A 114,864-nucleotide genomic window follows, 5' to 3' on the forward strand; every position below is an offset into this window, starting at 1 on the left:
GGCAAACGCCGCACGCCCGAAGACGATCACCGCCGGCGAGGCGGCCGCGAGTTTGCCGAACACACCGGTCAGGCCGAACATCAGAGCGCCAATGTGCAGGGCGCCGAGGGCGGTACGCGGAGTCATTGCAATCCTTAATCCGAACACAGTTTCAATGTTGCCCATTGAAACGTGTTGCGGCGCAGAAGTCTGTCGGCGAACTAGCGTTTTTTGTCGCAGGAGTCGCGACGCAATTGCCCCGGTGAGGCGCCGAACTCGCGCAGCACCGCCGCCGCGAACGCGCTCTGCGAGCTGTAACCGACCCGACTGGCGATCTCGCCGATCGGCAGCGCGCTCTCGCGCAGCAGGCAGACTGCCTTGTGCAGGCGCCGGCTGCGAATGTATTCCATCGGCGTCTGCCCGCATTCCGCCATGAACCGCGCGTGCAGCCGGGCGCTGGACAGCCCGGCGATCTGCGCCAGATCGGCCACTTGCAGCGGGTAGGCGGCGTATTGTTCGATGTGCGCATCCAGCGCCGCGTAGGGCAGGCGCCGCGCCGAATGTTCGGCAGGTCTGGCGTGATTCAGGCTGGCCAGCAGCAACACCGCGCCTTGCTGGGCGATCAGCGGATCCGTGACCGGGCTGTTCGCCAGCCAGTTGACCAATTGGCTTTGCCCGGCATCAAGCGACAACCGTGCAGGCTGGTCGAGCAAGCGCTGACTGGCGTCGGCGTGCTCGCCCAGCGAATCGTTCAGCCATGGCCCGTCGGGTACGTCCAGCACCAGACAACGGCTGCCATCCGGGCTGCCGCAGGCGTGATGCGCGCCGCCGGGGACGACCACGAAACTCTGCTGGCGCACCTGGCTGCCCTGACCCTCGACTTCGAAATCCAGCGCGCCGGACAGCCCGAACACCAGTTGCGCGTGGTCGTGGCTGTGGACGATCAGGTCGTGGGTGTATTGGCGCAGAGTGAGGATCGGGCGCATGGAAGAAGTCTCCGAAGTGAGCGCCAGTCTACACCGGGGCGACGGGCTTGCGCGCTGTCACACGACTGACGCCTGTCTGTCATGGTCGATTCACCCGGCACGTGCACAGTGGCGAAAACATCGCAGAGGGTTGCCCATGACCAGCGCCGAGCTCGCCAGACCCAGCCGCAAACAACGGGTGCGTACCTTGTGGATTTCCGACGTGCACCTGGGCACGCGGGATTGCCAGGCCGAGCACTTGTCGCAATTTCTCAAGGGCTACCACGCCGACAAGATCTATCTGGTCGGTGACATCATCGACGGCTGGAAGCTGCGCGGTGGCATGTACTGGCCGCAGGCGCACACCAACGTGATCCGTCGCCTGCTGACCATGAGCAAGCGCGGCACCGAGGTGATCTACGTCACCGGCAACCATGATGAATTCCTGCGCCGCTATTCGAAGCTGATCCTCGGCAACATCCAGTTGGTCGACGAGGCGGTGCACGTCACGGCGGATGGCCGGCACCTGCTGGTGATCCATGGCGACCAGTTCGACGTGATCACCCGCTACCACCGCTGGCTGGCCTTCCTCGGCGACTCGGCCTACGAATTCACCCTGACCCTCAACCGCTGGCTCAATCACTGGCGAGCGCGTTATGGCTACGGCTACTGGTCGTTGTCGGCGTACCTGAAACACAAGGTGAAGACGGCAGTGAGCTTCATCAGCGACTTCGAAGAAGCCATCGCCCACGAATGCGTGAAACGCGAATTGCACGGCGTGGTCTGCGGGCACATTCACCATGCCGAGATCCGCAAGGTCGGCGAGGTGGATTACCTCAATTGCGGCGATTGGGTGGAGTCGTGCACGGCGTTGATCGAGCACTGGGATGGCACGATCGAGCTGTATCGCCTGGCGGATGCACAGGCGCGGGAGGCACAGCTCAAGGCCGCCAAGGTTGCCGAGATTGCCTAGACCCCAGATATCTCCTGTGGGAGGGGGCTTGCTCCCGAATGCGGTGTATCAGTAAGTACATGTTTATCTGACACACCGCCTTCGGGAGCAAGCCCCCTCCCACATTGATCTGTGGTGTTCTCAGGCCGGGCTGTGTTCTTCCATCGCGGCCTTGTAAATCGAGTGCTTCGGCTGGGCAAACAACCGCTCCATCATCGGCTCGAAGAAGCTCAGCGGCAGGGTTTCATAGGCCGGGTCGAACGCCGCCGCATCGTACCTGGCGCAGAACTCCGCCGTGGCCTGATACTGCGGATGCGCGGCGAATTGCTCGCGCAGGTGCCGATCCATGCCCAGGTGATGGAAGAAGTAGTAGCCCTGAAAGATCCCGTGCTTTTCGACCATCCACAGGTTCTCGGCGCTGACGAACGGCTTGAGAATCGCCGCCGCGATGTCCGGGTGGTTGTAGGAGCCGAGGGTGTCGCCAATGTCATGCAGCAGCGCACAGACCACGTATTCCTCGTCACGACCATCGCGATAGGCGCGGGTCGCGGTTTGCAGCGAATGGGTCAGGCGATCCACCGGGAAGCCGCCGAAATCGCCTTCGAGCAACTTCAGGTGCGCGATGATCCGCGACGGCAATTGCCGAGCGTAGGCGCTGAAGTCCGCGGCGATGATCGCCCAGTCTTCCTGCGTGCCGTCCTGCATGTGAGTGAAGCGGGCATTGGCGTTCATCGGCAAGCCTCCAGGTGTATCGGGGTTCAGAACGCCACGCGGCCGAGGATCATGTCGCGGTACATGACGAAATCGCCGAGCAGGCTGTACAGCGGATGCTGGAAAGTCGCCGGGCGGTTCTTTTCAAAGAAGAAGTGGCCGACCCAGGCAAAGCTGTAACCGGCCAGCGGCAGGGCCAGCAACAGCAGCCAAGCGCCTTTGGCGATGGTCATGGCCAGAATGAAAATCACCAGCGTGGTGCCGATGAAATGCAATCGTCGGCAGGTACTGTTGGCGTGTTCGCTGAGGTAATACGGGTAGAACTCGGCGAAAGTGTTGAATTGCTTGATGTTTTCCACGACTGCGATCTCTGTGGTTATTGTTCTGACGGCAAGTTGTTCGGCGGGTAGCTTATTTGAGTCTAGAGTGAACACTGGCATCAGCCAGTGACAATGGGCGCCACTTTAGTATCCTTCGCAAATCGGGTCGTAACATGCGATCCATCATGTAAAAGAATAACGCCATGAGCGAACGAACGACTTCTGCAAGCTGGGCGATGGGGATTGTCAAAGCATTGGAGATGGACGGCCTGGATTGCCGGGTACTGTTCAAGCAACTGGGGCTCGATTACGCGGCCCTGGATGATCCGGATGCGCGCTTCCCGCAAGATTCCATGACCCGCCTCTGGCAACGGGCGGTCGAGCTGTCCGGCAACCCGGCGATCGGCCTGAACATGGGCAAGGTGGTACGCCCGGCGTCGTTCCACGTTGCCGGCTATGCCTTGATGTCGAGCAACACCCTGGCCGAAGGCTTTCAACGGCTGGTGCGTTATCAGCGGATCATCGCCGAGAGCGCCGACCTGAGTTTTCGTCTGCTCGAAGAAGGCTATGCGCTGATTCTGACGGTGCATGGCGATCACCTGCCGCCAACCCGGCAGAGCGCCGAAGCCTCGCTGGCCTGTGCGCTTGGCCTGTGCGGCTGGTTGACCGGACGCACCCTGCACCCGGTCAAAGTGCTGTTTCAGGGTGACGAACCCGCAGACCTGCAACCCTACCGACAAGCCTTCCACGCGCCGCTGATGTTCAACGCGCCGTACGATGCGCTGATTTTCGAACGCGCCGACATGGAAGCACCGCTGCCCACCGCCAACGAAGCCATGGCGCTGCTGCACGACCGGTTTGCCGGGGAATACCTGGCGCGATTCTCTGAAAGCCGCGTGACCCACAAGGCGCGCCAGGTGTTATGCCGTTTACTGCCTCAGGGCGAACCCAAGCGCGATACCGTGGCGCAGACCCTGCATCTGTCGCAGCGCACCTTGCAGCGCCGGTTGCAGGAGGAGGGCACCAGTTTTCAGCAGTTGCTCGACGACACCCGCCGCGAACTGGCCGAGCAGTATCTGGCGCAGCCGAACATGACCTTGCTGGAGATTGCCTATCTGCTGGGGTTTGCCGATCCGAGCAACTTCTTCCGCGCGTTTCGCCGCTGGTTCGACACCACGCCCGGCGATTACCGGGCGCGGCTGTTGCAGGCGCCGGTCAGTGACGCCAAAAGGCCGGAATACACAGCACAAACACCGTAATGATCTCCAGTCGGCCGAGCAGCATGCCGAATGACAGAATCCACTTCGCGGCATCCGGCAAGGTGGCAAAGTTGCCCGCCGGGCCGATGGTCTCGCCCAGGCCCGGGCCGACGCCGGACACGGTGCTGGCAGCGCCGGTCAACGCGGTCATCCAGTCGACGCCGAGCAGCGACAGCAGCAGGGCGATCACGCAGATGGTGATGGCGAAGAAGAACGAAAAGGTCAGGATCGAACGCACGATCTCTTCGTCGAGACGGTGACCGTTGTACTTCTGCTTGATCACCGCGCGCGGGTGAATCAGCTGGTTAAGGTTGGCCTTGAGCAGGATGTAGGCGACCTGGAAACGGAAGATCTTGATCCCGCCCGCCGTCGAGCCGGAGCAGCCGCCGACAAAGCCCAGATAGAAAAACAGCATCAGCGAGAAATTGCCCCACAGGCTGTAGTCGCCGAGGGCAAAACCGGTGGTGGTGACCACCGACGTTACGTTCAGCGCCACGTGCCGCAGCGCTTCCAGCCAGTGCAGCTTGGTGGTCCACCAATACCAGGTGCCGAGCACCAGCCAGGTCACCAGCAACATGCCGAGCAAACCCTGCACTTGCTGATCCTTGATCAGCGCACGACGGTTGCCGCGCATGGTCGCCACGTACAGCGTGAACGGCAGGCTGCCGAGAATCATCACGACCACCGCGACCCAGTGCACCGCCGGTTGCGTCCACTTCGCCAGGGACTGGTCGGAGGTCGAGAAACCGCCGGTGGAAATCGCCGACATCGCGTGGTTGATCGCATCGAATGGGCTCATCCCGGCCCACCAGAACGCCAGGCTGCCGAGGATGGTGATGCCGACGTAGGCCGCCACAATCAGGCGCGCCACCATGTGCGAGCGCGGCATGACCTTTTCCGAGCGGTCGGACGATTCGGTCTGGAACAGGCGCATGCCACCGATGCGCAGCAACGGCAGAATCGCCACCGCCATGCCGATGAAGCCGATACCGCCGAGCCAGTGCAGCAGCGAGCGCCACATCAGGATCCCCGGGGACATGGTGTCGAGCCCGCTGAGCACGGTCGAGCCGGTGGCGGTGATGCCGGACATGCTTTCGAAGAACGAATCGGTGTAGCTGATGTGCTGGGTCAGCAAAAACGGCAGCGCGGCGAAAATGCACACCACCAGCCAACTGCTGACGGTCAGCAGGTACATGTCGCGCGGGCGCAGGTGAATGTGCTCGGGGCGGCCGGGGATCACCAGTGCGAGGCCGGCGACGAAGGTGATCATGCTCGCCCAGAGGAACGACGGCAGATCGCCGGTGCGCTCGAAAATCACCAGGGTGGCCATGGGCACAACCATGGCGATGGCCAGGGTGATCAGGAAGATGCCGATGATGAAACCAATAATCCGTAAGGTCGGCAACGCCATGAAGTCCGCTCGGGCTGATGTAGGAAGGGCGCCATTCTACCCGTGGGGCAGGGCATGTAAACCGGCACCCTGTTGCCGGATACCGCTAGAATAGCCGCACATTTTTCTCAGGAGGTGGCCGATGCAGGCTCTCGACGCTTTGCTCAACCGTGTTTCCGTTCCACGCCTGGTCGAACCGGCCCCTACCGCCGAGCAGCGCGAAGCCCTGTTTGGCGCAGCCCTGCGCGCACCGGATCACGGCCACTTGCAGCCGTACCGTTTCCTCACCGTCGAAGGCGCGGCACGTGAGCAAATGGGCGAGTTGCTGGCCGAAGCGGCGCAGATGCAGGAAGGCGAAGTCACTGAAGCGATGATCGACAAGGCGCGCAACGGCCCGCTGCGGGCGCCGCTGGTGGTCGTGGTGATCGCGAAACTGCAGGATCACGTCAAGTATCCGAAGGCCGAGCAGTTGCTGGCGGCGGGGTGTGCGGCTCACGGGATTCTGCTGGCGGCGTACGCGCAGGGGATTGGTGCGGTGTGGCGTACCGGTGATCTGGCGTATTCGGCGCACGTGGCCAAGGGGCTGGGCCTGGCTGAAGACGAACAAGTGATTGCCTTTCTGTACCTCGGCACGCCGCAGAAAGAGCCGCGTGTGGCGGAGAAGGTCGATCTGGCCGAGTTCGTCAGCGCCTGGCCTTCCAAGGCCTGAACATCAAAAGCCCCTCACCCTAACCCTCTCCCGGAGGGAGAGGGGATTGATTGGGGAATGCGCCAGGGATGCGCCGAGCGGAGCGATCTTCACTGAATCCATATCGACACGGTTTGTCAGGTCGATGCAATTCGCATAACACCTCGGTCGGCTCCCTCTCCCCAAGGGAGAGTGGACTGATTGGGGTATGCGCCAGGGATGCGCCGAGCGGAGCGATCTTCACTGAATCCATATCGACACGGTTTGCCAGGTCGATGCACTTCGCACAACACCTCGGTCGGCTCCCTCTCCCGGAGGGAGAGGGGATTGATTGGGGAATGCGCCAGGGATGCGCCGAGCGGAGCGATCTTCACTGAATCCATATCGACACGGTTTGCCAGGTCGATGCACTTCGCATAACACCTCGGTCGGCTCCCTCTCCCCAAGGGAGAGGGGATTGATTGGCATGCTCCAGGGATGCGCCGGGCGGAGCGATCTTCACTGAATCCATATCGACACGGTTTGCCAGGTCGATACACTTCGCATAACACCTCGGTCGGCTCCCTCTCCCCAAGGGAGAGGGGATTGATTGGCATGCTCCAGGGATGCGCCGGGCGGAGCGATCTTCACTGAATCCATAATCGACACGGTTTGCCAGGTCGATGCACTTCGCATAACACCTCGGTCGGCTCCCTCTCCTCAAGGGAGAGGGGATTGATTGGCATGCGCCAGGGATGCGCCGAGCGGAGCGATCTTCACTGAATCCATATCGACACGGTTTGCCAGGTCGATGCACTTCGCATAACACCTCGGTCGGCTCCCTCTCCCCAAGGGAGAGGGGATTGATTGGCATGCTCCAGGGATGCGCCGGGCGGAGCGATCTTCACTGAATCCATATCGACACGGTTTGCCAGGTCGATGCACTTCGTATAACACCTCGGTCGGCTCCCTCTCCCTCCGGGAGAGGGCTGGGGTGAGGGGCTTTTAAGGCTGGACAATTGCCCCTGGCACCAACGGCAATTCCAGGCTGGCGACAAACCCGCCCTCAGGATGATTGGCCAGCAGCAGACTCCCGCCATGCCGCTCCGCCGCGCGCTTGGCAATCGCCAGGCCCAGACCATGCCCGGCCGCCGTCTGCCCCGGCGCCCGGTAGAACGGCTCGCCCAACTGGCTCAGATGCTCGGCCTGCACGCCCGGCCCGTGGTCGCGCACACTCACCACAATTCGTTCGCCCTGACGTGTGGCCTGCAATTCGATTGCCTGCCCCACCGGGTTGAAGCGTTGGGCGTTGCGCAAAAGGTTATCGACGGCGCGCTCGATCATGGTCGGCCAGCCGGTCAGCGTCAGGTGTGGTTCGGCATCCAGGCGCACGGTCTGCTCCGGCGAGCCAAGTTGCGCGTCTTTCTGCAAGGTGCCGAGCAGGGCGTTCAGGTCTACCGCTTCGGCACTGGCGTTGTCGGCATCGACCCGTGCCAGCACCAGAATCTCGCTGATCAGTGCTTCCAGCCGATCACATTCGCGGGTCAGGCGTGGCCAGAGCTTTTCCCGTTCTTCCGGGTTGGCCCGTTCCGCCAGTGCCAGCGCAATCCGCAGTCGCGCCAAAGGTGAGCGCAGTTCGTGGGACACATCGCGCAGCAACTGGCGCTGACTGCCGATCAGGCTTTGCAGGCGCGCGCCCATGCGGTTGAAGTCGTTGGCCAGCACGCCGAATTCATCGCGACGGTTGGCCAGTTTCGCCAGGCTGTTCTGCTGATAGGTGGTCTGCCCCAGATCATGCACCGCACCGCGTAAACGACTGAGCGGGCGGGTGATGGAGAAGGTCACCAGCAGGCTGAACAGGGTCAGCACCACCAGCGCAATGCCCAGCGCACTCAGCGGCCAGAGCAGGCTTTCGCGGTGCCAGGCGTCGAGCTCCGGGTGCGGGATGCGGAAGATGAACAGATAGGTGTCGCCGGTTTTTTCGCTGGTGAATTCGTCGGTCAGGCGCCGCCAGGGCAGGCGTCGGTCATCGTTGTTCTGCCGGGCTTCGAAGGCGGCGGCGCGACGCGGGAAGGTGCCACGCACCACCGGGTCGCCGCTTTCGTTCAGCACCTGCACATCGATGTGATATTGGCGTTTGCGCTGTTCGAGGATGTCCTGCGCGGCGTCTTCGCCCTGGGCTTCGTAGGTTTGCGTCCATTCGGCGGCCAGGGTGTTGAGGCCGGGATGGCGGCTGAGGATCCACGCGTCCTGGTTGAGCATGTGCCCGAGCAGAATCGACAGCCCCGCCACCAGAGCAATGGCCAGCCAGAAGCTCGCGAGAATACGCCAGAACAATGAACGCACAGAAAATCCTCAATCAAACAAAAAACTCAACAATGTGGGAGCGGGCTTGCTCGCGAATGCGGTGTGTCAGTCAACATTACTTTGTCTGATACACCGCATTCGCGAGCAAGCCCGCTCCCACATTTGGATTGAGTGGCAACAGAACCGACGACGCTTAGCCGTCGGATCCGAGGTTATCGCATTATTGCGCTTTTTGCGGTTGTTGCGCTTTCCACGCTTTGAACTCGGCCCATTCGGCGCGGCGTTCAGCCTGTTTCTTCTGGATCTCGTCGAATTTCTTCTGTTGATCCGGTTTCAGCAGGTTGCGTACGTCAGCTTCGGCTTTCTTGTGGTTGGCGGCCATCTCGTCTTTCATGGCTTTCTGGTCAGCCGGCGAGAGTTTTTCCAGGTACTTCTCGACTACCTGGCGACGCTCATGCATCTGCTCGCCCATGATCTTGCGGATCTGATCACGTTGTTCACGGGACAGGTCGAGTTGGCTGTACGGGCCTTTGCCGTGCTCGCCGTGCATCTGACCGCCGTGGCGTGGGCCGTCGAGCGGGCCACCCATCGGGCCACCATCCTGTGGCATGGCCATGGCGACGGTTGGCAGAGCGGCAGCGAACATCAGAGCGATAAGAGTCTTGCGCATGGTGTATCTCCTTGTCTCGTTCCCGGTACGTTCCGGATGAGTTCAGATTACGGAGATCAAGGTCAGCGGCGGTCAGCGCTGCGTAAAGCTTGGGTAAAGACGCTTCGTACCCTGCCTGACAAATATCACTGGCACTGCGCCTGTGGCGAGGGAGCAAGCTCCCTCGCCACATATAGCATTCAGGCAGGTATTTCCCGATTTACAGGCTGTAGTAGTAACCGCGGCTGCGCAGGGCGACGATTCGCGGGCGACCGTCGGGGTGGGGGCCGATCTTCTTGCGCAGGTTGCTGACGTGCATGTCGAGGCTGCGGTCGTACAGGGTCAGCTTGCGGCCGAGGGCCAGTTGCGCCAGTTCCTGCTTGTCCAGCGGTTCGCCGGGCTGCTTGAGCAGGGCTTCGAGCAAACGACTTTCGGAAACGGTGAGGGTCAGTTCTTTCTCGTCGATGCTGACCACGCCACGCACCGGGCTGAAGCTCAGGTCGCCGAGTTCGAGCTGGGTCGACACGGCAGCCGGGTGACTGCGGCGCAGCACGGCGCGCAGGCGCGCGGTGAGTTCACGCGGATCGCAGGGTTTGGCCAGGTAATCGTCGGCGCCCAGCTCCAGACCGAGAATGCGATCCAGCGGTTCGCCACGGGCCGAGAGCATCAGCACTGGCAAATCGGCGTGTTCGCTGCGCAATTGCTTGAGCAGTTCCAGACCGCTGCCGTCGGGCAGCATCACGTCCAGCACCACAGCGGCAGGCGCCGATTCGGCCAGCGCTTTGCGCGCGCTCTGGCCATCGTGGCAGGCGCGTACCTGGAAGCCTTCCTGGCTCAGCCAGCTACTCAGGAGTTCGCACAACTCCTGGTCATCATCAATCAGTAACAGCTCGCTCATGACTCACTCAATTTAGCCATTGCCGACGTTTTCGGCTTGCTCCACTGGCAAAGATACCGCACAGCAGCGCCAATAGCGCTACCCCGGCGCCGGTGACGAACCATTGCTGCTGTTCGGTCAACAGACGCGGCAATGGACTGGCCTGGGCTTCCTTGAGTTGCAGCTTCAGGCGCTGATTCTCCTGGCGCAACCGGGCGAGCAGGGCGCTTTCGCGGGTGTTGTCGGCATTTTGCAGTTGTTTGCTCAGTTCTTCCCGCTGCTGCTCGCTGGCCTTCAGGCGCTGCTGCAGTTCGGTAATCTGACTGCCGGCACTTAACGACAATGGCGTGGAGCTGCCGCTTTCGGTGGTTTCCTCACCATGGGCGGGCGCCATGATCGACAACGTGACCCACATCAGACACAACGGACCTTTGCGCATTGCGATTCCTGCTTGCAAATGGATATTGGGCAGGTTGTCGGCAGGCAAACGAGAATAATGAGCGATTGAGAGTGGGGAGAAGCGGGAAGGTTCAGTGCTTGGAGTGGGTTGAGTGTGGCGAGAGAGCTGTTGTGGTGAGGGGATTCAGCGAAACGTCGCACCGCCCCGATGGACTGCGAAGCAGACCTGAAATGGGAGCATGCGGTGTGTCAGGCACACCGCATTGGATGGCTTTGGGTTGCTGCGCAACCATCGGGGATAAATCCCCTCGCCACAGAGTCCCTCGATATTCCTTGGTTACGGCAAAACTTGCTTGAACGGCTTGACGATCACATTGGCGTACACGCCGGCGGCGATGTACGGATCGGCGTCGGCCCAGGCCTGGGCGGCGCTCAGGGAGTCGAATTCGGCGACGATCAGGCTGCCGGTGAAACCCGCAGCGCCCGGATCATTGCTGTCGACCGCCGGGTGCGGGCCGGCCAGTACGATGCGGCCTTCGCCCTTGAGCACTTGCAGGCGTTCGAGGTGGGCCGGGCGCGCGGCGAGGCGGGCTTCGAGCGAGTTGGCGACGTCGGTGGCAATGATTGCGTAAAGCATGTCAGTCCTCGGTTTTTGGCGTTGTGGTATCGGCGTCATGCAGATGGCGGGACAGGTAGATGCCCTGACCGACCAGGAACAGCACGGTCATGCCCAGGCTGCCGAACACCTTGAAGTCGACCCAGATGCTCTGGAAGGTGAACGCCACGAACAGGTTGGCAGCGCCGCAGAACAGGAAAAAGGCGATCCAGGCGATGTTCAGGCGGGTCCAGACCGGATCCGGCAGGGTCAGCGCGTGGCCCATGATGCGTTTGATCAGCAGGCGGTCACCGATGAAGTGGCTGCCGATGAAGGCCAGGGCGAACAGCCAGTTGACCACCGGGGCTTTCCATTTGAGGAAGGTCTCGCTGTGGAAGGCCAGGGTCAGGCTGCCGAACACCAGGCAGGCGATCAGGGTCAGCCATTGGCTCTTCTCCAGCTTGCGCTGTTTGATGAACAACGCGCCGTAGACCACCAGGGAGCTGATGATCAGCATCGCCGTGGCGCTGTAAATACCGCCTACAGTGACCTCGTGGCCGGCGATATCGACAACCCGTGGATCAAGTTTGTAAACGATGAAGAACAGCAGAAGCGGGATGAAATCGATGAATTGTTTCACAGTGAGAGCCAGAAGCTGGATGTGGCGGCATAATAACAAACATATGGGCGCGCGATAGCGCCAGCTGATTTGAGGTTACAACTCCCCGTGAATGTTGATTTGCACTGCCACAGCACGGCCTCCGATGGCGCCCTGGCGCCGGCGGTTCTGGTTGCGCGTGCGTTTGAAAACGGCGTGCGAGTCCTGGCGTTGACCGATCATGACACCCTTGAAGGCCTCGCCGAAGCGCGCAGCGCCGCCGAAGAACTGGGCATGCAACTGGTCAATGGTGTCGAACTGTCCTGCACCTGGGGCGGGGCGACCATCCACGTGCTGGGCTACGGTTTCGACGTCAACGCCGCGCCATTGGTCGAGGCGATCGCCAGATTACACGATGGCCGCTGGCTGCGGTCGGAGGAAATAAGCCGCAAGCTCGGCCTCAAAGGTATGCCCGGTGCCCTCGACGGTGCCCGGCAGATCCAGCAGGAGCTGGGCGACAGCGGCAACGCCCCGGCCCGCCCGCATTTTGCCGACTGGATGGTGCGTGAAGGTTTTGTAAAGGATCGCGCCGAGGCGTTTCGCAAATGGCTCGGCGCCGGCAAGCTGGGTGACGTCAAGCAGCACTGGCCGACGCTGGAAGACACCGTCGGCACCCTGCGTGCCGCCGGGGCGTGGGTCAGTCTGGCGCATCCATGGCACTACGATTTCACCCGTAGCAAGCGCCGAAAGCTGATTGCCGACTATATTCAAGCAGGCGGGCATGCAATCGAAGTGGTCAATGGCCATCAGCCCGCAGAACAGGTCGGCAGCCTGGCCATCCTTGCCCGCGAGTTCGGTCTGCTGGTCAGCGCCGGCAGTGATTTCCATGGCCCTGGAGGCTGGTCCGAGATAGGCCAGTACCGGCCGGTTCCCGAGGACCTTCCACCCCTGTGGTGTCGGTTCAAACATGACACAGATATTGCCGCCGTCTGAACAGGTAGAAAACGTGAGTCAATTTTTCCAGATCCATCCGGAAAACCCGCAAGCGCGCCTGATCAAACAGGCGGTCGAGATCATCCGCAAAGGCGGGGTGGTGATTTATCCCACGGACTCTTCCTACGCCATCGGTTGCCAGATCGGCGACAAGACCGCGATCGAGCGCGTGCGCCGTCTGCGTCAGCTCGACGAGAAGCACAACTTCGCGCTGATCTGCAGCGACCTGTCGCAACTGGGCAACTACGCCAAGATCGACACCGGCACCTTCCGCATTCTCAAGGCGCATCTGCCGGGGCCTTACACTTTTATCCTCAACGCCACCCGTGAAGTGCCGCGCCTGTTGCTGCATCCGAAGAAACGCACCATTGGCCTGCGGGTGCCGAGCCATCCGATTGCCCTGGCGTTGCTGGCAGAACTCGGCGAGCCGCTGATGAGCGTGACCCTGATCATGCCCGGCGATGAAGATCCGCTGAGCGATCCGTACGAAATGCGTCAATTGCTCGAACACCAAGTGGACCTGATCATTGACGGCGGTTTCGGCGGGATCAAGGCATCCACCGTGATTGACCTGACCGGCGACGACCCGGAAGTGATCCGCGTCGGTTGCGGCGACCCCGCGCCGTTCATGGTCGAGGCCTGAATGTCCGCAGTGGAAACCGTTGTCGATCCCCAGGCCGGCGCCCAGCAGGAACTGCCGTTTGCCATGGTCTATGGCCAGGCGGTCACGGAAATGCCGCTGGACCTGTACATCCCGCCGGATGCGCTGGAAGTGTTTCTCGAAGCCTTCGAAGGCCCTCTTGACCTGCTGCTGTACCTGATCCGCAAACAGAACATCAACATCCTCGACATCCCGGTGGCGGAAATCACCCGCCAGTACATGGGCTATGTCGAATTGATGCAGTCGGTGCGTCTGGAGCTGGCCGCCGAGTATCTGGTGATGGCGGCGATGCTGGCCGAGATCAAATCACGGATGCTCTTGCCGCGCGCCGAAACCGTCGAAGACGAAGAGGATGACCCGCGCGCCGAACTGATCCGTCGCCTGCAGGAATACGAGCGCTTCAAGGCTGCCGCCGAAGGCATCGATGGCCTGAGCCGGGTCGGTCGCGATGTGGTCGTGCCCAAGCTCGACGCCCCGGAAGCCCGGGCGCGCAAGCTGTTGCCGGATGTCGCGCTGGAAGAGATTCTGATGTCCATGGCCGAAGTGCTGCGCCGGGGCGACATGTTCGAGAGCCACCAGGTCAGTCGCGAGGCACTGTCGACCCGCGAGCGCATGAGCGATGTGCTGGAACGGCTCAAGGGCGGCGGTTTTGTACCGTTCGTCGAGCTGTTCACCGCCGAGGAAGGTCGCCTCGGCGTGGTGGTGACCTTTATGGCGATCCTTGAACTGGTCAAGGAATCCTTGGTCGAGCTGGTGCAGAATGAGCCGTTCGCCGCGATCCACGTGCGAGCCCGAGCCGAATAACGAGTCGAAACATGAACCTGACTGAACCCCGCGAGCTGGCGCCCCTGCTTGAAGCCTTTCTGTTGGCCTCGGGAAAGCCGCAATCGCTTGAACGCCTTTTCGAACTGTTCGAAGAAGGCGAGCGCCCTGAACCGCCGGTCTTCAAGAAAGCCCTGAGCCTGCTGGCCAAGTCCTGCGAAGGCCGCGCGTTCGAGCTCAAGGAAGTCGCCTCCGGCTACCGCTTGCAGATCCGCGAGAAGTTTTCACCGTGGGTCGGCCGTCTGTGGGAAGAGCGTCCGCAGCGTTACTCCCGCGCGCTGCTGGAAACCATGGCGCTGATTGCCTATCGCCAGCCGATCACCCGCGGCGAGATTGAAGACGTGCGGGGTGTGGCGGTCAATACCAACATCGTCAAGACGCTGATCGAGCGCGAGTGGATCCGCATCGTCGGTTACCGCGACGTGCCGGGCAAGCCGGCGATGTTCGCCACTACCAAGGCGTTTCTCGATCACTTCAACCTGAAGAACCTCGAAGACCTGCCACCGCTGGCTGAGCTGCGCGAGATGGAAACCGAGCCGGTCCTCGATTTTGACGACGCACCGGTACCGCAGGGTCTGCAGGAACAGGCCGACGCCAGCGCCGAGCCGGAAGAACCGAAGGAAGAAACCAGTTTCCACACGCTGTTGCTGGAGCTGGACAGCATGGAGGAGGGGATCAAGACCGACTTCGACGATCTGTTGCGCGATGCTGCGGATGGTGAAGCGTCGACGACTGAGCCGGAAGCCGAGACCGTCGAACCGGCGATTGACGTTGAACTTGAGGCCGAGCCTGAAGCCGAACCGGAAGAGGACGTGCTGGGCGTTGCCGAAGCCCGGGAAAAACTCCTGGCCGCCGTCGCCGCCCTCGAACAACCGGTGCCAGAACCTGAACCCGAGCTGAGCGAAGAAGAAGCCGAAGCCCGTGCGCTGGCGGAAGCCATCGAAGCCGAACGCCGCGAGTTCGAGGACTGACACGGTTTTCAAGATCACTGGTCAACCCCTGTGGGAGCGGGCTTGCTCGCGAATGCGGTGTGTCAGATATGCATGTATTGCCTGATACACCGCATTCGCGAGCAAGCCCGCTCCCACAGGGGCAAGTGTCGTTCTGGAGTATTCGATGAGTTCCACCAAAGACCCGTGCATCAGCCTGTGCAAGTTCAGCGACGACATCTGTCTCGGCTGTGGCCGCAGCAAGCGCGAGATCCGTGCCTGGAAGAAACTCGACAAGGACGACAAGCGCACGGTGCTGGCCGAAGCCGCGCTGCGCCTGATCAAGCTCGGTGGCGCCGGTCGGCGGAAAAAGAAATAACTGGCGATCGATCAGCTAGTCTCTGATGCGCGATGGCGCACATCCGCGTATGATTCGCGACCCTTCGGCGATCCCTTCGCCCGAAAACCAGATTTCAATGCTTCAGGCGTCGCCTGAACAGACCACACCGGGAGGTGCCCAGATGAGTGACATCAATCAGCAAGACGACCAGGAAATCGGCCCAGCAGGCGAAAAACTGCAGAAAGTCCTCGCCCGTATCGGCGTTGGCTCGCGCCGTGACGTCGAAGCCTGGATCAGCCAAGGCCGGATCAAGGTCAATGGCAAAGACGCCACCCTCGGCCTGCGCGTCGACATGCACGACGCCATCACCATCGATGGCAAGGTGATCAAGCGCGAAGAGGCTGCCGAGTCGGTACGCCGCGTGATCATGTACAACAAGCCCGATGGCGAAATCTGCACCCGTGACGACCCGGAAGGCCGTCCGACCGTGTTCGACAAACTGCCGCGTCCGAAAGAAGGCCGCTGGATCAACATCGGTCGTCTCGACATCAACACCACCGGCCTGCTGATGTTCACCACCGACGGTGAGCTGGCCAACCGCCTGATGCACCCGTCCTACGAGATGGACCGTGAGTACGCCGTGCGTGTACGCGGTGAAGTCGACGACGAAATGATCGAGCGCCTGAAAGCGGGCGTGGTGCTGGAAGACGGCCCGGCGCGTTTCACCGACATTCAACAGGCACCGGGCGGCGAAGGCTTCAACCACTGGTATCACTGCGTGGTGATGGAAGGCCGTAACCGTGAGGTTCGTCGTCTGTGGGAATCTCAAGGGCTGGTGGTTAGCCGTCTGAAGCGCGTGCGTTTCGGTCCGGTGTTCCTCAACTCTGATCTGCCGATGGGCCGCTGGCGCGAAATGAGCCAGTACGAAGTCGATGTACTGAGTGCTGAAGTCGGCCTGACGCCAGTAGCGATGCCGCAACTCAACGCCAAGAGCAAGGACAAGCTGGAACGTATGCAGCGCAAATCGTCGCGGCCGATGGCCAAGACCGAGCGCGTGCGTACCCTGCGTCCAGCCGCTGGCGCGCCGACCGGTCCGCGTCCGAGCCGTGAGCCGCAGATCGAAGGCGAGCGTCCGGGGCGCAAGCCGGCTGCACGTCCGGATGGCGAGCGCGCTCCGCGTGGTCGTACCGAGCGTGGCGAAGGTCGTGCGCCGGCCGGTCGCGGTACGCCGGTAGCGGATCGTCCTGCCGACACCAGCAACAAGCGTCCGGCCAAGCCTGCACCGAAGCGTCCGGGTATCAAGCTGGTCGACGGTGACAAGCCGTCGGGCAAGCGCCGTGGCGCACCGGCCGGTTCCGGTCAGCGTCCGGGTTTCGGGCGCAAGAAGCCGGAGTGATCGGCTTTAGCGTCTGAATGAAAAACGCCAACCGCAGGGTTGGCGTTTTTTTTCGTCTGGCGAAAGAGTTGCATTGGCTGAACCGGCCTCTTCGCGAGCAAGCTCGCTCCCACAGTGGATCTGCGTCGTACACAAATCCTACTGTGGGAGCGGGCTTGCTCGCGAAGAGGCCAGTGGCTTCAATAAAGAAAAATCAGGCTAGAACACAAACCGCCCATCAAACACCGGCTTGTCATCCAGCGCCAACACCCCGCCAGAGAAGATCAGGTCCAGGTGATGACTGCCCTTGGCCCCACCGCCCAGTCCCAGATGCAACCCACAATGCCGCTCTTCGAACCCGGCATTGCGCGCATACAGATCTTTCACCCCTTCATTGGTACCAATCCCCAATTCCTCGATGCGCCGGTTCGACGGGTTGGCGTCCAGGTATTTGTTGAAATCGTGTTCCAGTCCCGGCACATCGGTGGCGATGCGGCTGATGGTCGAGTTCTCGATCCACAGTTCCAGTGGCGACTCCAGCACGCCGTACTTGCGTGCAAACGGGATGGTGCTGAGGAACGTGCCCTTGAATTTCACATGGCCGTTGATGGCTTCGCTGTGGGTGGCGATTTCGCCGGGGGCCAGGTCGAAGTTGCCGACACCGTTGATGTCGGTCCACTTCTTGATGCTGCTCAGCGGCGTTTCAAACCAGGAGCCGTGGTCGTCCTTGAAGCTCAGCGTCGTCGCTTGGGACATGCGCTGGATCAAGTGGCTGTTGAGCCCGGCGATGCGCTGCGGGGTGACGCTGAAAGTGTCGTAGAAATAGTCGCCGTAATCCTTGAACAGCAGCGACTTCTTCCAGTTTTCCGCCATCACGCCCTGCAGGGCGCGAACGAACTCCGGGCCGTCGGGGCGCGGGTTGGGCAGGGTGGAAGAGTCGTAGAAGAAAATGTACAGATCGCTGTCGGCAATCGCCGCGGTCAGCGTTGCGGTGCTTTCCAGGTCCAGGCGTCTGGCGCTGAAGGTGAAGCGGGGATGATCGCCGGCCTGTTCGGCGATGGCGCCGGTCAAGGGTTCGTAATCGGCGGTGTGGCCGAGCAGTACCTTCGCCGAATCGAGACCGGCAAGGGCAGGGTGATGTTCGAGGTAGTAAAGGAAATGCGAGATCGCGCGGGGCTTATCCATGAGTCCTCCCTGACTGACCGTGAAGAAAGCGGCAGGCACGACCGGCCGGATCGTGCCTGCCCGGGGATGTCTTACAGAGGCCACATCGCCGTGCCGAACGGAACCACCGCGTCGGCTTGCATCATTTCCACAGCCGCCTCATGGGTCGGTGCTTCGAACCATTCGTCCAGTTGCAGTTCGGTGTCCAGGTCTTTTTCCAGTGCTTGCATGGTCGATCTCCTAGATGACTTTCACGGTTATGACTGGCCGGTCGAGTTGGCCGGCAAGACGTGAAGAACCTAGTTCAGGGTGTTTTGTAATGCAAAAAATTATTTATTTAAAATTTAAATAAACTTTTTATTCTGTTTTTAAGCGGCGGATTTCTTATTTGAAAACAAAAAACTAAGCGGCAACTTTCATTAGCAAGCTTGCTACCGTCAATTTGCAGACGTCCTACAGAATTTTCCGAAATGGAAAATCTGCGTTACGCCTCGTAACGAAAAGTTTACGAAAACCCCGGTAAAGCCCAGTGGATTTAGCCCCTTGCCGAGGCTGTAAGGAAAACCTGCCGAAGCCCGGCTGCAAAGGCGTCGCGCAGGGCTCTGGCGCGCTTGTTTCAGCGCTGTTTGCAGGGTGAGATGCGCCTCATGCCTGTCGTGCAGGTGCATAACAAGAAGGAGGCGCAATGAACGCCGTGATCGATCTCCACTTCTCTGCGCGGGACGTTTTTTTCCTCGTCCCCGTCGATGGCCTGCAAAGGCCTGACTCAATTTTTGCAGCCGCCCGAGTGTCTCGAGGCGGACCCACGCAATCCCGGCAAGCGCCACGCTGATCCAGTGGGGTCTGGCAGCAGGGGGTTAGCGGTGTACAATGCGCCGCGTTTTAACTGTGACCCTCTGCGTAATCGCGCAAATCTCAAGGTTATCCGCCTTGTTCACTCCGCCACGTCACAAGCGTGTCGGGTTCGATTTCGTCACAGATAAAAACAAACAGGTGACGCATGACCGTTGTAAAAACGCTGAATTCCTGGTGCTTGCGCTGGGGTTTGATCGGGGTTGTCTGAAATCGCAACCTTGCAGCAACGTCTACTGAACATCATCAAACCTTGCGTGGGACCTTTTTCATGAGTGGACAAAACTCGCAATCAGGCGAGCTGAAACGCGGCCTGAAAAATCGCCATATTCAACTGATCGCCCTCGGTGGCGCGATCGGTACCGGATTGTTCCTCGGCTCGGCCGGGGTCCTGAAATCCGCCGGCCCGTCGATGATCCTCGGCTACGCCATCTGCGGCTTCATCGCCTTCATGATCATGCGCCAGCTCGGCGAGATGATCGTCGAAGAGCCGGTGGCCGGTTCCTTCAGTCATTTCGCGCACAAGTACTGGGGCGGTTTTGCCGGTTTCCTGTCGGGCTGGAACTGCTGGATTCTGTACATTCTGGTGGGCATGTCGGAGCTGACTGCAGTCGGCAAATACATCCATTACTGGGCGCCGGACATCCCGACCTGGGTCACCGCCGCCGCCTTCTTCGTGCTGATCAACGCGATCAACCTGGCCAACGTCAAAGTCTTCGGGGAGGCCGAATTCTGGTTCGCGATCATCAAAGTCGTGGCGATCGTCGGCATGATTGCGCTGGGCAGCTACCTGCTGGTCAGCGGCCATGGCGGCCCGCAGGCCTCGGTCAGCAACCTGTGGTCGCACGGCGGGTTCTTCCCCAACGGCGTCAGCGGCCTGGTGATGGCCATGGCGATCATCATGTTCTCCTTCGGTGGCCTGGAAATGCTCGGTTTCACTGCAGCCGAAGCCGACAAGCCGAAAACCGTGATCCCGAAAGCGATCAACCAGGTGATCTACCGCATCCTGATTTTCTACATCGGCGCGCTGGTGATCCTGCTGTCGCTGACTCCTTGGGACAGCCTGCTGGCAACCCTCAACGCGTCCGGCGATTCGTACAGCGGCAGCCCGTTCGTGCAGGTGTTCTCGATGCTCGGTAGCAACACCGCCGCGCACATCCTCAACTTCGTGGTCCTGACCGCGGCGCTGTCGGTGTACAACAGCGGCACCTACTGCAACAGCCGCATGCTGCTGGGCATGGCCGAGCAGGGCGATGCGCCGAAAGGTCTGGCGAAGATCGACAAGCGCGGCGTGCCGGTGCGTTCGATCCTGGCGTCCGCGGCTGTCACGCTGGTGGCGGTGCTGCTCAATTACCTGATCCCGCAGCAGGCGCTGGAACTGCTGATGTCGCTGGTGGTTGCAACGCTGGTGATCAACTGGGCGATGATCAGCTTCTCGCACTTCAAGTTCCGTCAGCACATGAACAAGACGCAGCAGACACCACTGTTCAAGGCGCTGTGGTACCCGTACGGCAACTACATCTGCCTGGCGTTCGTGGTGTTCATCCTTGGCGTGATGCTGCTGATCCCGGGCATCCAGATCTCGGTGTACGCGATTCCGGTGTGGGTCGTGTTCATGTGGGTCTGCTACGTGATCAAGAACAAGCGTGGAGCGCAGCAGGCGCTGCACGCGGCGGGTTCTGCCGCGAAGTAAGCCAGACGCAGAAAGTGAGAAACCCGGCCAATGTGCCGGGTTTTTTATTGGTCGTCAGACGTATTCGGCGATGGGATGGGCTGTGCAGAACGCTTCGGTCTGCAACCGGAATTGCTCGCGCAAGGCCGGTTCCAGCAGGTAATCCTGCTCGCTGATCGGTCTCACACTGTCGAGGATCCGGCAGATCAGATCGACGATCTGGCGACATCCCCGCGGATCGATTCTGCGCTGCGCGATGGAGCCCGTGCCGATGCGCAGACCGCTGGTAATGAGTGAAGGGCGTGTCTCGCCCGGTACACGATATTTGTCCACGATAATTGCGCAACGCTCCAGCGCCGACTCGGCAATGGCGCCGGTGATGCCGCCACGCAACCGAATCAATACCGTATGGTTTTCACTGCCCCCGCCGACGACTTCGTAGTCGTGAGCCTGAAAGGCGCTGGCGAACTCGTCAGCCGTGCTACGAACCCGCCCCATGCTTCTGTCGAACTCCGTGGACTTTGCGTAAGCCAGAGCCGCCGCCTTCGCAGCGATCATGTTGACGGCAGGCGCACCCTGCATTCGCGGATAAACGGCCTGGTCGAGGGCGCGGCTGAATGTCGTCCTCAAGCCGGGCACCTTGGTGTTCGCCGCTTGACCCGAAAGGATCAGACCGCCGCGCGGGCCCATGAGTTGTTTGTGGGTGCAGGTGGTGGTGACGTGTGCGACGTCGATCGGACTGGGATGCCGCCCTGTGGCAACCAGTCCGGCGATATGCGAAATATCGGCGAGCAGGATGGCGCCGGCTTCATCGGCAATCTGGCGAAATCGTTGGAAATCGATGACCCGTGAGTACGCCGTCGCGCCGCACATGATGATGCGTGGGCGATGGGCGAGCGCCAGTTTGCGCACCTGGTCGTAATCGATGACCCCCGCTGAAGTCGTGCCGTACCGAATCGCCTTGTAGTAAATGCCGGCGAATGAGGTGGAGCTGCCATGGGTGTGATGGCCGCCGTATTTGACGCCCATTCCCAGCAGGGTATCGCCTGGTTCGAGCAGGGCGGTCAGCACGTGGTAATTGGCGTTTGATGCCGAATGCGATTGCACGCTTGCGTACTGGGCATCGAACAGTTCCTGCGCTCTGCGGATGGCAAGCGCTTCGACCAGATCGACGTTTTCGCATCCGCCGCCGTAACGTCTGCCGGGCAACCCCTCGGCCGTCACATTGACCAGTGCCGAAGCGGAGGCGGCCAGGGTCATGGGCCTGACGGCGCAAGAGGAGGAGACCAGCGACAGCACCTGGTGCTGACGGGCAACTTCCGCGTCGAGGATCCCTGCCAGTTCAGCGTCTTGCGCCCACAGATCCGCCAGGCCCCGTTGCAGCAGATCGGCCTGGTTCATGAGCGGTTCGGTATGGACTGCCATTGTCTGTATTCCTTCCCTGTGTGCAGCGCGCTGCGAACGAGCGCGACTTCCTTGGTTTTACCGGAGGGTGCGTGCGTTTCTGCCCTTGCCCGACCGGATACAGCGGATTCCTTGTTTTCGCGGCAGTGCGCGCAAACTAATCTCTGTATCGACGGCCCGTTTTCTGCTGACTGCGGTCGCTGCCGACAGCCCGGTTGCCCGACGCATCATAGGTTTTTCACGGCGGAACACCAGAAAATTAATCAGAAAAATGAACATTGTTCAAATAAAATGATTCTTTTCGCCGGGCCTCAGGGTGTAAAACTGCAGGCGGGAAGGATCGCTATTCACGAGATTCTGCTGGCCGATAAGCAGAACTGACGGGTCAGTACAGAATTCGAATTGTTCTTTCTGGTTCACACCAGCGGTGTTGTTGACACTATGTTTATGCCGAAATCAGGGAGGGGGAATGCTATGATCTGCCGCGGCTCTAATACCCGTATAACTATTTCCTAGTGGGCCTGTTGAGTCCCTGAATGATGATTCGAGGGGTATTTTCAAATTGCCTTTATAAAAGACGGTAAGCATTCCATGCACAGAAGAGAACGGTCGGAGAATCTGAAGAACAATATCAAGTACCTGATAAAGAGTCGTGGGGAAACGCAGCTGTCGTTATGTAATTCCAGTGGACTGACCCGAACCACGATCTACAACATTCTTGAAGGGAAAGTGGTCAACGTACAGCAGTCCACGGTGCGCAAGATTTCCGACTTTTTCGGAGTGTCCTACGAAGAGATAGAGACGATCTCGTTTGAAGAAAAGGAAATCATCGACAGCAGCATCTCGCCGCAGGGCAACATGAACCCGGCGGCAGTGCCTGTCATCAAGGAAAGTCTGCTTCTAAAGAATCTGGATAAGCGAATCGGCGAGTTGGCGACGATTTTTCCACTGACTTACTATTTTGGAACGTCTTTCAATTTGATAGGCGTCCTGCTGGAAAATGAAGTCAGTGGCATGAATGAACCGGGCGACCTGCTGATCGTGCAGAAGGGCGCGGCAAGTATCGACAAGGAAAAACTGGTGTATGACAAGGTTGGTAAAAAGTTATTCATAACAACTGAGGTTGATCTTGCGCTGGAGAGTGTTTGTGTTGTCGGGGATATAATCGAGGAACGATTTAATGGATTGCAGCGTTGAAAGGGAAAACACCAAATATAAGCTGTTGGGGTTCGAAAACGGAAAAAGCCTGGCGGTGATCATGGTCATTGCGACAGGCAAGATAATTAAAATAAAGCTGAGTGAAGTGTTGAATAGTGAGATTATGGATAATCTGAACAAGATAGAAGTAAAGAATCTGTACAAGAAATTCTACTCCCAGGGAGGGTCGCTTACCGCTTATGAAATAAATGATCGCCACGAGAGTTCCTGGATGATTTATATCATTCTGAACCTGATGCTGTTCACGCTTTATATTTTTACCAGCATTGCGGCGACCAAGCCTATCTATCTGGAATATTTTGATATTGTCGTAACGCCGGGTACTTTCCTGTATCCGCTGACGTTTTTGATCGTCGACTTGCTGAATGAAACCTTCGGCCTCCGGTTGGCGCGCAAGGCGATACTCTTCGCGTTCATCAGTAATGCGGCCATTATCATTTTGCTGGCCATGACTACGTACCTTCCCGGGCTACCCGGGTGGAAACTCGACGGGCCTTACAATGATGTGATCAGTCAGTTGTCGTCGGTGCTGATAGCTTCGTCTGTATCGTTTCTGGTGTCGGAAAATATAAACTCTTATCTGTTGTGCAAAATCAAAGAACTGACCAACTCCCGATTTCTCTTCTTGCGGGTGTTTCTGAGTACTTTGTTTGCGGTGATAATCGACAGTTTTCTTTTCTGCTACATCGCCTTTTACGGGACGATGGAGAACAGCGCGATACTCAGCATGATTTACGTCCAGATCGCGATAAAGGTCGGTTTTGCGTTCTTCAATATCATGCCGGCATACGGTGCCAGGTCATTGTTCAAGAGGTATCTGACGGGTAGTCAGGCTTGATGGATTAAATAATGCGCTCACTCGACATTTTCGAGTGAGCGCATTTTTATATGCTCGGTGCTTTATTGCAGATTCAGCTTCGTTTTCAAGCTGTTCATCACCTCATCCTTGTTTTCCAGAAACTCATTGAGGCCTTTTGCGCGAAGATTGCAAGCGTCGCAATTTGCACATCCGCTACCGGTTATGCCGTTGTAGCAGGTCAGTGTCTGGTGGCGAACCAAATCAAGCTGATGGTAATGATCGGCCAATGCCCAGGTTTCCGCCTTGTTCAGCCACATCAGCGGAGTATCAAGTTTCAATGGGTAATCCATGCCCAGCTCAAGGGCTTTGTTCAGTGCCTTGACGAACTCGTCCCGGCAATCCGGATAGCCCGAGAAGTCCGTTTCGCAAACCCCGGTGATGACCGTTCTGGCTTGTACCTGATAGGCGTAAATAGAGGCGAGGGTCAAAAACAGGATGTTTCTTCCCGGTACAAAGGTGCTCGGCAGACTTTCGCCAGAACTATTAACCGTCGGAACCGGGATGTTGTCGCGAGTCAGGCTGCTGATGGCCAGCTCATTCAGCAAAGATACATCCATCACTTTATGCACGGTCACGCCGAGCTGTTTGGCCAGTTGCTGCGCGACTTCGATTTCCGCGCGATGACGCTGACCATAGTCAAACGTGATGCAATGAATTTCGTCATAGTGGCTCAGTGCATGGATCAAACAGGTCGTCGAGTCCTGTCCGCCACTAAAAACGATAACTGCTTTATTGCTCATGCTTATGCTTCCTGCATTGAACTGGTAAATTTTCGCTGGGGATCATAACAAGAAACGATTGATGCAAGAAGTTGCGCATGGCCGCAGGAGACCTGCTTTGTGGCTAATCGCGGTATCCTGCACGCTCTGAATTCGGACTTTTTTCCATGCTGGAGATTTCCAACAACGTGCATTTGCCGGATGCCGAGATCGAACTGACGTACATCCGCGCGCAAGGCGCCGGTGGGCAGAACGTCAACAAGGTCTCCAGCGCCGTGCACCTGCGCTTCGACATTCCGGCCTCGTCCTTGCCCGAGTTCTACAAGGAACGGCTGCTGGCGCTGCGTGACAGTCGCATCACCAGCGATGGCGTGCTGATCATCAAGGCTCAGCAGTACCGCACGCAGGAAGCCAACCGGACCGATGCGCTGGAGCGCCTGACCGAGTTGATCCTCAGCGCCACCAAGGTTGAAAAGAAACGCCGCCCGACCAAACCAACCCTCGGCTCGAAGAAGCGCCGGCTCGAATCCAAGACCAAGCGCGGCAGCATCAAGGCTGGGCGCGGCAAGGTGGATTTTTAAGAATTGGCGTCTTGAAATTGTTCCATTTCAGCAGGCGCGAGCAATGTATCCATTACGCGCCACTCAATTTAAATCAATTTCCGGATATCGAACGACTCTCTTATTACTAATTGGTCTACCTGACTGTCATATCTGACAGGTGTGCCGGATTCCTGTTACACGTTTACTGAGCTTTCTTTTTATTGATTGAGCAAAAGCAAATGAGTAACTTAAATGTTGTGCGTGGTACTCCTGATACTGATTTTGGTGTGCGCGGTGAGGTCGTTTTATATGGAAAAGAACATCAGAGACTTCAATCTCGGGTCGTCACTCTTCTCTCAGAACCGAACAGGATTCTTTGCGCAGCAACTGACGAGGAGCGGCAAGAGATTTACCTGTGCATGCTTGATGAGGAAGGAGGTATCGACGAGAGTTTCGGAAAAGCGGGTAGTGTTTTTTTCAAACTCTCGGAGTTTTTTCCTGGGTGGGATTTGCCGCAGCCCTATAGCGTGAAGTTTGATAGTGTTCATGGCAAGTATGTGATGGGGTTCTTCGCTCGTAAAGACGGCTTTAATCGTGCTACCGGTCTGGCTCGATTCGATTTGAATGGAGGACTTGATGAAGGGTTTGGTAGCAAAGGAGTCATGTTGTGGAGTCCAGATCTGAAAGATGTTGTTCCTTCAAGTTCAGATGTTCCAAAGGTGAAGCAGCCTCTGACGGATAAAGGCCGCGACTACCACGGAACTTTGGAATTATTGGACGATGGCGGCGTTTTGCTTCTGACCACGCTTGATGACAGAGGACTTTTCGATAGAGCGTTCCTGGTCAAGTTAACAAATAACGGTAGTTTGGACGAAACGTTCGGTTATGGCGGGTACCGATTGGTTTACCGAGGACCATCTGTCTTAGTCATAGGACAGGATATGTTTCGCCAAGGGAATGGTTATGTTGTCGCCGCTTCAGACGGTCTACGTGATAAACGTTGGTTTGTTGGCCGGTATGATGCCCGTGGTAATCTTGACTCCAGTTTTGGGGCAGGAGGTTATTATGATGGAGTACCTTCGGTTAAAAATGTGATTCTGAAACGTGACGATAAGTTTTATATTGTAGGTACTTCGGATAATGGAGTTCCGCAGTATCTGTATCTCCAGCTTCAACGTCGCGGGCTCAAAGGCGAGGAAGATCCACTTTTTGGCAAACAAGGGTGGGGAGGATTTATCACTGATGATTTCAGCGATATCTATATGACGAAAGCAGCACTCTATAATTTGAAATCAACCGTTGTGGTAGCAGGTTATGCTTATTTGCGTGTTGGGTCGGATAGTCAGGCATTTATTGCCAGTCTTGAACAAGACATGGGTTGGGACGAGGGGTTTGGTGTTGCTGGAAAGGTTGTATTTCCAAAAGACCAGATTATTCACGATCTCGCTGTTCAGGAAGATCGAAAAATTGTGTTTGTATCCAGTAAAAATAGAGAAAACGGTAGCTTCGCCATTTTCCGTTTGCATGGTTAGCTTATAAAAACCGCGGTTGTGCATTGGCCATTCGGAACCAATGAATGGCCAATATTGGACGATCAATGAAAGTGGTGTTTTGGTTTAATGCGGTACAAATACACACTCAGGATCAGGCCGCTCAGTGAGGCAATGGCGGCAAACAGAAAGATCGAAGCAAAGCCGAAACCGGCCGCAATTGCCCCCGCCAATGGTCCGGTGATCCCCAGCGACAAATCGATGAACAACGAATACGCGCCGACCGCCGCACCACGGCTGGAGGCTGGCACCAGATTCACCGCTTCCACGCCCAGCGCCGGGAACACCAGCGAGAAGCCGAAGCCGCTCAACGCCGCCCCGGCCAGCGCCCAATGTGCATCCGGCGCCAGCCACAGCAGCAACAGGCCGAGGGTTTCCACCGAGAGGCAGGCGATCGCTACGCGGAAGCCGCCGAGGCGGTTGATCAGGTTGCCGAACAGCAGTCGCGCGCCGATGAAGCTGGCGCCGAACAGGCTCAGGCACAGCACCGCGTTGTCCCAGTGCCGGGTGGCGTAATACAGGGTGATGAAGGTGGCGATGGTGCCGAAACCAATCGAGCCCAGCGCCAGGCCGCAGCCGTGGGGGAACACGCGACCGAGCACATGCATGAATGGCAGGCGCTCACCGGCGACAATCGGCGCCGCGGTTTTCGGCCAGGCCAGCAGCAGGCCCAGCGCTGCCAGCAGAATGATGCTGACGCCCATGCTCCACAATCCCAGCTGGCCGACCAGCCAGACCCCGAACGGCGCGCCGACCGCGAGCGCGCCGTAACTGGCGATGCCGTTCCAAGAGATGACTTTGGCGGTGTTCGCCGCGCCAACGCGGCCGATGCCCCAGCCGATCGAACCGGAGCCCACCAGACTTTCCGCGCTGCCCAGCACCAGACGGCCGATCAACAGGCTGATCAGGCTGAACATCGGCAAGTTGGGTGTCCACGCCGAAATCAGCATAAACACACCACTCAAGCCGCATCCGGCCAGACCGATCATCACCGCGCGCTTGCTGCCCTGGTTGTCGATGATCTTGCCGGCGTACGGGCGGCTGAGCAGGGTGGCGAGGTATTGCACGCTGATCACCAGCCCCGCGATCACCGCGCCAAAGCCCAGATCGCTGTGGACGTAACCCGGCAGCACGGCGAGCGGAATGCCGATGTTCAGGTAGCCGATGAAGGTGAAGAGGACGATGGACACGACTTGCAGCGTGACCGCCAGGGGGCGCTGGGGTTGTGGCATAGAGGGCGACATGAGAAACGATCCACGGCAAAGCAGGATTAGATAGGCTGCTTATGATACCGGCACGGACGAGTCAGGGGCGGGGAAAAGTAAAACTATTTGCCGGGAGGGTGGAATCACGGTTTGGCCGGGGCGACCAGTTGCGTGGTGACGAGGGCGGCGAGGGCGTTTTCTTCGCTGCCGAAACGGGCGAGCAGGGCGGCCTGTTTTTCCGGGGAGAGACGGTTCCAGATCTCGATCATTTTCTCGGTGGCGCCGATCAGGACGGCAGCTTGGCTTTCAGAGAATTCGTCGGTCATGGCGGGCTCGGTTTCAGGCAGTGTGGAAAGCGCATCTTAGCGCTTTCCACACGGTCTGTACGGCGGGTTTTTACTCTTCGCTGTCGGCCTGGCGGCTCTCAACGGCTTCTTTCGGCTCGGGCTGCTGGGCGCCGGCTTGTTGCGTGGTCGTCTGCTCAGGTACGTGCAGGCTTGGGAAGGGGAGATTAGGAATCTCGTGCATGGTTGCGCTCCTCGCTAAGTCTGTTGATAGATCTGGTAGATCCGCGCTTCTTGAAAGCCTGCGCAGGATACAGCAGGAAAAATGACAATCAGACTTTTAATTGAAAATAATGCGACAGATGGCCGCAGGGGAGGGCGTATTCCAAGTGTGGGTGTGAATGAACCTGTGGCGAGGGGATTTATCCCCGATCGGCTGCGAAGCAGTCGTAAAACAATTGCACGCGCCATGTCAGACATTTCGCGATTGCAGTGTTGGGGCCGCTTCGCTGCCCATCGGGGATAAATCCCCTCACCACAGGGCTCACTCCTACAAGGGGGGGGGGGCGGGGTTATTTGCAGGCGTTGGCGATGGCCTCGGCCAGCAATGCCAGGCGGGTGGCGTCGATCCCGGCGACGTTGGCCCGACCCGAGCTGACCATGTACACGCTGTGCTGCTCACGCAGTTGCTTGACCTGCTCCGGCGACAGCCCGGTGTAGGAGAACATTCCGCGTTGCACGCCAATGTGCGCAAAGCGCTCGCGCAGACCGTGTGGTTCCAGTGCTTCGACCAGACCGCTGCGCAATTGGGCGATGCGCAAGCGCATGGCTTCCACTTCATCGGCCCAGCGCGCTTTCAGCTCCGGGTCGGCGAGGATGGTCGCGACCACTGCGGCACCGTGATCCGGTGGGGTTGACCACAGGTTGCGGGCGATGTTGGCCAGTTGGCTGCGGATGTCGATCAGCTTGTCGGCGGTTTTCGCGCAGACAATCAGCGCGCCGGTACGGTCGCGGTACAGGCCGAAGTTCTTCGAGCAGGAGCTGGTGATCAGCAGCTCAGGCACCTCGGCGGCGAACAGTCGGGTCGACCACGCGTCCTGTTCCAGTCCGTCGCCAAAGCCCTGGTAGGCAAAGTCGATCAGCGGCAGCAGGTCACGGCGGCGCACCACGTCGAGCACACGCTGCCAGTCGTCATGGTTCAGGTCGAAACCGGTCGGGTTGTGGCAGCAGGCATGCAGCAGCACCACGTCGCCTTGCGGCACTTCGTTGAGTGCGGCGAGCATCGCATCGACGTCGAGGCGGTTGTCGCTGCCCACGTAGGGGTAGTGACTGACCTTGACCCCGGCCGCAGCAAAGATAGTTTCGTGGATCGGCCAGGTCGGGTTGCTCAGCCACACGCCCTTGCCCGGCAGACACTGGGCGATGAAGTCGGCTGCCAGACGCAGCGCGCCGGTGCCGCCCGGAGTCTGGGTGGCGCCGGCGCGCTGTTCGGCGATCAGCTTCGAGTCGGCGCCAAGCACCAGTTCATTGATGACTTTGCCGAACAATGGGTTGCCGTGACCGCCGATGTAGGTCTTGGTGTCCTGGCTTTCGACCAGTCGCGCCTCGGCGATTTTCACCGCTTCGGGGATCGGCGTCAGGCCCTGGGCATCCTTGTAGACGCCAACGCCGAGGTCGAATTTGCGCGGGTTAGTGTCCTGCGCATAGGCCTCCATCAAACCGAGGATCGGGTCGCCGGGTACCCGGCCGATGGCGTCAAAGTGCATTACTTGCGTCCTTCTGCGGTCTTGGCCACTTCGTCAGTGCGCGCGGCCATGATGAAGTCGTTGCGGTGCAGGCCCTTGATCGAGTGGCTCCACCAGGTCACGGTGACTTTGCCCCACTCGGTCAGCAGGCCCGGGTGGTGACCTTCGGCCTCGGAGATCTCGCCGACGGCGTTGGTGAACGCCAGCGCATGCTTGAAGTTCTTGAACAGGAAAACTTTCTCCAGTTGCATGATGCTGTCGCGTACTTCGATGTTCCAGTCAGGGATCTGCTTGATCAGGATCGGCAGTTCTTCGTCGCTGACTTGTGGCGCATCGGCGCGGCAGGCTTCGCAGTGGGCTTGGTTCAAAGTGGACATGTTGTGATTCCTGAAATCGAGTGTGTTTTTTTTATAGAAGCTATCGGCCCGTCAATGCCGTCACGCTAAACCAAAGTGACGGCGACTGACAGACTCAATTCTCAGCAAAAGTCGCGGATCACGCGGCTTTCGGTTTTGGCGGAAACTTCGGTGCGTGCAAACCCAGCTGCATGCCTTGGCGAACCATGGCCATGATGTCTTCATGGGCGACATCGAACAGGCGCTTGAGGTTCGGCAGGACAAAGTACAGCGGCTGCAGAATGTCGATGCGATACGGTGTGCGCATGGCTTCCAGCGGATCGAAGGCCTGATGCTCGGGCTCGTCCGACAGCGAGTAAACGGTTTCCTTCGGCGAGGACAGGATGCCGCCGCCGTAGATGCGTTTGCCTTGTGGGGTGTCGACCAGGCCGAACTCGATGGTCATCCAGTACAGGCGCGCCAGGTACACGCGCTCTTCCTTCGTGGCCTGCAGGCCGAGTTTGCCGTAGGTGTGGGTGAATTCGGCGAACCATGGGTTGGTCAGCAGCGGGCAGTGGCCGAAAATCTCGTGGAAAATGTCCGGCTCTTGTAGGTAGTCCAGTTCTTCGCGGGTACGAATGAACGTGGCCACCGGAAACTGTTTGCTGGCGAGCAATTCGAAGAAGGTCTGGAAGGGGATCAGTGCCGGGACGCGGGCCACCTGCCAACCGGTGGTCTCACCGAGCACCTTGTTTATCTCGCCCAGTTGCGGAATGCGGTCGTGGGGCAGACCGAGTTTTTCGATACCGTCCAGGTACTCCTGGCACGCCCGACCCTCGATCACTTTCAACTGGCGGGTGATCAGCGTGTTCCACACCGCATGCTCTTCGGCGGGGTAGTCGATAAAACCTTGCGCATCGGGCTCGCGGGCCACGTATTGCGTCTGCTTCATACTGCTCTCCTGCTAGGGGAATTCGTTCTTGTTATGTCCAGCGATGGACTGAGAATTACCCGAGAGTGCGGTGGCGTGCAGCAGGTTGAGTGCGTTCCTAGTAGGAACAATCGCCGTATTTCGTAAATAAATCGTTACGCTTTGACTGATATCACGCATTTGCGGTGATTTGCAGGTTTGAAAAGGGCTGTGGCTGTCACATAATCTTGACAACTATCTGCGTGCCTCGACAGAAAAGTCAGGCAAAACCGCAGCGCAAATCTCTTGTGGGAGCGGGCTTGCTCGCGAAAGCGGTGTGTCAGCTGAATGAATGGCGACTGACACACCGTCTTCGCGAGCAAGCCCGCTCCCACAGGGATTGTGTTCAACCCCTCATCCTTGTCGGGCCTCCTTTTATGCGTATCAAAGTCCACTGCCAAAACCGCATCGGCATCCTGCGCGACATCCTCAACCTGCTGGTGGAGTACGGGATCAACGTTGCACGCGGCGAGGTCGGCGGCGAGCACGGCAATGCGATCTACCTGCACTGCCCGAATCTGATCAACATCCAGTTTCAGGCGCTGCGACCGAAGTTTGAGGCGATTGCCGGGGTGTTCGGCGTCAAACGCGTCGGGCTGATGCCCAGCGAGCGTCGGCACATGGAGTTGAACGCGTTGCTTGGCGCGCTGGAATTCCCGGTGCTGTCGATCGACATGGGCGGCTCGATCGTTGCGGCCAACCGCGCGGCGGCGCAGTTGCTCGGAGTGCGCGTGGATGAAGTGCCGGGGATTCCGCTGTCGCGCTATGCCGAGGATTTCGATTTGCCGGAACTGGTGCGCGCCAACAAGTCGCGAATCAACGGCATGCGCGTCAAGGTCAAGGGCGACATCTTTCTCGCCGACATCGCGCCGCTGCAATCGGAGCACGACGATAGCGAAGCCATGGCCGGTGCGGTACTGACCTTGCACCGCGCCGACCGCGTCGGTGAGCGCATCTATAACGTGCGCAAACAGGAATTGCGTGGCTTCGACAGTATCTTCCAGAGTTCGAAAGTGATGGCCGCTGTCGTGCGTGAAGCGCGGCGCATGGCGCCGCTGGATGCGCCGCTATTGATCGAAGGCGAAACCGGCACCGGCAAAGAATTGCTGGCCCGTGCCTGTCACCTCGCCAGTCCGCGTGGGCAGTCGCCGCTGATGGCGCTCAACTGTGCAGGGCTGCCAGAGTCGATGGCCGAGACCGAACTGTTCGGCTACGGCCCCGGTGCCTTTGAGGGCGCGCGCGCCGAAGGCAAGCTCGGCCTGCTGGAACTGACGGCGGGCGGTACGCTGTTCCTCGATGGCGTCGGTGAAATGAGCCCGCGCTTGCAAGTGAAGTTGCTGCGCTTTCTGCAGGACGGCTGTTTCCGCCGGGTCGGCAGTGATGAAGAGGTGTATCTGGATGTGCGGGTGATCTGCGCCACTCAGGTCGACTTGTCCGAGTTGTGCGCGCGCGGCGAGTTTCGTCAGGATCTGTATCACCGCTTGAACGTGTTGTCGCTGCACATCCCGCCGCTGCGCGAATGCCTCGACGGTTTGACCCCGCTGGTCGAGCACTTCCTCGATCAGGCCAGCCGCCAGATCGGGTGTTCGCTGCCGAAACTGGCGCCGGCAGCAATGGATCGCCTCAGTCATTACCACTGGCCGGGCAACGTGCGGCAGCTGGAGAACGTGCTGTTTCAGGCGGTTTCGCTGTGCGAGGGCGGCACGGTCAAGGTCGAACACATTCGCCTGCCGGATTACGGCGTGCGTCAGCCGCTTGGCGATTTCTCGCTGGAGGGTGGGTTGGACGAGATCGTCGGGCGTTTTGAGAAAGCCGTACTGGAGCGGCTGTACTCCGAACACCCGAGCAGTCGGCAACTGGGTAAGCGGTTGGGGGTTTCGCATACCACCATCGCTAATAAGCTCCGCCAATACGAAGTTGGTAAAGACCCCGAGAGTTAACAGCAACACTGTGGTGAAAAGAGCTTTTGTGGTGAGGGGATTCATCCCCGAAGGGTGGCGAAGCCGCCCCAAACCAGCGAATGCGGTTCATCTGTTACACCACAATGTATGGATTGGGGGGCTGCTGCGCAGCCCATCGGGGATAAATCCCCTCACCACAGGTTCTTTTTCCATCTGCAACAATCGGGATTGCCGCCCAGCGGCATAACACCGCCGGTTTTTCGACTTCGATACATTTCCAATTTCCCCGCAAAACCCCGCAAGTCCTTTGTTTACCGGGCCGCAAGCCGCCAGAAAAAAGTTGGTCTGCAAATTGCTTATGGCTCAGCAGTACAGCGGTGGGCGGCAAACGTCCGGCATGCAGAGGAAAGAGTGTGGACAAGTACCTTTATGTGGCAATGACCGGCGCCAGTCAGAACGCACTGGCGCAAAAGGCCCATGCCAACAACCTGGCGAACATCTCCACCAATGGTTTTCAGCGCGACCTGGAGCAGGCGCGTTCGATGCCGGTGTTCGGTGACAGCTTTCCGGCGCGTGCGTTTGCCATGAGCGAACGGCCCGCCACCGACTTCACCGCCGGTTCGCTGGTGCAGACCGGGCGTGACCTCGACGTCGCCGTGACCGGCAACGGTTTTATTGCCGTGCAGAACCCCAACGGTGGCGAAAGCTACGTGCGCACCGGCAGCCTGAACATCGACGCCCTCGGCGTATTGCGCGCCGGCAACGGCATGCCGGTACTCGGCAATGGCGGTCCGATCGCCGTGCCGCCGGAGCAGCAGGTCGAAGTCGGTGAAGATGGCACCATCAGTATTCGTGCGATGGGCGAAGGCCCGCGCGTCATGGCGGAAGTCGACCGGATCAAACTGGTCAACCCGGACATCAAGAACCTCAACAAAGGCCTCGACGGCTCGATCTACACCAAGGACGGCCAGCCGGCGCCGGCCGATGCCAACGTCAAACTGGTGTCGGGTTTCCTTGAGTCGAGCAACGTCAACGCCGTGGAAGAAATGACCTCGGTGCTGGCCCTGGCCAAGCAGTTCGAGTTGCACGTCAAGATGATGAACACCGCCAAAGACGACGACCAGGCCATGGCTCGGGTCTTGCAGATCAGCTAATTATCAGAACGTCGCGCCGTAAAACAGGCGCACGAGGAGAATCGAATGCTTCCGGCTCTATGGGTTGCCAAAACCGGTCTGTCCGCCCAGGACACCAACCTGACCACCATTTCCAACAACCTGGCGAACGTCTCGACCACGGGTTTCAAACGTGACCGTGCCGAGTTCCAGGACCTGCTGTATCAGATCAAGCGTCAGCCAGGCGCCCAGTCGACCCAGGACAGCGAACTGCCGTCGGGTCTGCAACTGGGTACCGGTGTGCGCATCGTCGGCACGCAGAAAAACTTCACCGCCGGCAGCCTGCAAACCACCGAGCAGCCGCTGGACATGGCCATCGACGGTCGCGGTTTCTTCCAGATCCTGCAGCCGGACGGCACCACGTCCTATACCCGTGACGGTACTTTCCACCTCGACTCCAACGGCCAGATCGTCAACGCCAGCGGTTTCGCCCTGGAGCCGGCCATCGTCATCCCGAACAACGCGCAGAGCTTCACCGTCGGCACCGACGGCACCGTGTCGATCACAGTGCCAGGCAACCCGGCCGCTCAGGTGATCGGCAACCTGCAAACCGCCGACTTCATCAATCCGGCCGGTCTGCAAGCAGTGGGCAACAACCTGTTCCTGGAAACCGCTGCTTCCGGCGCGCCGCAAATCGGCACCCCGGGCCTGAACGGTTTCGGTACCACGCTGCAGAACACCCTGGAAGGTTCCAACGTCAGCACCGTTGAGGAGATGGTCAACATGATCACCACTCAGCGCGCTTACGAGATGAACTCCAAGGTGATTTCCACCGCCGACCAGATGCTCTCGTTCGTAACGCAGAATCTGTAATCAAGTCTATGGGGCGGCCATGAGGTCGCCAGCAACACCGTGAGGTAGGGTCATGAAACGCTTCGTATCTGTTCTGGCATTGGGTGGGGTCGTCTCGCTCGCGGGCTGCGTCGCACCGACGCCCAAGCCCAATGACCCTTATTACGCTCCGGTGTTGCCACGCACGCCATTGCCGTCTGCGGCCAACAACGGCTCGATCTATCAGGCCGGCTTCGAGCAGAACCTGTACAGCGACCGCAAGGCATTCCGGGTCGGTGACATCATCACCATCACCCTGAACGAGAAGACTCAGGCCAGCAAAAACGCCAACTCGCAAGTGGCCAAGAACAGCAAGACCGGCATCGGCCTGACTTCGCTGTTCGGCGGCAGTGGCACCACCAACAACCCGTTGGGTGGCAATGACCTGAGCCTCGACGTCGGCTACAGCGGCGACCGCGCGACCAAGGGCGACAGCAAGGCGGCGCAGGGCAACACCCTGACCGGTTCGATCACCGTGACCGTGGCCGACGTGTTGCCCAACGGCATCATCGCCGTGCGCGGCGAGAAGTGGATGACCCTCAACACCGGCGACGAGTTGGTGCGGATCGCAGGTCTGGTGCGTGCCGATGACATCGCCACCGACAACACCGTGTCGTCGACCCGTGTCGCCGATGCGCGCATCACCTACTCGGGCACCGGTTCGTTTGCCGATGCGAGTCAGCCAGGCTGGTTCGACCGTTTCTTCCTCAGCCCGCTGTTCCCTTTCTAGGTGGCGACTTTGAATTTCAAGAGCCTCATGCTGGCTGCGGCCCTGTTGTCCGCAGCCTTTGGTGCCCACGCCGAGCGGCTGAAAGATATCGCCAGCATTTCCGGCGTGCGTTCCAACCAGTTGATCGGTTACGGCCTGGTGGTCGGGCTTAACGGCACCGGTGACCAGACGACGCAGACCCCGTTCACCCTGCAGACCTTCAACAACATGCTGTCGCAGTTCGGCATCAAGGTGCCGCCGGGATCGGGCAACGTGCAGTTGAAAAACGTCGCAGCGGTGTCGGTCAGTGCCGATCTGCCGGCGTTCGCCAAACCGGGTCAGCAGGTCGACATTACCGTTTCTTCGATCGGTAACTCCAAGAGCCTGCGCGGCGGCACCCTGTTGCTGACCCCGCTCAAGGGTATCGACGGCAACGTCTACGCCATCGCTCAGGGCAACCTGGTGGTCGGTGGTTTCGATGCCGAAGGGCGTGACGGTTCGAAGATCACCGTCAACGTTCCGTCGGCCGGTCGTATCCCCGGTGGTGCTTCGGTGGAGCGTTCGGTACCGAGCGGTTTCAACCAGGGCAACAGCCTGACGCTGAACCTCAACCGCTCCGACTTCACCACGGCCAAGCGCATCGTCGACAAGATCAACGACATGCTCGGCCCTGGCGTGGCGCAAGCCATCGACGGCGGCTCGATTCGTGTGACCGCGCCGCTCGATCCGAGCCAGCGCGTCGACTACCTGTCGATCCTCGAAAACCTTGAAGTCGATCCGGGTCAGGCGGTGGCGAAAGTCATCATCAACTCGCGCACCGGCACCATCGTCATCGGCCAGAACGTGAAAGTTTCGCCGGCCGCCGTGACTCATGGCAGCCTGACCGTGACCATCACCGAAGACCCGATCGTCAGTCAGCCGGGTCCGTTGTCCAATGGGCAGACGGCCGTCGTGCCACGTTCGCGGGTCAATGCTCAGCAGGAAGCCAAGCCGATGTTCAAGTTCGGCCCGGGCACCACCCTCGACGAGATCGTGCGGGCGGTGAACCAGGTTGGCGCGGCACCGGGTGACCTGATGGCCATTCTCGAAGCACTGAAGCAGGCCGGCGCGTTGCAAGCCGACCTGATCGTGATCTGAGGACGGCGATCATGGATATGCGCAAAGGCAGTCTGGTGGGCACTGGCGATTCGGGTTCGTACTCCGACCTCAATCGTCTGAACCAGCTCAAGGTCGGCGACAAAAACAGCGATGCGAACATGCGCAAAGTGGCGCAGGAATTCGAATCGCTGTTCCTTGGCGAAATGCTCAAGTCGATGCGTTCGGCCACTGAGGCATTGGGTAAAGACAACCCGATGAACACCCCGGCGGCCAAGCAATATCAGGAAATGTACGACCAGCAACTGGCGGTGTCGCTGTCCCGCGAGGGCGGCGGTATCGGGCTGGCCGACGTGCTGATGAAGCAGATGTCGAGGAATAAACCGCTGGCACCGGGTGAGGCTGCGGCCGCGTCCGCTGCCAAGCAGGAAGCGGCGAAAGCCGCTGCGGTGCAGACCCCGATTGCCGCCGGCACCACCGCCACCAATGGGCCGTTATCGCGGCTTAATGGCGAGCGTCCGTTGTGGGCCTCGCGTTCCGGGCGTGTGGCTACTACCGAAGCCTCGCACAGCAATGACATGGCAATGATCAACAAGCGTCGCCTGGCATTGCCGCCGAAGCTGGCCGATCGTTTGCTCGCCGGTCTGGTGCCGTCCGCCACGCCGACCGCCACCAATGCCTTGCCACAACGTGCCGTGACCACGGCCGCCACCGGCGCCGGCCCGCTGTACAACGGCGACTGGCTGAGCCGTGCCGAAGACGCCAAGGCGTCCGGCGGGCAGATGCAGATTTACGGTCGGGCGATGGCGCAGATTCCGCTGGCGCCGGCCAAGCGCGCCTTCAGCTCCGCCGACGAATTCGTCAACACCATGCTGCCGATGGCCAAAGAAGCCGCCGCGCGTATTGGCGTCGATCCGCGTTATCTGGTGGCGCAAGCCGCACTGGAAACCGGCTGGGGCAAATCGGTCATGCGTGCCCAGGATGGCAGCAGCAGTCACAACCTGTTCGGCATCAAGGCCAGCAGCAACTGGACCGGCGATTCGGCCCGGGCAATCACCAGCGAGTTCCGCAACGGGCAGATGGTCAAGGAGACGGCGCAGTTCCGTTCCTATGCCTCGTACAAGGACAGTTTCCACGATCTGGTGACTTTGCTGCAGACCAATAATCGCTATCAAGATGTGGTGAAGTCGGCCGATAACCCAGAACAGTTTGTACGCGAGTTGCAAAAGGCCGGTTACGCGACCGACCCGAACTACGCGACGAAGATTTCGCAGATAGCCAAGCAGATGAACAGTTTCGAAAACTACGCTGCGGCCGGCGTTTCAACGACGCCTCTATAAACACACGGTAAGGTTTGAATCATGAGTTTGCTCAATATCGGGATGTCGGGGTTGTCCGCGAGTTCTTCCTCTCTCGCGACCACAGGTAACAACATTGCCAACGTCGACACCGCCGGTTATTCACGCCAGCAAACCGTGCAGAGCACCAAGTCCTCGCAGCAGTTCGGCAACGTCTTCATCGGTACGGGGACGACCCTGGCCGATGTGCGCCGGGTCTACAACTCTTACCTCGAAAACCAGCTGCATACCGCCACCTCGCTCAATAGCGAAGCGGCTGCGTACGGTGCCCAGGCCACTGCGCTGGATGCCTCGATGTCCGATACCAACACCGGCCTGACCGGTGTGCTGCAGAAGTTCTTTACTTCGATGCAGGGCGTGGCGACCTCGGCCACTGATGACACCTCCCGTCAGTCGGTGCTGACCGGTGCGCAGGCCCTGACCAGCCGTTTCAATGCGCTGGCCAAACAGCTGAACGATCAGAACACCACGATCAATGGCAACCTGGGCGACATGACGTCCCAGGTCAACAAGCTGGCGACTTCGATTGCCAACCTGAACCAGAAGATCGGCGAGATTTCCACCAGCGGCGGCCAGCCGAACGATCTGCTCGACAGCCGTAACGAAGCGGTGCGCCAGCTCTCCGAGCTGACCGGTGCACAGGTCGTCGAGCGTGGCACCAGTTTTGACGTGTACATCGGCACCGGCCAGCCGCTGGTGATCGGCAACACCACCAACACCCTGAGCACCGTGCCGAGCAAGGACGATCCGACGCGCATGGCGATTCAGCTGGACCGCGGCTCAAGCGTGATCGATATCACGTCGGCCATGAGCGGTGGCGAAATCGGTGGCCTGCTGACCTATCGCAAAGAAGTGCTCGACCCTTCGCTCAATGAGTTGGGGCGTGTCGCGCTGGTGGTGGCCGATCAGGTCAACAGCCAACAAGCCCAGGGTATCGACAAGAACGGTGACTTCGGCGCCGCGATCTTCAACAACATCAACAGTGCCGCGCTGGTCAGCCAGCGCAGCATTGCGCAGTCGACCAATAGCGCCGGCTCGGGCAACCTCGATGTCACCATCAAGGACACCGGCAAGCTGACCACCAGCGATTACCAGGTGACCTTCACCAGCGCCACCAACTATTCGGTCAAGCGCTCCGATGGCACCGACATGGGCTCGTTCAGCACCACGACCACGCCACCGCCGGTGATCGACGGCTTCACCCTGGCCCTCAACGGCGGCGCCCTGAGCGCTGGCGACACCTTCAAGGTGACACCGACCCGTAACGCGGCAAGCACTATTCAGACGGTACTGACCGATCCGAAGAAAATCGCTGCGGCAGCACCGCTGACCGGCGTGGCCAGTGCCAACAACTCCGGTACCTACACCCAGCCGACGCTGACCGATTCGTTCAACATCTACAACCCGGCGTCGCAGACCGAGTTGCAGAATGCGCTCAAATATTCGACGCCGGTCAAATTGGTGTTTGGTGCGGTCGCCAGCGGCAGCCAGTCGTACAACATGGTTGACGCCAAGGGCAACACCATCGGTTCGGGTACCATCGTGCCGGGGCAGGCCAACACCTTGAACCTCAAGGTCGGCATGGTCGACTCCACCGGTGCTCCGGTGATGGACACCACGGTCACGCCGAACGTGCAGAAGACCTTCACCGTACAGACCACCGTGGGCGCGACGCCGAAGTCCGGCGAAACCTTCACCATCAACCTGACCGGCGCGGCGTCTTCGGATAACCGCAACGCACAGACACTGGTTGGCCTGCAGACCAAGCAGACCGTGGACACCGGCAGCGGCAGCAAGGGCATCAGCCTGACCGACGCCTACAACAAACTGGTGACCAACGTCGGTACCAAGGCTGCACAGAGCAAGTCCGACAATGACGCCACCTCGGTGATCCTCGATCAGGCCAAGGGCGCGCGTGATTCGCTGTCCCAGGTCAACCTCGATGAAGAGACCGGCAACCTGGTCAAGTATCAGCAGTACTACACAGCGTCTTCGCAGATCATCAAAGCTGCGCAGGAAACTTTCGCCACGCTGATCAACAGTCTTTAAGGAGTCGTAATTCATGCGCATTTCCACCGCCCAGTATTACGCGACGCAAGCTGCTCAATATCAGCGCAACTACAGCAAGACGGTCGCGACCGCCAACGAAGCGAGCAGCCTGCAGCGCATCAACACCGCTGCCGACGATCCGATCGGCGCCGGTCGCCTGCTCAAGCTGGGTCAGCAAAGTGCGATGCTCGACCAGTATCAGGGCAACATCGACACCACCAAGAGCTCGCTGACCGTGCAGGAGTCGACGTTGAACTCCATCACCACGGCTCTGCAGCGCGCCAAGGAAATCGGCCTGGCCGCCAACAACGGTATCGCCACCGACGACAACCGCAAGGCGTACGCGGCGGAACTGAGCCAGATCCAGCAACAAGTGCTGGGCCTGATGAACTCCAAGGATGCCAACGGCAACTACCTGTTCTCCGGTTCCAAGACCGATACCGCGCCGTACTCGCAAAACGTCGACGGCACCTACACCTATAACGGTGACCAGACCCAGATCAACCTGGGCATTGGCGACGGTATGTCGGTCGCGACCAATACCACCGGTTGGGACGCCTTCCAGCAGACCATCAACACCAGTCGCACCCAGACCACCATGACCGCTCCGGCGGTGGATGACGGTCGTGTGGTGCTGTCCAACGGTACGGTCGGCACCGCAGCGACCTACAACGCCAAGTTCACGGCGGGCCAGCCATACACCGTGGATTTCATCAGCAGCACGCAGTTGAAAATCACCGATGCCCTGGGCAACGACGTGACGTCCGAGGCCAGCCAGAACGGCCTGATCAGCAACAGCAATGGTGCCAACCAGACCGTCAGCTTCCGTGGCGTCGACATGAAGTTGAACATCAACCTCAAGGCCGGCGACACCAACCCGGATGCGGTCATCGCCGGTCACAGCTTCCAGCTGTCGGCCACGCCTGATTCGTTCACTACCGCGCGCAGCCCGGGCAACCCGTCGACGGCGGTCATCACCGGCTCCAGCGTGACCAACCAGGCGGCGTACAGCGCGGCCTTCCCGTCGGGCGGCGGCGCGGTGCTGAAGTTCACCAGCGCCACCGATTTCGACCTGTACGCGGCCCCTGTGACCGCTGACAGCAAACCGGTGTCGTCGGGCACCATGGTCGGCAGCAACGCCACGGCCGCCGGTGTGACCTTCGCCATTGGCGGTACGCCGGGTGCGGGCGATCAGTTCTCGATTCAGTCCAACAACCACCAGACCCAGAACGTGCTCGACACCCTGGGGCAGATGGTCACGGCGCTGAACATGCCGGTCGATGGTGATCCGGTAGCCAAGCAGAAATTCCAGGGGGCCATGGAGTCGGCGCTGGGCAACATCGACAGCGCCTCCAACCAGATTGGCGCTGCGGTGACCTCGATCGGTGCGCGCGGTCAGTCGCTGGATGACCAGGACACCACCAACCAGAGCCTGATCCAGGCCAACACCACGACCCAGGGTTCGATCCGTGATTCGGATCCGGCCGAGGTGATGACCCGCCTGACGTTGCAGCAGACCATGCTGCAAGCCTCGCAACTGGCGTTCAGCAAGATCAGTCAGTTGGGTCTGTTCAACAAGATCTGACATTGGACGGGCGCGCAGGCGCCCGTTTGTCTCGTCCTTCAGTTAATGTTTTTTTGCGGTTTCATGGGCTCGCTTTACCGAGCGGGCTCGTACCGCCTGTGAGCCCGCCGTGAATCCACTTCCTCTCGTCAGTCTGGTCATTCCCGCCTTCAATCCGCGCTTCTTCGAGCGGACCTTGAACAGTGCGGTGAGCCAGACTTATGGCCAACTCGAAATCATCGTTTGCGACGACAGCCGCGGCAGCGAGATTGAAGCCATCGTTGCGGCGGTAGTCGAGCAGTCCGGCGTCGCCGTGCGTTACGTGCGCAATCCGCGCACCCTGGGCATGGTCGGCAATCTCAAGGCCTGCCTGGAACAGGCGCAGGGCCAATTGGTCAAATTTCTGTGCGACGACGACCATCTCTATGCCGCCTGTGTTGAACAGCAAGCGCAGGAAATGGTGCGTGAGGAAGTCCGGCTGGTGCTGGCTCAGCGTCTGTTCTGGGACGCTGACGACATCATTCTTCCGGCACGTCTGGAAAACACTTCGCTGTCTCCGCTCAGTGGCTTGTTCAAGGGCGACGACCTGCTGGGCATCTTTGAAAAGTTTCCGGTCAATGTGCTGGGTGGGTTCACCAATGCGCTGTTTCGCCGGGAAGATCTTGTCGAGTTGCTGCCGGCGTTGACCCAGGAAGGCCACTGCTTTGTGGCAACCCTGGATTTCGCGCTGTTCGTCTGTCTGATGCGGCGCGGCAATGTGGCGGTGTCCAACAATGTGCTGAGTGCCGAGCGACTGTACCCGGAGCGCCTGTGCGCCCAGCAGGCGATGAAAGATGCGGTTGAAGTCGAGCGCGAGTGGATTCTGCAAATGCTCAAGGCGCGCAGCGGCGAATCTGCGCCTGCGCCGGGTTGGGTTCGCTACATCCCGCTGACCAAGGCTGATGAGACACCCCGGGTCTGGGAAGAGCTGCCTCTGAGCCGCACCCTGGGTACCAAACAAAGTCGCCAGGAGTGGTGTGTCGGCATCGACAGCTGGAGTTTTGCCGAGCTTTATGCGCAATGGCTGGAGTGCCGGGTGCTCACCGAGGGGCAGCGCAAGTTGCTGCCGGAGACCCTGGCTGGCTGGTCGCATCAGCCGCGCATCGTCCCGATCGTCATCGATCGCGACGGCAGTCGCGAGGGTGTCGAGCGCACGCTGGAGGCGCTTGCCGCACAGGATTATCTGCCGGAGTTGATTCTGGTGCTGTCCGCTGCCTGTTCCGAGGCCGAGCTCGATGGTCGGGTGTTCCGCATGCCGTTGCAGGACGACGGACTGGAGCAGATCAATGCATTGTTACCGCAACTGGAAGGGGCCGACTGGTTCTACCTGTTGCAGGCCGGCGATCGTCCGGTGGTGCCGGCGTTGTTGATCATGGCCGAGCGCATCGCCCATTCTCCGGCGCTGACGTGTCTGTACAGCGATGAAGGCAGCCTGCGCAACGGCGAATCGGCAGAGCCTGCGTTCAAACCGGATTTCAACCTCGACCTGCTGCGCAGTTACCCGTACGTCGGGCGCGCGCTGGCGTTCAAGCGCGAACGCTTTCTGGCGCTGGGCGGATTCGCGGCGACGTTCGCCGAACTGGCCCCCCACGACGTGCTGTGGCGCATGGTCGAGAGTGATGGTACGCAGGTGGTCGGGCATGTCGCCGAAGTTCTGGTGCAATCGCCCTTCGATCTGTCCGCCTGGCTCGCCGCTCCGGCGGTCATCGAGCAGAATCCGCGTGTACTCGAGGCCCATCTGCAGCGCTTGGGGATTGCCCACGAAATCCGCCGTGGCAGTTCCGGGTTGCTCAATCGTGTCGACTATCGCCATGCCCGGCGTCCGCTGGTGTCGATCATTATTGTGACCAAGGACCAGACGGCTGCCTTGCAGCGCTGCGTCGAGACGCTGTTGGAGAAGACCGCTTACTCCGAGTACGAGTTGTTGCTGGTCGACAATGGCAGTGAAAGCCACGAGGCGCGGGCCTGGCTGGACGGTATGGCGCAACTGGGCGGCGAGCGGATTCGTGTCCTGAACTACCCGCAGCAGGGCAACGCAGCGGCGCTGCATAATTTTGCGGTAGGGCAGGCGCGTGGTGAATACGTGCTGCTGCTCAATTCGTTTGCGGTAATCACCCAGGCCGACTGGCTCGACGAACTGCTCAATCATGCACAGCGTCCGGAAGTCGGCGTGGTCGGCGCCAAGCTGTTCAATCCTGATGGGTGCGTGCTGCACGCGGGTCTGATTCTTGGTCTGCAAGGTGCAGTGGGTTTGCCGTTCTATGGTCAGTCGTTACAGTCGGATGGTTACATGTTCCGGCTGCAAGCGGTCCATGACCTGAGTGCCGTCGGTGGCGATTGCCTGATGGTGCGCAAGGCGGTTTACGAGTCTGTCGCCGGTCTCGATGAGCAAGCGCTGAAACAGGCGCTGAATGTCGTGGATCTGTGCCTGCGGATCGGTCAGGAAGGATACCTGGTGGTGTGGACCCCTTATGCCTTGCTGGCACTGGGCGCACGCCCCAGTGTTCAGGCGACGGCAGAAGAGGAGCAATTGCAGCTTCAGGAGCAGGAAACCTTCTACCAGCGCTGGTTGCCGCGCATTGCCCGTGATCCGGCCTTCAACGTCAATTTGTCGTTGCAGGGTGTCGGTGCGACGAGCTTCAGCCTGGAACCGGGCCTGCGTACCGGCTGGAGTGCATTTTCCCGGGCGCAGTTGCCGAACGTGCTTGCCGTGCCGATCAACGCCTCGGCCATCGGTCACTACCGCATGAGCCAGCCGCTGATCGAACTGGAAGCGGCCAACCGCGCTGAAGGGCGGATTTGCTATGGACTGCCGTCGATCATTGATATCGAGCGTCAGTCCCCGGACGTGATTGTGCTGCAGGGGCGTTATTCGCAGGGGGCCATTGATGAGATTCCGCCACTGAAGAAATTCAGTCATGCCCGGCGCATCTTTGAGCTTGATGACTATGTGATCGACGTTCCTCATCGCAATGCGCATATTCGCAACATGCCCAATAAACAGGAAATGGAGCGGATGGTGCGCAGTGCGATCAGCCTGTGTGATCGGGTGGTTGTATCGACCCAGCCACTGGCCAATGCGTTGTCGGACATGCACCACGACATTCGCGTCGTCCCCAACATGCTCGCACGCAACTTGTGGACTGACTTGCGCAGCCAGCGCCGCACTTCGAAAAAACCACGGGTCGGCTGGGGCGGTGGGACCAGTCACCACGGCGACCTGGCGGTGATCGCCGATGTTGTGCGTGAGCTGGCCAACGAAGTCGACTGGGTGTTCTTCGGCATGTGTCCGGATGATCTGCGTCCGTACATGCATGAATTCCACGGGGTAATTCCGTTGGAAGTGTACCCGGCCAAACTGGCAAGCCTGAATCTCGATCTGGCGCTGGCGCCACTGGAATTCCACATCTTCAACGACTGCAAGAGCAACCTGCGTCTGCTGGAGTACGGCGCCTGCGGTTACCCGGTGATCTGCACCGATACCGAGGCCTATCGCGGCTACCTGCCGTGCACCCGGGTCAAGACCAACAGCACCGATGAATGGCTGCAGGCGATCCGCATGCACCTGGCCGACCCGGATGCCAGCTACCGCATGGGGGATCAGTTGCGTGAGGTGGTGTTGCGTGACTACGTGTTGCGTGGCGACAACTTGCGTTACTGGGAGAATGGCTGGCTGGCGGATTGATCGAATCGCGTACGGACCTCTGAGAAACAGGCGACTTTCGAGTCGCCTGTTTTTTTTTGCGTGGCGAAAAGTTTTGTATCAAGCCCGATACTTTTTTTGGCGGCGGGCTCAAGCATCGGGATTTTTCTGTCGATACCTTTCCATGCGCTCAATTGGCACGGTCAGCGAAGACCTGTCCGGCCAGCGTCTGAGGTGACCGATTTCCGGATTCGACAACAACGCAAGGAAGAAGCAAATGGCAGTAGTAAATGGAACGAGTGAAGCGGATGTCCTGTCGGGCACCGATGGCAATGACGAACTCCATGGACTGGAGTCCGACGATCAACTGCTGGCCAGTGCGGGATCCGACCTGCTCGACGGTGGTGAAGGTTTTGACACGGCGAACTATTACGCAATGGGGTCGGGAGTCAGCGTCGAGTTTGGCACCGGTGCGGCAACGGTCGCAGGGTCTGACGGTAAGGTCGATACGCTGGTGTCGGTGGAGAAGGTGGCCGGCAGTTACCACAACGACACGTTTACCGTTTCCGTGGGTGGGGTGACGCTGGACGGCAGCGGCGGTGATGATCTGTACATCGTCGACGCCGAAGGCGTGACCCTCGTTGAAGAAAACTACGGTGGCTACGACGAACTGCGCACCAGCCTCAACACGATCAAGATGGATCCGTTCATCGAGAAGCTGACCTTTACCGGTACCGGCGATTTCAAGGGTTACGGCAACGCCAGTGACAACGAGATCATCGGCGGTGCGGGCAATGACTGGCTGTGGGGTGGTGCCGGTGCCGACCACTTTGTCGGTGGCGATGGTTACGATACCGTCAGCTACACCGACAGCCTTGAAGGTGTTCGGGTTCTGGACTTTGCCAACTACGATGGCTTGACCATTGCCTATGGCGATACGTTCACCGGCATCGAGGCAATCCAGGGATCGAATTTCGATGACGAGGTGTACCTGCTCGATAACGCCATGACCGTGGATGGCGCCGATGGCTATGACACCGTGAGCTATCGCCAATCCTGGGATGGCGTCAGCATCGACATCGGCCAGCGTGCCGGTGCTGCGGGTGTCACGTTGCTGAACGTGGAGAAGGTCATCGGCACATCGTTCGCTGACCAATTCACGGCCAACATCGCGGGCGTGACGCTGGAAGGTGGAATGGGCGACGATGTGTACACCATCAACAGCACCGGTGTCAGCATCGTCGAGACAGACCTCTTTGGTGGCGTCGACCATGTGTACACCAGCCTGTCGTCGCTGCACATGGACCCCTTCATTGAAAAAATGACGTATACCGGCACCGCAGACTTCACGGGCTACGGCAATGACGGGGACAACGTCATCGCTTCGGGCGCCGGCAACGACGTCCTGTTCGGCGGCGCGGGTGGCGATCGCTTCGAAGGCGGAGCCGGTGTCGACACCGTCAGCTACGAAGACAGCACTGAGGGTTTGAGTGTCTCTCTCGGCTGGGGCCCGCAGAGCGGGATCGCTCTTTACGACACGTACATCGACATCGAAAACCTGCGTGGCAGCCATTTCAATGATGTGCTGCAAGGTGATTGGGGCGACAACATTCTGGAGGGCGGTGCGGGCGACGATTTCATTCAGGGTGGCGCAGGTGCGGACATTCTTTATGGAGGCCTGGCATCCGGTCTGGATGGCGAGGCGCCACAGAACGATACGCTGATTGGTGGCGATGGTGATGACACCTATGTGGTGAATGCCCCAGGCCTGGTATCCATTCAGGATATGGCGAGCAGCTACAACGACACCCTGATCATGAACACCATTGCCAACCTCGGTCAGTTGAGCGTCACGCGCGTCGGCGACGATGCCTACCTGCACGGCGCCAATGACGGTAGCAGCGGTGTGCCGGCCAATGGCGTGAAACTGGTGGACTGGTACGTGGGTGGGTATAACAACATCGAACATCTGCAGACCGCTGACGGCCAGTCCTACGACCTGCCTGCCACGATCGATGGATTCGCGATGTTTGGCTGATCCGTCCGGTTCATTGAAGTAGCTTGATGAAAGGGATGATTCCGGCAACGGAGTCATCCCTTTTTCATGCCTTGAATTCCCGCCGACGCAGCGCTCGCGGAGCTGGCGCGTTTCCTGCAAGTCCCCCTCAAATCGCCATAAAACGAGCGCTCGCGGTCATCGCAGCGGCGCCGCAGGCGGCAAAAGGGTTAGCCAGACGGCCCGCATCGCTCAACCAAGCCATGCGCAGCCCGGTGACGAACGAGAGGGGAGACGATGAAGGCAGTTATTTTGGCGGGTGGCCTCGGCACGCGCATCAGTGAAGAGTCGCACCTCAAGCCCAAGCCCATGATCGAGATCGGCGGCAAGCCAATTCTCTGGCACATCATGAAGCAGTATTCCGCTCACGGGATCCACGACTTCGTGATTTGCCTGGGCTACAAGGGCTATGCGATCAAAGACTTCTTCGCCAACTACTTCCTGCACACCTCCGACGTCACGTTCGACATGCGCAATAACCGCATGGACGTGCACCAGAACTACAGCGAGCCGTGGAGCGTCACCCTGATCGACACCGGCGAGGAAACCATGACCGGTGGCCGTCTGCTGCGTGCCGGCCGTTACCTCAAGGATGAAGAGGCGTTCTGCTTCACCTACGGCGACGGCGTTTCCGACATCAACATTGCTCAACTCGTCGATTACCACAAAGCCCACGGGCGCCTGGCCACCGTCACCGCGGTGCAGCCGCCGGGACGTTACGGTGCCCTTGAGCGCCAGGGCGATCAGGTGCTCGGTTTCACCGAAAAACCGCGTGGCGACGGTGGCTGGATCAACGGTGGCTTTTTCGTGCTGTCGCCCAAAGTCCTGTCCTACATCGCTGGCGATGAAACCACCTGGGAAGCCGAGCCGCTGGCGCGTCTGGCAGAGGAAGAACAGTTGAACGCCTTCGAACACGAAGGCTTCTGGCATCCGATGGACACCCTGCGCGACAAGAACCACCTCGAAGCGCTGTGGCAGAGCGGGGAGGCCCCATGGAAGCAATGGGCCTGAGTGCGGATTTCTGGCGCGGCAAACGCGTACTGGTCACCGGTCACACCGGTTTCAAAGGCAGCTGGCTGAGCCTGTGGCTGCAAAGCCTCGGCGCGCAAGTCAGCGGTTTTTCGCTGGATCCGTCGACCGAACCGAGCCTGTATGAACTGGCGCGGGTTCACGAAGGGATCAACGATCAACGTGGCGATCTGCGTGATCTCGGCGCGTTGCTGGAGATCATCGCCGACACCGAGCCGGAGATCGTCCTGCACCTGGCCGCGCAGCCACTGGTGCGTGAAGGCTATCGCGACCCGCTGGGGACTTACTCCAGCAATGTCATGGGCACGCTGAACCTGCTCGAAGCGATTCGTCAGGTCGGTTGCGTGCGCGCTTGCGTGCTGGTGACCACCGACAAGGTCTACGCCAACAAGGAATGGCTGTGGCCGTACCGCGAGGACGAAGCCCTCGGCGGGCACGATCCTTACAGCAGCAGCAAGGCCTGCTGTGAACTGTTGGCGCAGTCTTACGCCGCGTCGTTTTTCCCGGCTGACAAGTACGCCGAACACGGTCTGGCCCTGGCCACCGCGCGCGCCGGCAACGTCCTGGGTGGCGGTGACTTCGCCCCGGAGCGTCTGATTCCCGATGTGCTCAAAGCCTGGACTGCCGACGAGCCGGTGACCCTGCGTTATCCGCAAGCGGTGCGCCCGTGGCAGCACGCGCTGGAACCGCTGGCCGGTTACCTGCAACTGGCGGCGGGGCTCTACGAACAAGGCCCGGAATACGCCGGGGCGTGGAACTTCGGCCCGGGCGAGGCGGACATGTGCAGCGTCGGCGAAGTGGTCGAACTGCTCGCCAGTCGCTGGCCACAGGCACGTGGTCTGCGCATCGAAAAAAGCGAACTGCACGAGGCTGGCCTGTTGCGCCTCGACAGTAGCCGCGCCCGTCAGGTACTCGGCTGGCAGCCACGCTGGACCTTGCAGCAATGCCTGACCCAGACCCTCGACTGGCATCTGGCGTGGCAGAACGGCGATGACATGCGCAACGTCACTCTCGGCCAACTGAACCTGTACCGAGGCGCGCTGTGAGCGAGTTTTCCTTGAAACCGTTGCCGCTGGCCGGGCTGTTCAGCGTCCAGCACAAACGCTTCGAAGATCAGCGCGGGCATTTCGCCCGGCTGTTCTGCGAAGGCAGCCTGAGCGCGTTCGGCAGCGAATTTCATATCCGCCAGATCAACCATTCCTGCACCCGCGACAAGGGCAGTGTGCGCGGTCTGCATTACCAGAATGCCAATGCGCCGGAAGCCAAGCTGATCACTTGCCTGCGCGGTGAAGTGTGGGACGTGGCGGTGGATCTGCGTCCTGATTCCGAAACGTTTCTGCACTGGCACGCCGAGCACCTCAAGGCTGGCGATGGTCGCAGTCTGTTGATTCCGGCCGGGTTTGCTCACGGCTTCCAGACCCTGACCGCCGACGCCGATCTGCTTTACCTGCACAGCGCCGATTACGCGCCGGAGCATGAGGGCGGCTTGTCGGTGAACGATCCACGGCTGGCGATCGCCTGGCCGTTGCCTGTCAATAATTTGTCAGCGCGTGATTCCAGCCATCCTGCGCTCGATCAACACTTTGCCGGAGTGCATCTATGAACTGCCGTGGGTGCGCCGCACCGCTGAGCCTGCCGCTGATTGACCTCGGCACCTCGCCACCGTCCAACGCCTACGTGCATGCCGAGCGCCTGGAGCAGGCCGAACAGTGGGTGCCGCTCAAGGTCGCCGTGTGCCAGCAGTGCTGGCTGGTGCAGACCGAGGACTACACCCGCGCCGACAGCCTGTTCGACGCCGAGTATGCCTATTTCAGTTCGTTCTCCAGCACCTGGCTGGCCCACGCCGAGCGTTATGTCGCCGAGATGGTCGAGCGCTTTGCTCTGAGCGCCGACAGTCGTGTGGTCGAAATCGCCGCCAACGACGGTTACCTGCTGCAGTACGTCGCTGCTCGCGGCATTCCGTGTCTGGGTGTCGAGCCGACCCGCAGCACCGCGCAAGCGGCGCGGGAAAAGGGTCTGCAGATTCGTGAAGTGTTCTTCGGTCGCGACAGCGCTGCGCAGCTCCACAGCGAAGGCTGGGGCGCCGACCTGATGGCCGCCAACAACGTGCTCGCGCATGTGCCGGACATCAATGATTTCCTTGGTGGTTTCGCCACGCTGCTCAAGCCGACCGGCGTCGCCACTTTCGAATTTCCGCAACTGCTGACGCTGATGGCTGGCGCGCAGTTCGACACGCTGTACCACGAGCACTATTCCTACCTGTCGCTGACCGCCGTGCAGACCTTGTGCGAGCGCAATGGTCTGGAAGTGTTCGACGTCAGTCAGTTGAGCACTCACGGCGGTTCGCTGCGGGTGTTCGTGCAGCGCAAGGACGGAGAGCGTCGTGCTGTGCAGCCGGCGGTGCAGCAACAGTTGCAGGCCGAGCTGGATGCCGGGGTGAAAACCCCTGAGTACTACGCGACCCTCGCGCCGGCTGCCGAACGCATCAAGCATGAACTGCTGCGCTTTCTGTTGCAGGCCAAGGCCGACGGCAAGCGGGTGGTCGGTTACGGCGCGGCGGCCAAGGGCAACACCTTGCTCAACTACGCCGGGGTCAAACCGGATCTGCTGGCGTGGGTGGCCGATGCCAACCCGCACAAGCAGGGCAAGTTTTTGCCGGGCAGTCGGATCCCGATTGTCGCGCCGGCGCAGATCGACATCGAAAAACCGGACTACGTGCTGGTGCTGCCGTGGAACCTGTTGCACGAAGTCAGTCAGCAACTGGCGCAGGTGCGCCAGTGGGACGGGCGCTTCGTAATCGCCGTGCCTGAGATGAAAGTCCTGTGAACGTCCTGGTCACCGGGGCCACGGGCTTCGTCGGCCGGCATCTGGTCGCGGCGTTGCTCGCCCGTGGCTGCGCGGTACGTGCGGTGGCGCGTAATATCGAGACTGCGGCGAGCATGCCGTGGATCAGCGACGTCGAATTCGTTGCGGCGGATATTCACGCGTCGGATCTCGACATTGCGGCGCTCACCGACGGTATCGACGTCCTCGCGCACCTGGCCTGGCCGGGGTTGCCGAACTATCGGGCGCTGTTTCATTTCGAGCACAACCTGATGGCCGACTACCGCTTTATCAAAGGCGCGGTCGAGGCGGGTGTGGCGCAAGTATTGGTGACCGGCACCTGCTTCGAGTACGGCATGCAAAGCGGCCCGCTCGACGAAAGTGTCGAGCCGCAGCCGAGTAATCCTTACGGTCTGGCCAAACACACGCTGCAGCTGTTTTTGCAAAATCTGCAGCAGGAAAAACCGTTCACCTTGCAGTGGGCGCGTCTGTTCTATCTGCATGGCGAAGGGCAGAACCCCAACAGTCTGCTGGCAGCGCTGGACCGGGCGATCGATGCCGGGGAGGCGTCGTTCAACATGTCTGGCGGCGAGCAACTGCGCGACTTTTTGCCGATCGCCAGCGCCGCCGATTACCTCGCCACGATCGTCCATCAGCGCGATTTCAACGGCGTGATCAATTGCGCCAGTGGCCAACCGGTATCGGTGCGCGCACTGGTTGAACAACGGCTGCGCGAGCGCGGTGCGGCACTGAATCTGAACCTCGGCCATTACCCTTATCCGAGCCATGAACCGATGGCGTTCTGGGCCGTGACCGAGCGTTTGCAACAGCTACTGGGAGAGCCGCAATGAGGCACGAGTTGTATCGGGTCACCGACCTGCCGGTGTTGCAGAACCGCACCTTCGCCGACCCGGAGTCGGCAAAGGCGTCGGCCAGCGCCGACATGCTGCTGGTGCAGGATGAGCGCAGCGGCCTGATCTTCAACGCCGCGTTCGACGCCGACAAGCTCAGCTATGACGCTGACTATCAAAACGAGCAGGCCCATTCGGGCCAGTTCCAGAAGCACCTGAGCGACGTCGAAGGCATCATCGCCAAACACTTCAAGGGCCAGGAGCTGATCGAAGTCGGCTGCGGCAAGGGTTACTTCCTTGAGTTGCTCAAGGGCCTCGGTTATTCGATCACCGGGATCGATCCGGCCTACGAAGGCGAGAACGCCGACGTGATCAAGGCGCCGTTCACCCGAGGTCTTGGCCTGGCAGCTGACGCCATTGTCCTGCGCCATGTGCTGGAACACATCGAAGACCCGGTGAGCTTTCTGGCGGTGATCGCCGAAGCCAATCAGGGCGGGCAGATCTACATCGAAGTGCCGTGCTTCGACTGGATCCTCGAGCACAAGGCCTGGTTCGACCTGTTCTACGAGCACGTCAATTATTTCCGCCTCGATGACCTGCGCCGCATGTTCGGCACCGTGCACGAGGCCGGCCACCTGTTTGGCGGCCAATACCTGTACATCGTTGCCGACCTTTCGACGTTGCGCCTGACTCCGCAGCAACCGGTGCCACGCCTGACGCTGCCGGACGGTTTCACCGCCAGCCTCGAGCGCGCGGTGCAGATCATTCAGTCCGCACCCGAGCAGGGTTCGGCGATCTGGGGCGCATCGTCCAAAGGCGTGATCTATTCGCTGTTCCTGCAACGCGCGGGTGTCGCGGTGGATCGTGTGGTGGATATCAACCCGGCCAAACAGGGGCGTTATCTGCCGCTGAGCGGCGCGCGAGTGTCCTCGCCGCAAGAGGCGATGGATGCGCTGCCCGAAGGCGCCAACCTGTTTGTGATGAACTCCAATTACCTCGAAGAAATCAAGCGGATGACCGGTGGACGCTACGTCTATCACGCCGTCGATAGCGCTTCGTTCCAGTGACCATTGAGACTTTGAACATGACCGACAACAGCATCAACCAAGCTTTCGAAGCCGAGTGCCGCGAGCAGATCGCCCAGCAGGGCGACGACCAGAAACTGACTGGCCTGGCCCGTGATTTCTTCAACGAATCGGCCAAACACAAATACAGCTACCACTTCTCGTGGATGGGCCGCCCGATCATCCAGTTGCCACAAGACATGATGGCGATGCAGGAGATCATCTGGCAGGTCAAGCCGGATCTGGTCATCGAGTGCGGCATCGCCCACGGCGGTTCGATCATCTACTACGCCTCCCTGCTGGAACTGCAAGGTCACGGTGAAGTGCTGGGCATCGACCTCGACATCCGCCCGCACAACCGTGAAGCGATCGAAAGCCACCCGATGGCCAAGCGCATCAAGATGATCGAAGGTTCGAGCATCGACCCGGCCATCGCCGCTCAGGTGCAGGCTGCGGCTAAGGGCAAGAAGGTCATTCTGGTCCTCGACTCCAACCACACCCACGACCACGTGCTCGAAGAGCTGCGCCTGTATGCGCCGCTGGTCTCGGTCGACAGCTACTGCGTGGTGATGGACACCGTGGTTGAAGACATGCCGGCCGATTTCTTCCCGGATCGCCCATGGGGCCCGGGCGACAACCCGAAAACCGCGGTGTGGAAGTACCTGGAAGAGAACCAGGACTTCGAGATCGACCAGCAGTTGCAGAACAAGCTGCTCATCACCGTGGCGCCGGACGGCTATCTGCGTCGCGTTCGTTAATTCGCACCATCACCAAAGCGTTATCTCGGCGAGTCGCCGGTTGTGGAGAGAAGTTATGCAAGGCAAGTACAGTTCTGAACTGGCGCTACCGCTCAACGAGCTGTTGACCGTGGTGCTGATTACTCACAATCGGCCGGCGTTCCTGCGTCGGGCGGTGAAGTATTACAGCAGCTTGCCCTGCCGGATCATGGTGCTGGACTCCACACCCGAGCGGCCGGAGGGGGATTTTTCCGCCGTCGATTACCATCACGTGCCGCAATTCGCCTACTGGGGCATGCAGGCCAAACTGGCGTACGGTGTAGAGCGACTGACCACGCCGTACATGGTGCTGGCGGCTGACGACGATTTCATCCTGCACGATTCGCTGGCCGAGTCCGTCGGTTTCCTTCAGGCGAATCCGGACTATGGCATGTGCCATGGCTATTGCCTGATGTACCTGACGCTGTCGGGTGGTGTGAGCTATTACCGTCGCGACAAGAAAGTCCAGGAAGACTATGCGTCCGAGCGGGCTCAGGATCGGGTTATCGACTACATGAGTCAGTACATCCCGCCGTTTTATGCGGTAACCCGTACTGACCTGATGAAAACCTGGCACTCGGCATTGCCGGCGGGGACCAATTTCCAGTGGCAGGAAATCGGCCACGTGTACTTCCTGCTGGCGAGTGCCAAGGCGCGGATTCTGCCGATGCCCTATGTGGTGCGCGAGATCAACTACGGCAATTCCGAGCACAGCACCGAGGTGTATCACTCGTTGACTTACGTCGACGCCAAATCGGTCGCCGAGCGAGAAGCGTTCGCTGAATTCCTCGCGTCGCTGCCGACCGGCATCAAGGATCTTGATGCGCAGCAGGGCAAGGCGTTTGCCCTGCAGAGCTTCGAGGCGATGGTCGACAGCCTGCAAAGCGGCCGGGCACTTACGGCAGAACTGATTATCCAGTCCACCTGGAATCAGTCGCTCAAGAGGCCTGACCGGCGGTTCGGGCCTTTGCAGTACGTCGAGATGCCGTTTTATAACCAGCCATTTTTCGATCGTCTGGAACAGTTCGAATTCATGCTGCACGCCATGCCCGCCGGGCGCATTCAACTGCGCGACCTGGAGGGTGTGTGGACCCGTCAGGCGCACTTGCTGCAGGCGCGCAACAACGATACCCCGGAAAGTGTTCTGGATCGCTTGTGGCAGGCGCACGACCTCAATGCGTTCAACCGCACCGTGGTCAAGCGTCTGGCGCAACAGTTGGAACTGGCCGGCGAGGACAAAGAGGCGCAGAACATGCGCGACTGGAATGCTCGTCTCGAAGCGTTGACGGTGGAAGACCATCATCAGGTGTTCGACCAGACGCAGTCCGGCCGACTGCTCAAGTGGCTGGATTCGCGTCAGGCCGCTGGTGCTCAGTTGGCATCGATTGCCGAGCACCTGTCGGTCAACGGCGGTGGCCCGCAGTTCGGCATCTTCCTGCTGGATCTGGACGATGACATCGACAAGTTGCAGGTCAGCCTCGACAGCCTGCTCGAAGGCCAATGCAAGGCGTTCAGAATTGTCGTGTTCACCACCGGCGAAGCGCCGGCGGCCACCACGGCGCAGAACACTTTGCACTTTGTCCGGGTTACGCCGGCCAACCTGGTCGATAAACTCAATCAGAGTGCCCGTCAGTCGCCGTGCGACTGGGTGCTGCTGGCCGAGGCGGGCGACGAGTTCACCGCCAGTGGTTTGTTGCGCGCCAGCCTGGAGTTGATGTCCGCAGGCGATTGCCGTGCTGTTTCCACCGACGAGATTCAGCGCGGGGAGAAGGGCGCGCTGATGGATGTGTTCCGTCCCGGCTTCAACCTCGACCTGCTCTTGAGCCTGCCGGGCCTGATGGCGCGACACTGGCTGGTGCGGCGTGACGCTTTGATCGAGGTAGGCGGCTACCGCGCCGATTTCAACAAGGCGCTGGAATTTGACGTGCTGCTGCGCATCATCGAAGAGCACGGTTTGAACAGCCTGGCCCACCTCGACGAGCCGCTGCTGATCACCGAAGCCGCGTCGCTGGAAGAAAACGCGCATGAGCGTCTGGCGCTGTTGCGCCACCTGGGCAATCGCGGCTACAAGGCCAAGGTCACCTCGGCGGTGCCGGGCATTTATCAGATCGATTACCACCACAGTGATCGTCCTCTGGTATCGATCGTGATTCCGGCCGGCGATGACCTGCCCGCCCTGCAACGCTGTCTCGAAGGGGTGCAACTGCGCACCCGTTATCACCATTACGAGATCCTGATCGCCACCACGGCCACGCAATCGGCCCAGGTCAATGACTGGCTGGGTACGTACCAGCATCCGAAAGTCCAGGTGCTGCGTGCCGATCAATCGCTGAGCGTACCGGCATTGCTCAACGCCGCCAGCCGCCAGGCGCAGGGCGAATACCTGGTATTGCTTGCGGCCGACGCGGAAGTGGTCAACCCGAACTGGCTGGACTCGCTGCTCAACCATGCCCTGCGTCCGGAAATTGGCGTGGTTGGGCCGAAGCTGGTCGATCGCGACGGCAAAGTCAGCCAGGCCGGGCTGATCCTTGGTATGCATGGCGGGGTGGGTTCGGCGTTCGTCGGTGAGAAACATGATGCCGACGGCTATCTGTACCGGTTGTCGGTGGAGCAGAACTGCTCGGCGGTATCGAGCGTGTGCCTGATGGTGCGCAAAGAACTGTTTGAAGCATTGGGTGGTCTGGACGACAGCACATTCGGCGACGCTTTCAACGATGTCGATCTGTGTCTGAAAGCCGCTCAGGCCGGTTACCTCACGGTATGGACGCCGTCGGTGCAGGTCCTGCATCAGGGCGCGATTGCCCAGGCACCCCAGGCACTGGCAGCGCTACAGGAAAAATGGGCCGCCGCGTTCGCTCAGGATCAGGCGTACAACGCCAACCTGAGCCTGAGCGGCAAAGGGTATGGTCTGAACGACAGTGCGTCGCTGGACTGGTCGCAGTTACTCGCTTGAGTCCGTCGGACAAGGAACAGGAATCAGCACATGTTCAACGGTAAATCGATCTTCATCTCTGGCGGCACCGGCTCGTTCGGGCGCAAATTCATCGCCCGTCTGCTTGAGCAATACCAGCCCAAGCGCGTGGTGGTGTTCTCCCGCGATGAACTCAAGCAATACGAAATGCAGCAGACGTTCAACGCGCCGTGCATGCGTTACTTTCTCGGTGACGTGCGCGACGCCGACCGTCTGCGGCAGGCCATGCGCGGCATCGACTACGTGGTGCACGCGGCGGCGCTCAAGCAGGTGCCGGCGGCGGAGTACAACCCCACCGAGTGCATCCGCACCAACGTCAATGGCGCGGAGAACATCATCGCCGCCGCCATCGACAATGGCGTGAAGAAAGTCGTCGCGCTGTCCACCGACAAGGCCGCCAGCCCGATCAACCTGTACGGTGCGACCAAGCTGCTCTCGGACAAGTTGTTCGTCGCCGCCAACAACATTGCCGGCGAACAACAAACGCGTTTTGCCGTGGTGCGCTACGGCAACGTGGCGGGCTCGCGGGGTTCGGTGGTGCCGTTTTTCAGCAAGCTGATTGCCGACGGTGCGCAGGAGTTGCCGATCACCGACGAGCGCATGACCCGCTTCTGGATCACCCTCGATCACGGCGTGCAGTTTGTTCTCGACAGCTTTGCGCGGATGCACGGCGGCGAAGTGTTCGTGCCTAAGATCCCGTCGATCCGCATCGTCGATCTGGCGCGGGGCATGGCCGAGCATCTGCCGCACAAGAACGTCGGTATTCGTCCCGGGGAAAAACTGCATGAACTGATGGTGCCGCTGGACGATGCGCGGATGACCCTGGAGTTCGCAGACCATTACACCATCCAGCCTTCCATCCGCTTTACCAGCGTCGATGTCGATTTCTCCATCGACAAGCTCGGCGAACGTGGGCGGCCGGTGAGTGAAGATTTCGAATACCGCTCCGATACCAACCCGCACTACCTCTCGGTCGGGCAGATCGCCGAGCTGCACGCGAAGCTCTCGGCATGATTCCCTACGGTCGGCAGAGCGTTGATCAGGCGGACATCGATGCAGTGGTCGAGGTTTTGCAATCGGACTGGCTGACCCAAGGCCCGACCATCGAGCGCTTCGAGCAGGCAATGGCCGAGCGTTGCCAGGCTGACTTCGCCGTGGCGGTGTGCAACGCCACCGCGGCGCTGCACATCGCCTGCCTCGCTGCCGGCCTTGGCCCGGGTGATCGCTTGTGGACCACGCCGAACACTTTTCTGGCCTCAGCCAACTGCGGGCGCTATTGCGGCGCCGACGTGGATTTCGTCGACATCGATCCGCTGACCTGGAACCTCGATGCCTTCGCCCTCGCCGCGAAGCTCGATCAGGCCGAGCAGGACGGCACGCTGCCGAAAGTGTTGGTGGCGGTGGCGTTCTCCGGGCAGAGCTGTGACCTGCGCAAGATTGCCGAACTGGCCGAGCGCTACAACTTCACCGTGATCGAAGACGCCTCGCACGCGGTGGGCGCCAGCTACGCCGGGCGCCCGGTGGGTTGCGGGGACTTTGCGGCGATGACCGTGTTCAGTTTCCACCCGGTGAAGATCATCACCAGTGCCGAAGGCGGCATGGTCCTGACCAATCGCCCGCAACTGGCCGAGCGTCTGCAACGCCTGCGCAGCCACGGCATGACCCGCGATCCGCAGCAGATGAGCGAACCCAGCCACGGCCCGTGGTATTACCAGCAGATCGAGCTGGGTTTCAATTACCGGATCACCGATTTGCAGGCGGCGCTGGGTCTGTCGCAATTGGCCAAACTGGACGGGTTTATCGCCCGTCGCCGCGAACTGGCGGCGCGTTACGACCGTTTGTTGGCGTATCTGCCGCTGACCTTGCCCAGCGCGCAGCCGGAGGCAGAATCGGCGTGGCACCTGTACGTGGTGCGCCTGCAGACCGAGCGCATCGGCCTGACCCACCGTCAGGTGTTCGAAGGCTTGCGTGCCGCCGGCATCGGCGTGAACCTGCACTATATTCCCGTGCATTTGCAGCCGTACTATCGCGACCTGGGTTTTGCCGAAGGCGACTTCCCCGAAGCCGAGCGTTATTACGCCGAGGCGATCAGCCTGCCGCTGTATCCGTTGCTCACTGACGAGCAGCAGGATCATGTGGTCGAGCAATTGCGCCGGCTGACCGAATAAACCCCGCTGCGGCGGCGAATGAGACTGTGCAATGCGTGATCTGAGTGAGCAGGAAAAATTCTGGCAGGGCGATTTCGGCAACCACTACGTGGATCGCAACGTCGGTCAGCCGCTGGTGGCGGCCAATCTGGCGTTGTTCGCCAAGGCCCTGAGCCGCGCCGGGCGCATCGACAGTGTGGTTGAGCTGGGCACCAATGCCGGCAACAACCTGCAGGCGCTGCGTCAACTGCTGCCGCACAGTGAATTGTTCGGCGTCGAGATCAATGAAAGCGCCTGTGCTCAGGCGCGGGCACTGGGCATCGCGCAGATCTGGCACGGCTCGCTGTTCGATTTTCCCCGCGAGCGCAGCTACGACCTGACCCTGAGCAAAGGCGTGCTGATCCATCTGGCGCCGGAGCTGCTGCCGACCGCCTATGCGCAGTTGTATGCGTTGAGCCAGCGCTACATCCTGATCGCCGAGTACTACAATCCGGCACCGGTGGAAGTGTCCTATCGCGGCAACAGCGGCAAGCTGTTCAAGCGCGATTTCGCCGGGGAAATGCTCGATCGTTATGCCGATCTGCACTTGCTCGATTACGGCTTTGGTTATCACCGTGACCCGCAATTTCCGGTGGACGACATCACCTGGTTCCTGCTGGAAAAACGTCCTTGAACAGCGTCGCAATCATCCCGGCCCGTGGTGGCAGCAAGCGCATCCCGCGCAAGAATCTGTTGCCGTTCGACGGCGTGCCGATGATTGTCCGCTCGATCCATACGGCGCTCGACAGTGGCTTGTTTGAACAGGTCGTGGTCAGTACCGATGACGCCGACATTGCCGAGCTGGCGCTGGCCCATGGCGCGCAAGTGCCGTTCCTGCGCCCGGCTGAACTGGCGGATGATTTCACCGGCACCGCTGCGGTGATCGTGCATGCCTTGCAGCAACTGCCAGCCTTCGATTACGCCTGCTGCGTGTACGCCACGGCGCCGTTGTTGCAGGCGCGCTTCCTGCGGCAAGGATTTGAGCTGTTGCAGCAGCACCCGGACAAAGCCTTTGCGTTCTCCGTGTGCAGCTTTGGTTTCCCGGTGCAGCGGGCGCTGACGCTGGACGGGCAGGGCGCATTGACCGCGTTGTACCCGGAATTTCGCAACACCCGCTCGCAGGATCTGCCTGAAGCTTTTCAGGACGCCGGCCAGTTTTACTGGGGCCGTCGCGAGGCGTGGCTGCGCGGTGACGTGTTGTATTCAAGCGCCAGCCTGCCGGTGATTCTGCCGCGGCATCTGGTGCAGGACATCGACACGCTGGAAGACTGGAAGCGCGCCGAATACCTCTACGCCGCGCTCAAGGCCGGCGGAGAGCTGCAATGAGAGTGCTGATCCGAGCCGACGCTTCGCCGACCATCGGCAGTGGCCACATCGCCCGTTGTCTGACGCTGGCGCGAGTGCTGCGCAAGCAAGGCAGTCATGTCGCCTTTGCCTGCCGCCGGTTACCGGGGCATCGGCTTGATGCCTTGGCTGCCGAAGGTTTCGAGACCTTCGCCTTGCCGGACGTCTACCCCGACGAAGACCCGCAGCAAGCCATCGAATCGATGCTGCCGTGGCAGGCAGACATCGAGGAGCTGGACGCCTTGCTGGCAGGTCACGCCGCATTTGACTGGATCATCGCCGACCACTACGGCCTCGATCATCATTGGCAAACCGCTGCCCGTCGTTGGGCGCCACGGATTGCGGCGGTGGACGATCTCGCCACCCGCCGTTACAGCGTTGATCTGCTGCTCAATCAGAATCTGTCCGGTCTCAGCGCAAACTATGCGCCGCTGCTGCCCGAAGGCTGCCGCACCTTGCTCGGCCCGCGCTACGCCATGCTGCGCGAAGAGTTCGTCTGCCCGGCCATCGCGATCAAACCCAAGGCGCGCCGGGTGCTGGTGAATTTCGGTGGTTTCGATGCGGCGATGCAGACTCATCACGCGATGTTGGCGCTGAAGGATTTCGCAGAGCTGGAAGTGGATTTCGTCGCCGGCGCAGACAATCCGGCATGGACACAAATGCAGGCACTGGCCGCAACACGGCCGCACTGGCGCCTGCACAGTTTCGTCAGCGATTTCCAGCAACGCATGACCGCGGCCGATCTGTTTATCGGCGCTGGCGGCGGCACCAGTTGGGAGCGTGCAGCCCTCGGCCTGCCGACCCTCTGCATCGCGGTATCGAACAATCAGCAGGCCAACGGCGAAGTCATGGCAGCGGCGGGGGCGCATGTGTTCATGGGCGCCCGCGAGCAGGTCAGCGTCGAACAACTGCGCGACGCCATCGGTTTTGTCGTCGACAATTTTTATCTGCGCCAGAGCCTGGCCGAGCGTTCGCGGCAACTGGTCGATGGGCGCGGTGCATTACGCGTGGCGGCGGCGTTGGCCGGTGCGGTGCTCAAGCTGCGCCCGGCGACCCTCGATGATGCGCAGTTGCTGTTCGACGGGCGCAATGCCGAGGCTGTGCGGCGCTGGTCACTGGACACGGCTGCAATCGAATGGCCGCAGCACCTGAGCTGGCTGAATGCGAGCCTGCGCAATCCGCAGCGTCTGCTGTTGATTGCGCAGGCCGATGACGGCGCGGTCGGCGTCTTGCGTTATGACCTGCGCGGCTTTGAAGCCGAAGTGTCGCTGTATCTGCTGGAAGGACGGCTCGGTCTCGGCTGGGGCAGGGCGCTGCTGGCGCGAGGCGAGGCGTTCGTCCGCGAGCACTGGCCGCAGATGACCGTTGTCACCGCTCAGGTGCTGCCGGGCAATCGCCCCTCTTTGAATGTGTTTCGTGACGCCGGATTCACCCAGAGTGCCTGCGCGTTCACCAAGGTTTTGAAGGATCACCGCGATGAGTAGTTTCAAGATTGGCGAGCGTCTGATCGGTGCCGATGCGCCGCCGTTCATCATTGCCGAGATGAGCGGCAACCATAACCAGTCGCTTGAGGTGGCCCTGCAGATTGTCGAAGCCGCCGCCAAGGCTGGCGCGCACGCCTTGAAGTTGCAGACTTACACCGCGCAGACCATGACCCTGGATCTGGCCGAGGGCGAGTTTTTCATCAAGGACCCGAACAGCCTGTGGGCCGGCACTTCGCTGTTCGACCTGTATGAGAAAGCTCATACCCCATGGGAGTGGCACGCGCCGATTTTTGCCCGGGCCAAAGCGTTGGGCATGCTCGCGTTCTCGACGCCGTTCGATGACACGGCGGTGGACTTTCTCGAAAGCCTCGATGTGCCGGCGTACAAGATCGCCAGTTTCGAAAACACCGACCTGCCGTTGATCCGCCGTGTGGCCGCGACCGGCAAACCGCTGATCATCTCCACCGGCATGGCCAGTATCGCCGAGCTCGACGAAACCGTGCGCGCCGCCCGCGAGGCAGGGTGCAAGGATCTGGTGCTGCTCAAATGCACCAGCACTTACCCCGCGACCCCACTCAACAGCAATGTGCGCACGATCCCGCATCTGCGTGAACTGTTCGGTTGCGAGGTGGGTCTTTCCGATCACTCCATGGGCGTTGGCGTATCCGTGGCCGCTGTGGCGCTCGGGGCGACGGTAGTGGAGAAACACTTCACCCTCGACCGTTCGGCGGGCGGGGTCGACGCCAGTTTTTCGCTGGAACCTGCGGAGCTGGCCAGTCTGGTGGTCGAAACCGAACGCGCCTGGCAGGCCATGGGCCAAGTGCATTACGGCGTCACTGAGGCCGAGCGCAAGTCGCTGGTCTTTCGCCGTTCGCTGTACGTCACTGCTGACATGGCGGCCGGTGAAGCCTTTTCCGGGGACAATCTGCGCGCCATTCGCCCAGGTCTCGGTCTGCCGCCCAAGCACACCGATGCTGTCCTCGGTCGCCACGCTCGTCAGGCGATCAAACGTGGCACGCCGCTGGACTGGTCGTTGGTCGAATAACCCGATCTGCAACCGATTCGGCAAAATAGCGTGACCTGCGAGTCATAACGCGCATCTTCACTGTATTGTATTGACCGGGGAGATGGCGCCTGGCCGTGTAATCGGTTCCAGTGATAGCCCTTTGCGCTCCCCGTGGCTGCCCTTTGTGGCGGCCGTTTTCTGTTTGTCGGCGCCCCTCGAATCCTTGCGAGCGGTGGTTTTGGGCTGTTTTTTATTGGGAAGCCGTAATGATTGGCATAAAAAGCATTGCGAGCTACGTTCCTGTAGCCGGCGTGGACAATTACGCACAAGGTGCAAAATTCGAGAAGGATGAAGAATTCATCCTCGGCAAAATCGGTTCGGCCTTCCTGCCGCGCAAAGACGCTGAACAGGAAACCTCCGATCTGTGCGTGGAAGCGGCCAATGCGCTGTTTGCCAGCAACCCTGAACTGAAGCGTGAATCGATCGACGCACTGATCGTCGTCACTCAGAACGGTGACGAAGAAGGTCTGCCGCACACCGCTGCCATCGTCCAGGACAAACTCGGTCTGCCGACTAATGTCGCGGCATTCGATATTTCCCTGGGCTGCTCCGGTTACGTCTACGGCATCTACGCGATCAAGGGCTTCATGGAAGCCGCCGGCCTGAAGAATGGCCTGCTGATCACCGCTGACCCATATTCGAAAATCGTCGACCCGGAAGACCGCAACACCACCATGCTCTTCGGCGATGCCGCCACCGCGACCTGGATGGGCGAAGATCCTTCATGGGCGCTGGGCAAGGCCAAGTTCGGCACCGACGGTTCCGGCGCACCGCACCTGAAAGTCACCGATGGCGTGTTCTTCATGAACGGCCGTCAGGTGTTCAACTTCGCGCTGCTCAAAGTCCCGGCGCACTTGCACGAATTGCTCGACGACTCCGGCCTCAAGGCTGACGACATCGACGCCTTCTGCATTCACCAGGGCAGTGCGGCGATTGTCGATGCCGTGGCCCGACGTTTCGAAGGCGAGCCGGAGAAGTTCATCAAGGACATGGTCGAGACCGGCAACACCGTGTCGTCGAGCATTCCGCTGCTGCTGGAAAAACACGTACTCGATTCCGACTGGCAGCGCATTGCCCTGAGCGGTTTCGGTGTCGGTCTGTCGTGGGGCTCGGCGATCATCTATCGTCCTTGAGTCGGTCAAAAACGGCGGATACAAAAATAGCGTTCAAGGTTACCCTTGAGCGCTATTTTTTTGCCTGAATGGAGCGCTAGGCGGCATGAGCGAGTTTTTCCAACCCAACGCCCAGGTCATCCAGCAACGCTGGCCGGCGTTGTTCGAGCGGCTGATGGCGGAAGACACCTCAGTCGTTCAAGCCGAACTGGTGCAGGGCTTGGGCTCGACGCTCAGTGTCAATGGCATTCAACTGACCAGTCGCCACGACCGCGTCCACGAAGCCCGCATCCAGGCTGCCAGCCTGGCGGAAAAATCGCAGTTGCATGTCTACGGCACTGGCCTCGGCGATTTGCCAACGGTGCTGCTGGAGCGCGCTGGCCTTGAGCGGTTGTACGTGCATATCCTCAATGGCGCGGTGTTCGCGCTGGTGCTGCAACTGCTCGATCAGCGCCCGTGGCTGGAAGATCCGCGTGTGCAGCTGTTCTATGCCGGTGATCTGTCAGACATCTGCACACCGTTTTTCGCCCTGCCGGCCGAGATGCTGCTGGCTGATGATTTCAACGCGAAAATCCGCGATCGGCTGGTCAGCGAAGTGCACCTGAGCTTCAACAATCGCGAGTTCGATCCAAACTTGCCGTTCATTCAACAGCGTTTGCAGGACTGCCTGCCGGTGCTGCTGGGTGATGACGATGTGGCGCAGTTGTTCGGCAGCGCCAATGGCCGGGAAATCTATGTGATCGGCACCGGGCCGACGCTGGAAGGGCATTTCCAGCGTCTGGCGGCGGTGCATGCGCAGGCTGAACGTCCATTGTTGATGTGCGTCGATACCGCTTACCGGCCACTGCGCGAACACGGCATCGTCCCGGATCTGGTGGTCACCATCGATCAGCGCATCAGCTTCCGGCATTTGCCGTTCGAGGACTCCGCTGGCATCCCGCTGGTGTATCTGCCTATGAGCGATCCTGCGGTGCTGACCGCCTGGAAAGGCAAGCGCTATGGCGGTTACTCGGCCAGCCCGGTGTACGCCGCGTTGCGTGAGCAATATCCGCGCGGACAACTGCATGTCGGTGGCAGCGTGATTCATCCGGCGGTGGACCTGGCGGTGAAGATGGGGGCCGCGCGCATTACCCTGTTCGGCGCCGACTTCGCCTTCCCGATGAACAAGACCCATGCCGGCTGGAATGATGGTGATCTGGGGCCGGGGGTCGATCAGGCGCGGCACTGGGTACAGGACGGCCATGGCCAGCGGGTCAGCACCCAGCTGAACTTTCGCGGCTATCTGTGCGTGCTGGAGCGCTATATCGCCGCGCATCCGCAGGTGCAGTTTTTCAACAGCAGTCGCGCGGGCGCACTGATCGCCGGGACGCAGTTCAATCAGGAGTTTGTGCAATGACGACGATTGAGCACTGCGTCGACGAGTGCCGCCACTGCGCCGGGCTGTTTCGTCTAGGGCGTGATGTCGAGGCGGCGCTGGATATGGTCGAGGTGTTCGAGGGCGCGCAGCAGTTGCTGATCTCTGCGCCTGCGCCGATTCAGCAGGACTGGTCCTTTGTGCTCACGCACATGCTCGACTGTCAGGAGCGTCAGGACTGGCTGGGGTTGGCTGACTGGATGGAGTACGAGTTGATCGAAGTGTTGCAAAAAGCACGATCGGCAAAGTGAGCGACCGCACTGGCCCGCGGCTTTGCGTGCGGGTCGGTTTTATGGCGTCATTTTTTCGCAGGTGGGAGGGCGCTAAGCCCTTGTTTTCTCGGGGGTGGCAGGGTGATGGCAAATTTTTTTCAAAAAGCCCTCAAGCAACTTGCCAACCCGACGATAACTATTACGAAGGTTCTCTAGGCCATTCCAGGCGGTTGCCAGGGCCGGAAGCCGCAGTACCCAACCAACGAGGAATTCGTCATGGCTTTAACAGTAAACACCAACACCACGTCGCTGAACGTTCAAAAGAACCTGAACCGCGCTTCCGACGCTCTGTCGACTTCGATGCAGCGCCTGTCTTCCGGCCTGAAAATCAACAGCGCAAAAGACGACGCTGCTGGCCTGCAGATCTCGAACCGTATGTCTTCGCAGATCCGTGGTAACACCCAAGCCATCCAGAACGCCAACGACGGTATCTCCGTTGCTCAGACCGCTGAAGGCGCTCTGCAAGCTTCGACCGACATCCTGCAGCGTATGCGTGAACTGGCTGTTAAAGCACGTAACGGCACCAACGGCACTGCTGACCAGACCGCAACCAACGCTGAATTCGCTCAGATGTCTGACGAAATCACCCGTATCTCGGCTGCTACCAACCTGAACGGCAAAAACCTGCTGGACGGTTCGGCTGGTACTGTAACCCTGCAAGTTGGCGCAAACACCGGTTCGGCTAACCACATCGACCTGGTACTGAGCTCCAAGTTCGACGCCGTCAGCCTGTCCGTAGGTAGCGGTACTGTAGTTCTGACTGGTACCACCGGTACTGGCGCTGGTTCTGCTTCGCAGAACATCGACAACGCGATCACTGCAATCGACGCCGCTATCGCTGCAATCGGTGCAACTCGTGCCAGCCTGGGTGCTTCGCAAAACCGTCTGACCAGCACCATCCAGAACTTGCAGAACATCACCGAGAACACCACTGCTGCACAAGGTCGCGTACAAGATACCGACTTCGCCGCAGAGACTGCTAACCTGACCAAGCAGCAAACCCTGCAACAGGCTTCGACCTCTGTTCTGGCTCAAGCCAACCAACTGCCTTCCGCTGTACTGAAGCTGCTTCAGTAATTTCGGAATGAGTTTGGGCGGGAGGGTGCGCTGGTCGCGCTCTCTCGCTTTTTTACGTTAGGAGGTGATGAGCATGGACATGAGCGTAAAGCTTAACGTGTCTTATCCGGCTCCCAAGCCAGTGACGCCTGTTGCTGATAAGCCGTCGGAGACGCCAAAAGTTGCACCGGTCGACGCTCCGGTCGCTGACAGGAAAAGTCAGCAAACGGATGACGCCAAGTTGAAACTGGCGGTGCAAGAGATCGAGAAGTTCGTTCAATCGATCAAGCGTAACCTGGAGTTCTCGATCGACGAGCACTCTGGCAAGGTCATCGTCAAGGTGATCGCAAGCGAGACGGGTGAGGTCGTACGCCAGATCCCCTCCGCAGAAGCACTCAAGCTCGCAGACAGCCTCGCCAACGCAAGCCATGTGTTGTTCGACGCCAAAGTCTGATAGCTGGCATGAATAGTGTTTGTCTTTCTTGAATGACGCCTGGATGGGTCAAAAGTCTGGCAACAATCTGAAGGGAGATGCACATGGCAAGTCCAATTCTACCGGGTTCCGGACTGGGTTCCGGCCTGGACATCGGCGCGATCGTGACCGCGCTGGTCAACGCCGACAAGTCGCCGAAGCAGACGCAGATCGATTCCGCGACCAAAACCAATACCCTGAAGATTTCCGGTGTCGGCACGTTGAAGAGTGCGCTGACCGCGTACCAGACGGCGATGACCAACCTGGGCAGCAAGACCAACCCGGCGTTTGCCGGCTTCACGGCGACCTCGAGCAACACAGCGATTCTCGGCGCCACCTCCGATAACACCGCGGTGTCGGGGACTTACAACGTTGTTGTCAACCAATTGGCCACTGGCTCGAAAGTCGCCAGCGCTTCTTTCGCCGGCGGTGCTGCCAGTGCCATTCCGAGTGGTACCCTGAAAATCAGTCAGAATGGCACTGATTACAATGTCACGATCCCGGCCAATGCGACCTTGCAGAGCACCCGTGACGCAATCAACACTGCTCAGGGCTCAAATGGTATTTCTGCCAACATCGTGACCGACAGCAGTGGTGCTTCGCGCCTGGTGATCAGCTCGAACAAGACGGGCGCCGGTACCGACCTCTCTGTCAGCGGGATTGCCGGTCTGGAGATCGACGGTACTCAGCCGATGGGTACCAATCCGGCGGCAGGCGCCTCTGGCAACGTCAATGGCCTTGCACAAGATGCCAAGGTGACCATCGACGGTCTTCAGGTTTCCAGCAAGAGCAACACGGTCAGTGGTGCAATCAGCGGCCTGACCCTGAATCTGACCACTGTCAGCCCTATGGTTGGTACCGTTGCCACGCCGACCGTTGTCAGTGTCGATACCAACACCAAAGGGCTGCAGGCCTCGGTTCAGGCCTTTGTTGACGCCTACAACACCCTGAAGACCACCATCGACACGCTTTCCAAGGCTACGCCTGATGAAGACGGCAAACTGACGGTGCAGGCGGCGTTTACCGGTGACTCGTTGCCGCGTTCGCTGATCGCCGACATCCGTGGCCAGTTGACTGCTCCTGCTGGTGCAAAGGGTTCTTTGTCCTATCTGTCGGAGATCGGTGTTATGACCGACCGCAACACCGGCAACCTGACGTTTGATACTGCTGCGTTCACCAAAACCATGGCTCAGCCCGGCAAGGCTGGCCAGGTGCAGCAGATGTTCACCGGGACCGACGACACCAACGGTCTGCTGGCGCGCATGAACAAGGCGGTGGATCCGTATCTGAAGGCGCCTGCCGGTAGCGCCCCTACTGCCGTAGGCCTGCTTGATCAGCGCATGTCCATCCTGAACAACAACACCCGGAACCTGACCAGTCAGCAACTGGCGCTGGATCTGCGTGTTGCCAACCTGACCAAGACGTTGACGGCCAAGTACAACGCCATGGACTTGCTGGTAGGGCAGATGAAGGCGACGGCGAGCAATATCACGTCGTTCTTCAGCTCGCTGAACGCTCAGCAGTCCGCGAAGTAACCTGCAAGAACGACAAAAACCCGGCTACGCTTTATCGGCGTGCGCCGGGTTTTTGTCTTTTGATCTAAAGTTCTGTGATTCGTTGGCGATACACTGGTTATACGAGTCATTGTGGCAATGAGGTAGAACATGAACCCAATGTTAGCCCTTCGGCAATATCAGAAAGTCGGCGCGCACGCCCAGACATCCGAGGCGAGCCCGCACCGTCTGGTGCAAATGCTTATGGAAGGCGGGTTGGCCCGCATCGCTCAGGCCAAGGGTGCCATCGAGCGCAAGGATATTCCTGGCAAGTGCACCTCGATCAGCAAGGCCATTGGCATTGTCAGCGGGCTGCGCGAAGGTCTGGATCTGGAAAAGTGTGCCGATGAACTGGCCGATCTGGACGGGCTGTACATCTACATGATGAAGCGTCTCGCCGAGGCCAACATCAACAGCGATCCGCGCATTCTCGATGAGGTCGCCGGCTTGCTGAGCACGGTCAAAGAAGGCTGGGATGCCATCGCCCCCGAGCCTGCTCCGCAGTTTTAAAGGAGAGCACCATGAGTCTTGTATTGCAGCGAATCGCCGACACCCGTGAAGCGCTGGTCAGTGCGCTGGCCGAACGCAACTGGGAAGCCATTGGCGAGCTGGATCTGGCTTGCCGTTCCTGCATGGAAGACGTCATGGCCGAGGCCTCGCTGGATGAGGAGGCCTTGCGCAGTAACCTTGAGGAATTGCTCCATGTCTACAAGGAGCTACTTGAGGCGGCCATGGGTGAGCGCCAGGCGATAGCCAACGAGATGTCGCAGATCACCCAAGCGCAAAAGGCGGCAAAGGTTTACCATCTGTTTGGTTAATTAACCCCCAGTTAATCCAGACATGTGCGCCATAAATTTGACTGTGCACGGTTTTTTGACTTAACTAGTGGCTGTTTTCAGATTTCAGGCGTCTACAGGCACAAGGTGTCCTGCAAGCGTCTCGCTTGCCCCATTTTTCGGGCATTGAGTTGACTAGGGAAGTTGCTATTGCATGTGGCGTGAAACCAAAATTCTGCTGATCGATGACGATAGCGTCCGCCGCCGCGACCTGGCGGTGATTTTAAATTTTCTCGGCGAAGAAAATTTACCCTGCGGCAGCCATGACTGGCAGCAGGCTGTCGGCTCTTTGTCATCGAGTCGTGAAGTCATCTGTGTACTGATCGGGACGGTAAATGCTCCGGGTGCACTTTTGGGCTTGTTAAAGACACTCTCGACGTGGGATGAGTTCCTTCCGGTTTTGCTGATGGGCGATAATTCTTCCGTCGACCTGCCGGAAGACCAGCGCCGCCGGGTGCTTTCGACCCTGGAAATGCCGCCCAGCTACAGCAAACTGCTCGACTCCCTGCACCGTGCCCAGGTCTATCGCGAGATGTACGACCAGGCCCGCGAGCGTGGCCGTCATCGCGAGCCCAACCTGTTCCGCAGCCTCGTCGGCACCAGCCGGGCGATTCAGCATGTCCGGCAGATGATGCAGCAAGTGGCCGATACTGACGCCAGCGTGCTGATCCTCGGCGAGTCCGGCACCGGCAAGGAAGTGGTTGCGCGCAACCTGCATTACCACTCCAAGCGTCGCGACGCGCCATTTGTGCCAGTCAACTGCGGGGCGATCCCGGCAGAGCTGCTGGAAAGCGAACTGTTTGGCCACGAGAAGGGCGCCTTCACCGGTGCGATCACCAGCCGTGCCGGGCGTTTCGAACTGGCCAACGGCGGTACGCTGTTCCTCGACGAAATCGGCGATATGCCGCTGCCGATGCAGGTCAAGCTGCTGCGCGTGCTGCAGGAGCGCACCTTCGAGCGCGTGGGCAGCAACAAGACCCAGAGCGTCGACGTGCGCATCATTGCCGCGACCCACAAGAATCTCGAAAGCATGATCGAGATCGGCACCTTCCGCGAAGACCTCTACTATCGCCTGAACGTGTTCCCGATCGAGATGGCGCCGCTGCGTGAGCGCGTCGAAGACATCCCGCTGTTGATGAACGAACTGATCTCGCGCATGGAACACGAAAAGCGCGGTTCGATCCGTTTCAACTCGGCGGCGATCATGTCGCTGTGCCGTCACGGCTGGCCGGGCAACGTCCGTGAGCTGGCCAACCTGGTCGAGCGCATGGCGATCATGCATCCGTACGGGGTGATCGGCGTGGTCGAGTTGCCGAAGAAATTCCGCTACGTCGACGACGAAGACGAGCAGATGGTCGACAGCCTGCGCAGCGATCTCGAAGAGCGCGTGGCGATCAACGGTCATACGCCGGACTTCACCGCCAACGCGATGCTGCCGCCGGAAGGCCTGGACCTCAAGGACTACCTCGGCGGTCTGGAACAGGGCCTGATCCAGCAGGCGCTGGACGACGCCAATGGCATCGTCGCGCGTGCCGCCGAACGCCTGCGCATTCGTCGCACCACGCTGGTGGAGAAGATGCGCAAGTACGGCATGAGCCGGCGCGAAGGAGACGAACAGGCGGATGATTGACGCCTGTTTTTCAACGCCTTCATTTATAAGCAGTTTTTTTTAGGCACGGGTATTGCTACATCCCTCGCAACGTTCCGTTTAACTGACGGTCAGCCAAGCGAGAGAACACAATGCCCCACGCCCAGATGTCATCTGCCTCCCATGCCGAGGGGCAACCGTCGTCCGTAGAGCAGGCGAGCCGTCAGGGTCTGGAGCACGCGTTCGCGCTGTTCAATCAGATGTCCAGTCAACTGACCGATTCCTACAGCATGCTTGAAGCCCGGGTTACCGAGCTCAAGGGCGAGCTGGCGGTGGTCAGTGCCCAGCGCATGCAGGAGCTGGCCGAAAAAGAACGCTTGGCCAACCGTCTGCAAAACCTCCTCGATCTGTTGCCCGGTGGCGTCATCGTGATCGACGGCCACGGCATGGTGCGCGAAGCCAACCCGGCGGCGATCGATTTGTTGGGGCTGCCGCTGGAAGGCGAGTTGTGGCGCCACGTCATCGCCCGTTGCTTCGCCCCGCGTGAAGACGACGGTCATGAAATTTCTCTGAAAAACGGTCGACGCCTGTCGATTGCCACCCGCTCGCTGGATGCCGAGCCGGGGCAGTTGGTGCTGCTCAACGACCTGACAGAAACCCGCCACCTTCAAGATCAACTGGCGCGCCACGAGCGTCTGTCGTCGCTGGGACGGATGGTCGCCTCGCTGGCCCATCAGATCCGCACGCCGTTGTCCGCTGCGTTGCTCTACGCCAGTCATTTGGCTGAGCAGGAATTGCCCGTCGCCACCCAGCAGCGCTTCGCCGGCCGTCTCAAAGAACGCCTGCATGAGCTGGAGCATCAGGTGCGCGACATGCTGGTGTTCGCCCGTGGCGAGTTGCCGCTGACCGACCGCATCACCCCGAATACTCTGATGCAGGCGCTGCAAGCGGCGGCGCTGACCCATGTGCAGGATCTGCCAATCCGCTGGCAGTGCGACAGCCATGCCGGCGAACTGCTGTGCAACCGCGACACCCTGGTCGGGGCGATCCTCAATCTGATCGAAAACGCGATACAGGCCAGCGATGGCAACGTGCGCCTTAAAGTGCACTGCTACACCCGCGACAACAGCCTGCGCCTGTGCGTCAGCGACAGTGGCAGCGGCATCGAGCCGCTGGTGCTCGAGCGTCTCGGCGAACCGTTTTTTACCACCAAAGTCGCCGGCACCGGGCTGGGCCTGACCGTGGTCAAGGCAGTGGCGCGGGCACATCAGGGAGAATTGCAGCTGCGCTCGCGAGTCGGGCGCGGCACGTGCGCGCAGGTGATCCTGCCGCTGTTTTCCGCTGTACACGGAGCTGAGTGAACGTCATGGGCATCAAGGTTTTGCTGGTCGAGGATGACCGCTCGTTGCGCGAAGCGCTGGCCGATACGCTGTTGCTGGCGGGCCACGACTACCATGCAGTCGGCAGCGCCGAAGAGGCGTTGCAGGCGGTCGAGCGCGAAGCGTTCAGTCTGGTGGTCAGCGACGTCAACATGCCCGGCATGGATGGCCATCAACTGCTCGGTTTGCTGCGTGCCCGGCAGCCGCAATTGCCGGTGTTGCTGATGACTGCGCACGGCGCGGTCGAGCGTGCGGTCGATGCGATGCGTCAGGGCGCGGCGGATTACCTGGTCAAGCCGTTCGAACCCAAGGCGTTGCTGGATCTGGTGTCGCGGCATGCTCTGGGCTGCATCAGTGTGACGGAGGGTGAAGGTCCGGTGGCGGTCGAGCCGGCCAGTGCGCAGTTGCTCGAACTGGCGGCGCGGGTGGCACGCAGTGATTCCACGGTGCTGATCTCCGGCGAGTCCGGCACCGGCAAGGAAGTGTTGGCGCGTTACATTCACCAGCATTCCCATCGTGCCAATCAGCCGTTCATCGCGATCAACTGCGCGGCGATTCCTGACAACATGCTTGAAGCCACGCTGTTCGGTCACGAGAAGGGCTCGTTCACCGGCGCCATTGCGGCCCAGGCCGGCAAATTCGAGCAGGCCGATGGCGGCACCATTCTGCTCGACGAGATTTCCGAGATGCCCCTGGGCCTGCAAGCCAAGTTGCTGCGGGTGCTGCAAGAGCGTGAAGTCGAGCGCGTCGGCGCGCGCAAGCCGATCACCCTGGATATTCGCGTGGTCGCCACCACCAACCGTGATCTGGCTGGCGAAGTGGCGGCGGGGCGTTTCCGCGAGGATCTTTTTTACCGTCTGTCGGTTTTTCCCCTGGCCTGGCGTCCACTTCGCGAGCGCACTGCCGATATCTTGCCGCTGGCCGAGCGGTTACTGAGCAAGCACGTCAATAAAATGAAGCATGCGGCGGCGAAACTTTCGCCAGAAGCCCAGGCTTGCCTGACCCACTACCCGTGGCCGGGCAACGTGCGTGAGCTGGATAACGCGATTCAACGGGCGCTGATTCTGCAGCAGGGCGGTTTGATCCAGCCGCAGGATTTCTGCCTGACCGGCGCAGTGACCTACACCGCGGCGCCGGTGCAGCCGTTGGTGCGCGAGATCGAAGTCGAGGCTGAATCCGCCGGGGCGCTGGGCGATGACCTGCGGCGCCGGGAGTTTCAGATGATCATCGACACCCTGCGCACCGAGCGTGGCCGCCGCAAGGAGGCTGCGGAAAAGCTCGGTATCAGCCCGCGTACCCTGCGCTACAAACTGGCGCAGATGCGTGATGCCGGGATGGACGTCGAAGGTTATCTGTTCGCCACCTGAACGTTGTCGCTGTCAATTGTGGGAGCGAGCTTGCTCGCGAAAGCGGTGGGGCAGTTGCGAAAATGTCGACTGATTCTCCCTCTTCGCGAGCAAGCTCGCTCCCACAGTGATTTCACGGTGCCTTGATGGGCTTTTATAGAATAAGTCCGCCGAGCTGGCACCCTTGTTGCTAACACCTGTGTACCCGCCGAGTGAGTGTCAAAAAATTGCGGGCCGCCCAAGAGAGTAGACCATGAGCCAAGGTATTGAATTCAATCGGTTGATGATGGACATGAAGGCCATGAAAATGGACGCCATGGCCACGCCGAAATCGACTGCCGCCGTCCCTGAACTGGCAGGCAGCAGCTTTTCCGACATGCTCGGTCAGGCCATCAACAAAGTCAGCGATACCCAGCAGGCGTCGACTCAGTTGGCCAACGCATTTGAAATCGGCAAGAGCGGCGTCGATCTGACGGACGTGATGATCGCCTCGCAGAAAGCCAGCGTGTCGTTCCAGGCTCTGACCCAGGTGCGCAACAAACTGGTTCAGGCATATCAAGACATCATGCAGATGCCGGTTTAAGGACGAGATTGAGTCATGGCAGAAGCAGTCGCCGATAACGTTCCGGCCAAGGCCACCCCGATAGACGGCAAACCGCCGCTGTTCGGCCTGTCCTTCCTGGAAAACCTCTCCGAGATGACCATGCTGCGTCAGGTGGGCCTGTTGGTCGGCCTGGCTGCGAGCGTGGCGATTGGCTTTGCCGTGGTGCTGTGGTCGCAGCAGCCGGATTACCGTCCGTTGTACGGCAGCCTTGCCGGCATGGACGCCAAGCAGGTCATGGACACCCTGGCCTCCGCCGACATCCCTTACACCGTCGAGCCGAACTCCGGCGCCTTGCTGGTCAAGGCTGACGACCTGTCCCGTGCGCGGATGAAACTCGCGGCCGCTGGTGTCACTCCCAGCGACGGCAACATCGGTTTCGAAATCCTCGACAAGGAACAAGGTCTGGGCACCAGCCAGTTCATGGAAGCGACGCGTTACCGTCGCGGCCTCGAGGGCGAACTGGCGCGCACCATCTCCAGCCTGAACAACGTCAAGGGCGCCCGTGTGCATCTGGCGATTCCGAAGAGCTCGGTGTTCGTGCGTGATGAACGCAAGCCAAGCGCTTCGGTACTGGTCGAGCTGTACTCCGGGCGTTCGCTGGAGCCGGGTCAGGTGGTGGCGATCATCAACCTGGTGGCGACCTCCGTGCCTGAGCTGAGCAAATCGCAGATCACCGTCGTCGATCAGAAGGGCAACCTGCTCTCCGATCAGGCGGAAAACTCCGAAATGACCATGGCCGGCAAGCAGTTCGATTACAGCCGCCGCATGGAAAGCATGCTTACCCAGCGCGTACACAACATTCTGCAGCCGGTACTGGGCAACGATCGCTACAAGGCTGAAGTGTCGGCCGACATCGATTTCAGTGCCGTCGAATCCACCGCCGAGCAGTTCAACCCGGACCAGCCGGCGTTGCGCAGCGAGCAGTCGGTCAACGAACAACGCACCGCCAGCAATGGCCCGCAAGGTGTGCCGGGTGCCCTGAGCAACCAGCCGCCGGCGCCGGCGTCGGCCCCGCAAACCACCGGTGGTGCGCAAGGCTCTACCGGCATGATTCAGCCAGGTCAGCCACTGGTCGATGCCAACGGTCAGCAGATCATGGACCCGGCCACCGGCCAGCCAATGCTCGCGCCGTACCCGGCGGACAAGCGTCAACAATCCACCAAGAACTTCGAGCTCGACCGTTCCATCAGCCACACCAAACAGCAGCAGGGTCGCCTGAATCGTCTGTCGGTGTCGGTGGTGGTCGACGATCAGGTCAAGGTCAATGCGGCCAACGGCGAAACCACCCGCGCGCCGTGGAGCGCCGATGAACTGGCGCGCTTCACCCGTCTGGTGCAGGACGCGGTCGGCTTCGATGCCAGCCGTGGCGACAGCGTCAGCGTGATCAACATGCCGTTCTCCGCCGAACGCGGTGAAGTGGTCGCCGATATTCCGTTCTACTCCCAGCCATGGTTCTGGGACATCGTCAAACAAGTGCTGGGTGTGTTGTTCATCCTGGTGCTGGTGTTTGGTGTGCTGCGTCCGGTGTTGAACAACATCACCGGCGGCGGCAAAGGCAAGGAGCTGGCCGGTCTGGGCAGCGACGTGGAACTCGGTGGCATGGGCGGCCTGGACGGCGACCTGGCCAACGACCGCGTGAGCCTCGGTGGTCCGCAGAGCATTCTGTTGCCGAGCCCGAGTGAGGGTTACGACGCACAACTGAATGCAATCAAGAGCTTGGTGGCCGAGGATCCGGGTCGCGTGGCTCAGGTCGTGAAAGAGTGGATTAACGCAGATGAGTGATAACCGAGCCGCAACCGTCAAACTGAACAAGGTCGACAAAGCCGCGATTCTGCTGCTGTCCCTGGGTTCGACCGATGCCGCGCAAGTGCTGCGCCACATGGGCCCGAAAGAGGTTCAGCGGGTCGGTGTGGCCATGGCGCAGATGGGCAACGTCCATCGCGAGCAGGTCGAGCAGGTCATGAGCGAGTTCGTCGACATCGTCGGCGACCAGACCAGCCTCGGCGTCGGCTCCGACGACTACGTGCGCAAAATGCTTACCCAGGCCCTGGGCGAAGACAAGGCCAACGGCCTGATCGACCGCATCCTGCTCGGTGGCAACACCAGCGGCCTCGACAGCCTGAAATGGATGGAGCCGCGCGCGGTTGCCGACGTGATCCGTTATGAACACCCGCAGATCCAGGCGATCGTGGTGGCGTACCTCGACCCGGATCAGGCCGGTGAAGTACTGGGCAACTTTGACCACAAGGTGCGTCTGGACATCATCCTGCGCGTCTCGTCGCTGAATACCGTGCAACCGGCGGCGCTGAAAGAGCTGAACCAGATTCTCGAGAAGCAGTTCTCCGGCAACTCGAATGCCTCGCGCACCACCCTGGGTGGCATCAAGCGTGCGGCGGACATCATGAACTTCCTCGACAGCTCGATCGAAGGCCAGCTCATGGACTCGATCCGCGAAGTCGACGAAGACCTGTCCGGTCAGATCGAAGACCTCATGTTCGTGTTCAACAACCTCGCCGACGTCGACGACCGCGGCATCCAGGCGCTGTTGCGCGAAGTGTCCTCCGACGTGCTGGTGCTGGCCCTCAAGGGTTCGGACGAAGGCGTCAAAGAAAAGATCTTCAAGAACATGTCCAAGCGTGCGGCCGAACTGTTGCGCGACGACCTCGAGGCCAAAGGCCCGGTGCGCGTCAGCGACGTGGAAACCGCGCAGAAAGAAATCCTCACCATTGCCCGTCGCATGGCCGAAGCCGGCGAAATCGTGCTCGGTGGCAAGGGCGGCGAGGAAATGATCTAAGCCCATGGACAAGCATGACGAGTCAGTGACGGATCTGATCCGCGCCCGCGATGTCCGTGGTTTCGAATCCTGGGCACTGCCCAGCTTCGATCCGCCGAAACCGGAACCCGAGCCGGAACCGGAGCCCGAACCGCCGGAAATGGAAGAAGTGCCGCTGGAAGAAGTCCAGCCACTGACCCTGGAAGAACTCGAAAGCATCCGTCAGGAGGCTTACAACGAGGGCTTTGGCATCGGCGAGAAGGAAGGTTTTCACAGCGCCACGCTCAAGGTGCGTCAGGAAGCCGAAGTAGCGCTGGCGGCGAAACTGGCCAGCCTCGAGCAACTGATGACCCATCTGTTCGAGCCGATTGCCGAGCAGGACACGCAGATCGAAAAGTCGCTGGTCGACCTCGTGCAACACATCACCAGACAGGTGATCAAGCGCGAATTGGCCATCGATTCCAGCCAGATCGAACACGTCATGCGCGACGCGCTCAAGCTGCTGCCGTTGGGCGTGGACAACGTGCGTCTGTACGTCAATCCGCAGGACTTCGAGCAGGCCAAGGCCTTGCGCGAGCGTCATGAGGAATCCTGGCGCATCGTCGAAGACGACTCGCTTTTGCCGGGCGGTTGCCGGGTTGAAACCGAGCACAGCCGCATCGACGCCAGCATCGAGACCCGCGTGACCCAGGTCATGGCCAAACTGTTCGACCAGTTGCACGAACAGGCTCTGCACCCGGCCGCGCCGGACCTGAGCCTGGACATTCCTGAAGAAAGCCAACTGACGGCTGCGCCTGAAGAGCCGCTCGCGGACACCCCCGATGCGCCTTGAACGCACCAGTTTCGCCAAGCGCCTCAGCACCTATGCCGACGCCACTGAAATCGCCGGCGCGCCGATTCTCGAAGGCCGCCTGCTGCGCATGGTCGGCCTCACCCTCGAAGCCGAAGGCCTGCGCGCCGCCATGGGCACGCGCTGCCTGGTCATCAATGACGACAGCTATCACCCTTCCCAGGTGGAAGCGGAAGTCATGGGTTTTTCCGGCAGCAAAGTCTTTCTGATGCCGGTCGGCAGCGTCGCCGGCATCGCCCCGGGCGCCCGCGTGGTGCCGCTGGCCGAAACCGGGCGCCTGCCGATGGGCATGAGCATGCTCGGTCGCGTACTCGACGGCGCCGGACGCGCGCTGGACGGCAAGGGCGGGATGAAGGCTGAAGACTGGGTGCCGATGGACGGCCCGACGATCAACCCGCTCAATCGCGACCCGATCCACGAACCGCTGGACGTCGGCATCCGTTGCATCAACGGTCTGCTGACGGTCGGGCGTGGTCAGCGTCTGGGTCTGTTCGCCGGTACCGGTGTCGGTAAATCGGTGCTGCTGGGCATGATGACCCGCTTCACCGAGGCCGACATTATTGTCGTCGGCCTGATCGGTGAGCGGGGTCGAGAAGTTAAAGAGTTCATCGAGCACATTCTCGGTGAAGAAGGCCTCAAGCGTTCGGTGGTCGTCGCCTCGCCGGCGGACGATGCGCCGTTGATGCGTCTGCGCGCGGCGATGTACTGCACGCGCATCGCCGAGTATTTCCGCGACAAGGGCAAGAACGTCCTGTTGCTGATGGATTCGCTGACCCGTTTCGCCCAGGCCCAGCGGGAAATCGCTCTGGCCATCGGCGAGCCGCCAGCGACCAAGGGCTATCCGCCCTCGGTGTTCGCCAAACTGCCGAAACTGGTGGAGCGCGCCGGTAATGCGGAGAAGGGCGGGGGTTCGATCACCGCGTTCTATACCGTATTGTCCGAAGGCGATGACCAGCAGGACCCGATTGCCGACTCGGCGCGGGGCGTGCTCGACGGCCACATCGTGTTGTCCCGGCGTCTGGCCGAGGAAGGGCACTACCCGGCCATCGACATCGAAGCCTCGATCAGCCGGGTGATGCCGGCCGTGGTCTCGGCGGAGCACATGCAGCGCGCGCAGTACTTCAAGCAGCTGTGGTCGCGCTATCAGCAGAGCCGCGATCTGATCAGCGTCGGCGCTTACGTCGCCGGTGGCGACCGCGAGACCGATCTGGCGATCTCGCTGCAACCGCAACTGACCCGCTACCAGCGGCAGGGCCTCAACGACAAGATCAACATGGGCGAGAGCCAGGCTTACCTCGAAACCCTGTTCGCGCCTGCGGCGGGCGGGTAACCGGCCATGGCCGTGAGCCGAGCTGCGCGTCTGGCACCGGTGGTGGAAATGGCCGAACAGGCCGAGAAAACCGCCGTGCAACGCCTGGGTTACTTTCAAGGCCAGGTCAAAGTCGCTGAAAGCAAACTCGCCGACCTCGACGCCTTTCGTCTGGATTATCAGGAACAGTGGATCGTGCGCGGCAGCGACGGGGTTTCCGGGCAATGGCTGCTGGGTTATCACGGCTTCCTCGCGCAACTGGACACCGCGATCGACCAGCAGCGCCAGAGTCTGGTCTGGCACCAGAACAACCTGATCAAGGCGCGGGACGCCTGGCAGCAGGCGTTTGCCAAGGTCGAAGGCTTGCGCAAACTGGTGCAGCGCTACCGCGAAGAGGCGCAACGCCTCGAAGACAAGCGTGAGCAGAAGCTGCTGGACGAGTTGTCGCAGCGCTTGCCGCGGCACGATCCGTATTAACGTGCCGCAGCAGTAGTGCTAGAGGATGGTCTGAGTCATTTGTCCAATATTGTGAAGCTGAAGCCTTTGGAACGACCCAGGAGTTTGGAGTCACGGATCACTTCGAAGAACATACATATTTGTTTGCCCACAAACTCCCATTCCGCGACGTCAGTGATGGGTTTAGCGTAATCCGGCCGATCACTAAGGTTTATTTGCCAGATTCTATGGGTCTCAACGTCGTCGGCCACAAGGTAAAACGTAAGTTCGTCGCCTGCTTTACCTGGGTAGGTCGCCTTTACGCCGGATTTACCCCTTAGGTATTCATCATGAGTGATGATGGTTGGTGACGCGGTGTTATGCAGGGACGGTTTTCCAAAACGTTCAAAATGCGGGTCCATGATGCAGTCCTTTGACCTGAGCGCAGCGAAATTGCTGCCGCTTGATTAAGGGCTATGCCTCTTTCCTCGGTCTACTGTCAGATCTGACAGTGGCGACAAGCGGCAGTCGCGGAGTGGCTGCAGGGCATAGCTTCTCCTGCGCAAACGGGTACCGCGCTACCGCGAAGAGGCGCAGCGCCTCGAAGACAAGCGCGAGCAGAAGCTGCTGGACCAGTTGTCGCAGCGCCTGCCGCGACACAACCCTTTTCAAATTGCCCAAAAACTCCCTGTGGGAGCGGGCTTGCTCGCGAAGGCGTCGTGTCAGTCAACACCTCAGTCAACTGACCGATTGCCTTCGCGAGCAAGCCCGCTCCCACATTTGCTTCTGCGCTGAGCCTTGCCCCAACCCTGTCCAGGTGCTAAACCTTGTACACGTTCGTCAATGACAAGGAAGCCAGTCAATGTCAGTCGTTACAGAAGTCTCTCCGGATGGTCAAAAACTGACGATTTCGGTCAAGGGGCGGTTCGATTTTGGGCGCCATCAGGAATTTCGCGAGTCCTATGAGCGGCTTAACAGAAAACCTGACTCCATCGTGGTTGATCTGAAAGATGCCACCTACCTCGACAGCTCCGCGCTGGGCATGCTGCTTCTGCTGCGCGATCACGCCGGCGGCGACGACTCGGATGTACGCGTGATCAACAGCAACTCCGACGTGCGCAAGATCCTCGCCATCTCCAACTTCGACAAACTGTTCGACATCAGTTGACAGCCATGCAGGCGCAAGAGCCGCTGACGATCCTGATCGCCGAAGACAGTGCCGCCGACCGGTTACTGTTGTCGACCATCGTCCGCCGTCAGGGGCATGAAGTGCTGACCGCCGCCAATGGCGCCGAAGCGCTGGAGGTGTTCAAGCGTCAGCCACCTCATCTGGTGCTGATGGACGCGATGATGCCGGTGATGGACGGCTTCGAAGCGGCGCAGCAGATCAAGGCGCTGGCGGGGGAAACCCTGGTGCCGATCATCTTTCTGACTTCGCTGACCGAAAGTGAAGCGCTTGCCCGTTGTCTGGAGGCGGGTGGCGACGACTTTCTGGCGAAGCCTTACAACCAGGTGATCCTCGCCGCCAAAATCAAGGCGATGGATCGCTTGCGCCGCTTGCAGGCCACGGTGCTGCAACAGCGCGACCTGATCGCCAGACATCACGATTACCTGCTCAACGAACAGCGCGTGGCCAAAGCCGTTTTCGACAAGGTCGCGCATTCGGGTTGCCTGAGTGCACCGAATATTCGTTATCTGCAATCGCCCTATGCGTTGTTTAACGGCGACCTGCTGCTGGCGGCCTACACCCCGGCCGGCGACATGCATGTGCTGCTGGGGGATTTCACCGGCCACGGCTTGCCGGCGGCGGTGGGGGCGATGCCGCTCGCCGAAGTGTTTTACGGCATGACCGCCAAGGGCTACGGCCTGGCTGAAACCCTGCGCGAGATGAACGCCAAGCTCAAGCGCATCCTGCCGGTGGACATGTTCTGCTGCGCGACCATGCTCTGTCTGAGTTTTCAGCGCCGCACGGTGGAAGTGTGGAACGGCGGCATGCCTGACGGTTATCTGCATCGGATTGCCACCGGCGAACGTGTGCCGCTGGCGGCGCGCCATTTGCCGCTGGGGGTGCTCAGTCCGCAAGCGTTTGATGATCGCACCGAAGTACAGACCATGGCCGTGGGTGATCGGGTGTTCCTGCTATCGGACGGCGTGATCGACACCACTGACGCCGACGACCGGTTGTTCGGTGTCGAGCGTTTGCAGCAACTGTTTGCCGCCAATCGTGAGCCGGACAACCTGTTCGCCGAGATCGAGCAGGCCTTGCACGCCTTTCGCGGCGAGCCCCGCGACGATGTGAGCATGGTCGAGATCAGCTTGCTGGAGGCGGCGCAGGTGATGCCGTCGGCGCCGGTGTATTCCGACAGCGGCCAGTCGTGCCCGCTGGACTGGTCGGTAAGCTTCGAGTTTCGCGGGGCGACGCTCAGGCGCTTCAATCCTTTGCCGTATCTGCTGCAATTGTTGCTGGAAGTACACGGCTTACGCACACAGGGTGGGGCGATCTACAGCGTGCTCGCCGAGTTGTACTCCAATGCGCTGGAGCACGGCGTGCTGGGTCTCGATTCCAGCCTCAAGCGCGATGCGGCTGGATTCGCCCGCTACTACGAAATGCGCAACGAGCGACTAGAAGCCTTGCAGGACGGTTATGTGCGCGTGCATCTGCAGGTGAAGCCGCAAGGGGCCGGGGGCCGTCTGGTGATCCGCGTCGAGGACAGCGGCAAGGGTTTTGACGTGGCGCGGGTAATGGAGCGACCGCTGGACGGTGTCCGTCTGTCAGGGCGCGGGGTCAGTCTGATCCGGCAGTTGGCGCATAACGCCAGTTGGTCGGACGAAGGTCGCAGTGCTTGCGTGGAGTTTTTCTGGGAGGGTTGAGGCATAATTCGCGGATTCTTGATCAAGGAGTGAACAAGTGACTGACACACATATTGATCGCCAGGCGCTGAGCGTACTGCGCGAAGTCATGGAGGAGGGTTATCCGGAGCTTCTGGATACCTTTCTGACCGATTCCGAAAAGCGCTTGACTGAGCTGCAGAAGACGGCGGATGCCAAGGCTTTGTCTGAAGTTGCCCACAGTTTCAAGGGCAGCGCCAGCAACATGGGGGCTGTCCGGTTGGCGGCGCTCTGCCAGGAGCTGGAATCGGAAGCCAAAAATAAAAGCCCCGCGGAAATCGTCAAAATGGTGGCCGACATCAGTCGCGAATTCGCGAAAGTCCGTCCTGACTACGAAGACGAACGCCAGCACGCCCTGACCCATTGAATCCTGCCGTCCGGCGCTTTTCGCAAGCGCCGGACAAAACTGGCCCGACACTTGCAATATTCCTCGTCAACTGTACCTACGATCCCAGTGCAGCGGAGACCGTGTCATGCCTGCGACCCCCAATGTTCTTCTTCAATCTGCCGCCCAGGCCAAGGCGCAAGCCGCCGCCGCGAAAACGCCGGTCATGGCCGCAGACACCGGGGACAAGGCCTCAAGCTTCGCTCAGGTGTTCGCCGATCAAGGCCCGAAAAAGCCCCTTGCGAGCGCTGACAGTTCGTTGAAACCGGCGCGCGACAAGGTTGCCGACAACAGCGACAAGAAAGATTTCGCCAAGGATAAGTCTGCCGCCACACAACAGACCGTTGCCGATAGCGGCAATGCCTTGCCTGCCGACAAGACCGCGTCGACCACCTCCGATGATCAGGCAGCCGCTGACAAAGCCGCCGCCGATGCGGCCGCTGACAGCGCGCAGACGCCAGTGGCGGACACCACCCCGGTGGATCCGGCGCTGGATCCGGCACTTGCGCAAACCGTGCAGCCGCTGGTGACCGCGCCGGTAGTGGCAGCGCCAGTCGCTGAAACGCCGGAACCGGCCAAAACCGAAACGCCGGTCGTGGCCGCCACATTGGCGCCAGCCGTGGTCAAAGATCCGGCGGCATCGACCGATAGCGCTTTCGACCCGGCGGCCGATCCGCTCGACTCGTTGCCGGCGCTGCGCATGGCGATGGAGCAGGGCGGGCACATTTCCGCCAGCAGCCAGGCCCAACCCAAAGCTACACCGGCCCAGGCTCAGGCCGACGGTGAATTGACTGCGGCGCAGAACTTCGCTGCCGGCATGGCGAGCATGCTCGACGTGCAGGCCGACAAGGACAGCACCAGTCAGAATGGTGAAAAGGCCTTCAGCGGCCTGATAGACGATGGCCTGAAAGATCTGAAGGCTGCTACCAGCGACACCCGTGTCGATGATTTCGCCAACCGTCTGGCGGCGCTGACTCAGGCGGCCACTCCGAAAACCGCGAACGCGGTGCCGGTGAATCAACCGATCGCCATGCATCAGAGCGGCTGGACCGAAGAAATCGTCAACCGCGTCATGTACCTGTCCAGCGCCAACCTGAAGGCGGCGGATATTCAATTGCAGCCGGCGGAACTCGGGCGTCTGGATATTCGGGTCAACATGGTGCCGGATCAGCAGACCCAGGTGACCTTCATGAGCGCGCACCCAAGCGTGCGCGAAGCGCTCGACGGTCAGATGCATCGCTTGCGTGACATGTTCACCCAGCAGGGCATGGGCCAGGTCGATGTCAATGTCTCCGACCAGAGCCGTGGCTGGCAGGGTCAGCAGGGGCAGGAACAGGCGCAGCAGGGCCAGAGTGGTCGCACCAGCGCTGCGGGTGGTCGACTGGATTCGGCGGAAGAAGAGCTGACGCCGGCGGCGGTGGCTGAAGCCGCTGCGCAAACCACCAGCGTCATTGGCAGCAGCGCCGTCGACTATTACGCCTGAGCAAAATCAAGTGCCCCTCACCCTAGCCCTCTCCCACAGGGAGAGGGGACCGATTGGGGGATGCTCGCGAAGTACGCCGACCGGATACTTGCGCTGTGAATCCATAATCGACTCGGTCTTTCAGGTCGATGTTTGACGCCTGACACCTCGGTCAGCCCCCTCTCCCTCCGGTACATACACTCCCACAGGGAGAGGGGACCGATTGGGGGATGCTCGCGAAGTACGCCGACCGGATACTTGCGCTGTGAATCCATAATCGACTCGGTCTTTCAGGTCGATGTTTGACGCCTGACACCTCGGTCAGCCCTCTCCCTCCGGTACATACACTCCCACAGGGAGAGGGAACCGATTGGGGGATGCTCGCGAAGTACGCCGACCGGATACTTGCGCTGTGAATCCATAATCGACTCGGTCTTTCAGGTCGATGTTTGACGCCTGACACCTCGGTCAGCCCTCTCCCTCCGGTACATACACTCCCACAGGGAGAGGGAACCGATTGGGGGATGCTCGCGAAGTACGCCGACCGGATACTTGCGCTGTGAATCCATAATCGACTCGGTCTTCAGGTCGATGTTTGACGCCTGACACCTCGGTCAGCCCCCTCCCTCCGGTACATACACTCCCACAGGGAGAGGGAACCGATTGGGGGATGCTCGCGAAGTACGCCGACCGGATACTTGCGCTGTGAATCCATAATCGACTCGGTCTTCAGGTCGATGTTTGACGCCTGACACCTCGGTCAGCCCCCTCTCCCTCCGGTACATACACTCCCACAGGGAGAGGGGACCGATTGGGGGATGCTCGCGAAGTACGCCGACCGGATACTTGCGCTGTGAATCCATAATCGACTCGGTCTTTCAGGTCGATGTTTGACGCCTGACACCTCGGTCAGCCCCCTCTCCCTCCGGTACATACACTCCCACAGGGAGAGGGAACCGATTGGGGGATGCTCGCGAAGTACGCCGACCGGATACTTGCGCTGTGAATCCATAATCGACTCGGTCTTCAGGTCGATGTTTGACGCCTGACACCTCGGTCAGCCCCCTCTCCCTCCGGGAGAGGGCTGGGGTGAGGGTGGCTTTTGACTTTAGCGTTACCTCCGACACTTCTGGCATAACACTTGCTCTTGCCTTGCCGTGCGACTGTGAAAACCCGATTAGTGACGGATTATTGGCATGGCGAAGAGCGAAGCAGCAGCTGTAAAAGACCCCGCGACCAAAGGCAAACTCAAGATGATCATCCTGATCGTGGTGGCTCTGCTGCTGGCGATCGGTGTGTCCGTGGGCGCGACCTGGTACTTCATGCACAGCGCTCAGAGCAAGCCTGCCGCAGCGGCCGAGGCTGCGCCGGTTGGCAAGCAACCGGCGATCTTCGAGCCGATGGCGCCGGCGTTTGTCGCCAACTACAACCAGAACGGCCGTCAGCGCTACATGCAGGTGAGCATCACCATGCTGGCGCGTAACCAGGCCGATCTGGAGGCGCTCAAAGTGCACATGCCGGTGATCCGCAACAACCTGGTGATGCTCTTCTCCGGTCAGGATTTCGCCACTTTGGCGACCCCGGTCGGCCAGGAGATGTTGCGCCAGAAGGCTACCGCCAGCGTCCAGGAAGTGGCGCAGAAAGAGCTAGGCAAAGTGGTGATCGAACAGTTGCTTTTCACTAATTTCGTACTGCAGTAGGAACACGACATGGCCGTGCAGGATCTGCTGTCCCAGGATGAAATCGACGCGCTGTTGCATGGCGTCGACGATGGTCTGGTACAGACCGATAACGCTGCCGAACCCGGCAGTGTCAAAAGCTACGACCTGACCAGCCAGGATCGCATCGTCCGTGGACGCATGCCGACTCTGGAGATGATCAACGAGCGTTTTGCCCGTTACACCCGCATCAGCATGTTCAACATGCTGCGCCGCTCGGCGGACGTTGCCGTCGGTGGCGTCCAGGTGATGAAGTTCGGCGAATACGTGCACTCGCTGTACGTGCCGACCAGCCTCAACCTGGTCAAGATCAAACCGCTACGCGGCACCGCGCTGTTCATCCTTGACGCCAAACTGGTGTTCAAACTGGTGGACAACTTCTTCGGCGGCGACGGCCGTCACGCCAAGATCGAGGGGCGTGAATTCACCCCGACCGAACTGCGTGTGGTGCGCATGGTGCTGGAGCAGGCCTTCGTCGATCTGAAGGAAGCGTGGCAGGCGATCATGGAAGTCAATTTCGAGTACATCAACTCGGAAGTGAACCCGGCCATGGCCAACATCGTTGGCCCGAGCGAAGCAATCGTGGTCTCCACCTTCCACATCGAACTCGATGGCGGTGGCGGTGACCTGCACGTAACCATGCCGTACTCGATGATCGAGCCGGTGCGCGAAATGCTCGATGCCGGTTTCCAGTCGGACCTCGACGATCAGGACGAGCGCTGGGTCAACGCCCTGCGTCAGGACGTGCTCGATGTCGACGTGCCGATCGGCGCCACCGTGGCCCGCCGCCAGTTGAAGCTGCGCGACATCCTGCACATGCAGCCGGGGGATGTGATCCCGGTCGAGATGCCGGAAGACATGATCATGCGCGCCAACGGCGTACCGGCCTTCAAGGTCAAGATGGGCTCGCACAAAGGCAACCTCGCGTTGCAGGTGATCGAGCCGATCGAGCGTCGCTGAAGCGGCGCTTTTCCCCCACGTATTTAACTGAATTGTTGCCCGCCGAGGACAAATGATGAACGACGAAATGAACGCCCAGGACGATCAGGCACTGGCCGACGAATGGGCTGCGGCCCTGGAAGAGACCGGTGATGGCAGCCAGGCTGACATCGACGCGCTGCTGGCCGCCGACGCTGGCGCTGCAAGCTCCAACCGTCTGCCGATGGAAGAGTTCGGCAGCGTTCCGAAGAACAACGATCCGGTGACCCTGGACGGTCCGAACCTAGACGTGATCCTCGACATCCCGGTGTCGATCTCGATGGAAGTGGGCAGCACCGATATCAACATCCGCAACCTGCTGCAACTGAACCAGGGTTCGGTGATCGAGCTCGATCGTCTGGCCGGCGAGCCGCTGGACGTGCTGGTCAACGGCACCCTGATCGCGCACGGTGAAGTGGTGGTGGTCAACGAGAAGTTCGGCATCCGCCTGACCGACGTGATCAGCCCAAGCGAACGCATCAAGAAGCTGCGCTGAGTGAAACGGTTTCTCTGGGCTTTGCTGGCGCTGCCATTGAGCGTGCTGGCCGCCGAGCCGTCGACGGCGACGACGACCGTGCCTGCTGCCACCGCGCCGATGGTCAATAGCGGCGTGGCCGGGCAACTGACGCAACTGGTGTTCGGTCTGTTGCTGGTGCTGGGCTTGATCTTCTTCCTCGCCTGGCTGTTGCGTCGAGTGCAACAGGCAGGGCCGGCCGGCAAGGGCCAGGTGATCGAGCTGATCGGCTCCCGCGCCCTCGGTCCGCGTGACCGGTTGATGCTGGTGCAGGTCGGCAACGAGCAGATTCTGCTCGGCTTGAGCCCCGGCACCATCACCGCGCTGCACGTGCTCAAGGAGCCGGTGCAAGTGCCGAGCAGCAGCGAAAAAGCGACCCCGGAATTTGCCCAGCATCTGCTGAAGATTCTCGGCAAGGATCAGAAGGATAAGAAGTAATGGGTGCGCTACGCATCGTCTTGACGCTGGCGCTGATGCTGGCCGCGCCACTGGCATTCGCCGCCGACCCGTTGTCGATTCCGGCGATCACGCTGGGCACCAACGCCGACGGCGCGCAGGAGTATTCGGTCAGCCTGCAGATCCTGCTGATCATGACCGCCCTGAGCTTTATTCCGGCGGCCGTGATCCTGATGACCAGTTTCACCCGGATCATCATCGTCTTCTCGATCCTGCGTCAGGCCCTCGGCCTGCAACAGACGCCGTCGAACCAGATCCTCACCGGCATGGCGCTGTTCCTCACCATGTTCATCATGGCTCCGGTGTTCGATCGGGTGAACAACGATGCGCTGCAGCCGTATCTGGCGGAAAAACTCACCGCGCAGCAGGCGGTAGAAAAGGCTCAGGTACCGATCAAGGACTTCATGCTCGCCCAGACCCGCACCAGCGATCTGGAGCTGTTCATGCGTCTGTCCAAGCGCACTGACATTGCCACCCCGGATCAGGCGCCGCTGACCATTTTGGTGCCGGCGTTTGTCACCTCCGAGCTTAAAACCGCCTTCCAGATCGGCTTCATGATCTTCATTCCGTTCCTGATCATCGACCTGGTCGTGGCCAGTGTGCTGATGGCGATGGGTATGATGATGCTCTCGCCGCTGATCATTTCGCTGCCGTTCAAGATCATGCTGTTCGTACTGGTGGATGGCTGGGCGCTGATCATCGGCACCCTGGCCAGCAGTTTCGGAGGTGTCTCGCCATGACGCCGGAAGTTGCGGTCGATATCTTTCGTGAAGCGCTGTGGCTGACCACTCTGATGGTCGCGATTCTGGTAGTGCCGAGCCTGTTGGTCGGTTTGCTGGTGGCGATGTTCCAGGCGGCGACGCAGATCAACGAACAGACCCTGAGCTTCCTGCCGCGTCTGCTGGTGATGCTGGTGACCCTGATCGTCGCCGGCCCGTGGATCGTGCAGACGTTCATGGAATACATCATTCAGTTGTACAAAAACATTCCGATGGTCATCGGCTAAGCCATGCAATCGCTGCTTCAGCTGACCGACACCCAGATCAGTACCTGGGTGGCGTCGTTCATGTTGCCACTGTTTCGCGTCGCCTCGATGCTGATGGTCATGCCGGTGTTCGGCACCACGTTGGTGTCGCGGCGGATACGCCTGTATTTCGCCGTGGCCATCACCGTATGCATTGCCCCGGGGCTGCCGCCGATGCCGGACGTCAGTCCGCTTGCTCTCAGCGGCTGGTTACTGATTGCCGAGCAGATTCTGGTGGGTGCTGTGCTGGGGTTTTCCCTGCAACTGTTTTTCCAGGCATTTGCCGTGGCCGGGCAGATTGTCGCGATCCAGATGGGCATGGGCTTCGCCTCGATGGTCGACCCGGCCAACGGCGTCTCGGTGGCGGTGATCGGGCAGTTCTTCACCATGCTGGTGACCTTGCTGTTCCTGTCGATGAACGGCCACCTGGTGGTCTTCGAAGTGCTCACCGAGAGCTTCACCACGCTGCCGGTCGGCGGCGGGTTGATGGCGGCGCAATACTGGGAGCTGGCCGGCAAACTCGGCTGGGTTCTCGGGGCGGCGTTGTTGCTGGTGTTGCCGGCGGTCACCGCGCTGCTGGTGGTCAACATCGCATTCGGCGTGATGACCCGCGCCGCGCCGCAACTGAACATTTTCTCCATCGGTTTCCCGCTGACTCTGGTACTGGGCCTGTTCATTGTCTGGGTCGGTCTGGCGGACATCCTCAATCAGTATCAACCGCTGGCCTCCGAGGCTTTGCAGTTGTTACGCGAACTGGCACGGGCGCGCTGAGCCATGGCAGAGAGCGAAAGCGGTCAGGACAAAACAGAAGACCCCACGGACAAACGCAAAAAGGACTCCCGTGAGAAGGGTGAGATTGCCCGCTCCAAAGAGCTCAACACCCTCGCCGTGATGATGGCCGGTGCCGGTGCGCTGCTGGTGTTCGGCGGCATGCTGGCCGAAGACCTGATGGAGCTGATGCGCCTGAACTTCACCCTCTCGCGCGAGGTGATCATGGATCAGGGGGCCATGGGCAGGTTCCTGTTGCAGTCGGGCCAGATGGCGCTGTTGGCGATCCAGCCGATCATGATCACCCTGTTGCTGGCGGCGCTGATCGGGCCGATCTCCCTCGGTGGCTGGCTGTTTGCCGCCGGCTCCATGGCACCCAAATTCAGCCGGATGAACCCGGCGGCAGGCCTGAAGCGGATGTTCTCGTTCAAGGCTGTGGTCGAACTGCTCAAGGCGCTGGCCAAATTTCTGATCACCCTCGGGGTGGCGTTGGCGGTGTTGTCGGCGGACGTCGATGATTTCTTGCGGATCGCCCACGAGCCGCTCGAAATGGCGATCATTCACAGCGTCACGCTGGTCGGCTGGAGTACGTTGTGGCTGGCCTGCGGCCTGATCATCATCGCCGCCGTCGACGTGCCGGTGCAGCTCTGGGAAGCGCACAAGAAACTGCTGATGACCAAGCAGGAAGTGCGCGACGAGCACAAGGATCAGGAAGGCCGGCCGGAGGTCAAGCAGCGCATCCGCCAGACCCAGCGCGAGATGTCGCAGCGGCGGATGATGGCGGCGATTCCCGACGCCGACGTGGTCATCACCAACCCGACCCACTACGCCGTCGCGCTCAAGTACGACTCGGAGAAGGGCGGCGCGCCAGTGCTGCTGGCCAAGGGCAGCGACTTCCTCGCGCTGAAGATCCGCGAAATCGCCGTCGCCAACAACGTCATGCTCCTCGAATCGCCGGGGCTGGCGCGCTCGATCTACTACTCCACCGAACTCGAGCAGGAAATCCCCGGCGGCCTGTACCTGGCGGTCGCCCAGGTGCTGGCCTACGTCTACCAGATCCGCCAGTACCGCGCCGGCAAGGGCAAACGCCCGGATCCACTCAAGGACGATTTGCCGATCCCGCCGGATCTGCGGCGCGATTCCTGACTTGACAGTAACGCAGTAAAAAACCGCCATCCCGATTGAACGGGGTGGCGGTTTTTTTATGCCTGACCCAAAGATATTTCAGCTCCTGCCGCGGTCATTGTGGTGAGGGGATTCATCCCCGATGGGCTGCGCAGCGGCCCCAGACTTCAATCTTTCAGAAATACCGCGAGTTCAGGTTTTACGACTGCTGCGCAGCCGAGCGGGAGCAAGCTCCCTCGCCACAGGTTCTTGCCTGCCTTCTTAGCCCGGTAATTCCAGATTATCCAGCGCCCGATTCACCGCCAGCTCCCCCGCCTGACCCAATGAAACGTCGGCTCCTGCCGCAGTCACTGTGGCGAGGGAGCTTGCTCCCGCTGGGCTGCGCAGCAGACCCAAATCCTGTCACTGCAAATTTTCAGAAATACCGCGAGTTCAGGGTTTACGGCTGCTGCGCAACCGATCGGGGATGAATCCCCTCGCCACAGGTTCTTGCCTGCCTTCTTAGCCCGGCAACTGCAGATTATCCAGCGCCCGATTCACCGCCAGCTCGCCAAGCATGATCAGTTGCGCGATGCCCAACAGAGTCCTGCGCTGCGACGCCGGTATGAGGTGGGCGAAGTCATTGGCGATGGTTCTGGCCGAGGCGAGTGTTTCGCAGGCATCGGCCAGCAGTTCTTCGTTTTTGAAGTCTGCGGTCACGGCATACATCGAGCGGGTTTTGCGTTGAATGGGCGTGGCGCCGGGAGAGCAGAGGTAGTGGTCGAGGGCGCGGTCAGCCGCTTCGTGGAGCTTTTTTGAATCGAGGGATTCGTAGGGGGAGGTGGCGTCGGTTTCGGGTGGGTTGGGTGTTGGTTTGCTCATGGTGAAGCTCCTTTGAAGTGGAGCCGCTACAACCTGTCGCTAAACAGGAGGGGTGGCGGCTGTACGCAGGTTAGCGAACCGGTCAAAGGCACCCGGCAGACCCGAAGGTCTCCCGCATACAGCCACCATGACGAAATCGCGAAAATTCAGATCCGCAACGAAGCCTGGAACGCTGATGCACCTTTGACTTGAATTCGAGTCGCTAAACCCGATCGCTGATTCGTCAGCGACCGATCCACAATAGAACCCGACCCCAAGGCGCACAAGCCGGCGGATTCTGGCGTAGCTGTAGGCAATGGCGCAAGGGTGTGTAGCCTTGAAGACGTGTCTGGAGGTGTTTTTTAAACGTATGGTTTAAAGACAAAAAATTGGGGGGGCTGTCTGGGACGTACTCTCCATCTGTCCCTGTAGGATTCGTCGCCACGCCGAGCACGGCGACATGCGTCGCGCTCGGCGGTTCATGAAAGAAAAGGGTAAGGCGCTCAACAGTTCATTGAGAAATTATCTATAAATGAACTAGTATTTCCATTATGTATATCTATATATTTGATTTTTTTGTTTGGTGTTTCTGTGATGTCAACCCATATTTTATATTCTTCATTGTATGGCGGGGTGGACACGGTTTTAACTAAATTTAAGTTTTCGTCGTAGCATCGGTACTCTGAGATGGTTCTATAAGCGCAGGAAGTGCCGAATCTAATGCTTTTTGCTGTTTGTTTTAGTGTGAGCCTTAGGATTCCTTTTGATGAAAGGATTTCTATATATTTTGATGTTATTTGTGGGGCGTAAACATAACCTTCAGAGCTGAAAAGTACGCGCGTTGATACTAACGTAACGGTCATGCTTGGGAAATCCATGACTGTTCCAATGGGTTTGATACCAGGTGTCCCTGTCTCGAAATCCTCAAGTATTATTAAAGGAGGACTTTTCAAAAAGTTTAAATTCAATAGTGGAAATATAATAGGTGTCAAATTGCTGGCGGGGATCGGCAATACTTCTAAAGAAATCTTCAATTCAGTATCGTGTCCCAGACTTAACAACTGCTCTCTGGTCAGTGTCTCTTTTATTCCAGAGGTTTTTTCCGTATCGGTTATTTTGTAGTTGGTCAATATCGGAATTGTGCAGTCGTCGTTGTTGTCGTCTTTTCCCGAAAGTTTTAGTTGCACGATGTTATCAGTGCTGATGCCTGTCCATGGCAGCACGGTAACCTCAGCGTTTCCTTCAAAAGAATTCAAATCCAGCACGTTGTCATCCGATGCCTGTGGGATTTTCGGCGAGGGTAGCCGAGGGTCTTCATCCGCTATCTTCAGCAAAGTCACCCTGGTCGCATCTGATTCACCCGCTTGTTCATCATTGCGATTCAAATCCCAGCGCAATTCGATCACCTTGCCATGTCGCGCCGCCAGAAACGCCGGGTTCAATACTGTATCCACCCGTTTGTTGTTGAACTCCACCAAAGGAAACGGTGGCGTGAATGCTGGGGGATCGACCTCCACCAGGCGTGCCCGGTCGCCGCTCAATGCTTCTGGGTATTCGATGCGCACCGTCACCCCGTCCGGGTAGGCCAGGACATCAATCGGATCTTTGGCCGGTGCTACAAGGAACGGTGGCGGCAGCTCCCCCAGCGCCGTCCCGATGCGCAACGTCAACTCATGAGAATGCCCCAGTGTCTCGCCCGCCCGCTGAATGCTGTAATCGGCAACCACCGTACCGTTCAGGTTGGGGGTCACGTATTTTTTCTCAACGGTAATCCGCACAGGCCGGCCAGCGGTGGCAGGGATCAGGTCGACATGACTACTGACGCTACCGCCGCTGGCAGAGCCGCGCCAACGGTAGTTCACACGATCCTTGTCGCGGGTGCCGAGGTACGGCACCACCAGCGTGGCACCGGTTGGTGGCACGTTGTCCGGATCGAGCACGTCGTTGGCATCTGCGCCCTCGACTTCCGGCCGGTCGAACGTCGGCAGGGCGACGCCGACCTGCATCATGAACGGCAGCGACTCGCGAACGCTCAACAGCCCCGTTTCGCTGTTGGTGACGATGTAATAGACCTTGACGTTCAGGCCGTTGAAACGCTGGATTTCGGCATTGCTCACGCTGCGCAGGACGGGCTGATTGTCCGCTACGTTGCCGACCGGGCGGGGATCTTCGTAATAAACGGTGTCGTTACCGGGCGCCTGGGCCCACCAGATCAGGTTGAGCAGGTCGCTGCTGTTGCGACCGGGGTACCAAGGGATCTGCACAGTCGCCCAAGGCGTTTCGGGTGGCAACGTTCCGCCTGGTGCCTCATCGACGGTGGGGGCGACTAACTGGCTGATGTCGCCAATTACGGTGACGCTGGCATTTTTTGAGCGGCGGTCGCTTTCATTGCTGCGACGGCGCACATAGCCGACCGAGGCTGCGCCTTTGGCAATGGCTTTGACGGCGGCGTTGGGGATGGGGAAATCGAGCTGGAAGGGCACGTACAACACCTCTTTCTCCAGCGGCCCGACGATGATCTGCGAGCCTTGCGCCGGGGTGCCAATCCAGGTCAGGAGCACCTTGTCGCCCACCGCAAAATCGTCCTTGGTGATGTACACGCGGGCGTTCACATCGTCATCCCCGAGCTGGTCGAGGTCGATGCTGTCGGTTGGAATGCCGTTGACCAGCACCTGCGGTTCGTCCAGCCGATTGCCCCCCAGGTCCACCAACAGATAATGCGTCGCCGACCACGGCGCGCGTTCGTCCGGGAAGTTACCGCAGCGGTCAATGACCTGATAAGCCACCGCGACACGATCACCGTCCCCGGCATCGTCAATAACGGCGCGGCTGAAGACAACCTCGATCGGGTTTCTGATCGGGTCCTGGGCCTGTTCCGGCGTAACGACATGCACCTCTTGCTGGCTGCCCCAGCGGGCGAGAATGCGGTCGTATCGGGTGAGGTTGCGGTAAGGCACGATGTGCATCGTCACCCCGCTGGGCGGCAGGTTTTCATCGACCTCGTCATGAGAGAGGGAGAACTTGAGATCGGAGTGGCCGTCATCGCCGGGAATGTCATCGTACCCCCCGGGACGCGTGAGTTTGACCAGCAGGGTCATGACCGGTTTCGAGTCCTCCGGGGCGCCCTGGTTCTTGCGCGTGATCCGGTAGAACACTGGCGTGGCATCCCCCTCAAGTACCTGGCCCTTGGCAATGGTGAAAACCAGGTCCTGGTTGAGCTCGGCATCGTGCTCTAAGGTCTTGCTCCAGACCGCGGCGCTGTCATTGTCCCAGAACACCTCGGCCAGATCGCCAATGGACATGGTCAGCCAGGCGGGGATGATGCCTTGCAGATCGCCTTCCACGGCTCTGATGGGTATGCCGCCGTCATAGTGTTCGGCAGGGCTGAGGTTGACCAGTGCCGGAAGATACGGAGGTCTGAGGGCTTGAGGGGTTTGCTTGCTGGACATCTGGCGAACTCCGGTCGGGGGGCTGGGTGACGGAGTTATTGAGCGCGCGTTGGAGGAATTAGGCACCTGTCAGATCTAACAGGTGCTGGCGGGTTTCCGACAAGTGGTCATGTGGGCTGAAGGAAAGAGGCGACAAACCGCCGCCCGGTTAAATGAGGTGGCGGTTTTTTAAGCCTGAAGACATGTGTCGGCTGTGAGGCCGCTTTCGCGAGCAAGCCCGCTCCCACAGGGATTGGGGTCGATCACAAACCTGTGCTACACGCCGAACCTGTGGGAGCGGGCTTGCCCGCGAAGACGTCAGCAGCCACAACGCCTCACTCAGGGCTTGTCACAGATCCCTGCTACTGCGGCAACTGCAGATTATCCAGCGCCCGATTCACCGCCAGCTCGCCGAGCATGATCAGTTGCGCGATGCCCAGCAGCGTCCTGCGCTGCGACGCCGGTATCAGATGGGCGAAGTCATTGGCGATGGTTCTGGCCGAGGCGAGTGTTTCGCAGGCATCGGCCAGCAGTTCTTCGTTTTTGAAGTCGGCGGTCACGGCGTACATCGAACGGGTTTTACGTTGAATGGGCGTGGCGCCGGGCGAGCAGAGGTAGTGGTCGAGGGCGCGGTCGGCGGCTTCGTGGAGCTTTTTTGAATCGAGGGATTCGTAGGGGGAGGTGGCGTCGGTTTCGGGTGGGTTGGGTGTTGGTTTGATCATGCTGAAGCTCCTAGAGTCGACGGAGCTGCCACATTTCGCTGCGATACGAAAGGGAGGTGGCAGCTATACGCGAGTCGCAGACCGGGACTCTAGAACCGGCAGACCCAAAGGTCTCCCACGTACAGCCGCCATAAAACGAGGACGGAAGTTGTGCGTCTAGAAATCAGCGGGCTGCGAGACCCGATCGCTGATTCGTCAGCGACCGACCCACAATAGAACCCGACCCCAAGGCGCACAAGCCGGCGGATTCTGGCGTAGCTGTAGGCAATGGCGCAAGAATATGTAGCCCGCAAGGCGTGTCTGGAGGTGTCTTTTAAACGCTAGCGTTTAAAGGTGCTGCGCATGATTCTGTGGTGTCGCGGATGGCTTCTTCGCGAGCAAGCCCACTCCCACAGGGGATCGGTGTGATACCCCCTATCTGTGTTCATTGCGGCGCGATTCCTGATAAATCAAAAGACAGCGGCCCTCCGCTTGTCTGAAAAAGACCTCTACCTGTTAGTTCTGACAGTGGACACAAAGGGCATTCAGCTATTCCATGTTCCTTGGCAGGTTTCACGGGCAATTCGCCTTCTGACCTGTCTTTAACATTCGCCAAGGAGAAGGTCATGCAAGAGAACTACAAAAAGCTTGAAGGAATGAGGTTCGAGTTCGTTTCCGGGTCGGTGGCGAAAGAGTCTGATCATATCGCTTGCACGTTCACTTTTAAGGCGATGTTGGACTTCACGCATTTCGTGCACATGAGCAATGCGTATGTGCCGGGCTATCTCGATTCGTATATCAATGCGATCAAGCCAAGGTTGGACGGGGTAGCCCACCATAGTCTCTACAACCGATTCAATAGTGCCGCTGGCAACATTGGTACTGTTGAAGAGTTGGTCAGAGTTTTCTCTTCGCCCAACAACTACTCCGATACATGGAGTAGCAATGGCACCGGCCTACTGGCGCGTTATCACAAACCACAATTTCACATGGTCGGTGATCAGTTACAGGTCACGGGTGGGCAGGACTTTCGATGGGAGGTCGAGCCGGAGGTCGAACGGAAGATCGAGCCGCAGGATGTGCCGGACATTTACTTTGTCTGGGCACTGATTGTGTTGAAGGCATACCCCGAAGATCCTTTTCATCAGCCTGAGGAAATCGTGACATTAGGCTATTCTGAGGAAGCGTTTGTCGACGTGGGAGGGAGTCCGATCCGTAAGGGTACGCGCTATCTGGTGGGCCGCGATTTGCGTCTTGGTGCGATAAATCCAGAGCAAATTTTGACTGCCGGGTATCCGTGAGTGCGCGGTTTTTTCTGATTTTTTCACCCGCCTCTAATGGTGATAGCCGTCCTGCGTCTGTTTAGCGGTCGGCTCCATGGCGCCCGGCTGCAGGCAAGACAATTCCCCGAAACAAACCTCAATTTCAATCCCCGGCAAAAGTTGGAAGGCTTCTTGCAGTAGCCGCCGTGCGCCTGCTTTGGGCGTCAAAAGTTTGCTTTAAAGGAACGGGGAAAACCGGTGGATCGCTCTCAGTTATTCAACACTGCTCGCTCGAATGTTGCCGACCTCAGTCGAGGCAATCTGGGCGTGCCGTTGTTGCTGCTGGTCATGCTGGCGATGATGATGTTGCCGGTGCCGCCGTTCCTGCTGGACGTGTTTTTCACCTTCAACATCGCCCTGTCGATCGTCGTCCTGCTGGTCTGCGTGTATGCGCTGCGGCCGCTGGATTTCGCGGTGTTCCCGACCATTCTGCTGGTGGCGACGCTGCTGCGGCTGGCGTTGAACGTGGCCTCGACGCGGGTGGTGATGCTCCACGGTCAGGACGGCCACGCCGCTGCCGGTAAGGTGATTCAGGCCTTCGGTGAGGTGGTGATCGGCGGTAACTACGTGGTCGGTATCGTGGTGTTCGCGATCCTGATGATCATCAACTTCGTCGTGGTGACCAAGGGTGCCGGGCGGATTTCCGAGGTGAGCGCACGCTTCACCCTCGACGCGATGCCCGGCAAACAAATGGCGATCGACGCCGACCTCAACGCCGGTCTGATCGACCAGAACCAGGCCAAGGCCCGCCGTCAGGAAGTCGCCCAAGAGGCCGAGTTCTACGGTTCGATGGACGGTGCCAGCAAGTTCGTCCGTGGTGACGCCATCGCCGGCCTGCTGATTCTGTTCATCAACCTGATCGGCGGCATGGCCGTCGGTATCTTCCAGCACAACATGTCATTCGCCGACGCCGGCAGGGTGTACGCCTTGCTGACCATCGGTGACGGTTTGGTGGCGCAATTGCCATCACTGTTGTTATCGACAGCGGCAGCGATCATGGTGACCCGTGCTTCCGGTTCGGAAGACATGGGCAAGCAGATCAATCGGCAGATGTTCGCCTCGCCCAAAGCCTTGGCGGTGGCGGCCGGTCTGATGGCGGTCATGGGCCTGGTGCCGGGCATGCCGCACTTCTCGTTCCTGAGCATGGCCGCGCTGGCTGCCGGTGGCGCGTATCTGTTCTGGAAAAAGCAGAACGTCGCCAAGGTGCAGGCGCTGCAAGAAGTTCAGCGTCAGCAGGAACTGTTGCCGTCGCCGGCCCGCGCCATGGAAACCAAGGAGCTGGGCTGGGATGACGTGACGCCGATCGACATGATCGGCCTGGAAGTCGGTTACCGCCTGATCCCGTTGGTGGATCGCAATCAGGGCGGGCAGTTGCTGGCGCGGATCAAGGGCGTGCGCAAGAAGCTCTCGCAGGATCTGGGCTTCCTGATGCCGACCGTGCACATTCGCGACAACCTCGATCTGGCGCCGAGCGCCTATCGCCTGACCCTGATGGGCGTGATCCTGGCCGAAGCCGAGATCTACCCGGATCGCGAACTGGCGATCAACCCGGGGCAGGTCTACGGCACGCTCAACGGCATTACCGCCAAAGATCCGGCTTTCGGCCTGGAGGCGGTGTGGATCGAAGTCAGCCAGCGCGCCCAGGCGCAATCGCTCGGTTACACCGTGGTCGACGCCAGTACCGTGGTCGCGACCCACTTGAACCAGATTCTGTACAAGCACTCCAGCGAGCTGATCGGCCACGAGGAAGTGCAGCAACTCATGCAATTGCTGGCCAAAAGCTCGCCGAAACTGGCTGAAGAGCTGGTGCCGGGTGTGGTTTCGCTGTCGCAGTTGCTCAAAGTGCTGCAGGCGTTGCTCGCCGAACACGTGCCGGTGCGCGATATCCGCAGCATTGCCGAGGCTATCGCCAACAACGCCGCCAAGAGTCAAGATACCGCCGCCTTGGTGGCCGCAGTACGCGTCGGCGTATCCCGCGCCATCGTCCAAAGCATTGTAGGCACTGACTCCGAGCTGCCTGTGATCACCTTGGAACCAAGGTTGGAACAAATATTGCTCAATAGTCTGCAGAAGGCAGGACAAGGCTCTGAAGAGGGCGTTCTGCTGGAGCCAAGCATGGCCGAGAAGCTGCAGCGTTCGCTCATCGAAGCGGCGCAGCGCCAGGAAATGCAAGGTCAACCGGTGATCCTGTTGGTAGCAGGCCCGATCCGCGCGATGCTCTCGCGTTTCGGTCGCCTCGCAGTCCCGGGGCTGCACGTGCTGGCCTATCAGGAAATTCCGGACAACAAGCAAGTGACCATCGTTGCGACAGTAGGGCCCAACGGCTGAGGTAGTGGTTTATGCAAGTTAAGCGTTTTTTCGCCGCCGATATGCGTCAGGCCATGAAGCTGGTTCGTGATGAGCTGGGCGCTGATGCCGCCATCATTGGCAACCGCCGCATTGCCGGCGGCGTCGAGCTGACGGCGGCGCTGGATTACAAATTGTCGGCGCTGGCGCCACGGGTTCCGAACATGGAACTCGAGGACGAGCTGCGCAAGACCCAGTCGCGCATCGTGACCGCCCAGGCCGAACTGAGCCTGCGTGGCGAAGCCGACGGCAACACCAATCGCCAATTGTTCGCCGGGCTGCCGTTGACGGCCGGCCTGCCGCTGACCGCTGCCGAACCGTTGAGCGAACCGACTTACGCCGCCCCGGCGCGTCCAGCGCCCGCGCCTGCACAGTCGTCCGCCGGCATCGATCCGCGTGCGCTGGATTCGATGCGTTTCGAATTGAACAGTCTGCGCGAACTGATGGAAGTGCAGCTCGGCACGCTGGCCTGGAATCAGCTGCAAGGCAGCCGTCCGGCGCAAGCCAATCTGTATCGTCGTCTGCAACGCATAGGTCTGTCCGGGCCGTTGTCGCGCGATCTGCTGGCGATGATTACTGATATCGAAGAGCCGCGTCAGGCCTGGCGCATGCTGCTTGCGCACCTGGCGCGGATGATTGCCGTACCGGAAGTCGAGCCGCTGGAAGAGGGCGGGGTGATTGCCATGGTCGGCCCGGCCGGCATGGGCAAAACCACCACCCTGGCCAAACTCGCCGCGCGCTACGTGCTCAAGTACGGCGCGCAGAATGTCGCGCTGGTCAGCATGGACAGCTTCCGCATCGGCGCGCAGGAACAACTGAAGACGCTGGGGCGGATTCTCAATGTGCCGGTGACCCACGTCGATCCGGGCCAGTCGCTGGTGCAGGCGCTCGACCCGCTGCTGCGCAAGCGCGTGGTGCTGATCGATACCGCCGGCTTGCAGGCCAGCGATCCGGCCTTGCGCATGCAGCTGGAAAGTCTGGCCGGGCGTGGCATCCGTTCAAAAAATTATCTGGTGCTGGCAACCACCAGCCAGAAACAGGTTCTAACCGCCGCTTATCACAGTTACAAGCGTTGCGGGCTTGCCGGCTGCATCCTGACTAAACTGGATGAGACGGCCAGCCTTGGCGAAGTGTTGAGCCTGGCGATCAGTCATGAACTGCCGGTCGCGTACCTGACCGATGGCCCACGGATTCCGGATGATCTGCATCTGCCGCGCCGTCATCAACTGGTCAGCCGCGCCGTCAGCGTGCAAATGCAGGAAGAACCCAGCGAAGAAGCCATGGCTGACATGTTCGCTGATATCTACCACAGCCCGACCAAGCAGGTTGGCTGAGGTAATGAACCGTTTTTGTACCTACATCGATGGTCTGCCATGCATTGTTCCGGTTGAGAACGCGCAGCCAGTAATGTGGCCTCCGTCTATGCAAGACAAGGTAAAGAAATAACATGGGCAGCATGCATCCCGTACAGGTGATCGCGGTGACCGGCGGCAAAGGTGGCGTCGGCAAGACTAACGTGTCAGTGAACTTGTCTCTGGCGCTGGCAGAGCTTGGCCGTCGGGTCATGCTGCTGGACGCCGATCTGGGGCTGGCGAACGTCGACGTTCTGCTGGGACTGACCCCCAAACGTACTCTGGCCGATGTGATCGAAGGCCGCTGTGAGCTGCGCGACGTGCTGTTGCAGGGCCCCGGCGGGATCCGCATCGTGCCGGCCGCTTCCGGCACCCAAAGCATGGTGCACCTGAGCCCGGCGCAACATGCCGGTCTGATTCAGGCCTTCAGCGACATCGGCGACAACCTCGATGTGCTGGTGATCGACACCGCTGCAGGTATTGGTGACTCGGTAGTCAGTTTTGTCCGCGCCGCGCAGGAAGTGTTGCTGGTGGTCTGCGACGAGCCGACCTCGATCACCGACGCCTACGCGCTGATCAAACTGCTCAACCGCGACTACGGCATGAACCGCTTCCGCGTGCTGGCCAACATGGCGCAGAGCCCGCAGGAAGGGCGCAACCTGTTCGCCAAGTTGACCAAGGTCACGGATCGCTTCCTCGACGTCGCCTTACAATACGTCGGCGCCGTGCCGTACGACGAAAGCGTGCGCAAGGCAGTGCAGAAGCAGCGAGCGGTCTATGAAGCCTTTCCGCGTTCCAAGTGCGCGCTGGCGTTCAAGGCGATCGCGCAGAAGGTCGATACCTGGCCGCTGCCTGCCAACCCGCGCGGCCACCTTGAGTTTTTCGTCGAGCGCCTCGTGCAGCAAACAGCAGGGCCTGTGTTATGACCGCGAGCGGTATGAACTACTACAAGAAGTCGGCACGTGACGCGCAGTACGAGTTGATCGAGCGTTACGCGCCACTGGTCAAGCGCATTGCCTATCACTTGCTGGCGCGCTTGCCGGCGAGTGTGCAGGTTGAAGACCTGATTCAGGCCGGGATGATCGGCCTGCTCGAAGTCTCAACCAAATATGACGCCAGCAAAGGCGCCAGTTTCGAAACGTACGCGGGCATCCGGATCCGCGGCGCGATGCTCGATGAAGTGCGCAAAGGGGATTGGGCACCGCGCTCGGTTCACCGCAATACCCGTATGGTCAGCGATGCCATTCGCTCAATTGAAGCTAAAACCGGCCGTGACGCTAAAGATCACGAGGTTGCGGCCGAACTCCAATTGAGTCTCGACGATTACTACGGGATTTTGAATGACACCCTGGGCAGCCGGCTGTTCAGTTTCGACGATCTGTTGCAGGACGGCGAACACGAAGGGCTGCACGAGGATGGCGCCAGTGCTCATCTTGAGCCGTCACGCGATCTGGAAGATGAACGCTTTCAGGCGGCGCTGGCGGACGCGATTGCCAATTTGCCGGAGCGTGAGCGACTGGTGTTGGCGCTGTACTACGACGAAGAGCTGAACCTCAAGGAGATCGGTGAAGTCCTTGGCGTCAGTGAATCGCGGGTCAGCCAGTTACACAGCCAGTGCGCGGCCCGTTTGCGGGGGCGTTTGGGGGAGTGGCGAGCGCGCTGAAGGCAGTGTGGGGACACTGCGAACGAGGCTGGTGCGGTGAGAACGGCACCGGTCTTGCTCTGTTGTGCTCCAGACAGTCTTCGAGTGCTGCGCCGATTGATTGAAGTGGCGCGTCCAGGTGCTGGGCGCGTTTAAGACTGCTTGGAGGTCGAATTGAACAAAGACATGAAAATCCTCATCGTTGATGACTTCTCAACGATGCGGCGGATCATCAAGAACCTGCTGCGCGATCTCGGGTTCACCAACACCGTCGAGGCCGACGATGGCACTACCGCCATTCCGGTACTCAACAGCGGCAGCATCGACTTTCTGGTAACGGACTGGAACATGCCGGGCATGACCGGTATCGACTTGCTGCGCCACGTGCGTGCCGATGAAAAACTCAAGCACCTGCCGGTGCTGATGGTGACCGCTGAAGCCAAGCGCGAGCAAATCATCGAGGCCGCTCAGGCCGGTGTGAACGGCTACGTGGTCAAACCTTTCACGGCTCAGGCGTTGAAAGACAAAATCGAGAAGATTTTCGAACGCATCGGCTGATGACGCGCGGGGGAGCTATGGAGCATAACGAATCTTCACAGGGCGATTTCGAGTCGACCCTGAAAAAACACGCGGTCGAACTGGTCGAGAGCCTTGAAAAAGGCAGGTTCGGCGACGCTGTGCAACTGATCCATGAGCTCAATCAGACCCGTGACCGCGGCCTGTATCAGGAAGTGGGCAAGCTCACACGCGAACTGCACAGTGCGATCGTCAATTTCCAGATCGATCCGCACATGCCGCAGGCCGAGGAAGTGTCGCAAATCACCGACGCCACCGAACGCCTGGGCTATGTGGTCAAGCTGACCGAAGCCGCGGCCAACCGCACCATGGATCTGGTGGAAAGCGCCACCCCGGTGGTCAATGGCCTGGCTGAAGAAGCCCAGGCGCTGAGCACCGATTGGGGCCGCTTCATGCGTCGTGAAGTCGGAGCTGAAGAGTTCCGCGAACTGGCGCGCCGGGTCGACGGTTTTCTGTCACGCAGCAGCACGGACAACCGTGCGGTGTCGAGCAACCTCAACGACATCCTGCTGGCTCAGGATTACCAGGACCTCACCGGTCAAGTGATCAAGCGTGTGACCCAACTGGTCACCGAAGTCGAAAGCAATTTGCTCAAACTCGTCCTCATGGCCAGTCAGGTTGACCGCTTTGCGGGCATCGAACACGACCGTGCCGCGATGCTTGCAGAAAAAGATCCACAAAAACATCTCTCGCAGGGTGAAGGTCCGCAGATTCATGCCGATAAACGAGAAGACGTTGTGTCCGGTCAGGACGATGTGGACGATTTGTTATCCAGCCTCGGATTCTAGAGTTTTGGAATTTTAGGTTTTTTGGGTTTTTAGACCTGTAGGAGCACCCCATTAATGAGCTTCGGCGCCGATGAAGAGATCCTTCAGGATTTCCTGGTTGAGGCCGGCGAGATTCTTGAGCAACTGTCCGAGCAACTGGTCGAGCTGGAAAGCCGCCCGGATGACGCAGATCTGCTCAACGCAATTTTTCGCGGTTTCCACACTGTAAAAGGGGGCGCCGGCTTCCTTCAGCTCAACGAGCTGGTGGAGTGCTGTCACATCGCCGAAAACGTGTTCGACATCCTGCGCAAGGGTGAGCGGCGCGTTGATGCAGAACTGATGGACGTGGTGCTTGAAGCACTGGACGCGGTGAACAGCATGTTCAGCGAAGTCCGTGAACGTGCACCGATCACTGCTGCAACCCCGGAACTGCTGGCCGCCCTGGCGCGTCTGGCCGAGCCGCAAACGGCCGACGAAGCCCCGGCTTCGCCAGTGGCCGAGATGATCGAAGAACTGGTCGTCGAAGGCGATTCCGGCGACATCACCGATAACGAATTTGAACAGCTGCTGGATTCGCTGAACGCCGTCAAGGCCGAAGCCGAAGCCCCGGCCGCTGCTGCACCTGCGCCGGCTGCCGATGCGGCCGCCAGCGATGAAATCACCGACGCCGAATTCGAGTCGTTGCTCGATCAACTGCACGGCAAAGGCCAGTTCGCGCCAGACGCCGTCGCACCGACCGCGGCCGCTCCAGCGGCACCGGAGGCGGGTGACAGCTCGGACATCACCGACGACGAATTCGAAGCACTGCTCGATCAGTTGCACGGCAAGGGCAACTTTGCCGTGGAAGCGCTGGAATCGGCTATCGCCTCGGCACCGGTTGCGCCTGCCGCACCGGCGGCGGCCGCTGCCGGCAGCGATCTGATCAGCGATCACGAGTTCGAATCGCTGCTCGACGAGCTGCACGGCAAAGGCAAGTTCACCGACGTTGGCGCCGCTGCTGCAGGCACCGCGTCGACTGTGGCCGCGCCTGCCGCCAAGGCTGCTGCCGCTCCGGCCGCTGTGCCTAAGGCTGCGCCCAAGCCTGAGCCGAAAGCCGAAGCGCCAAAACCGGCCGCCGCTGCTGCACCGGCGCCGGCCCGTGCTGCCGCTGCTCCGCCGCCGGAAAAACCGGCGAGCGAAGCCGAGACCACCGTGCGGGTCGATACCGCGCGTCTCGACGAAATCATGAACATGGTCGGCGAGCTGGTGCTGGTGCGTAACCGTCTGGTGCGCCTGGGTCTCAACAGCGGCGACGAAGCCATGTCCAAGGCCGTGTCGAACCTCGACGTGGTCACGGCTGACTTGCAGACCGCGGTGATGAAGACCCGGATGCAGCCGATCAAGAAGGTCTTCGGGCGCTTCCCGCGTCTGGTTCGCGACCTCGCGCGTCAGTTGAAGAAAGAGATCAATCTGGAACTGGTGGGTGAAGAAACCGACCTCGACAAAAACCTTGTCGAGGCCCTGGCCGACCCGTTGGTCCACTTGGTGCGTAACGCGGTCGACCACGGCATCGAATCGCCGGAAGAACGCGAAGCTTCCGGCAAGGCCCGTGGCGGTCGCGTGGTACTGGCCGCCGAGCAGGAAGGCGATCACATCCTGTTGTCGATCTCCGACGACGGCAAGGGCATGGACCCGAACGTGCTGCGTTCGATCGCGGTAAAACGCGGTGTGATGGACAAGGACGCGGCCGATCGCCTGAGCGATACCGAGTGCTACAACCTGATTTTCGCCCCGGGTTTCTCGACCAAGACCGAGATCTCCGACGTGTCCGGCCGCGGTGTCGGCATGGACGTGGTGAAAACCAAGATTTCCCAGCTCAACGGTTCGATCAACATCTACTCGACCAAGGGCCAGGGCTCGAAGATCGTCATCAAGGTGCCGCTGACGCTTGCGATCATGCCGACCCTGATGGTGATGCTCGGCAATCAGGCGTTTGCGTTCCCGTTGGTCAACGTCAACGAAATCTTCCACCTCGACCTGTCGACCACCAACGTGGTGGATGGCCAGGAAGTGGTGATCGTGCGGGACAAGGCGCTGCCATTGTTCTACCTCAAGCGCTGGCTGGTCAGCTCCGCCGCTCACGAAGAGCAGCGCGAAGGCCATGTGGTGATCCTTTCGGTGGGCACCCAGCGGATCGGCTTCGTCGTCGATCAACTGGTCGGCCAGGAAGAAGTGGTCATCAAGCCATTGGGCAAAATGCTGCAGGGCACTCCGGGCATGTCCGGCGCCACCATCACCGGTGACGGCCGCATCGCGCTGATCCTTGATGTTCCAAGCATGCTCAAGCGTTACGCGACGAAGCGTATTTGAATCCGGGGCAGCGGGGCGACGACGTCCCGCTGCACCTAATGGAGTGTTTATGGCAGTCAAAGTCCTGGTGGTGGACGATTCGGGTTTTTTCCGCCGCCGCGTCTCGGAAATTCTTTCAGCAGATCCGAGCATCCAGGTGGTCGGTACGGCCACCAACGGTAAAGAGGCGATCGATCAGGCCCTGGCCCTCAAGCCGGACGTGATTACCATGGACTACGAGATGCCGATGATGGATGGCATCACGGCGGTGCGGCACATCATGCAGCGCTGCCCGACCCCGGTGTTGATGTTCTCCTCGCTGACGCACGAAGGCGCCCGGGTCACCCTGGATGCGCTGGACGCTGGTGCGGTGGATTTCCTGCCGAAGAATTTCGAAGACATCTCGCGCAACCCCGAGAAGGTCAAGCAACTGCTGTGCGAGAAGGTTCACAGCATCTCGCGCAGCAATCGTCGTTTCAGTGCCTACAGTGCGCCGGCTCCGGCCGCTGCACCGACGCCTGCGCCAGCCCCGGCGGCCTCGAGTTTGAGCAGCCACAGCGCTGCTGCTCCGACGCGTCCGGCGCCGGCTCCAGCACCTGCGCGTGCGCCAGCCGCCAGCGCGTCGTCGCCGGCACCGAAACGCAAAGCCTACAAACTGGTTGCCATCGGGACTTCGACCGGCGGCCCGGTTGCCCTGCAACGGGTGCTGACCCAATTGCCGGCGAACTTCCCGGCGCCGATCGTGCTGATCCAGCACATGCCGGCGGCGTTCACCAAGGCGTTTGCCGAGCGCCTGGACAAGCTGTGCCGCATCAGCGTGAAAGAGGCCGAGGATGGCGACATCCTGCGTCCGGGCCTGGCGCTGCTGGCGCCGGGTGGCAAGCAGATGATGATCGACGGCCGTGGCGCGGTGAAAATCCTGCCGGGCGACGAGCGTCTGAATTACAAGCCGTGCGTGGACATCACCTTCGGTTCCGCAGCCAAGTCCTACGGTGACAAAGTTCTGGCGGTGGTCCTCACCGGCATGGGCGCCGACGGCCGTGAAGGCGCGCGTCTGCTCAAGCAGGGCGGCAGCTCGGTATGGGCGCAAGACGAAGCCAGTTGCGTGATCTACGGCATGCCGATGGCCATCGTCAAAGCCGATCTGGCTGACGCGGTTTACGGCCTGGACGACATCGGCAAGCACATCGTCGAGGCGTGTATCTGATGGATGTTCTAAGCCTTATCGGGATCATCATGGCGTTCGTCGCCATCATCGGCGGCAACTACCTTGAAGGCGGCCACCTCGGCGCGCTGGCCAACGGCCCGGCGGCGCTGATCGTGCTCGGTGGCACCATCGGTGCCGCGCTGTTGCAATCGCCGATGAGCGCCTTCAAGCGCGCCATGCAGATTCTCGCCTGGATCCTGTTTCCACCACGGGTGGATCTGGCCGGCGGCATCGATCGGGTGGTCAACTGGAGCCTTACCGCACGCAAGGAAGGCCTGCTCGGGCTGGAAGGCGTCGCTGATGCCGAGCCGGACAACTACTCGCGCAAGGGCCTGCAACTGCTGGTCGATGGCGCCGAGCCGGAAGCGATCCGCAGCATTCTCGAAGTGGATTTCTACACCCAGGAAGCCCGCGACATCGAGGCTGCCAAAGTTTTCGAAAGCATGGGCGGCTATGCGCCGACCATCGGCATCATCGGTGCGGTGATGGGCCTGATTCATGTGATGGGCAACCTCGCTGATCCGACCCAATTGGGCAGCGGTATTGCCGTGGCATTCGTCGCGACCATCTACGGCGTGGCCAGTGCCAACCTGGTGTTGCTGCCGGTGGCGGCCAAGCTCAAGTCAATCGCGTTGCGGCAGTCGCGTTATCGCGAAATGTTGTTGGAAGGTATTTTGTCGATCGCCGAAGGTGAAAACCCTCGCTCTATCGAGCTGAAGCTTCAGGGCTTCATGGATTGATGGGGGTAATGGACTATGGCTCGCCGCAGGCATCAGGAAGAACACGTTAATCACGAGCGCTGGCTCGTGTCCTACGCGGATTTCATCACGCTACTGTTCGCGTTCTTCGTGGTGATGTACTCGATCTCGTCGATCAACGAAGGCAAGTACAAAGTCATTTCCGAGGCGCTGATCGGGGTTTTCACTGACTCCGACCGCTCGCTCAAGCCGATCCCGATCGGTGAGGAACGGCCGAAAACCGTGACCCCGGCCAAGCCGCTGGTCAAGGACAGCGAGCAGGTCGATGCCGGTATCGCCGGGGCCAGCGACCCGCTGAAAAGCATTGCCGATGACATCAGTGCCGCGTTCGGCGACTTGATCGCTTCCAACCAGATGACCGTGCGCGGCAACGAGTTGTGGGTCGAGATCGAACTCAATTCCAGCCTGTTGTTCGGCAGTGGCGACGCGATGCCGAGTGATATCGCGTTCAACATCATCGACAAAGTCGCGGCGATCCTCAAACCGTTCGACAACCCGATCCACGTCGAAGGCTTCACCGACGATCAGCCGATCCGCACCGCGCAGTACCCGACCAACTGGGAACTGTCCTCGGCGCGTTCGGCGAGTATCGTGCGGATGCTGGCGATGCAGGGCGTCAACCCCGGGCGTCTGGCCTCGGTGGGTTACGGTGAGTTTCAGCCGGTGGCCAACAACGCCACCGCCGAAGGCCGGGCGAAAAACCGTCGCGTGGTGCTGGTGGTGTCGCGCAACCTCGATGTGCGCCGCAGTCTGACCGGTACTGGAACCGCCAATGCGCAACCGGACGCGGCATTGAAGCGCGCTGGCACACAAACTGCACCGACCCCGGTCAAGACGCCGGGACGCGAGAGTGCCGTCAATTCTCCGTCGCCCGCATTAATACGCTGAGCTATGTCTCGGTCGAGCATCTCGGCCGGGAGGAACGAACCGAATGAGAGTCTGGGCAGTCGCCAATCAAAAGGGTGGTGTCGGTAAAACCACATCTTCCATCGCTTTAGCCGGATTGCTGGCGGAGGCGGGCAAGCGCGTGGTTGTGGTCGATCTCGACCCGCACGGCTCGATGACCAGCTATTTTGGCTACGACCCCGACAGCCTGGAGCACAGCAACTACGACCTGTTTCTGCACAAGGGCAGCGTGCCGCAAGGCTTGCCCGGGCAGTTGCTGCTGTCGACCAGCGACGAACGCATTTCCCTGTTGCCGTCGAGTACCGCACTCGCCACCCTCGAGCGCCAGTCGCCGGGGCAGAGTGGCCTGGGCCTGGTGATCGCCAAGAGTCTGGCGCAGCTGTGGCAGGACTTCGATTACGCGATCATCGACAGCCCGCCGTTGCTCGGCGTGCTGATGGTCAACGCTCTGGCCGCGAGCCAGCAACTGGTGATCCCGGTGCAGACCGAGCACCTGGCCGTCAAAGGTCTGGAGCGCATGGTCAACACCCTGGCGATGATCAACCGCTCGCGCAAACAGGCGCTGCCGTTCAGCATCGTGCCGACCCTGTTCGACCGCCGCACCCAAGCATCGCTGGGCACCTTGCGCGTGCTGCGTGACAAATTCCCGGAAGAGATCTGGCAGGGTTACATCCCGGTCGATACCCGTCTGCGCGACGCCAGCCGGGCCGGGGTCACGCCTTCGCAGTTCGACGGCAAGAGTCGTGGCGTGCTGGCGTACCGCGCGCTGCTCAAGCATCTGCTGGCGCAACAACTTGTTCCGCAGGTGGCTTGAGCATGAATCGGCCGATCAAACTGACGTCGCGTCCGCAGTTGGCGTTGCAGTCCTATCTGGACAGCTTGCTGCAGGAAATCCCTGACGAGTTGCCGCCCGTGGAAGTGCCGGTCGAGGCGCCGGTAGAGGTGGTCGAAAGTGCTGCGGCGCTGGACGAGTTTCAGGCTGCGGTACTGGAAGAGCAGGCGCGTGATGCGCAGAAAACCACCAAACCTGCCGCCCCGGTTGCCGCGCCTGCCGCCGCACCGATCGCCAAGGCGCCAGTGGCGTTGATCGAAGAAGCCGAGCCGCCGCGCGCGCCGGTTTCGACACTCGCACCGCTGCTGCAAACCCAATTGCTGAAAACCGCGCCGGAACCGGTCGTGGCCGAACCGGCGCCGGTGGCACCGGCACCCGTCGAACAGACGCTGGTGCCGCCAGTGGTGGAAGTGCACCTGCCACCGAGCAACACGCCGCCACCGGTGGAAACCGATGGCCGTCCGGCCTGGGCTTCGGAAGCCTTCGAATGCCTGTTGTTCGATGTTGCCGGGCTGACGCTGGCGGTGCCGCTGGTGTGCCTCGGTTCGATCTATTCGCTGGCTGGACACGAGTTGACGCCGCTGTTCGGGCAGCCGGAATGGTTCCTCGGGATTCTGCCGAGCCAGGCCGGCAATCTGAAAGTGTTGGACACGGCGCGTTGGGTCATGCCGGATCGCTATCGCGATGACTTCCGTCAGGGCCTGCAGTACGTGATTTCGGTACAAGGTTACGAATGGGGCCTGGCGGTGCATCAGGTCAGCCGTTCGTTGCGCCTGGACCCGAATGAAATCAAATGGAGAAGTCACCGGGGTCAGCGGCCATGGCTTGCCGGCACGGTGATCGAGCACATGTGTGCATTACTTGATGTAGCCGCGCTGGCCGAGTTGATCGCCAGCGGCGGGGCAAAGCACTTGGGCGGCCACAAGCCGCTACATAAATCGACATAGCAGCCGACATAACAGTCAGGCGAAGGCATTTTTCAATGCCTCCACACAGAACACACACCGCCCAGTGCGGTTTTTTCGAGGGGTCAGGGTATGAGTAGTCAGGCGACGAATGCAAAAGGTTCTGAAGATCCGATCCTGCAATGGGTGACCTTCAAGCTGGACAACGAAACCTACGGCATCAACGTGATGCGCGTTCAGGAAGTCCTGCGTTACACCGAAATCGCTCCGGTACCGGGTGCGCCAAGCTACGTGCTGGGCATCATCAACCTGCGCGGTAACGTGGTCACCGTGATCGACACCCGTCAGCGCTTCGGCCTGAACAGCGGCGAGATCAGCGACAACACCCGTATCGTCATCATCGAAGCCGACAAGCAAGTGGTCGGGATCATGGTCGACAGCGTGGCTGAAGTGGTTTACCTGCGTCAGTCGGAAATCGAGACCGCGCCAAACGTCGGCAACGAAGAGTCGGCCAAGTTCATCCAGGGCGTGTGCAACAAGAACAACGAGTTGCTGATCCTGGTCGAGCTGGACAAGATGATGAGCGAAGAAGAATGGTCGGAACTGGAGAGCATCTGATTGATTCTCGAGGTTGCGGTCATTGTCCTGTTCCTTTTCTGGGCAGGCACGCTGGCAATGTTTCTGGCGTACATCAAGGCGCAGCGGGTGATCGCTGCGCAACAGGCTCAGGGCGACGCGCTGCGTGATCAGCGCATCAAGGACCTGGCCAAGCGTGTCGACGACTATCAGAACGGCAACGTGCGCATGGGCGAAGCCCTGCACGAGCTGCGCTCGGTCGTCGGTCCGTTGCCGGACAAGATAGTCGCGCTGGAACAGCGCGACCCGTCGAGCCTGTCGTTCGCCCAGGCGGCGAAACTGGTGGGGATGGGCGCGAGCGTCGATGAGCTGACCCAGTCCTGCGGCTTGACCCAGGCTGAGGCGGAGTTGATGCGCAAGCTGCACAGAAGCTGATATGCGTAGAGGCATGTCATTTAAATAAGAATCGCCGGTCATGCCGGCGATTTTTTTTGCGCTCGATTTAGTTGTCTGATTCGCCCATGGCCGTCTGTCTGAACTGTTATTTCTGACAGTAGAGAATTTCGCTCATCGCTCCTCACACTGCTCGTGACTCGCGATAGTCCCGTCGGCTTTTCAGGCAGACGCTTCTGATCGCCAATTCACCGATCCAGCCAATCGTGGAGTGGGTATGCATTTGCCAGCCAGAATCGAGCGCGTGAAAAAAGCCCGGTCACCCGGTGTTGCCGCCCTGTGGCTGGCAGTCGTGCTGCTCCTGACGGCTTGTCAGGCTCAAGTCAGCAGGTTCGCTCCAGAAGTTAACATTGCCGACCGGCAAAATTGTCACGGTGTCCACCTGGTCAATGTCGTTGCGCATATGGACGACGATCTGCTGTTTATTGATCCGCGGATTTCGCAAGTTCTGGCTGCCGGCGGCTGTGTGACCAGTATCTTCATGAACGGTGGCAGTTCTGGCGCCGGCTTCGACTATGTACTGAAGCGCGAAAGCGCATCGACAAAAGCCTATGAGAAAATGCTGGGTTTTGCGATCGGGTGGACGCCTTACCTGATATTCACTGATTCAGCCATTGTGATGAGCGTCAAGGCCAATGAGCGACCTGGATTGAAGCTCATATTTTTGCGTGTGCCGGGAGGGGACGTTCGTGGTGGAGATGTGCCGCTGGCCGATTTGCTCGACCTCGATAAAACTGTTCGGAGTTGGCCCTATCTGGACTCGGCTTCAGGTCCGGTAAACCTCTACAGTCGAACATCTTTTGTGCAGCTCTTGACTGAGCTGATCGTCAATGAAGGAGCCACCCGGGTGTATGCACTCAATCCGGACACCGTCCCGTACACGGAGCATCCTGACCATATTTATTCGGCACGTTTGACGCGCCTGGCCTTGCGCGGGATCAGTGCAGATATCCCAGTGGTTTATCACGAGACCTATCCCTCGGCGGCCGTCGCTCCTAACGTGGACCCGGCAGCGGTGCAGGCGAAACGGCATGTTGTCGCCAGTTACTTTCATTTTGAAGGGGCTGAGTCAGTCAGCAGTGCGTACAGTGAAGCCACCTGGAATGGCAATTGGGTGGCGCGACTCAATTTCACCCTCAGCCATGCTCACGCCGCCGGGCCACTGGTCAATATCCCTTTCAGACCGCTAGTCAATTTCCAGACGCAACAGTGCCTGGTTGCCAATGGATTGGGGCAGCAGGTGACACTGGATGGATGTGAGCCAGACGCTGACCAGCGCTGGGCGTTTGTGCCCTCCGACTTTGCAGTCGGCGCGAGCAGGGGAGTTGCACTGCTGGAAACAGCCTCTGGCCATTGCATAGCGCGTCAGAATGGCCAATTGATCGAACGCGCATGTGAAAGCAATGAGCCCTCTCAACACTGGACTCCGTGGGATTTCGGGAAAATTTATGTTCCCGGAGCGCAGGGGCAATGCCTGGACGGAGTACAGCCGAGCTTGATAGCGGATTGCAGGGAGTTTGCGGGTTCTACGTTGTGGGTGCGCAGCATCGATAACATCGACAGCAATGATTCGATGGAAGTGGCGCTGACGGGGGATGTCATCGGTGACGGGACGAACCGGACGGTACAAGTGCAGCGCCGGCAGGATGGTCCAGGTGTCGATATTTGGGTCACGTCGCTGGACGCAGACGCGATTGCATCCGAGAAATGGTATGAGGACAGACTTCCATTTGATCCAGACTCTTTTGATTCCGGGTGTGCTACAGCCCTTTGCTACGACACTACGCGCTATCTGCTGGCGGATTTCACAGGTGACGGCAAGGCTGATCTGATGGCGATATCGCCCGGAAACGCTGACGAAACCATTTTCAGGCTATTGAAGAATGAAGGCGGGCATTTTGCTGATCCGGTTATCTGGCGTTCGGTTCCGCAAGGGCATGCCTACCGGCAAGCTCAGCAATATCTGGCTGGCGACTTCAGAGGCGTCGGCAAGCAAGATGTGTTGATCGTGCAAACTCTGAATAACACAGTGTCCGATTTCTGGCTGATGGAGAATAAAGGGGCGAGTCTGGGCGTTCCTGCTCACTGGGGAGATGCCCGAAAAAACCCATTGCCGGCCCACTTCTACAGCGTCAGGCTGGACAGCGATGGCAAAGATGATGTGCTCGCTGTTGATTCAAGTGCACAGTTCTTGAAGCTGCTCACCTACAGGAGCAGCGGCCGTTCTCTGGATTTTGAGAAAGCCTTGGAGTTGCCCGGCTTCTATTCTGCGCGTTCAAAGACCGCAGT

General features: G+C 60.1%; 108 protein-coding genes and 1 pseudogene (2 of these 109 running past the window's edge). 84 read left to right on the forward strand and 25 right to left on the reverse strand.

The window, feature by feature from the left end:
* A protein-coding gene (locus ACOYXI_RS26835; protein ID WP_210557844.1) for a DMT family transporter crosses the window boundary here: on the reverse strand, nt 1–126 show its 5' end (the start). The gene continues 768 nt to the left of window position 1, outside the view; the window shows 126 of its 894 coding nt (coding positions 1–126); its start codon is at nt 124–126; its stop codon lies off the left edge, out of view.
* A 74-nt stretch (nt 127–200) separates the two neighbouring features.
* Entirely contained in the window at nt 201–965 is a 765-nt protein-coding gene (locus ACOYXI_RS26840) for an AraC family transcriptional regulator (protein ID WP_461675486.1), read from the reverse strand.
* Nucleotides 966–1,101: 136 nt separating this feature from the next.
* Between ACOYXI_RS26840 and ACOYXI_RS26845 the strand changes: the two genes are divergently transcribed.
* Nucleotides 1,102–1,917, forward strand: coding sequence for a UDP-2,3-diacylglucosamine diphosphatase (locus ACOYXI_RS26845; protein WP_041073087.1), 816 nt, complete (start codon nt 1,102–1,104; stop codon nt 1,915–1,917).
* Nucleotides 1,918–2,037: 120 nt separating this feature from the next.
* On the opposite strand, the gene ACOYXI_RS26850 is transcribed toward ACOYXI_RS26845, so the two are convergent.
* Together ACOYXI_RS26850 and ACOYXI_RS26855 are read right to left on the reverse strand one after the other, a co-directional pair.
* Nucleotides 2,038–2,628 carry an HD domain-containing protein gene (locus ACOYXI_RS26850; protein WP_097090176.1) on the reverse strand — a complete coding sequence of 197 codons (591 nt, stop codon included), beginning with the start codon at nt 2,626–2,628 and terminating at the stop codon, nt 2,038–2,040.
* Nucleotides 2,629–2,654: 26 nt separating this feature from the next.
* The gene (locus tag ACOYXI_RS26855) at nt 2,655–2,966 is read right to left on the reverse strand and encodes an Mpo1-like protein (protein WP_003222750.1); all 312 of its coding nucleotides are present in this window, start codon (nt 2,964–2,966) and stop codon (nt 2,655–2,657) included.
* A 164-nt stretch (nt 2,967–3,130) separates the two neighbouring features.
* Here ACOYXI_RS26855 and ACOYXI_RS26860 point away from each other — a divergent pair, with 164 nt between their 5' ends.
* Nucleotides 3,131–4,186: an AraC family transcriptional regulator gene (locus tag ACOYXI_RS26860; RefSeq protein WP_218568261.1), complete on the forward strand. Its 1,056-nt coding sequence runs from the start codon at nt 3,131–3,133 to the stop codon at nt 4,184–4,186.
* Here the strand turns inward: ACOYXI_RS26860 and ACOYXI_RS26865 are convergent.
* The gene (locus tag ACOYXI_RS26865) at nt 4,143–5,597 is read right to left on the reverse strand and encodes a TrkH family potassium uptake protein (protein ID WP_135295191.1); all 1,455 of its coding nucleotides are present in this window, start codon (nt 5,595–5,597) and stop codon (nt 4,143–4,145) included. The genes ACOYXI_RS26860 and ACOYXI_RS26865 overlap by 44 nt on opposite strands.
* 121 nt (nt 5,598–5,718) lie before the next feature.
* On the opposite strand from ACOYXI_RS26865, the gene ACOYXI_RS26870 reads away from it, so the two are divergent.
* Nucleotides 5,719–6,285 (forward strand): nitroreductase family protein, encoded by a 567-nt coding sequence (locus ACOYXI_RS26870; RefSeq protein ID WP_098967781.1) that lies wholly within the window; start codon nt 5,719–5,721, stop codon nt 6,283–6,285.
* 963 nt (nt 6,286–7,248) lie between these two features.
* Here the strand turns inward: ACOYXI_RS26870 and ACOYXI_RS26875 are convergent.
* From ACOYXI_RS26875 to ACOYXI_RS26900, 6 genes are all read right to left on the reverse strand, one after another.
* Nucleotides 7,249–8,589 (reverse strand): sensor histidine kinase, encoded by a 1,341-nt coding sequence (locus tag ACOYXI_RS26875; RefSeq protein WP_098967782.1) that lies wholly within the window; start codon nt 8,587–8,589, stop codon nt 7,249–7,251.
* A gap of 181 nt (nt 8,590–8,770) precedes the next feature.
* Entirely contained in the window at nt 8,771–9,220 is a 450-nt protein-coding gene (locus tag ACOYXI_RS26880) for a Spy/CpxP family protein refolding chaperone (protein WP_047600020.1), read from the reverse strand.
* A 199-nt stretch (nt 9,221–9,419) separates the two neighbouring features.
* Nucleotides 9,420–10,097 (reverse strand): response regulator transcription factor, encoded by a 678-nt coding sequence (locus ACOYXI_RS26885; protein ID WP_007966021.1) that lies wholly within the window; start codon nt 10,095–10,097, stop codon nt 9,420–9,422.
* 7 nt (nt 10,098–10,104) lie between these two features.
* Complete coding sequence (locus tag ACOYXI_RS26890; protein ID WP_247267734.1) at nt 10,105–10,515, reverse strand: translation initiation factor 2; 411 nt, start codon at nt 10,513–10,515, stop codon at nt 10,105–10,107.
* Nucleotides 10,516–10,812: 297 nt separating this feature from the next.
* Complete coding sequence (locus ACOYXI_RS26895; RefSeq protein ID WP_007966019.1) at nt 10,813–11,112, reverse strand: YciI family protein; 300 nt, start codon at nt 11,110–11,112, stop codon at nt 10,813–10,815.
* 1 nt (nt 11,113) lies between these two features.
* Nucleotides 11,114–11,710: a septation protein A gene (locus tag ACOYXI_RS26900; RefSeq protein ID WP_027613975.1), complete on the reverse strand. Its 597-nt coding sequence runs from the start codon at nt 11,708–11,710 to the stop codon at nt 11,114–11,116.
* Nucleotides 11,711–11,797: 87 nt separating this feature from the next.
* Between ACOYXI_RS26900 and ACOYXI_RS26905 the strand changes: the two genes are divergently transcribed.
* From ACOYXI_RS26905 to rluB, 6 genes are all read left to right on the forward strand, one after another.
* Nucleotides 11,798–12,661, forward strand: coding sequence for a PHP domain-containing protein (locus tag ACOYXI_RS26905; RefSeq protein ID WP_027613974.1), 864 nt, complete (start codon nt 11,798–11,800; stop codon nt 12,659–12,661).
* A gap of 13 nt (nt 12,662–12,674) precedes the next feature.
* Complete coding sequence (locus ACOYXI_RS26910; RefSeq protein ID WP_007966016.1) at nt 12,675–13,304, forward strand: L-threonylcarbamoyladenylate synthase; 630 nt, start codon at nt 12,675–12,677, stop codon at nt 13,302–13,304.
* Nucleotides 13,305–13,427: 123 nt separating this feature from the next.
* Nucleotides 13,428–14,126 (forward strand): segregation and condensation protein A, encoded by a 699-nt coding sequence (locus ACOYXI_RS26915; RefSeq protein ID WP_171061841.1) that lies wholly within the window; start codon nt 13,428–13,430, stop codon nt 14,124–14,126.
* 11 nt (nt 14,127–14,137) lie between these two features.
* Complete coding sequence (gene scpB / locus ACOYXI_RS26920; protein ID WP_461675487.1) at nt 14,138–15,115, forward strand: SMC-Scp complex subunit ScpB; 978 nt, start codon at nt 14,138–14,140, stop codon at nt 15,113–15,115.
* Nucleotides 15,116–15,260: 145 nt separating this feature from the next.
* Nucleotides 15,261–15,452: a DUF1289 domain-containing protein gene (locus tag ACOYXI_RS26925; protein WP_047292462.1), complete on the forward strand. Its 192-nt coding sequence runs from the start codon at nt 15,261–15,263 to the stop codon at nt 15,450–15,452.
* Between the two features lie 142 nt (nt 15,453–15,594).
* A complete protein-coding gene (gene rluB / locus ACOYXI_RS26930; protein WP_135295197.1) occupies nt 15,595–16,809 on the forward strand; it encodes a 23S rRNA pseudouridine(2605) synthase RluB in 1,215 nt (404 codons plus the stop codon).
* A gap of 198 nt (nt 16,810–17,007) precedes the next feature.
* Here rluB and ACOYXI_RS26935 read toward each other — a convergent pair whose 3' ends face one another.
* The gene (locus ACOYXI_RS26935) at nt 17,008–17,973 is read right to left on the reverse strand and encodes a M29 family metallopeptidase (RefSeq protein ID WP_461675488.1); all 966 of its coding nucleotides are present in this window, start codon (nt 17,971–17,973) and stop codon (nt 17,008–17,010) included.
* 71 nt (nt 17,974–18,044) lie between these two features.
* Nucleotides 18,045–18,182 carry a hypothetical protein gene (locus ACOYXI_RS26940; protein WP_003222780.1) on the reverse strand — a complete coding sequence of 46 codons (138 nt, stop codon included), beginning with the start codon at nt 18,180–18,182 and terminating at the stop codon, nt 18,045–18,047.
* Between the two features lie 893 nt (nt 18,183–19,075).
* Here ACOYXI_RS26940 and ACOYXI_RS26945 point away from each other — a divergent pair.
* A complete protein-coding gene (locus ACOYXI_RS26945) occupies nt 19,076–20,497 on the forward strand; it encodes an amino acid permease (RefSeq protein ID WP_027613968.1) in 1,422 nt (473 codons plus the stop codon).
* A gap of 54 nt (nt 20,498–20,551) precedes the next feature.
* Here the strand turns inward: ACOYXI_RS26945 and ACOYXI_RS26950 are convergent, their stop codons facing one another.
* Nucleotides 20,552–21,901 carry a serine hydroxymethyltransferase gene (locus ACOYXI_RS26950; protein WP_461675489.1) on the reverse strand — a complete coding sequence of 450 codons (1,350 nt, stop codon included), beginning with the start codon at nt 21,899–21,901 and terminating at the stop codon, nt 20,552–20,554.
* Between the two features lie 570 nt (nt 21,902–22,471).
* Here ACOYXI_RS26950 and ACOYXI_RS26955 point away from each other — a divergent pair.
* Together ACOYXI_RS26955 and ACOYXI_RS26960 are read left to right on the forward strand one after the other, a co-directional pair.
* Nucleotides 22,472–23,077: a helix-turn-helix transcriptional regulator gene (locus tag ACOYXI_RS26955; protein ID WP_461675490.1), complete on the forward strand. Its 606-nt coding sequence runs from the start codon at nt 22,472–22,474 to the stop codon at nt 23,075–23,077.
* Entirely contained in the window at nt 23,061–23,936 is an 876-nt protein-coding gene (locus ACOYXI_RS26960) for a queuosine precursor transporter (RefSeq protein ID WP_139054133.1), read from the forward strand. Before ACOYXI_RS26955 ends, ACOYXI_RS26960 begins: the two co-directional genes overlap by 17 nt.
* Nucleotides 23,937–23,998: 62 nt before the next feature.
* On the opposite strand, the gene queC is transcribed toward ACOYXI_RS26960, so the two are convergent.
* The gene (gene queC, locus ACOYXI_RS26965; RefSeq protein ID WP_098967794.1) at nt 23,999–24,697 is read right to left on the reverse strand and encodes a 7-cyano-7-deazaguanine synthase QueC; all 699 of its coding nucleotides are present in this window, start codon (nt 24,695–24,697) and stop codon (nt 23,999–24,001) included.
* Between the two features lie 146 nt (nt 24,698–24,843).
* On the opposite strand from queC, the gene arfB reads away from it, so the two are divergent.
* Complete coding sequence (gene arfB / locus ACOYXI_RS26970) at nt 24,844–25,257, forward strand: alternative ribosome rescue aminoacyl-tRNA hydrolase ArfB (RefSeq protein ID WP_134785721.1); 414 nt, start codon at nt 24,844–24,846, stop codon at nt 25,255–25,257.
* A gap of 200 nt (nt 25,258–25,457) precedes the next feature.
* Nucleotides 25,458–26,750 (forward strand): hypothetical protein, encoded by a 1,293-nt coding sequence (locus ACOYXI_RS26975; protein ID WP_461675491.1) that lies wholly within the window; start codon nt 25,458–25,460, stop codon nt 26,748–26,750.
* A gap of 62 nt (nt 26,751–26,812) precedes the next feature.
* Here ACOYXI_RS26975 and ACOYXI_RS26980 read toward each other — a convergent pair whose 3' ends face one another.
* From ACOYXI_RS26980 to phhA, 6 genes are all read right to left on the reverse strand, one after another.
* Entirely contained in the window at nt 26,813–28,012 is a 1,200-nt protein-coding gene (locus tag ACOYXI_RS26980) for an MFS transporter (protein WP_461675492.1), read from the reverse strand.
* Nucleotides 28,013–28,116: 104 nt separating this feature from the next.
* Nucleotides 28,117–28,299 carry a hypothetical protein gene (locus tag ACOYXI_RS26985; RefSeq protein ID WP_003222790.1) on the reverse strand — a complete coding sequence of 61 codons (183 nt, stop codon included), beginning with the start codon at nt 28,297–28,299 and terminating at the stop codon, nt 28,117–28,119.
* Nucleotides 28,300–28,369: 70 nt separating this feature from the next.
* Entirely contained in the window at nt 28,370–28,501 is a 132-nt protein-coding gene (locus ACOYXI_RS26990) for a hypothetical protein (RefSeq protein WP_256214475.1), read from the reverse strand.
* Between the two features lie 328 nt (nt 28,502–28,829).
* Complete coding sequence (locus ACOYXI_RS26995) at nt 28,830–30,023, reverse strand: amino acid aminotransferase (protein WP_096796289.1); 1,194 nt, start codon at nt 30,021–30,023, stop codon at nt 28,830–28,832.
* Nucleotides 30,023–30,379, reverse strand: coding sequence for a 4a-hydroxytetrahydrobiopterin dehydratase (locus ACOYXI_RS27000; protein ID WP_003222798.1), 357 nt, complete (start codon nt 30,377–30,379; stop codon nt 30,023–30,025). The genes ACOYXI_RS26995 and ACOYXI_RS27000 overlap by 1 nt, the downstream gene beginning before the upstream one ends.
* A gap of 118 nt (nt 30,380–30,497) precedes the next feature.
* The gene (gene phhA / locus ACOYXI_RS27005) at nt 30,498–31,289 is read right to left on the reverse strand and encodes a phenylalanine 4-monooxygenase (protein ID WP_007965510.1); all 792 of its coding nucleotides are present in this window, start codon (nt 31,287–31,289) and stop codon (nt 30,498–30,500) included.
* A gap of 395 nt (nt 31,290–31,684) precedes the next feature.
* On the opposite strand from phhA, the gene ACOYXI_RS27010 reads away from it, so the two are divergent.
* The 41 genes from ACOYXI_RS27010 (at nt 31,685) to fliJ (ending at nt 80,359) form a co-directional block, all read left to right on the forward strand.
* The gene (locus tag ACOYXI_RS27010; protein ID WP_096796287.1) at nt 31,685–33,247 is read left to right on the forward strand and encodes a sigma-54-dependent transcriptional regulator; all 1,563 of its coding nucleotides are present in this window, start codon (nt 31,685–31,687) and stop codon (nt 33,245–33,247) included.
* A 374-nt stretch (nt 33,248–33,621) separates the two neighbouring features.
* Nucleotides 33,622–34,362: a flagellar basal body rod protein FlgF gene (locus ACOYXI_RS27015; RefSeq protein ID WP_007965507.1), complete on the forward strand. Its 741-nt coding sequence runs from the start codon at nt 33,622–33,624 to the stop codon at nt 34,360–34,362.
* A 45-nt stretch (nt 34,363–34,407) separates the two neighbouring features.
* A complete protein-coding gene (flgG, locus tag ACOYXI_RS27020) occupies nt 34,408–35,193 on the forward strand; it encodes a flagellar basal-body rod protein FlgG (RefSeq protein ID WP_003222804.1) in 786 nt (261 codons plus the stop codon).
* A 52-nt stretch (nt 35,194–35,245) separates the two neighbouring features.
* Nucleotides 35,246–35,941 carry a flagellar basal body L-ring protein FlgH gene (flgH, locus tag ACOYXI_RS27025; protein WP_027613958.1) on the forward strand — a complete coding sequence of 232 codons (696 nt, stop codon included), beginning with the start codon at nt 35,246–35,248 and terminating at the stop codon, nt 35,939–35,941.
* A 27-nt stretch (nt 35,942–35,968) separates the two neighbouring features.
* Entirely contained in the window at nt 35,969–37,057 is a 1,089-nt protein-coding gene (locus tag ACOYXI_RS27030) for a flagellar basal body P-ring protein FlgI (RefSeq protein WP_161794916.1), read from the forward strand.
* Nucleotides 37,058–37,068: 11 nt separating this feature from the next.
* Nucleotides 37,069–38,355 (forward strand): flagellar assembly peptidoglycan hydrolase FlgJ, encoded by a 1,287-nt coding sequence (gene flgJ / locus ACOYXI_RS27035; RefSeq protein ID WP_098967804.1) that lies wholly within the window; start codon nt 37,069–37,071, stop codon nt 38,353–38,355.
* A 21-nt stretch (nt 38,356–38,376) separates the two neighbouring features.
* A complete protein-coding gene (gene flgK / locus ACOYXI_RS27040) occupies nt 38,377–40,422 on the forward strand; it encodes a flagellar hook-associated protein FlgK (protein WP_139054128.1) in 2,046 nt (681 codons plus the stop codon).
* Nucleotides 40,423–40,435: 13 nt separating this feature from the next.
* Nucleotides 40,436–42,007 carry a flagellar hook-associated protein 3 gene (locus tag ACOYXI_RS27045; RefSeq protein WP_103368129.1) on the forward strand — a complete coding sequence of 524 codons (1,572 nt, stop codon included), beginning with the start codon at nt 40,436–40,438 and terminating at the stop codon, nt 42,005–42,007.
* Between the two features lie 109 nt (nt 42,008–42,116).
* Nucleotides 42,117–45,710: a glycosyltransferase gene (locus ACOYXI_RS27050; protein ID WP_134785726.1), complete on the forward strand. Its 3,594-nt coding sequence runs from the start codon at nt 42,117–42,119 to the stop codon at nt 45,708–45,710.
* A gap of 235 nt (nt 45,711–45,945) precedes the next feature.
* Nucleotides 45,946–47,706 carry a calcium-binding protein gene (locus ACOYXI_RS27055; RefSeq protein WP_139054126.1) on the forward strand — a complete coding sequence of 587 codons (1,761 nt, stop codon included), beginning with the start codon at nt 45,946–45,948 and terminating at the stop codon, nt 47,704–47,706.
* Nucleotides 47,707–47,961: 255 nt separating this feature from the next.
* Complete coding sequence (rfbF, locus tag ACOYXI_RS27060) at nt 47,962–48,735, forward strand: glucose-1-phosphate cytidylyltransferase (protein WP_223008669.1); 774 nt, start codon at nt 47,962–47,964, stop codon at nt 48,733–48,735.
* Entirely contained in the window at nt 48,717–49,799 is a 1,083-nt protein-coding gene (rfbG, locus tag ACOYXI_RS27065; RefSeq protein WP_225137957.1) for a CDP-glucose 4,6-dehydratase, read from the forward strand. The genes rfbF and rfbG overlap by 19 nt, the downstream gene beginning before the upstream one ends.
* Complete coding sequence (locus tag ACOYXI_RS27070; RefSeq protein WP_461675493.1) at nt 49,796–50,356, forward strand: dTDP-4-dehydrorhamnose 3,5-epimerase family protein; 561 nt, start codon at nt 49,796–49,798, stop codon at nt 50,354–50,356. Before rfbG ends, ACOYXI_RS27070 begins: the two co-directional genes overlap by 4 nt.
* Nucleotides 50,353–51,579: a class I SAM-dependent methyltransferase gene (locus ACOYXI_RS27075; RefSeq protein ID WP_210557814.1), complete on the forward strand. Its 1,227-nt coding sequence runs from the start codon at nt 50,353–50,355 to the stop codon at nt 51,577–51,579. The genes ACOYXI_RS27070 and ACOYXI_RS27075 overlap by 4 nt, the downstream gene beginning before the upstream one ends.
* Nucleotides 51,576–52,427: an NAD-dependent epimerase/dehydratase family protein gene (locus tag ACOYXI_RS27080; RefSeq protein ID WP_098967818.1), complete on the forward strand. Its 852-nt coding sequence runs from the start codon at nt 51,576–51,578 to the stop codon at nt 52,425–52,427. Before ACOYXI_RS27075 ends, ACOYXI_RS27080 begins: the two co-directional genes overlap by 4 nt.
* Entirely contained in the window at nt 52,424–53,494 is a 1,071-nt protein-coding gene (locus ACOYXI_RS27085; protein ID WP_123589232.1) for a class I SAM-dependent methyltransferase, read from the forward strand. Before ACOYXI_RS27080 ends, ACOYXI_RS27085 begins: the two co-directional genes overlap by 4 nt.
* 17 nt (nt 53,495–53,511) lie before the next feature.
* Nucleotides 53,512–54,249, forward strand: coding sequence for a cephalosporin hydroxylase family protein (locus ACOYXI_RS27090; protein ID WP_027614220.1), 738 nt, complete (start codon nt 53,512–53,514; stop codon nt 54,247–54,249).
* Nucleotides 54,250–54,304: 55 nt separating this feature from the next.
* Nucleotides 54,305–57,220 carry a TIGR00180 family glycosyltransferase gene (locus ACOYXI_RS27095; RefSeq protein WP_461675494.1) on the forward strand — a complete coding sequence of 972 codons (2,916 nt, stop codon included), beginning with the start codon at nt 54,305–54,307 and terminating at the stop codon, nt 57,218–57,220.
* 30 nt (nt 57,221–57,250) lie between these two features.
* The gene (gene pseB, locus ACOYXI_RS27100) at nt 57,251–58,252 is read left to right on the forward strand and encodes a UDP-N-acetylglucosamine 4,6-dehydratase (inverting) (RefSeq protein WP_098967822.1); all 1,002 of its coding nucleotides are present in this window, start codon (nt 57,251–57,253) and stop codon (nt 58,250–58,252) included.
* Nucleotides 58,249–59,406: a UDP-4-amino-4,6-dideoxy-N-acetyl-beta-L-altrosamine transaminase gene (gene pseC / locus ACOYXI_RS27105; protein ID WP_461675495.1), complete on the forward strand. Its 1,158-nt coding sequence runs from the start codon at nt 58,249–58,251 to the stop codon at nt 59,404–59,406. The genes pseB and pseC overlap by 4 nt, the downstream gene beginning before the upstream one ends.
* Nucleotides 59,407–59,437: 31 nt before the next feature.
* On the forward strand, nt 59,438–60,058 hold the full coding sequence (locus tag ACOYXI_RS27110) for a pseudaminic acid biosynthesis-associated methylase (RefSeq protein WP_461675496.1): 621 nt from the start codon (nt 59,438–59,440) through the stop codon (nt 60,056–60,058).
* The gene (pseF, locus tag ACOYXI_RS27115) at nt 60,055–60,750 is read left to right on the forward strand and encodes a pseudaminic acid cytidylyltransferase (RefSeq protein ID WP_134785736.1); all 696 of its coding nucleotides are present in this window, start codon (nt 60,055–60,057) and stop codon (nt 60,748–60,750) included. The genes ACOYXI_RS27110 and pseF overlap by 4 nt, the downstream gene beginning before the upstream one ends.
* A complete protein-coding gene (gene pseG / locus ACOYXI_RS27120) occupies nt 60,747–62,252 on the forward strand; it encodes a UDP-2,4-diacetamido-2,4,6-trideoxy-beta-L-altropyranose hydrolase (RefSeq protein ID WP_461675497.1) in 1,506 nt (501 codons plus the stop codon). Before pseF ends, pseG begins: the two co-directional genes overlap by 4 nt.
* Nucleotides 62,245–63,297 carry a pseudaminic acid synthase gene (gene pseI / locus ACOYXI_RS27125; protein WP_461675498.1) on the forward strand — a complete coding sequence of 351 codons (1,053 nt, stop codon included), beginning with the start codon at nt 62,245–62,247 and terminating at the stop codon, nt 63,295–63,297. The genes pseG and pseI overlap by 8 nt, the downstream gene beginning before the upstream one ends.
* 227 nt (nt 63,298–63,524) lie before the next feature.
* The gene (locus ACOYXI_RS27130; RefSeq protein ID WP_096796272.1) at nt 63,525–64,451 is read left to right on the forward strand and encodes a ketoacyl-ACP synthase III; all 927 of its coding nucleotides are present in this window, start codon (nt 63,525–63,527) and stop codon (nt 64,449–64,451) included.
* Between the two features lie 85 nt (nt 64,452–64,536).
* Nucleotides 64,537–65,826: a motility associated factor glycosyltransferase family protein gene (locus ACOYXI_RS27135; RefSeq protein WP_461675499.1), complete on the forward strand. Its 1,290-nt coding sequence runs from the start codon at nt 64,537–64,539 to the stop codon at nt 65,824–65,826.
* Nucleotides 65,823–66,095, forward strand: a complete 273-nt coding sequence (locus ACOYXI_RS27140; RefSeq protein WP_139054113.1) for a hypothetical protein — start codon at nt 65,823–65,825, stop codon at nt 66,093–66,095. The genes ACOYXI_RS27135 and ACOYXI_RS27140 overlap by 4 nt, the downstream gene beginning before the upstream one ends.
* Before the next feature lie 237 nt (nt 66,096–66,332).
* Nucleotides 66,333–67,193, forward strand: a complete 861-nt coding sequence (locus ACOYXI_RS27145) for a flagellin domain-containing protein (RefSeq protein ID WP_007958307.1) — start codon at nt 66,333–66,335, stop codon at nt 67,191–67,193.
* A 73-nt stretch (nt 67,194–67,266) separates the two neighbouring features.
* A complete protein-coding gene (locus tag ACOYXI_RS27150; RefSeq protein ID WP_134785741.1) occupies nt 67,267–67,626 on the forward strand; it encodes a flagellar protein FlaG in 360 nt (119 codons plus the stop codon).
* Nucleotides 67,627–67,709: 83 nt separating this feature from the next.
* Nucleotides 67,710–69,179 carry a flagellar filament capping protein FliD gene (fliD, locus tag ACOYXI_RS27155; protein ID WP_461675500.1) on the forward strand — a complete coding sequence of 490 codons (1,470 nt, stop codon included), beginning with the start codon at nt 67,710–67,712 and terminating at the stop codon, nt 69,177–69,179.
* Between the two features lie 129 nt (nt 69,180–69,308).
* Nucleotides 69,309–69,707 carry a flagellar export chaperone FliS gene (gene fliS / locus ACOYXI_RS27160; RefSeq protein WP_027614233.1) on the forward strand — a complete coding sequence of 133 codons (399 nt, stop codon included), beginning with the start codon at nt 69,309–69,311 and terminating at the stop codon, nt 69,705–69,707.
* 11 nt (nt 69,708–69,718) lie between these two features.
* Nucleotides 69,719–70,015 carry a flagellar protein FliT gene (gene fliT / locus ACOYXI_RS27165; RefSeq protein WP_007966233.1) on the forward strand — a complete coding sequence of 99 codons (297 nt, stop codon included), beginning with the start codon at nt 69,719–69,721 and terminating at the stop codon, nt 70,013–70,015.
* Between the two features lie 172 nt (nt 70,016–70,187).
* Complete coding sequence (locus ACOYXI_RS27170; RefSeq protein WP_003222863.1) at nt 70,188–71,663, forward strand: sigma-54 dependent transcriptional regulator; 1,476 nt, start codon at nt 70,188–70,190, stop codon at nt 71,661–71,663.
* Between the two features lie 125 nt (nt 71,664–71,788).
* Nucleotides 71,789–72,982: a sensor histidine kinase gene (locus ACOYXI_RS27175; protein ID WP_461675584.1), complete on the forward strand. Its 1,194-nt coding sequence runs from the start codon at nt 71,789–71,791 to the stop codon at nt 72,980–72,982.
* A 5-nt stretch (nt 72,983–72,987) separates the two neighbouring features.
* Entirely contained in the window at nt 72,988–74,367 is a 1,380-nt protein-coding gene (locus ACOYXI_RS27180; RefSeq protein ID WP_461675501.1) for a sigma-54-dependent transcriptional regulator, read from the forward strand.
* A gap of 232 nt (nt 74,368–74,599) precedes the next feature.
* On the forward strand, nt 74,600–74,929 hold the full coding sequence (gene fliE, locus ACOYXI_RS27185) for a flagellar hook-basal body complex protein FliE (protein ID WP_003222869.1): 330 nt from the start codon (nt 74,600–74,602) through the stop codon (nt 74,927–74,929).
* A gap of 15 nt (nt 74,930–74,944) precedes the next feature.
* Entirely contained in the window at nt 74,945–76,732 is a 1,788-nt protein-coding gene (gene fliF / locus ACOYXI_RS27190; RefSeq protein ID WP_027614236.1) for a flagellar basal-body MS-ring/collar protein FliF, read from the forward strand.
* Nucleotides 76,725–77,744 (forward strand): flagellar motor switch protein FliG, encoded by a 1,020-nt coding sequence (gene fliG / locus ACOYXI_RS27195; RefSeq protein WP_007920042.1) that lies wholly within the window; start codon nt 76,725–76,727, stop codon nt 77,742–77,744. Before fliF ends, fliG begins: the two co-directional genes overlap by 8 nt.
* 4 nt (nt 77,745–77,748) lie before the next feature.
* Nucleotides 77,749–78,555: a flagellar assembly protein FliH gene (gene fliH / locus ACOYXI_RS27200; protein WP_134785747.1), complete on the forward strand. Its 807-nt coding sequence runs from the start codon at nt 77,749–77,751 to the stop codon at nt 78,553–78,555.
* Nucleotides 78,545–79,903, forward strand: coding sequence for a flagellar protein export ATPase FliI (gene fliI / locus ACOYXI_RS27205; RefSeq protein WP_007966241.1), 1,359 nt, complete (start codon nt 78,545–78,547; stop codon nt 79,901–79,903). The genes fliH and fliI overlap by 11 nt, the downstream gene beginning before the upstream one ends.
* Nucleotides 79,904–79,909: 6 nt before the next feature.
* A complete protein-coding gene (gene fliJ, locus ACOYXI_RS27210) occupies nt 79,910–80,359 on the forward strand; it encodes a flagellar export protein FliJ (RefSeq protein WP_095139370.1) in 450 nt (149 codons plus the stop codon).
* A 35-nt stretch (nt 80,360–80,394) separates the two neighbouring features.
* Here fliJ and ACOYXI_RS27215 read toward each other — a convergent pair whose 3' ends face one another.
* Nucleotides 80,395–80,739, reverse strand: coding sequence for a hypothetical protein (locus ACOYXI_RS27215; protein ID WP_134785748.1), 345 nt, complete (start codon nt 80,737–80,739; stop codon nt 80,395–80,397).
* A 136-nt stretch (nt 80,740–80,875) separates the two neighbouring features.
* Between ACOYXI_RS27215 and ACOYXI_RS27220 the strand changes: the two are divergent.
* The 13 genes and pseudogenes from ACOYXI_RS27220 to flhB form a co-directional block, all read left to right on the forward strand.
* Nucleotides 80,876–80,986, forward strand: a pseudogene (locus ACOYXI_RS27220) (flagellar export protein FliJ); the annotation flags it as partial.
* Between the two features lie 193 nt (nt 80,987–81,179).
* Nucleotides 81,180–81,485 carry an STAS domain-containing protein gene (locus ACOYXI_RS27225; protein ID WP_134785749.1) on the forward strand — a complete coding sequence of 102 codons (306 nt, stop codon included), beginning with the start codon at nt 81,180–81,182 and terminating at the stop codon, nt 81,483–81,485.
* 5 nt (nt 81,486–81,490) lie between these two features.
* The gene (locus tag ACOYXI_RS27230; protein ID WP_461675502.1) at nt 81,491–83,188 is read left to right on the forward strand and encodes an ATP-binding SpoIIE family protein phosphatase; all 1,698 of its coding nucleotides are present in this window, start codon (nt 81,491–81,493) and stop codon (nt 83,186–83,188) included.
* 37 nt (nt 83,189–83,225) lie between these two features.
* A complete protein-coding gene (locus tag ACOYXI_RS27235) occupies nt 83,226–83,573 on the forward strand; it encodes an Hpt domain-containing protein (RefSeq protein WP_461675503.1) in 348 nt (115 codons plus the stop codon).
* Nucleotides 83,574–83,679: 106 nt separating this feature from the next.
* Nucleotides 83,680–85,074, forward strand: coding sequence for a flagellar hook-length control protein FliK (locus ACOYXI_RS27240; protein WP_461675504.1), 1,395 nt, complete (start codon nt 83,680–83,682; stop codon nt 85,072–85,074).
* 1,175 nt (nt 85,075–86,249) lie between these two features.
* Nucleotides 86,250–86,753 carry a flagellar basal body-associated protein FliL gene (fliL, locus tag ACOYXI_RS27245; protein ID WP_047599975.1) on the forward strand — a complete coding sequence of 168 codons (504 nt, stop codon included), beginning with the start codon at nt 86,250–86,252 and terminating at the stop codon, nt 86,751–86,753.
* Nucleotides 86,754–86,762: 9 nt separating this feature from the next.
* Entirely contained in the window at nt 86,763–87,731 is a 969-nt protein-coding gene (gene fliM, locus ACOYXI_RS27250; RefSeq protein ID WP_003222890.1) for a flagellar motor switch protein FliM, read from the forward strand.
* A 55-nt stretch (nt 87,732–87,786) separates the two neighbouring features.
* Nucleotides 87,787–88,245, forward strand: a complete 459-nt coding sequence (gene fliN / locus ACOYXI_RS27255; protein ID WP_003222891.1) for a flagellar motor switch protein FliN — start codon at nt 87,787–87,789, stop codon at nt 88,243–88,245.
* Nucleotides 88,246–88,701: a flagellar biosynthetic protein FliO gene (fliO, locus tag ACOYXI_RS27260; RefSeq protein WP_461675505.1), complete on the forward strand. Its 456-nt coding sequence runs from the start codon at nt 88,246–88,248 to the stop codon at nt 88,699–88,701.
* Entirely contained in the window at nt 88,701–89,459 is a 759-nt protein-coding gene (fliP, locus tag ACOYXI_RS27265; RefSeq protein ID WP_003222895.1) for a flagellar type III secretion system pore protein FliP, read from the forward strand. The genes fliO and fliP overlap by 1 nt, the downstream gene beginning before the upstream one ends.
* Nucleotides 89,456–89,725: a flagellar biosynthesis protein FliQ gene (gene fliQ, locus ACOYXI_RS27270; RefSeq protein WP_007920026.1), complete on the forward strand. Its 270-nt coding sequence runs from the start codon at nt 89,456–89,458 to the stop codon at nt 89,723–89,725. Before fliP ends, fliQ begins: the two co-directional genes overlap by 4 nt.
* A gap of 3 nt (nt 89,726–89,728) precedes the next feature.
* A complete protein-coding gene (gene fliR, locus ACOYXI_RS27275; RefSeq protein WP_098967848.1) occupies nt 89,729–90,514 on the forward strand; it encodes a flagellar biosynthetic protein FliR in 786 nt (261 codons plus the stop codon).
* A 3-nt stretch (nt 90,515–90,517) separates the two neighbouring features.
* On the forward strand, nt 90,518–91,657 hold the full coding sequence (gene flhB, locus ACOYXI_RS27280) for a flagellar biosynthesis protein FlhB (RefSeq protein ID WP_097090136.1): 1,140 nt from the start codon (nt 90,518–90,520) through the stop codon (nt 91,655–91,657).
* A gap of 480 nt (nt 91,658–92,137) precedes the next feature.
* Here the strand turns inward: flhB and ACOYXI_RS27285 are convergent, their stop codons facing one another.
* From ACOYXI_RS27285 to ACOYXI_RS27295, 3 genes are all read right to left on the reverse strand, one after another.
* Complete coding sequence (locus ACOYXI_RS27285; RefSeq protein ID WP_135295225.1) at nt 92,138–92,497, reverse strand: DUF6124 family protein; 360 nt, start codon at nt 92,495–92,497, stop codon at nt 92,138–92,140.
* A gap of 482 nt (nt 92,498–92,979) precedes the next feature.
* The gene (locus ACOYXI_RS27290) at nt 92,980–95,925 is read right to left on the reverse strand and encodes a hypothetical protein (protein ID WP_461675506.1); all 2,946 of its coding nucleotides are present in this window, start codon (nt 95,923–95,925) and stop codon (nt 92,980–92,982) included.
* Nucleotides 95,926–96,266: 341 nt separating this feature from the next.
* Complete coding sequence (locus ACOYXI_RS27295) at nt 96,267–96,626, reverse strand: DUF6124 family protein (protein WP_097090135.1); 360 nt, start codon at nt 96,624–96,626, stop codon at nt 96,267–96,269.
* A gap of 605 nt (nt 96,627–97,231) precedes the next feature.
* Here ACOYXI_RS27295 and ACOYXI_RS27300 point away from each other — a divergent pair.
* From ACOYXI_RS27300 to ACOYXI_RS27375, 16 genes are all read left to right on the forward strand, one after another.
* Nucleotides 97,232–97,906, forward strand: coding sequence for a hypothetical protein (locus tag ACOYXI_RS27300; RefSeq protein ID WP_210559220.1), 675 nt, complete (start codon nt 97,232–97,234; stop codon nt 97,904–97,906).
* Between the two features lie 219 nt (nt 97,907–98,125).
* The gene (gene flhA / locus ACOYXI_RS27305; RefSeq protein WP_461675507.1) at nt 98,126–100,255 is read left to right on the forward strand and encodes a flagellar biosynthesis protein FlhA; all 2,130 of its coding nucleotides are present in this window, start codon (nt 98,126–98,128) and stop codon (nt 100,253–100,255) included.
* An 11-nt stretch (nt 100,256–100,266) separates the two neighbouring features.
* Nucleotides 100,267–101,607 carry a flagellar biosynthesis protein FlhF gene (gene flhF, locus ACOYXI_RS27310; protein WP_003222914.1) on the forward strand — a complete coding sequence of 447 codons (1,341 nt, stop codon included), beginning with the start codon at nt 100,267–100,269 and terminating at the stop codon, nt 101,605–101,607.
* A gap of 113 nt (nt 101,608–101,720) precedes the next feature.
* Nucleotides 101,721–102,551, forward strand: coding sequence for a flagellar synthesis regulator FleN (gene fleN, locus ACOYXI_RS27315; protein ID WP_003222917.1), 831 nt, complete (start codon nt 101,721–101,723; stop codon nt 102,549–102,551).
* On the forward strand, nt 102,548–103,288 hold the full coding sequence (fliA, locus tag ACOYXI_RS27320) for an RNA polymerase sigma factor FliA (protein ID WP_007920004.1): 741 nt from the start codon (nt 102,548–102,550) through the stop codon (nt 103,286–103,288). The genes fleN and fliA overlap by 4 nt, the downstream gene beginning before the upstream one ends.
* A gap of 165 nt (nt 103,289–103,453) precedes the next feature.
* Nucleotides 103,454–103,825, forward strand: coding sequence for a chemotaxis response regulator CheY (locus ACOYXI_RS27325; RefSeq protein WP_024012118.1), 372 nt, complete (start codon nt 103,454–103,456; stop codon nt 103,823–103,825).
* Between the two features lie 17 nt (nt 103,826–103,842).
* Nucleotides 103,843–104,631: a protein phosphatase CheZ gene (locus tag ACOYXI_RS27330; protein WP_027613919.1), complete on the forward strand. Its 789-nt coding sequence runs from the start codon at nt 103,843–103,845 to the stop codon at nt 104,629–104,631.
* Nucleotides 104,632–104,685: 54 nt separating this feature from the next.
* On the forward strand, nt 104,686–106,959 hold the full coding sequence (locus tag ACOYXI_RS27335; protein WP_461675508.1) for a chemotaxis protein CheA: 2,274 nt from the start codon (nt 104,686–104,688) through the stop codon (nt 106,957–106,959).
* Between the two features lie 49 nt (nt 106,960–107,008).
* On the forward strand, nt 107,009–108,145 hold the full coding sequence (locus ACOYXI_RS27340; protein WP_461675509.1) for a protein-glutamate methylesterase/protein-glutamine glutaminase: 1,137 nt from the start codon (nt 107,009–107,011) through the stop codon (nt 108,143–108,145).
* A complete protein-coding gene (locus tag ACOYXI_RS27345; protein WP_003222929.1) occupies nt 108,145–108,885 on the forward strand; it encodes a flagellar motor protein in 741 nt (246 codons plus the stop codon). Before ACOYXI_RS27340 ends, ACOYXI_RS27345 begins: the two co-directional genes overlap by 1 nt.
* 15 nt (nt 108,886–108,900) lie before the next feature.
* Nucleotides 108,901–109,791 carry a flagellar motor protein MotD gene (gene motD / locus ACOYXI_RS27350; protein ID WP_003222931.1) on the forward strand — a complete coding sequence of 297 codons (891 nt, stop codon included), beginning with the start codon at nt 108,901–108,903 and terminating at the stop codon, nt 109,789–109,791.
* Nucleotides 109,792–109,834: 43 nt separating this feature from the next.
* The gene (locus ACOYXI_RS27355; RefSeq protein WP_003222933.1) at nt 109,835–110,623 is read left to right on the forward strand and encodes a ParA family protein; all 789 of its coding nucleotides are present in this window, start codon (nt 109,835–109,837) and stop codon (nt 110,621–110,623) included.
* Nucleotides 110,624–110,625: 2 nt separating this feature from the next.
* On the forward strand, nt 110,626–111,588 hold the full coding sequence (locus tag ACOYXI_RS27360; protein ID WP_135295228.1) for a CheW domain-containing protein: 963 nt from the start codon (nt 110,626–110,628) through the stop codon (nt 111,586–111,588).
* Between the two features lie 90 nt (nt 111,589–111,678).
* Nucleotides 111,679–112,164, forward strand: a complete 486-nt coding sequence (locus tag ACOYXI_RS27365; RefSeq protein ID WP_003222936.1) for a chemotaxis protein CheW — start codon at nt 111,679–111,681, stop codon at nt 112,162–112,164.
* Nucleotides 112,165–112,557: a DUF2802 domain-containing protein gene (locus tag ACOYXI_RS27370; RefSeq protein WP_007961680.1), complete on the forward strand. Its 393-nt coding sequence runs from the start codon at nt 112,165–112,167 to the stop codon at nt 112,555–112,557.
* Between the two features lie 235 nt (nt 112,558–112,792).
* Nucleotides 112,793–114,864 carry the 5' portion of a carbohydrate-binding protein gene (locus tag ACOYXI_RS27375; protein ID WP_461675510.1) on the forward strand. The gene runs 370 nt beyond the window's last position, so 2,072 of the gene's 2,442 nt are visible here — the first part of the coding sequence; its start codon is at nt 112,793–112,795; the stop codon falls past the right edge of the window.

Source organism: Pseudomonas sp. G3-19 (genome assembly GCF_054855875.1).

Excerpts from the sequence above, each read along its gene's own strand:
- ACOYXI_RS26840 (WP_461675486.1), bottom strand. The coding sequence starts at position 965 with ATGCGCCCGATCCTCACTCTGCGCCAATACACCCACGACCTGATCGTC.
- ACOYXI_RS26845 (WP_041073087.1), top strand. The coding sequence starts at position 1,102 with ATGACCAGCGCCGAGCTCGCCAGACCCAGCCGCAAACAACGGGTGCGT.
- ACOYXI_RS26850 (WP_097090176.1), bottom strand. The coding sequence starts at position 2,628 with ATGAACGCCAATGCCCGCTTCACTCACATGCAGGACGGCACGCAGGAA.
- ACOYXI_RS26860 (WP_218568261.1), top strand. The coding sequence starts at position 3,131 with ATGAGCGAACGAACGACTTCTGCAAGCTGGGCGATGGGGATTGTCAAA.
- ACOYXI_RS26865 (WP_135295191.1), bottom strand. The coding sequence starts at position 5,597 with ATGGCGTTGCCGACCTTACGGATTATTGGTTTCATCATCGGCATCTTC.
- ACOYXI_RS26870 (WP_098967781.1), top strand. The coding sequence starts at position 5,719 with ATGCAGGCTCTCGACGCTTTGCTCAACCGTGTTTCCGTTCCACGCCTG.
- ACOYXI_RS26880 (WP_047600020.1), bottom strand. The coding sequence starts at position 9,220 with ATGCGCAAGACTCTTATCGCTCTGATGTTCGCTGCCGCTCTGCCAACC.
- ACOYXI_RS26885 (WP_007966021.1), bottom strand. The coding sequence starts at position 10,097 with ATGAGCGAGCTGTTACTGATTGATGATGACCAGGAGTTGTGCGAACTC.
- ACOYXI_RS26890 (WP_247267734.1), bottom strand. The coding sequence starts at position 10,515 with ATGCGCAAAGGTCCGTTGTGTCTGATGTGGGTCACGTTGTCGATCATG.
- ACOYXI_RS26895 (WP_007966019.1), bottom strand. The coding sequence starts at position 11,112 with ATGCTTTACGCAATCATTGCCACCGACGTCGCCAACTCGCTCGAAGCC.
- scpB (WP_461675487.1), top strand. The coding sequence starts at position 14,138 with ATGAACCTGACTGAACCCCGCGAGCTGGCGCCCCTGCTTGAAGCCTTT.
- ACOYXI_RS26925 (WP_047292462.1), top strand. The coding sequence starts at position 15,261 with ATGAGTTCCACCAAAGACCCGTGCATCAGCCTGTGCAAGTTCAGCGAC.
- rluB (WP_135295197.1), top strand. The coding sequence starts at position 15,595 with ATGAGTGACATCAATCAGCAAGACGACCAGGAAATCGGCCCAGCAGGC.
- ACOYXI_RS26935 (WP_461675488.1), bottom strand. The coding sequence starts at position 17,973 with ATGGATAAGCCCCGCGCGATCTCGCATTTCCTTTACTACCTCGAACAT.
- ACOYXI_RS26940 (WP_003222780.1), bottom strand. The coding sequence starts at position 18,182 with ATGCAAGCACTGGAAAAAGACCTGGACACCGAACTGCAACTGGACGAA.
- ACOYXI_RS26945 (WP_027613968.1), top strand. The coding sequence starts at position 19,076 with ATGAGTGGACAAAACTCGCAATCAGGCGAGCTGAAACGCGGCCTGAAA.
- ACOYXI_RS26950 (WP_461675489.1), bottom strand. The coding sequence starts at position 21,901 with ATGGCAGTCCATACCGAACCGCTCATGAACCAGGCCGATCTGCTGCAA.
- ACOYXI_RS26955 (WP_461675490.1), top strand. The coding sequence starts at position 22,472 with ATGCACAGAAGAGAACGGTCGGAGAATCTGAAGAACAATATCAAGTAC.
- ACOYXI_RS26960 (WP_139054133.1), top strand. The coding sequence starts at position 23,061 with ATGGATTGCAGCGTTGAAAGGGAAAACACCAAATATAAGCTGTTGGGG.
- queC (WP_098967794.1), bottom strand. The coding sequence starts at position 24,697 with ATGAGCAATAAAGCAGTTATCGTTTTTAGTGGCGGACAGGACTCGACG.
- arfB (WP_134785721.1), top strand. The coding sequence starts at position 24,844 with ATGCTGGAGATTTCCAACAACGTGCATTTGCCGGATGCCGAGATCGAA.
- ACOYXI_RS26975 (WP_461675491.1), top strand. The coding sequence starts at position 25,458 with ATGAGTAACTTAAATGTTGTGCGTGGTACTCCTGATACTGATTTTGGT.
- ACOYXI_RS26980 (WP_461675492.1), bottom strand. The coding sequence starts at position 28,012 with ATGTCGCCCTCTATGCCACAACCCCAGCGCCCCCTGGCGGTCACGCTG.
- ACOYXI_RS26985 (WP_003222790.1), bottom strand. The coding sequence starts at position 28,299 with ATGACCGACGAATTCTCTGAAAGCCAAGCTGCCGTCCTGATCGGCGCC.
- ACOYXI_RS26990 (WP_256214475.1), bottom strand. The coding sequence starts at position 28,501 with ATGCACGAGATTCCTAATCTCCCCTTCCCAAGCCTGCACGTACCTGAG.
- ACOYXI_RS26995 (WP_096796289.1), bottom strand. The coding sequence starts at position 30,023 with ATGCACTTTGACGCCATCGGCCGGGTACCCGGCGACCCGATCCTCGGT.
- ACOYXI_RS27000 (WP_003222798.1), bottom strand. The coding sequence starts at position 30,379 with ATGTCCACTTTGAACCAAGCCCACTGCGAAGCCTGCCGCGCCGATGCG.
- phhA (WP_007965510.1), bottom strand. The coding sequence starts at position 31,289 with ATGAAGCAGACGCAATACGTGGCCCGCGAGCCCGATGCGCAAGGTTTT.
- ACOYXI_RS27010 (WP_096796287.1), top strand. The coding sequence starts at position 31,685 with ATGCGTATCAAAGTCCACTGCCAAAACCGCATCGGCATCCTGCGCGAC.
- flgG (WP_003222804.1), top strand. The coding sequence starts at position 34,408 with ATGCTTCCGGCTCTATGGGTTGCCAAAACCGGTCTGTCCGCCCAGGAC.
- flgH (WP_027613958.1), top strand. The coding sequence starts at position 35,246 with ATGAAACGCTTCGTATCTGTTCTGGCATTGGGTGGGGTCGTCTCGCTC.
- ACOYXI_RS27030 (WP_161794916.1), top strand. The coding sequence starts at position 35,969 with ATGCTGGCTGCGGCCCTGTTGTCCGCAGCCTTTGGTGCCCACGCCGAG.
- flgJ (WP_098967804.1), top strand. The coding sequence starts at position 37,069 with ATGGATATGCGCAAAGGCAGTCTGGTGGGCACTGGCGATTCGGGTTCG.
- flgK (WP_139054128.1), top strand. The coding sequence starts at position 38,377 with ATGAGTTTGCTCAATATCGGGATGTCGGGGTTGTCCGCGAGTTCTTCC.
- ACOYXI_RS27045 (WP_103368129.1), top strand. The coding sequence starts at position 40,436 with ATGCGCATTTCCACCGCCCAGTATTACGCGACGCAAGCTGCTCAATAT.
- ACOYXI_RS27055 (WP_139054126.1), top strand. The coding sequence starts at position 45,946 with ATGGCAGTAGTAAATGGAACGAGTGAAGCGGATGTCCTGTCGGGCACC.
- rfbF (WP_223008669.1), top strand. The coding sequence starts at position 47,962 with ATGAAGGCAGTTATTTTGGCGGGTGGCCTCGGCACGCGCATCAGTGAA.
- rfbG (WP_225137957.1), top strand. The coding sequence starts at position 48,717 with ATGGAAGCAATGGGCCTGAGTGCGGATTTCTGGCGCGGCAAACGCGTA.
- ACOYXI_RS27075 (WP_210557814.1), top strand. The coding sequence starts at position 50,353 with ATGAACTGCCGTGGGTGCGCCGCACCGCTGAGCCTGCCGCTGATTGAC.
- ACOYXI_RS27085 (WP_123589232.1), top strand. The coding sequence starts at position 52,424 with ATGAGGCACGAGTTGTATCGGGTCACCGACCTGCCGGTGTTGCAGAAC.
- ACOYXI_RS27090 (WP_027614220.1), top strand. The coding sequence starts at position 53,512 with ATGACCGACAACAGCATCAACCAAGCTTTCGAAGCCGAGTGCCGCGAG.
- ACOYXI_RS27095 (WP_461675494.1), top strand. The coding sequence starts at position 54,305 with ATGCAAGGCAAGTACAGTTCTGAACTGGCGCTACCGCTCAACGAGCTG.
- pseB (WP_098967822.1), top strand. The coding sequence starts at position 57,251 with ATGTTCAACGGTAAATCGATCTTCATCTCTGGCGGCACCGGCTCGTTC.
- pseC (WP_461675495.1), top strand. The coding sequence starts at position 58,249 with ATGATTCCCTACGGTCGGCAGAGCGTTGATCAGGCGGACATCGATGCA.
- ACOYXI_RS27110 (WP_461675496.1), top strand. The coding sequence starts at position 59,438 with ATGCGTGATCTGAGTGAGCAGGAAAAATTCTGGCAGGGCGATTTCGGC.
- pseG (WP_461675497.1), top strand. The coding sequence starts at position 60,747 with ATGAGAGTGCTGATCCGAGCCGACGCTTCGCCGACCATCGGCAGTGGC.
- pseI (WP_461675498.1), top strand. The coding sequence starts at position 62,245 with ATGAGTAGTTTCAAGATTGGCGAGCGTCTGATCGGTGCCGATGCGCCG.
- ACOYXI_RS27130 (WP_096796272.1), top strand. The coding sequence starts at position 63,525 with ATGATTGGCATAAAAAGCATTGCGAGCTACGTTCCTGTAGCCGGCGTG.
- ACOYXI_RS27135 (WP_461675499.1), top strand. The coding sequence starts at position 64,537 with ATGAGCGAGTTTTTCCAACCCAACGCCCAGGTCATCCAGCAACGCTGG.
- ACOYXI_RS27140 (WP_139054113.1), top strand. The coding sequence starts at position 65,823 with ATGACGACGATTGAGCACTGCGTCGACGAGTGCCGCCACTGCGCCGGG.
- ACOYXI_RS27145 (WP_007958307.1), top strand. The coding sequence starts at position 66,333 with ATGGCTTTAACAGTAAACACCAACACCACGTCGCTGAACGTTCAAAAG.
- ACOYXI_RS27150 (WP_134785741.1), top strand. The coding sequence starts at position 67,267 with ATGGACATGAGCGTAAAGCTTAACGTGTCTTATCCGGCTCCCAAGCCA.
- fliD (WP_461675500.1), top strand. The coding sequence starts at position 67,710 with ATGGCAAGTCCAATTCTACCGGGTTCCGGACTGGGTTCCGGCCTGGAC.
- fliS (WP_027614233.1), top strand. The coding sequence starts at position 69,309 with ATGAACCCAATGTTAGCCCTTCGGCAATATCAGAAAGTCGGCGCGCAC.
- fliT (WP_007966233.1), top strand. The coding sequence starts at position 69,719 with ATGAGTCTTGTATTGCAGCGAATCGCCGACACCCGTGAAGCGCTGGTC.
- ACOYXI_RS27170 (WP_003222863.1), top strand. The coding sequence starts at position 70,188 with ATGTGGCGTGAAACCAAAATTCTGCTGATCGATGACGATAGCGTCCGC.
- ACOYXI_RS27175 (WP_461675584.1), top strand. The coding sequence starts at position 71,789 with ATGTCATCTGCCTCCCATGCCGAGGGGCAACCGTCGTCCGTAGAGCAG.
- ACOYXI_RS27180 (WP_461675501.1), top strand. The coding sequence starts at position 72,988 with ATGGGCATCAAGGTTTTGCTGGTCGAGGATGACCGCTCGTTGCGCGAA.
- fliE (WP_003222869.1), top strand. The coding sequence starts at position 74,600 with ATGAGCCAAGGTATTGAATTCAATCGGTTGATGATGGACATGAAGGCC.
- fliF (WP_027614236.1), top strand. The coding sequence starts at position 74,945 with ATGGCAGAAGCAGTCGCCGATAACGTTCCGGCCAAGGCCACCCCGATA.
- fliG (WP_007920042.1), top strand. The coding sequence starts at position 76,725 with ATGAGTGATAACCGAGCCGCAACCGTCAAACTGAACAAGGTCGACAAA.
- fliH (WP_134785747.1), top strand. The coding sequence starts at position 77,749 with ATGGACAAGCATGACGAGTCAGTGACGGATCTGATCCGCGCCCGCGAT.
- fliI (WP_007966241.1), top strand. The coding sequence starts at position 78,545 with ATGCGCCTTGAACGCACCAGTTTCGCCAAGCGCCTCAGCACCTATGCC.
- fliJ (WP_095139370.1), top strand. The coding sequence starts at position 79,910 with ATGGCCGTGAGCCGAGCTGCGCGTCTGGCACCGGTGGTGGAAATGGCC.
- ACOYXI_RS27215 (WP_134785748.1), bottom strand. The coding sequence starts at position 80,739 with ATGGACCCGCATTTTGAACGTTTTGGAAAACCGTCCCTGCATAACACC.
- ACOYXI_RS27225 (WP_134785749.1), top strand. The coding sequence starts at position 81,180 with ATGTCAGTCGTTACAGAAGTCTCTCCGGATGGTCAAAAACTGACGATT.
- ACOYXI_RS27230 (WP_461675502.1), top strand. The coding sequence starts at position 81,491 with ATGCAGGCGCAAGAGCCGCTGACGATCCTGATCGCCGAAGACAGTGCC.
- ACOYXI_RS27240 (WP_461675504.1), top strand. The coding sequence starts at position 83,680 with ATGCCTGCGACCCCCAATGTTCTTCTTCAATCTGCCGCCCAGGCCAAG.
- fliL (WP_047599975.1), top strand. The coding sequence starts at position 86,250 with ATGGCGAAGAGCGAAGCAGCAGCTGTAAAAGACCCCGCGACCAAAGGC.
- fliM (WP_003222890.1), top strand. The coding sequence starts at position 86,763 with ATGGCCGTGCAGGATCTGCTGTCCCAGGATGAAATCGACGCGCTGTTG.
- fliN (WP_003222891.1), top strand. The coding sequence starts at position 87,787 with ATGAACGACGAAATGAACGCCCAGGACGATCAGGCACTGGCCGACGAA.
- fliP (WP_003222895.1), top strand. The coding sequence starts at position 88,701 with ATGGGTGCGCTACGCATCGTCTTGACGCTGGCGCTGATGCTGGCCGCG.
- fliQ (WP_007920026.1), top strand. The coding sequence starts at position 89,456 with ATGACGCCGGAAGTTGCGGTCGATATCTTTCGTGAAGCGCTGTGGCTG.
- fliR (WP_098967848.1), top strand. The coding sequence starts at position 89,729 with ATGCAATCGCTGCTTCAGCTGACCGACACCCAGATCAGTACCTGGGTG.
- flhB (WP_097090136.1), top strand. The coding sequence starts at position 90,518 with ATGGCAGAGAGCGAAAGCGGTCAGGACAAAACAGAAGACCCCACGGAC.
- ACOYXI_RS27285 (WP_135295225.1), bottom strand. The coding sequence starts at position 92,497 with ATGAGCAAACCAACACCCAACCCACCCGAAACCGACGCCACCTCCCCC.
- ACOYXI_RS27290 (WP_461675506.1), bottom strand. The coding sequence starts at position 95,925 with ATGTCCAGCAAGCAAACCCCTCAAGCCCTCAGACCTCCGTATCTTCCG.
- ACOYXI_RS27295 (WP_097090135.1), bottom strand. The coding sequence starts at position 96,626 with ATGATCAAACCAACACCCAACCCACCCGAAACCGACGCCACCTCCCCC.
- ACOYXI_RS27300 (WP_210559220.1), top strand. The coding sequence starts at position 97,232 with ATGCAAGAGAACTACAAAAAGCTTGAAGGAATGAGGTTCGAGTTCGTT.
- flhF (WP_003222914.1), top strand. The coding sequence starts at position 100,267 with ATGCAAGTTAAGCGTTTTTTCGCCGCCGATATGCGTCAGGCCATGAAG.
- fleN (WP_003222917.1), top strand. The coding sequence starts at position 101,721 with ATGGGCAGCATGCATCCCGTACAGGTGATCGCGGTGACCGGCGGCAAA.
- fliA (WP_007920004.1), top strand. The coding sequence starts at position 102,548 with ATGACCGCGAGCGGTATGAACTACTACAAGAAGTCGGCACGTGACGCG.
- ACOYXI_RS27325 (WP_024012118.1), top strand. The coding sequence starts at position 103,454 with ATGAAAATCCTCATCGTTGATGACTTCTCAACGATGCGGCGGATCATC.
- ACOYXI_RS27330 (WP_027613919.1), top strand. The coding sequence starts at position 103,843 with ATGGAGCATAACGAATCTTCACAGGGCGATTTCGAGTCGACCCTGAAA.
- ACOYXI_RS27335 (WP_461675508.1), top strand. The coding sequence starts at position 104,686 with ATGAGCTTCGGCGCCGATGAAGAGATCCTTCAGGATTTCCTGGTTGAG.
- ACOYXI_RS27340 (WP_461675509.1), top strand. The coding sequence starts at position 107,009 with ATGGCAGTCAAAGTCCTGGTGGTGGACGATTCGGGTTTTTTCCGCCGC.
- ACOYXI_RS27345 (WP_003222929.1), top strand. The coding sequence starts at position 108,145 with ATGGATGTTCTAAGCCTTATCGGGATCATCATGGCGTTCGTCGCCATC.
- motD (WP_003222931.1), top strand. The coding sequence starts at position 108,901 with ATGGCTCGCCGCAGGCATCAGGAAGAACACGTTAATCACGAGCGCTGG.
- ACOYXI_RS27355 (WP_003222933.1), top strand. The coding sequence starts at position 109,835 with ATGAGAGTCTGGGCAGTCGCCAATCAAAAGGGTGGTGTCGGTAAAACC.
- ACOYXI_RS27360 (WP_135295228.1), top strand. The coding sequence starts at position 110,626 with ATGAATCGGCCGATCAAACTGACGTCGCGTCCGCAGTTGGCGTTGCAG.
- ACOYXI_RS27365 (WP_003222936.1), top strand. The coding sequence starts at position 111,679 with ATGAGTAGTCAGGCGACGAATGCAAAAGGTTCTGAAGATCCGATCCTG.